Genomic DNA, 113,215 nt, shown 5'->3' on the forward strand with positions numbered 1-113,215 from the left:
GGGCCCGCCCCCCCCCCCCCCCGCTTCTTTGTGCGTACGTGCTACGCCCCGCGCGTACGAAGACGCCGGTACGGGCCGAGGCGTCCCGTACCGGCGTCTTCGCCTGATCAGCTGGCGGGTGGCCAGGCCTTGAAGTGCTTCGGGCGGGGCGGGGCGTACGTGCGGACCTTGGAGGTCTTCAGGCCGAGGCGGACCAGGGACTCGGCGATCGTGACGGCAGCGGCGACGCCGTCGACGACCGGGACGCCGGTGCGCTCCACCACGCGTTCGCCGAGGCCGGACATGCCGCCGCAGCCGAGGCAGATGACCTCCGCGCGGTCCTGCTCGACGGCGCGGGCGGACTCCTCCACGATCGCCTCGACGGCGGCGGCAGGGTCGCGCTCCAGGTCGAGGACGGCCATGCCGCTGGCGCGTACGGAGGCGCAGCGGCCGGAGAGGCCGGCGAGGGTGAGGCGGTCCTCGATGAGGGGGACGGCCCGGTCGAGGGTGGTGACGACGGAGTACGTACGGCCGAGGAACTGGGCGGTGGAGGCGGCGGCCTCGGTGATGTCGACGACGGGGACGTCGAGCAGTTCCTGCAGGCCCTCGCGGCCGTGCTCGCCGTAGCCGGCCTGGATCACCGCGTCGAAGGGCTCCGGGTGGGCACGGACGGCCTCCATGACCGCGATGGCGGCGAGGTGGCTCTCGTAGTTGCCCTCGACCGAGTCGGCGCCGAAGGCCGGGGTGAGCGGGACGATCTCGGTGCCGGGGGCGGCGACGCTCGCGGCCTGCTCACCGATGGACTTCGTCATCGTTTCGGTGGTGTTGACGTTGACGACAAGGAGTCGCATGGGGTGTGGTTCCTGATTTCTCGCGTGGTGGTGCGGGTGGGACGTGCGCTCTGCGGTTTCAGACGCTGGGTACGGCGATGTCCTCGCCGTCGACGTCCTCCTCGGGGACCGTGGGGCGGCCCGGCAGGACGACGAAGAGCAGGGCGGCGAGCAGGGCGCCGATGAACCAGGAGAAGCCGGAGATGCCCGCGAAGGCCGGGACGAGGGCGATGATCACGGCGACGGCGGCGGCCGGGACGAACGCTCCGACGGCGCGCGGGTTGATGCCCTTGCGGTAGGCGTACGTGGCCTCGGGGTGCTCGGTGTAGAGGTGCGGGACGTGCACGCGGGTCTTGCGGATCAGCCAGTAGTCGGCCATGACGATGCCGAAGACCGGGCCGAGGAGCGCGCCGAGTCCGCCGAGGAAGTAGTTGACGACGACCGGGTTGTTGTAGAGGTTCCACGGCAGGATGACCAGGCCGATCGAGGCGCTGACGACGCCCGCGCGGCGGAAGTTCAGCTTCCGCGGGAAGAGGTTGACCAGCGTGTAGACGGGCGCGACGAAGTTGGCCATCAGGTTGACGGCGACGGTCAGGACGATCAGCGCGAGCGAGGCCAGGACCAGCAGGAACGTGTTCGGGATGGTCTGCACGATGTCGGAGGCGCTGGTGACGACCCTGCCGTCGAGCTTGAACTGGGCGCCGCTGAGGACGACCACGATGCCGGCGAAGAACAGCATGTTCACGGGGATGCCGACGAGGTTGCCGAGGTTGATCGAGCGGTTGCTCTTGGCAGAGCGCGTGAAGTCGCAGAAGTTGAGCACGAAGGTGCCGTAGATGACGACCCAGAGCGCGGCGGCCTCCAGGATGTGCACCCAGCGGTCGGCGCCGGTGAAGGGGTTCCCGGCGTCCATGGCGATGGACATGTCGGCCTTGGTGAACATCCAGACGGCGAGGGCGAGCATCGTGATGAGAACGGCGGGCGCGGCCAGCTCGACGTACTTGCGGATGGCGTCCATGCCGAAGCTGACGATCAGGACCTGGATGACCCACAGGCCGAGGAACGAGACCCAGCCGAGGACGGAGAGGCCGAGCACGGAGGTCTGCTCCCAGCTCGCGAGGCCCGGGAACAGTGCCTTGAGCAGCGCGGAGAGCACGGTCGCGGCCAGATAGGTCTGGATGCCGAACCAGGCGATGGCGACGCCGCCGCGGATCATGGCGGGGAGCTGGGCGCCCTTGACGCCGAAGGCGATGCGGCTCATGACCGGGAACGGGACGCCGGTCTTGGAGCCCATGTAACCGGAGAGGCTCAGCAGCCCGAACAGGAAGAGCGAGGCGAGCAGGAACGCCGCGAGAATGTCCCAGACGCCGAGGCCGAGGGCGAAGAGGCCGAGGGCGAAGGCGTAGTTGCCGAGGCTGTGCACATCGTTGGCCCAGAGCGTGAACACGCTGTAGCCGCTCCAGTTGCGGCCGGCCTTCTTGGTGGGCGCGAGGTCCGGACTGTAGAGCCGGGTGCTGGTGCCCGTGGCACTCACCTGTGAGACATCCTGGGACATCTCTCCTGTGCGCGATGCGTCCTGTGCTGTGCTCACACCAGTCACCCTTCCGGGAATTCCGGTATACGGAATTAGTTTTTCGAAGCAGGTGAGCAGGGACGCTACGGCCGGTTTTGCATACCGGTCAAGAGGTTCACGAGAGAAAACCACAGGTGAACACGGGGCGATCTCGGCCGTAGCCAGTGGCCCGGACCGTGAGGACTGGCCGGAACCACTGGGGTAAATGGGATACCAAATCTTGGTTCCGCACAAGGGGTGACCTGGTCGCACGCCGTCACGGGCCGCCTCGCGCCGGGCACGGCACAATGGCCGTCATGTCTCGTCGTACGACCTCACCGTGCCCCTGCGGACAGCCGCTCGACTACGCGGAATGCTGCGGAAGATTGCACTCCGGAAAGGCGGCCGCGGCCACTCCGGAGGAGTTGATGCGCTCCCGGTACGCGGCGTTCGCCGTGGAGGACGAGGCGTATCTGCTGCGCACCTGGCACCCGCGCACCCGCCCGCCGCGGATCGGCTTCGAGCCCGGCGGCTCGATGCGCTGGACGGGCCTGGAGATCCTGGACAGCTCCGACGGCAGCGCGTTCCACAGCACGGGCACGGTGACGTTCCGCGCCCGGTACGTGGATGGCGGCCGGGCGGGCGCGCTGCACGAGCGCAGCCGGTTCGAGCGGCTGGACGGGGCGTGGGTCTATGTGGACGGGGATGTGTACGAGTAAGACCTCAGGGGCGGTTCATGCCGCCGGAAAGGCCTCAGGGGCGGTTCATGCCGCCGGACGCGGGCTCGCCGTCCGGGTGGCGCAGGGCTCGCAGGGCCTTCCGGTGCGTCCACATGCGCAGCGCCATCCAGATGTGTCCGGCCACCACGATCCCCACCGCGAGGGCCAGCCAGTCGTGCACGAACGTCGCGCCGGTGCGGACGGCGAGCGGGGCCAGGCCGGTGAACCACATCAGGAGCCCGGTGCCGAGCATCACCAGGACCGCGCCCGCGATCCACGCCGCGTACAGCTTCTGGCCCGCGTTGAACTTGCCCTGCGGGCGCGGCCCCCGCTCGCGGCGGAGTTCGGCCCGCAGCCAGTGACGGTCGTGCGGGCCGAAGCGGTCCAGGCGGCGCAGGTCGGCGCGGAGCGCGCGGGAGGCGAGGCCGGCGAGGAGCGGTACGGGCAGCAGCAGGCCCGTCCACTCGTGCACCGTGACGACCAGGGCGCGGCGGCCGACGGCCTGGGCGAGCACGGGGACGTACAGGCAGGCCGCCGAGGCGATGCAGAGCAGCATCAGGGCGGCGGTCGCGCCGTGCGCCCAGCGCTCGGCGGGGCTGAACCGGCGTGTGCGTACGGCCTGTTCAGACGGTCGGGGCATCTTCGCGGCCGTTGGAACGGCCGACCCAGGCGTCGACGTCATAGCCTCGCTCCTCCCAGTATCCGGGCCGGACGGCGTCGGTGACGGTGATGCCGGAGAGCCACTTGGCGGACTTGTAGAAGTACATGGGCGCGACGTACAGGCGTACCGGCCCGCCGTGTTCGTGGGAGACGGGCTCGTCCTGCATGCGCAGGGCCACCAACACGTCGTCCCTGCGGGCCTGTTCGAGGGTGAGGCTCTCGCTGTACGCGCCGTCGAAGCAGGTGAAGCGGACGGCGCGGGCCTCGGGGCGGACCCCGGCGGCGTCCAGGAGCCGGGACAGACGTACGCCCTCGAAGGGGGTCTCGGGGACCCGCCAGCCGGTCACGCACTGCACGTCCCGCACCAGCCGGGTCTGCGGTTCGGTGCGCAGGTCGGCGAGGGTGTACGTGCTGGGCCGGTCGACGAGGCCGTCGACGCGCAGGCGGTACGTCCGGGCGTTCTTCGGCGGTACGGACGCGGTGACGGAGTAGTACCGGAAGGCACCGCCCGCGGGCAGGGCGTCGGTCAGGCCGGTGGGGTCCTGCCGGGCCAGCGCCTCGACGCCGCGCTGCAGGAGGGGGGCGGCGGCGACACCGGCTGCGCCGAGGCCGAGCATGCCGAGGACGATGCGGCGGCCTACGGGGGTGCCCTGGGGGGCGTCGGGTCGGGTGGGGTTCACGTCTTCGAGTTCAGCACGCCGGCGGGTGGGGGGACAGGGGGTGCGCGGGTCCGTCAGCGTTCCGTCATTCTTCCTGTCCCCCGAAAGCCCTGCCGGACGGCCTGTCAGGCCTGACAGGTCTGACAGGTCTGACAGGTCTGACAGGTCTGACAGGCCGTCCGGCAGGTCTGACGGGCCTTCTAGCCCGAAGTCCGCTCGCTCTCCCGCTCCAGGCGGAACGCCTCGTTGCCCAGGCCGATCCGGGCGTGCGTCTCGGGGCGCCGGACGCGGAGGACCGCGCCGTGCACCAGACCGGCGACCGCCGCGAGGCCGATCACGCCCGGCAGCACCCACGCGAGGGCGGAACCCGGGCCCGCGCCGACCAGGACGCCGAAGTCCTTCACCGTGTACCCGGCGATCACCAGCAGTGCCAGGCCGGAGAGCCCCGAGGCCACCAGCCGCCCGGCCTGGGCGCGGGCGGCGCCGCGGCGGGCGAAGAAGACGATGACGGCGAGCGACGCGGCGGCCATGAGGACGATGATGCCGAGGGCGCCGACGTTGCCCATCCAGGTGAACAGCCGGAGCACCGGAACGGTCGGGTCGCCGATGGGCTTGTCGTCGGTGACCGCGAAGGCCACGACGACCGCCACCGAGATCACCGTCTGAAGCAGCGAGCCCGAACCGGGCGCCCCGCTCGCCCTGTTGGTACGTCCGAACGCCGCGGGCAGCAGGCCCTCCCGGCCCATGGCGAAGGCGTACCGCGCGACGACGTTGTGGAAGCTGAGCATCGCCGCGAACATCCCGGTGACGAAGAGGATGTGCAGGACGTCCGTGAAGCCGCCGCCGAGGCGGTCCTCGGTGAGGCCGAACAGCAGGCCGGGGCCCTGCTCGCGGGCCGCGTCGACGATCCCGGACGGACCGGCGGCCACCGTCAGCGCCCACGAGCTGATCGCGAAGAACAGCGCGGCGAAGCCCACCGCCAGGAACATCACGCGGGCGACGACCACCTGCGGCCTGCTGGTCTCCTCCGCGTACACCGGCGCCTGCTCGAAGCCGACGAACGCGGCGATGCAGAAGCAGAGGGCGGTGCCGAAGCCCGCGCCGGTCAGGGCGTCCGGGTCGAACGCGGTGAGCGCGAGCCCGGAGGAGGCGGGCTCGGCGACCGCCGCCACGTCGAAGACGACGACGAGCAGGCACTCGATGAGCAGCAGCACGCCCAGCACGCGCGCGTTGAGGTCGATCTTCAGCCAGGCGAGTGCGGCGACCAGCGCGACGGCTGCCAACGCCGGTATCCACCAGACGAGTTGGATGTCCAGATAGGTGGCGAAGAGGGCGGACACCTCGAAGCCGAAGATGCCGTAGATGCCGACCTGCATGGCGCTGTACGCGACCAGGGCCACGAGCGAGGCGCCCGCGCCGGCGGTCCCGCCGAGGCCGCGGGAGATGTACGCGTAGAAGGCACCGGCGTTGTGGACGTGCCGGCTCATCTCCGCGTACCCGACGCTGAACAGCGCCAGGACCACACCGAGGATGACGAAGAGCAGCGGCTGTCCGACGATGCCCATCACGCCGAACGTGGTGGGCATGACGCCGGCCACGACCATCAGGGGCGCGCTGGCGGCGAGGACGGAGAGCAGCAGCCCCGCCGTGCCGAGCCGCCCGGCACGCAGGGCGCGCTCCTCGCCCTTGTACGTGTTGATGCGGCCGTCGCGCCTGGCGCTGCGCTCGCCCGTGGTGCTCGAACTGCCCGTCGACATGGTGGGGTCGGTCCTTCCGGGGTGGGTTGGGGTGCGGCGTCGCGGCCGGGGTCAGGCGGCGCCGAGGGCCGCGTTGCGGGCAGCGCCGAAGGCCTTGGCGGGGTCGCGGCCCGGGTACGCCCAGGGCTCTGCGGTGGCGTACGGGCCGATGCGGTGGAACAGGGCCGCCGCTTCGGCCGCCCGACCCTCGCAGAACTTGGCGTGGGCCAGGAAGTTGAGGTCGATGCGGCCGCGCGGGTGCTGGGCGCCGTCCCACTCCAGCCACCAGTCGAAGGCCGCCTTCATCACCAGGCGCGCCCGGCGGCCCGACCAGTGGCCGGAGCGCTCCGGCGGGGCCGCGGCACGGGCGACCTGGGCGAGGACGCGGTAGCGCTCGGCGTGCGCGACGACCGGGAGGATCGCCAGCGGCGAGTCCGGCGGCGCCTGGTCGACGGCCCAGGAGGCGAAGTCGTACACCTCGTGCAGCGGGTCCTGGCCCAGGTCGGCGCGGCGCTCGGCGAGGCGGCCGACCATGAGGTGGTGGGCGTGGTGGTGCTGCGGGTGGCGGTGGCGGACCTCGTCGAAGAGGCGGACCACGTCCTCCTCTGAGCCGAGGGTGCGGGCGAGGAGCAGCAGGGCGAGCCACGGCGTGGGGTCCTCGGGGGCGAGCGCGGCGGCCGCGCGGCAGGAGTCCTGCGCGCTCTCCGGCCGCTCCTTGCCGCGCAGGGCGTGCCAGACCGCGGCGCAGGCCGACAGGGCGGCGGCGTCCGCGCTCTCCGGCTCGACGAGCCGCCACTCCTGCGCCCACGCGCGCGCGGCGGGTGACTGTCCGAGGACGACGAGGCGGTGGCCTCTGCGGTCCCAGTCGGGGCCGGTGGCCGCGAGCAGGGCACGCGTGTCGGCCCAGCGGCCGCGTTCCAACGCGGTGCGGGCGGCGGTGAGTTCGGTGTCGTCGAGGGCGGGGTCGAAGTCGTGCGCGGCGCGCTTGCGGGCACGCCCGAGCGGGGGAGGCGGTGGGGACACCTCGGTGAGTCCTTCCCATCACGGTGGTCAGGCGGAGGGTGTGGACGGCTGTCGCGGGTGTGTGGTGGCGGGGCTGCGGTGATCACGTACCGCAGACCGGATGATCACGCACAGCTAAGCGTCAGGGGTCCCTTCCGTCAAGGCCGGGCCGGGAGGAATCGATTCGCCAACTGGCTTGTCCACAGGGTGAATTGAGACGTGGGGCGATTGTCAGTGGGGGGTCGTAGTCTCGGCGGCAGCGGGAACGAACGGGCCCAGCCGTCGACCCGGCCGAGCGAAAGGGAGCAGACCATGAGTACGAGTCCGAAGCCGACCGAGCCGACCCCGGGCCCCGACAGCCTGCCGCCCCTGGCCCTTCCCCGGACCGCTCCGGGACACCCTGGTGGCGGCGGTGCTCTCGGGCGAGAAGACCGGTCGGCGACACCACGCTGGTCGTCGCCGAACGCTTCCGCGTGGTCACGGACGACCAGAACTGACGTCCCCTACCCCACCGCCCGAGCCGCCGCCCGCCCCGCCGCGCGGCCGGAGAAGATGCAGCCGCCGAGGAACGTGCCTTCGAGGGAGCGATAGCCGTGCACGCCACCACCACCGAACCCGGCCGCCTCCCCCGCCGCGTACATCCCGGGCAGGGGGTCGCCGCCGTCCGTGAGCACGCGCGAGGTCAGGTCGGTCTCCAGGCCGCCCAGGGACTTGCGGGTGAGGATGTTCAGGCGTACGGCGACGAGCGGGCCCGCCTTCGGGTCGAGGATGCGGTGCGGGGACGCGGTGCGGATCAGCTTGTCGCCGATGAACTTGCGGGAGCCGCGCATCGCGGTGATCTGCAGGTCCTTGGTGAAGGGGTTGGCGATCTCCCGGTCGCGGGCGGTGATCTCGCGGCGCAGTTCCGCCTCGTCGATCAGCGGCTCCTTGGTGAGCGCGTTCATGCGGCGGACCAGGGCGGTGAGGTCGTTCTCCACGATGAAGTCGTTGCCGTGGTCCATGAACGCCTTGACCGGGCCCGGCACGTCGGCCCGCGCCCGCCCGAGCACGTCGCGCACGGACTTGCCGGTCAGGTCCGGGTTCTGCTCGGAGCCGGAGAGGGTGAACTCCTTGCCGATGATGCGCTTGTTGAGCACGAACCAGGTGTGGTCGTAGCCGCTGTGCATGATGTGGTCGAGGGTGCCGAGGGTGTCGAAGCCGGGGAAGAGCGGCACCGGGAGGCGCCTGCCGCGGGCGTCCAGCCAGAGCGAGGACGGTCCGGGCAGGATGCGGATGCCGTGCCTGTTCCAGATCGGGTTCCAGTTCTCGATGCCCTCGGTGTAGTGCCACATCCGGTCGCGGTTGACGACATGGCCGCCCGCGTCCTCCGCGATGCCGATCATCAGCCCGTCGACGTGGGCGGGCACCCCGGAGAGCATCCGGGCCGGCGGTCGGCCCAGGCGCTCGGGCCAGCTGGCGCGGACCAGGTCGTGGTTGCCGCCGATGCCGCCCGAAGTGACGATCACCGCCTGGGCCTTGAGCTCGAACAGGCCGGTGACGGTGCGGCTGGACTCCTGGCCGCGCTCGATGCCGGAGGGTTCGAGGACCTCGCCGCTGACGGTGTCGACAGCGCCCGCGGTACGGCTCAGGCCGGTCACGCGGTGCCGGAAGCGCAGGTCGACCAGGCCGCGCGCCACGCCTTCGCGCACGCGCCGCTCGAAGGGGGCGACGATCCCCGGACCGGTCCCCCAGGTGATGTGGAACCGGGGCACGGAGTTGCCGTGCCCGGTCGCGTCGTACCCGCCGCGCTCGGCCCAGCCGACCACGGGGAAGAACCGCACACCCTGCGCGTGCAGCCAGGAGCGTTTCTCGCCCGCCGCGAAGTCCACATAGGCCTCGGCCCACTTGCGCGGCCAGTGGTCCTCCGCGCGGTCGAAGCCGGCGGTGCCCATCCAGTCCTGCAGGGCGAGCGCATGGCTGTCCTTGATCCGCATCCGCCGCTGCTCGGGGGAGTCGACGAAGAACAGCCCGCCGAAGGACCAGTGGGCCTGCCCGCCGATGGACTGCTCGGGCTCCTGGTCGAGGAGGATCACCTTCCGGCCCGCGTCCACGAGTTCCGCAGTGGCCACGAGTCCGGCGAGGCCCGCCCCGATCACGATCACATCAGCGTCGTACGCCATGGCCATCCGTCCTGTCGGCGGTGCGCTTCGCGGGGAAGGCACCAGGGCTCGGGTTACCGGTGGGTTAGATCTTCGGCACCGCGAGGCGGGGCGTCAACCGTTGCGTTGGACCCGCGAGGGGCCGCGCGGGTTGGATGGCCGCATGAGCGCAACGGACGGCGGCATGAGCGACGGCGGCATGAGCGACGATGGCATGAGCGACGGCGGCATGAGTGCGGACGAGATCCTCGACATCGTGGACGAGCAGGACCGGGTCGTCGGCACGGCCCCGCGCGGCGAGGCCTATGCGAAGGGGCTGCGCCACCGCTGCGTCTTCGTCCTCGCCCGGGACGCGGAGGACCGGGTCTTCGTGCACCGCCGCACGCCGACAAAACTGGTCTTCCCTTCGCTGTACGACATGTTCGTGGGCGGGGTCGTAGGGGCGGGCGAGGCGTATGACACGGCGGCGCTGCGGGAGGCCGAGGAGGAGCTGGGCGTCAGCGGACTCCCGCGGCCCGTACCGCTGTTCAAGTTCCTGTACGAGACGGACGCGCACACCTGGTGGTCGTACGTCTACGAGGTGCGCTGCGAGCTGCCGGTGTCCCCGCAGGCCGAGGAGGTCGACTGGCACACGTTCCTGCCCGAGGACGACCTGGAGCGGCGGCTCGGCGAGTGGGAGTGGGTGCCCGACGGCCTGGCCGCTTACGAGCGGCTGAGGGCCTGTCGTGCGCGGTGAGGCATGGGCGGTGAGGCATGGGCGGTGAGGCATGGGCGGTGAGGCATGGGCGGTGAGGCATGGGCGGTGAGGCAGCGGTGAGGCAGCGGTGAGGCATGCGCGGTCAGGCGCGTACGCAGGCGTCGGGCTGGGGGCTCGGGCACGCACTGACCGGGCGCGGGCAGGGCGCGGGTAGGGTGCGGGGCGTGAACGGGTTCGTGGAGGCGTTGCGGCTGTGGTTCGCGCCCGCGCGGGTGCGGGAAGAGGGCGAGACGCCGGACTACCGCTTCTCGCTCGCCAACGAGCGGACCTTCCTCGCCTGGATCCGTACGGCGCTCGCGCTGGTGGGCGGGGGTTTCGCCGTCGACCAGTTCCTGCCGGACCTCAGCCGGGGCTGGCGGATCGCGCTCGCCCTGGCGCTGCTCGTGGTCGGGGCGCTGTGCGCGCTGCGGGCCGTCAACCACTGGGTGCGGTGCGAGCTGGCGATGCGGCGGGGCGAGGACCTGCCGGTGTCCCGGTTCCCGGCGCTGCTCGCGCTCGCGGTCGGGCTCGTGGCCCTCGCGATGGCGCTGGTCGTCCTCTTCGGCTGGGCCGAGGGATGAGCCACCCCGGCCACCCCGTGCGTCCCGCGACTCCCGAGCGGGACCCGGGACTTCAGCCGGAGCGGACCCGGCTCGCGTGGCGGCGTACGACGTTGTCCTGCACGGTGGCCGCCGTGCTCGCGGGCAAGCAGGCGCTGCACGGCGGGGCGGGCCCGCTCGCCCTGGTCGGGGCCGGCCTGTCGGTGGGCCTGTGGCTCGCGTTCGTGGTGCTCGCCAACCGGCGGATCCACGCCCTGGCGCACGCGCGCCCCGCGCCGATGCGGAAGGGTACGGCGCTGGGGGCGGCAGGCATCACGGTGGGACTCGCGGTGTTCGCGGTGGCCGTGGTGCGCTGAGCGCAGTGGGCACTGAGCACGCCGCGCACGGTGAGGGTGCGGTGCGCGGGGGTTTTTGCGCGACGACCGCCGCACCCGCACCGCCCCCACACCCCACCGCCGCACCCCCACCGCCTGCACCCCCACCGCCGCACCCCCACCGCCCGCACGCCTCGCCCTTCCGGACGAGACGCCGGTCACTTTCGGTCCGCAGGGTAGACGGCATACCGACTGGTCGGCATGATGCTCCCAGAGCGAGTTACGGACGGGTCAACAACAGGGAGCGACAGTATGGCCTCAGACCAGCCACCGGGCCTCGACCTCGCCGCACTGCGCGGCCACCTCGACCGCGTGCGCCCCGGACTCGTGCACGGCCCCCTCGACGCACGGCTGATCGAGGGCGGCCGCTCGAACCTCACGTACACGGTGACGGACGGAACCGACCGCTGGGTGGTGCGCCGCCCGCCGCTCGGGCACGTCCTCGCGACCGCGCACGACATGAAGCGCGAGCACCGGGTGATCAGTGCGCTGCGGGACACGGCGGTGCCGGTGCCGGAGGCGGTGCTGCTCTGCGAGGACGAGTCGGTGATCGGTTCGCCGTTCTACGTGATGGAGTTCGTGGAGGGCACGCCGTACCGCACCGAGGGCGAGCTGGCGGCGATCGGGGCGGAGCGGACCAGGGCCGCCTGCTTCAACCTGGTGGACACGCTGGTCGAGCTGCACGCGGTGGACCCCGAGGCGGTGGGGCTCGGCGACTTCGGCCGGCCCGAGGGCTTCCTCGACCGGCAACTGCGGCGCTGGGGCAAGCAGTTGGACGGCTCCCGCAACCGCGACCTGGCGGGCATCGACGAGCTGCACGCGGCGCTCGGCCGACAGCTGCCCGGCTCCCCCGCGCCGACCGTCGTACACGGCGACTACCGGCTCGACAACGTCCTGGTCGACGAGCGCGAGCAGATCACCGCGATCCTCGACTGGGAGATGTCGACGCTCGGCGACCCGCTGACCGACCTGGGGCTGCTCGCGATGTACAGCGCGCGGCTCGAACTCCCGAACTCCCCGATCTCCACGACCGCTTCGGCGCCCGGCCACCCGGACGCGCGCGAGCTGATCGACCGGTACGCCGCGCGCTCGGGGCGCGACGTGTCGGCGGTCTCCTGGTACACGGCGTTCGCCTGGTTCAAGCTCGCCGTGATCCTTGAGGGCATCCACTACCGGTACACGCTCGGCCAGACCATCGGCGCCGGCTTCGACCGGATCGGCGAACTCGTACCGCAATTCATCGAGCACGGCCTGACCACCCTTCAGGAAGGCTGATCCGCCATGGACTTCACATTCGACGCCCGCACCGAGGAGCTGCGCACGAAGCTGCTCGCCTTCATGGACGAGCACGTGTACCCGGCGCAGCCGGTCCTGCACGAGCAGCACGCGCAGCTCGACTCTCCCTGGAAGGTCCCGCAGATCGTGGAGGACCTGAAGGCGGAGGCGCGCCGACAGGGCCTGTGGAACCTTTTCTTCGTAGACCAGCACAGCCTGCCGGACGCGGAGCACGGGGCCGGTCTCACCAACCTCCAGTACGCGCCGCTGGCCGAGATCACCGGCCGCGCCCCGCAGTTGGCGCCGACCGCGCTGAACTGTGCGGCGCCGGACACCGGCAACATGGAGGTGCTCGCGCAGTTCGGCGACGAGCGGCAGAAGAAGCAGTGGCTGGAGCCGCTGCTGGCCGGTGAGATCCGCTCGGCGTTCGCGATGACCGAGCCGGAGGTGGCCTCCTCGGACGCGACGAACATCGAGACCCGGATCGAGCGCGCCGCCGACCATCCGGACGAGTACGTCATCACCGGCCGGAAGTGGTACATCTCCGGGGCGATGAACCCCAACTGCAAGATCTTCATCGTGATGGGCAAGACCGACCCGGACAACGAAGACGTACGCCGCCAGCAGTCGATGATCCTGGTCCCGCGCGACACCCCGGGCCTCACGGTCAAGCGCGCGATGACGGTGTACGGCTACGAGGACCACTGGCACGGCGGCCACGCCGAGGTGGTCTTCGACCAGGTGCGGGTGCCCGCGGCCAACCTGATCGGCGAGGAGGGCGGCGGCTTCGCCATCGCGCAGGCGCGGCTCGGCCCCGGCCGGATCCACCACTGCATGCGGCTGATCGGCATGGCGGAGCGGGCCATCGAGCTGATGTGCAAGCGGGCCGTGTCGCGTACGGCGTTCGGCAAGCCGCTCGCGCAGCAGGGCGTGGTGCACGAGTGGATCGCGGACGCGCGGGTCGCGGTGGAGCAGCTGCGGCTGCTCGTCCTGAAGACGGCGTGGCTGATGGACACGGTCGGCAACAAGGGCGCGCACACCGAGATCCAGGCCATCAAGATCGCCACTCCGCGCACGGTCGTCGACATCATCGACCGCGCGGTCCAGCTGCACGGCGCGGGCGGCGTCAGCCAGGACTTCCCGCTGGCCGAGCTGTGGGCGGGAGCGCGCACGCTGATGCTCGCGGACGGGCCGGACGAGGTGCACCAGCGGTCCCTCGCCCGGCGGGAGTTGAAGAAGTACCTGTAGGTCGCTTACGGGCGCAGCGCGCGCAGCAGCAGGTCGGCGAGGTGATCGGCGACCTGCTGTTGCGTGAGCGGGCCGTCCGGCCGGTACCACGTGGACAGGTGGTGGACCGAGCCGAAGTGGTAGTCCACGACGAGGTCGGCCGGGGTGGCGGTGGAGAACACCCCGGCCTTCTGGCCTTCCTCGATCAGGGCGCGGAACCGTTCGTGGTAGCGGCGGCGTTCGGCGCGCACCTGCTTGTTCTTCTCCGGGCTCAGGTGGTGCATGGAGCGGAAGAAGATCGCGGCGTCGTCGAGGTTGTCGATGGTGGTGACGACGACGTCCGCGGCGGCGTCCCGCAGCCGCTCCTCGATCGGGGCATCGGAGTCCGCGTACGCGTCGAGTCGCTCCTGCTGGAGGCGGAGCACGCGCGCGTAGACCTCCTGCAGCAGGTCCTCCTTGGAGCCGAAGTAGTGGTAGAGCGCGCCCTTGGTGACGCCGGCCGCCTCGACGATCTCCTGCACGGAGGTGCGGTCGTAGCCCTGCTCGGCGAAGAGCCGGGTGGCGGCGGCCAGGAGCCGTTGGGGGACGGGCGTGCCGGTGTCTGCGTCCGTCACCTTGGCCATGGCCGCCACCTGCCTTTCGTACGTGTGCCTGTTGCTGTGTGCGCCAGTTGCTGTGTGTACCGGTCAGCGGGAAACCGTATGCGATCCGGAGGCGATCCGTATACGACCCGTAGGCGACCCGTAGGCGCCCCGAATGCGATCCGCATGCGGTCTACGCCTGGGAACGCAGTTCCCGTCGGAGGATCTTCCCACTCGTGGTCTTCGGGAGCTCCGGCAGGATCTCCACCTCGCGCGGGTACTTGTACGCGGCGAGCCGTTCCTTGCAGTACGCGCCCAGCTCCTCCGGGTCCGCGCTCGCGCCGGGGCGGAGGCTGACGTACGCCTTCACGGACTCGCCGCGGTAGCTGTCGGGGACGCCGACGACGGCGGCCTCGCGGACGGCGGGGTGGGTGTAGAGGACGTCCTCGACCTCGCGGGGCCAGACCTTGAAGCCGGAGGCGTTGATCATGTCCTTCTTGCGGTCGACGACGTAGAGCCAGCCCTCGGCGTCCATGAAGCCGATGTCGCCGGTCCTCAACTCGCCCTGCGGGAAGGTGGTTCGGGTGGCCTCGGCGCGGCGCCAGTAGCCGGGGACGACCTGCGGTCCGGTCACCGCGATCTCGCCGTGCTCGCCGAAGGGCACGTCGGCGCCCTTCTCGTCGACGATCCGTACGACGGTGTCCGGGCCCGGCACGCCCACCGAGAGCGTCCCGGAGGCCGGGTCGACGGGCGCCTCGTGCTCGGGCGGCACGGAGGCGCAGGGCGCGGTGCACTCGGTGAGTCCGTAGCCGTTGCGGATGTACGGGCCGAAGGCGGCGCGGAACTTCTCCACCAGGGCGGGCGGCAGCGGGGCGCCGCCCGAGGAGATGACCTCGAAGGACGAGAAGTGGCCGCGGGTGACGTCCGGGTGCGCGGCGAGCGCCATGAACGCGGTGGACGGGCCGACGGTGTACGCGGGCCGGTGCTCCAGGAACGCGTCCAGGACAACGCCCGCCTCGAAGCGGTACGCGAGGGCGAGCGTGCCCGCGTTGGCGAAGCAGGCCGAGAGCTGGCAGACCATGCCGGTGATGTGGAAGAGCGGAGCGAGCCCGAAGTAGGTCGCGCCCTCGGCGATCCCGTGGCCGCCGCGCTGCCGTTCGGCGTTGTACGTGAGGTTGCCGTGCAGGTTCATGGCGCCCTTGGGGGTGCCGCTGGTGCCGGAGGTGTAGCTGATCAGCGCGATGCCGTCGGCGGCCGGTTCGCGACCGGTGGGCGGTGCGGTGCCGGCGCGGGCGACGGTCACCAGGTCGTCGGCGTCGGCGGCCTGCGGGAGGCGTTCGAAGCCGAGGACGCGGGCGTCGCCGCGGGTCTGGAGGTCCAGTTCGCAGGCGGTGAGCACGATCCGCACCGGGGAGTCGGCGGCCGTCTCGCGCAGGTACGACTCCCAGGCGCGGTCCGAGCAGACGAGCGCGGTGACCTCGGCGTCGTGCAGGACGTGCCGGACCTCGCCCGCCTTGTACATCGGGTTGACCGGGACGACCGTGGCCCCGGCCTTCCAGGCGCCGAGCGCGGCGAGGACGAAGTGCGGGGTGTTCTGCAGCATGACCGCCACGCGGTCGCCGGGCCCGAGGCCGCGGGCGGCGAGGTGTCCGGCGACCGAGTCGCTGAGCGCGTCCGTCTCCGCGTACGAGAGTCGGCCGTCGAAGTAGGCGAGGGCGGTGTGCCGCGGGGCCCTGGCGACGGCTTCGCGGAAGGCGTGCACGACGGAGGGCGGCGGGTCGGCGGGGGCGCGCTGGGCCTCGCTGAGGCGGCCGAGCCAGGGCTTGGCGGCGTAGATCCCGGCCGGGGCTGCGGATGGGGTCACTGAGCGGCCTCCCACTTCTGCTGGATGTGGTTCATGTTGCCGAGCCAGCGGTCGGGGTCCGAGGCGCGCGCAGCGTAGTATCCCGCGACCTCCGGGTGCGGCAGGATCAGGAAGCGGTCGTCCGCGATGCCCGCGAACAGCGCCTCGGCGACCTCCTCCGGCTCGATGGCGCCGGGCGCGAGGACGAGTTCACCGGCCGAGCCGGAGGCGGTGAGCATGTCGGTGCGTACGCCCTGCGGGCAGATGGCGTGCACCTTGATGCCGCGGTGCCGGTACGTCAGCGACAGCCACTCGGCGAAGGCGTACGCGCCGTGCTTGGTGACGCTGTACGGCGCGGCCCCGACCATCGTGAGCAGCCCCGCGGCCGAGACGGTGGAGACGAAGCGGCCCTCGCCGCGCTCCAGCCAGCCGGGCAGCAGGGCGTGCGCGGCGCGGACGTGGGCCATCACGTTGACGTCCCAGGCCGTGGCCCACACCTGCTCGTCGGCGGCCTCGGTGCCGCCGGAGGCGAGGCCCGCGTTGGCGCAGTAGACGTCGACGGTGCCGCCGAGCGCCTCGCGCGCGGGCTCGACGACCGCCGAGGCGTCCCCGGGTACGGCGACGGCACCGATCTCCTCGGCCACCGCCTTCGCCTTGTCCGGATCCAGGTCGTTGACGGCCACCCGGGCGCCCTCGGCCGCGAACCGGCGGGCCAGTGCGGCGCCGATGCCCGCGCCCGCCCCCGTGACGACGACTGCCTTGTCCCGCATGCTCTCCACCCTCGTGTCTCCCCTCGTGAACGACTCCTGAACGACCCGGACGCGATCGCAGACTAACCAGTCGGTATGCCGTGGGGGAAGGGCTCGTACGAGACAGTCCGTGTCCGGTTCGTTCCGTGCGGGGCGGGGGCGCGCTAGGGTCCGCCTCCCCGATCCTTGCGGAGGTCTTGGATGAATCTCTCCAGACGGAGCCTGCTCGCCGCCGGTACGGGCGCGGCCGCCGCGACGGCCGCCGCGTCGCCCGCCCGCGCCGCGGACCGCAGGGGCCCGCACCGGCTGCGCACCGGATTCGAACGGCTCGCCGCCGACGGCTACCGGCTCCTCGACGGCGAGCGCGTCGGCATGGTCACCAACCCGACCGGGGTGACCCGCGACGTCCGGCACATCGTGGACGTGATGCACGCCGACGAACGCGTGCACCTGGTCGCGGTGTTCGGCCCCGAGCACGGCTTCCGCGGCACGGCCCAGGCGGGCGGTTCCGAGGGCCGGTACGACGACCCGGCGACGGGCCTGCCGGTGTTCGACACGTACCGGAAGAGCGGGCAGGCGCTGGCCGACATCTTCACCGAGGCCCGCGTGGACACCGTCGTCTTCGACATCCAGGACGTGGGCGCGCGCTTCTACACGTACATCTGGACGCTCTACGACTGCATGGTCGCCGCCGAGCTGGCCGGGAAGCGGTTCGTGGTCCTGGACCGGCCGAACCCGGTGTCCGGGCGGTCGGCACAAGGGCCGGTGCTGCACAAGGAGTTCGCGACGTTCGTGGGGCGCGAGCCGATCGCGCAGGCGCACGGGATGACGGTCGCGGAGCTGGCGCGGCTGTTCAACGGGGAGTTCCTTCAGCGCCCGGTCGAGCTGGACATGGTGCGGATGTCGGGCTGGCGCAGGGCGGACTTCTACGACTCGTCGGGGCTGCCGTGGGTGCCTCCGAGCCCGAACATGCCGACGCCGGAGACGGCCCTGGTGTACGCGGGCACGTGTCTCTTCGAGGGCACGAACCTGTCGGAGGGGCGGGGCACGACCCGGCCGTTCGAGCTGCTCGGCGCGGAGGGCGTCGACCGGCGCTGGGCCCGGGCGGCGAACGGACTCGGGCTGCCCGGCGTGCACTTCAGGGAGGCGTACTTCACGCCGACGTTCTCGAAGTTCCAGGGCAGGACGGTCGGCGGGGTGCAGCTGCATGTGTACGACCGGGAGGCGTTCGACGCGGTGGCGACGGGGATCGGGCTCCTGGTGACGGCGAAGCGGACCTGGCAGGGCTTCGCCTGGCGCAGCGACCACTGGATCGACAAGCTCACCGGTTCGACGCGGGTGCGCACGATGATCGACGCGGGGGCGGACGCGGACGAGGTGGTGGCCGCCTGGCAGGGCGAGCTGGCGGCGTTCCGGGCGGTGCGGCGGGACTACTTGACGTACCGCTGACACTCCGTCCGCTCTCAGCATCCGAGACCGGCCGTCGCCACTATTGACTGCACGCTACACCGATCGCCACAGTGCCGACGTGATCGACGACGACCCCACCACCAGCAAAGCCGGCGCCGCCGGCGCGGTTCCCACGGACGAGAGTCCGGAGAGCCTGCGCCGGGTGGCGGTGGCCAGCTTCATCGGCACCGCCATCGAGTTCTACGACTTCTACGTCTACGGAACGGCCGCCGCGCTCGTCCTCAACGACGCCTTCTTCCCCAACCTGTCGCCGGTCAACGGCACGCTCGCGGCGTTCTCCACGTACGCGGTGGCGTTCGCGGCGCGGCCCATCGGCTCGCTGGTCTTCGGCCACTTCGGGGACCGGGTCGGCCGGAAGTCCGTCCTGGTCGCCTCGCTCCTGCTCATGGGGCTCTCCACGGCGCTCGTGGGCCTGCTGCCGGGCTACGGCACGTGGGGGATCTGGGCGCCGCTGCTGCTCGTCCTGCTCCGGTTCCTGCAGGGCGTCGGGCTCGGCGGGGAGTGGGGCGGGGCGGCGCTGCTCGCCGTGGAACACGCGCCGCGCGGGCGACGCGGGATGTTCGCCGCGTTCCCCCAACTCGGCCCGTCCGTCGGGTTCTTCGCGGCGACCGGCATCTTCTGGCTGCTCTCGTCCGTGCTGTCCGACGAGGCGTTCCGCGACTGGGGCTGGCGGGTGCCGTTCCTGCTGTCGTTCCTGCTGGTGGCGGTCGGTCTCTTCGTCCGCCTGAAGATCAGTGAGACGCCGGTCTTCGCGCGCGTGATGGCGGCGCAGGAGGCCAGCAAGGCCCCCGCCCTGGAGGTGTTCAAGCGGCACCCGCGCGAGCTGCTGCTCGGCGCCGGCGGGATGATCGTCGCGTACGGCCTCTTCTACACGGCCACCACCTACTGCCTGGCGTACGGCACGAACACGCTCGGCGTCTCCCGGAACACCATGCTCGGCCTGTCCATGGTGGCCTGCGTGTTCCTCGCCGCAGGCACCTGGTTCGCGGCGAGGAGGTCCGACGCGGGCGGGCGGCGGCGCCTGGTCCTCGCGGGCAGCGGGCTCGCGGTGGTGTGGGGACTCGTCCTGTTCCCGCTGATGGACACCGAGCAGCCGGTCCTCATCGCGATCGCGCTGGGCGGTGCGCTGTTCTGCATGGGGGTGGTGTACGGGCCGATGGGCGCGTATCTGCCGGAGCTGTTCGGGGCGCGGGTGCGGTACTCGGGGGCCTCGTTCGCGTACAACCTGGGCGGGGTGGCCGGTGGGGCGGTCGCGCCGCTGGTGGCTACCCGGCTGCAGGCGTCTTTCGGGTCGGGGGCGGTGGGGTGGTACGTGTCCGCGATGGCCGTCGTCTCCCTGCTGTGCGTGCTGGCGCTGCCGGAGACGCGGGAGCGGGAGTTGGGCTGAGGCTTTTCGTTTCCCTGTCGGGGCTCGCCGGAGGGGCTGAAATTCAGCCCCTCCGGCGAGGGGTCCGGGGGCGGAGCCCCCCCCCGGGCCTCACCTGTGCGCCGGGAACTCCACCACCTGCTGGTACGTGGGCCGGTTCTGCCACTGGATCGGCTCGTGGGTGATGCCGCCGACCGCCCGGTGAATGATCGTGTCCGCGCACCACTGGTCGCCGGCCTTGCAGCTGTCGTCGCCGGGGTAGACCTGCTCGGGCGAGAGCGCGACCGCCTCGCCGAGGCTCTTCAGGAGCACGTCCCGGCAGGCCGACAGCTCACCGCCGCCGCAGTACGTGTCGCCCAACTCGCCCCGCACCGGCTGCCCGAGCACCGTACGCAGGTCCTTGTCGGCATAGCCCCACCAGCCGTACTGGAAGGCCGAGCCCGCGTGCGCGCCGGTCGGGCCGTGGGCCGCCGACGGGGCCTCGTCGACGGCGAGCTGCCCGGTCAGCGCCTCGTACAGCTCACCCCCGAGCCCCGGCTTGAACTGCGCCTCGACCAGCTTCGGCCACCAGGCGTCCATGATGCGGATCGCGTCCGGGTGGGCGTAGACCTTCGACCCGGCCGAGGTCTGGTTGCGCTGCGCGCCCGCCTTCCGCCACGACTCCAACTGCTGGACGGCCCTGTCGAGTCCGGGGTCGGCGATCGGCTCGCTGCGCAGCACCTTCAGAAGTTCGGGCAGCACCTGCTCGCCGCGCAGGTCCGTCACCGCCGCCTCGGCCATGGCGCGGGTGAGCGAGGCGCGGGTGACACCGCCCTCCTCGACCAGCTCCTTCACCCGCCCGTCGAGCAGATCGCCGCGGTGCACGGCCCCGTAGCTGAAGTTCGCGCCGCTGAAGTCCTTGGCCTGCTTGTTGTTCCAGGAGATGTAGTAGTCCTGGTTGACGGACTGCGGGTGCTCGGCGGGCGGGGTGTACGCGGCCGTGTTGTGGGCCGGGTCGAACTCCCGCCACTCGTACGCCTTCTCGGCCTTCACGGGGAAGGACGCGTCCACGTCGTCGGCACGGACCGGGTTGGAGCCGCTGTTGTAGTACGCGATGTCGCGGGAGTCGGCGTAGAACCAGTTGAAGGCGTAGCCGATGTGCTCGGCGGCCTTCTTGAAGGACTCGGCGTCCTTGATGTACGACGGGTCGTTGAACATCTGGAAGCCGATGATCGAGTCGGCCTCGTGCCGGTAGGTGGAGCGCAGCGAGGTGTACGCGACGGGCTCGCCGTCGACGGTCGCGCGGTGCGTGACGATGCCGTACTTCGTACGGAACACCTGCATGCGGTAGGAGCCCGCGGCCGTGGAGTCGGCGATCGTCGGCTTCCAGGCGTTCTTCTTCTCCAGCTTCTCCATCGGCAGGCAGTCGCCGCGGTACCGGTAGTGCGCGGACCGCTTGGTCGGCGCCGAGCCGTCCGGTTCGCAGAGCTCCACCGCGTAGGTGTCGGTGATGTCCTGGTTGGCGGAGGTGGCGCTCCATGCGTAGTCCTGGCCGCGGCCGAGCTGGACATACATGCCGACGCCCGCGAAGGAGACGCCGCGGGCGCTGATGCCCGGGCCCTGCAGCTCCTGCATCATCAGCAGCTGCGGCGCGAAGTAGCCGGTCTGCGGGCCGAACACGGCCACCGGGTTTCCGCTCGCGGTGTGCTTGCCGGAGACCAGGAGGGCGTTCGACATGCCCTTGCGGGACGGGGAGTCGAGCCTTCCGAACGTGTCCTCGGGCAGCACGCCGTCGTCGTACATCCCCTGCAGCTTCTTCAGCTTCTCCGGGGCCTTCACCGGGTCCTTGGCGGCGGTCTTCGCGGCGCCCTCGCGGTCGTACACCAGCGGCTCGCGCTCGACGGAGCCCGCGTCCGGCATCGCCTTGCCGCGCGCCTTCTCGGGCTTGCCCGCGTACGGGAAGCTGGTGCCGTCGTGGACGGTGAGCACGGTCTCCGGGTCGTTGCGCTGCCGGAACGACTCCCAGACCTTCGTGCCCTTCTCGACGCCGTACTTCTCCTGCGCCTTGAGGAGCGACAGCGCCGCGTCCACCTCTCCCCCGCCGCCGCCTCCGAAGAGGCCGCCGACGACCGAGGCGAGCGCGATCATGTCGGTGATCTTGAAGGGTTCGATCTCCCCGACGTTGGTGATCGCGTCGACCTTGCCGGTCAGCACGTACTCACCCGGGAAGTAGCGGCCCTTCTTCGCCTTCTCCCGGTAGGCGTTGAGGCCGTCCACGTACGCCTGCGCGTCCGCCATGGCCTGCTCGCCGCGTGGCCCCGAGTTCTCCCGCAGCCACTCGACCTGCTGCTCCAGGTCCTTCTCTGTGTACGGGGCCTGCGGCCAGAACTGCTGCTCCAGGCCCTGGTTGGCGGGGGCGCCGCCGGCGAACGGGGTCAGCTCGCCGCGCCCGATGTGCCGGAACAGGTCGATGAGCCACAGCCGGTCCTGGCCGGCCGCGTAGCCCGCGCCGAACTCGGTGCCGTAGCGGGTGGTGCCCTTGATGTGCGGGACGCCGTTCTGCTTGTCCCGGGTGATCGTGACGTCCTCGCGCGGCTTGGTCACCGAGGCGACCTGGTCCTCGGGGACGCCGAAGGAGGAGTCCCGGAAGAAGTCGGTCAGCTTGTCGTCGGTGAGCGACTTGTACCCGGAGGAGAGTGCGTCGTAGGGGCCCAACTGGTCGTCGCTGTGGGCCGGTTTGGTGCCGAAGAGGCGGTGGCCGAGGATCTCGGCGAGGGTGGCGCTGCCGTTGGCGCCGGGCGGCAGGATGTCGGCGCACTGCCCGCCGCAGTAGTCCTCCGCGGCGGTGGCCTGCTCGGGCTCTGCGGCCGCGGCGGCCTGCGGCAGCGGCGCGAGCAGCCCGCCGAGCAGGGCCGCCGCGGCGAGAAGGCCCCCTGGGCCGCCGCGGACGCGATGGCCTCTGCGGATCGCTCTGCGTGGGGTGCGCCGTTGCATTCCCTGCTCCTCCCGAAGACGGTGGCCGGGAGGTTACCGGCGGTAGAGGGAGAGCTGAAGATGAACAACAGTCACCTTTTCCGAATCACCACAGTCGGCTTTTCCGAATCACCACAGTCGGCGTCGGCGCGGTCGGCGGCGGGCTTACGCGGATCCCACGGGCCCTGTGATGGACTCCCGTTCACTCGATGCGCGGCCGATGGGCGCCATCGGAAATCGGATGGAGCCGGATCGCGTGTCGATACGTCTATGGGGCGACGTCTTTTCGCCGACGCCGAAGTAGCCGAAGCAGCAGCGACGGAGGTGTGATGCGGTGGCTGGATTCAGAAGCCTCGCGAGACAGGTCCGCGACGGACAGAACGACTTGGCCCTGCGGCGGTACTCGCTGCGCAAATGCCTGGAGCGCTTCGCCCCGTACGGCCACCGGGCCACCTGGGACCACCTGTGCAGGCGGGCCGGCTTCGGCCCCGAGGACCGGTCCCCGGACCCGGCACGTCTGACGGCCGCGCTCGACGAACTCGAAGCGGCGCGGGCGGTGTGGCTCGCGTACGAGACGGAGTTCGCGCACCGGCGCAAGCAGGAGAAGCACGACGGGCTGCGGCGGCCCGGCAGCGTCCACGACTGGCACCGCCTCACCTGGGGCGGGCACGGCGTCGCCTGGTGCGACGACCCGCACGTCCACCCCGCCGAACCGCTCGCCGACGTGCTGCGCAGACTGATCGCGGCCCTCGGACGGGAGCCGGGGAGCCGCTGCCCGGTCTGCGCCTCGGCCGACATCGTCTGGAAGTACGACCTGGCGCACGAACCCTCCGCGGGGCCGGTGTGCACCGGCTGCGGCATCGTCGTACCGCAGCCGGTCCTCGCACCCGGATCACTCGCGCGGGCCCGGCGGCCCAGGACCCTCGTCACGGTGTGAGCGCCACGGGGGTGCGCCGACTCCAGCCGCACCCCCGCGCCCCCGCGCCCCCGCACCCCCGCGCCCTCGCGCCCCCGCGCCCTCCCGAACCTCAGGGCGTCTGCCAGTCCGTGTGGATCGCCAGCTTGAACTGGGCGTGCATCAACGGGGTCTTGACCTTCACGTCCCCGGTGTCGCGCGCGGACACCTTGAAGCCGAGCGGCGTGCCCTTGTGCACGAACATCTGCCAGACGTACGAGCGGTACTGGCCGCCGCCCGTCGGCGCCGAGTCCGTGGTGGCCGTCGAGTCGTAGCCGGAGCCGAGCGGGTTGCGCACGAATCTGGCGCGGTACTCGTTGGGGCGGGAGTCCGGCTCCCAGAACACGAGCGCGGAGAGTATGCCCCAGCCGTCGTGGCTGGGCCAGATGAGCCCGGAGCGCGCGTCCGGGAACGCCGACGGCTCGCCGCCGCCGTGCGCCGGGTCGTGCATCTTCCATGGGTCGTACGACTCCTGACCGGAGGTGTACGGGAAGCGCACCAGGTGGTAGCCGTCGTCGTCATAGCTGACCGACTGCCTGCCGCCCTGCGCGGCGTCCCACAGCAGCGAGCAGATCACGAGACTCATCGGCACTCCTCCATCGGGCGTCGGGTGTGGTGCGGGCCTGCAGAACTTCTCCCCACCCCGCCCCTTCCCGAAAGCCCTCGGCGGGCAGCCCCTACTTCCGGCCCTCCGCCAACAGCCGCGACCCCGTGAGGCGTTCACCGAAGACATCGTCCGGATTGGAGAGCACACAGGTCTCCAGCGACAGACAGCCGCAACCGATGCAGTCGGTCAAGTGGTCCCGGAGCCGGCCGAGTTGCGTGATCCGCTCGTCCAGCTCGGAGCGCCACGCCTCGGACAGCCGCGCCCAGTCGTCACGGTTCGGCGTCCGCTCCTCGGGCAGCTGCGCGAGCGCGTCCCGGATGGTGGCCAGCGGGATGCCGACCCGCTGGGCGGCCCGGATGAACGCGACCCGGCGCAGCGTGTCCCGGGTGTACCGGCGCTGGTTCCCGCTGGTGCGGCGGCTGCCGATCAGGCCCTTGGACTCGTAGAAGTGCAGGGCCGAGACGGCGGCGCCGCTGCGCTGGGACAGCTGGCCGACGGTGAGTTCATGAACCTTCTCCGGAATCTGCGCCACCCCATCGACCCTACCCGTGTGATCCGTTGACAGGCACACATACCGGCAAGCATGCTGAGCAAGCGCTTAGACATACTTACATGCTCATGTGGGAGGCGAGAGACATGGCGGAGCCGAGGATCTTCCGGTCGGTCGAGGAGCTGCGGGCGGCGGTCGGCGAGGAGCTGGGCAGCGGTGACTGGCTGGAGGTCGACCAGAAGCGGATCGACCTGTTCGCCGACGCCACGGGCGACCACCAGTGGATCCACGTCGACCCGGAGAAGGCCGCCGAGGGCCCCTTCGGCACGACGATCGCGCACGGCTACCTCACGCTCTCGCTGCTGCCGACCCTGGTGCCGCAGATCATGCGCGTGGAGAACGTACGCATGGGCATCAACTACGGCACCAACAAGGTGCGGTTCCCCTCCCCCGTCCCGGTCGGCTCGCGGCTGCGCGCCACCGGCACACTGAAGGAGGTCACGCCCACGAAGGACGGCGGCGTGCAGATCACGACGACCGTGACAGTCGAGCGGGAGGGCTCGGACAAGCCGGCCTGCGTGGCGGAGTCGGTGTCGCGCTTCTACTTCTGAGGGCTCGGGGCCCCGGTCCCGGCGCCCACCATCCGCAGCACGAGGTCGGCGTACATCGCGCCGACCTCGTCCGGCGTCCAGCGGCCGTCCACGTTGAACCAGCGGGCCACGTCGATGCAGAGGGAGAGCACGGCGAGGGTGGTCCCGGAGACGTCCGGCACCTGGAACTCGCCCGCCTCGACGCCGTCGCTCAGGATCCGCCGCACGGCGGCGTCGCAGCGGCGGCGCAGGAGGACGACCTCGGCGCGGTGCTCCTCGCCGAGCGCGTCCAGCTCGTACTGCACCACGCGCGCGGTGGTGGCCTGGCCGGCGTGCCAGACGACGAAGGAGCGCACGGCCTCGGCGAGGCGGTCGGCGGCGCTGCCGGGGCCGTCCGCGGCGGACTCCAGGATGGTGAGCGCCTTGGTGTGGCCGATCGTGCTGATTCTGTGGAGCAGCTCTTCCTTGGTCTTGTAGTGGATGTAGAGCGCGGCGGGGCTCATGCCCGCGCGGCCGGCGATGTCACGCGTGGTGGTCGCGTGGTACCCGCGCTCGGCGAAGGCCTCGACCGCGGCGATCAGCAGCCGCCTGGCCGCGTCCGGGCTCACCTCGCCCCACGGCATGTCCTCGCCGCCGGTCTCCTCCGCGGTGCTCATCCTCTGGCCCCTTCCGTCTGGCAGGACGCACACCATACCCGCTGACGGTGAGCAAGCGCTTAGGGGTGGACGGGGTCAGGGCACCGTCGACCGGGTGCGGGCGGGGGTGGAAGGGGTCAGGGCACCGTCCACCGGGTGCGGGCCCGTCGCCCTGCGGGCGGCTCCTTCCTTCCCGCCCCTTCCCGAAGGTCCGGCGGCGCCGCCGTCTGTCTGCAGCGCCTTCGTGGCTGGTCGAGCAGTTCCCCGCGCCCTTTCGGGCGCGTCTTACGGCGTCTTGTACGGGTCGTGGTCCGACAGGATCTTCTCGATCCTCGCCTGGTCGACCCGGCTGACCAGTGCCCCCGCCTCCTGCCGGTCGCGGACGACCTTGGCGAGGGTGAAGGACGACGTGACGAGGTAGAGCATCGCGATCGCGAGGAAGGCCCGGATCCAGACGTCGACGTCCATGTAGAGGACGGCGATCACGACGGCCGAGAGGGCGACCGCGAAGGACGCCACCGCCATGCCGTAGTACGCGGCGGTGTTGTGGTTCTTGTTCGGCGCTTCGGATGTCATGCGGGAGAGGATCGCCCGGAGCGGCGGCCTCTCCTATCCGTACAGCTACTCAACCACGTACTCAGAACGCGGTACTCAACCACGTACTCAGAACGCGATACTCAACCACGTACTCAGAAAGCCGAAATCCCCGTCAGCGCGCGCCCGATGACCAGTTTCTGGATCTGGCTCGTGCCCTCGTACAGCGTCATCACGCGGGCGTCGCGCAGGAGTTTGCCGACCGGGTACTCGTCGATGTAGCCGTAGCCGCCGAAGACCTGCAGGGCGTTGTTGGCCGCGCGGACCGCCGCCTCGGAGGCGAAGAGCTTGGCCTTCGACGACTCCGTGGTGAAGGGCCGCCCGCGGTCGATCAGGTCCGCCACACGCCAGGTGAGGAGGCGGGCCGCGTCCACGTCGACCGCGATGTCGCTGATCAGCTCCTGGACGAGCTGGTGCTGGGCGATGGGCTTGCCGAACTGCTCGCGCTCGCCCGCGTACCCCACGGCCGCGTCAAGGGCCGCCTGTGCGATCCCGACACAGCCCGCCGCGACCGACATCCGGCCCTTGGCGAGCGCGGACATGGCGACCGCGAACCCCTTGCCCTCGGGCCCGAGCAGCGCGCTCTCCGGCACCCGTACGCCCTCCAGGACCAGTTCGGCGGTGGCCTGGCCGCGCAGGCCGAGCTTGCCGTGGACGGTGCGGCGGGTGAGGCCGGGGGTGTCGGCGGGGACCACGAAGGCCGAGACGCCCCGGTGGCCGGGCTCGGGGCCGGTGCGGGCGAAGAGCAGGACGACATCGGCCCAGGTGCCGTTCGTGATGAACATCTTGGCGCCGTCGATGACGTACGAGTCGCCGTCCCGTACCGCCCTCGTGGTGAGGTTGCCCGCGTCGGAGCCGGTGCCGGGCTCGGTGAGGCCGAAGCAGCCGATCTGCGCGCCGGAGGTGAGGCCGGGCAGCCACTGCCGCTTCTGGTCCTCGTCGCCCCAGGACGCGATGGTCTTGGCGACCAGGCCGAGGGAGACGGAGACGATGCCGCGCACGGACGAGTCGCCCCGGCCCAGCTCCTCGGTGACCAGGCAGTACGCCAGGTGGTCGCCGCCCGAGCCGCCGTACTGTTCGTCGATCGTGAGGCCGAGGAAGCCGACCTCGCCGAGCTTCTTCACGATGCCCCGGTCCACGCTCTCGGCCCGGTCCCAGTCGACGACATGGGGCGCGATCTCCCGGTCGACGAAGTCGCGGGCGAGCTGTCGGACGGCGTTCTGTTCCTCGCTCAGCTCCAGGTCCACCGCGCACACCCCACTGTCGATCAGGCTTTAATTACCACTGCTAGTTTTCCTTCGGCAGGGCCTACTATGAGCCGCATGGCCCGACCGCGCAAGCCCCTGCTCAGCCGAGACCTGATCGTCGACACGGCGCGCGAACTCGTGGACGCGGAAGGGCTCGCCGCGCTCTCCACCCGCCGCCTCGCCGCCGAACTGGGCGTCAGCGGGCCCTCGCTCTACAACCACTTCCGTACGAAGGACCAGATCCTGGAGGCGGTCGCGGACTCGGTGAGCGCGCTGGTCGACCTGTCGATGTTCGAGGACGGCAGGCCCTGGCGGACCGCGCTGCACGACTGGGCCGTCTCCTACCGCGCGGCACTCACCGAGCACCCGAACATCGTCCCGGTGCTCGCCCGGGGCCCCGGCCGCCGCCCGGCCGGACTGCGGCTCGCGGACGCGGTGTTCGGCGCCATGACGGCGGCGGGCTGGCCGCCCGCGCAGGCCACGTCGATCGGCGCGCTGATGCGGTACTTCGTGCAGGGCTCCGCGCTCGGCTCGTTCGCGGGCGGCTTCGTCGACGACGAGACGGCGTACGACCCGGCCGACTACCCGCACCTCGGCCAGGCCCACCTGCTCGCCGACCGCCAGCAGCAGGTCGACGAGCGCGCCTTCGCCACCGGCCTGCAGGCGCTCCTCGACGGGCTCGCGGTGCAGTACGAGTCACTGGCCGGCCCCGAACGACGCGCTGCCGGCCCCGACCGGCCCGCCGCGAAGGCCCGTTGACGCGTCCCGCGCCGCGGGGTGACGGGCGTGGCGGTGTCGCGCTCCCGGACGCGCCGGTCCCGCGACACCGCCCCGCGGCCCCCGCACCCCCGGTCAGCGAGCGGCGGCCCGCCCGGCGAGCACCTTGATGCTGATCAGCGCGACTACGGCGAGCAGGATGATGTACGCCGACACCGACATGGACGTGCCGGTGAGTTCGAGCAGCAGCACCATCACGAACGGCGCGAGCCCGCCGCCCGCGACGGCCGCGATCTGGTAGCCGAGCGAAGCGCCCGTGTACCGCATCTCGGCCGTGAACAGCTCGGCGAAGAGGGCGGCCTGCGGCCCGTACATGATGCTCAGGAAGCAGCTGCAGACGAACGTGCCGACGGCCAGCCAGAGCAGTGAGCCGGTGTCGATGAGCAGGAACATCGGCACCGCCCACACGGCGAGCCCGACCGCACCCAGGCCGTAGATGCGGATCCGGCCGATGCGGTCCGAGAGGGCCGCGGAGAGCGGGATCAGGGCGAGCTGGGTGATGCTGATGCAGAGCGAGACCATCAGGACCGACTCGCGCTCCATGTGGAGTTCGCGGGTCGTGTAGTCGAGGACGCCGGTGATGATGATGTAGAAGGTCGCGGTGTTCACGGCGAAGGAGCCGCCCGCGAGCAGCACGGTGCCGAGGTGGTCGCGCAGGATCGTCCGCAGCGGGGAGCGCTGCTCGCCGTCGCCCTTCTCCTTCTCGGCGAGCGCCTTCTCGGCCTCCTTGAACGCGGGGGTCTCCTCGACCTTGGCGTGGATGTACCAGGCGAGCCCGAGCACCAGCAGGCCGACCAGGAACGGCAGTCGCCAGCCCCAGGCCGCGAAGGTGCTCTCGCTGGTGAGGGCGCCGGCGAGGAGGAAGACGGTGTTGGCCGTCACCACGCCGATGGGCACGCCGAGCTGGACGAGGCTGCCGTACAGGCCGCGCTTGCCCTCGGGGGCGTACTCGGTGGCCATCAGCATCGCCCCGCCCCACTGGGCGCCGACGGCGATGCCCTGCAGGATGCGCAGAACGACCAGGAGCAGCGGGGCGGCGATGCCGATCGTCTCGTACGTGGGGAGCAGACCGATGCCCGTGGTGGCGAGGCCCATCAGGGTCAGGGCCATCACCAGCATGGGCTTGCGGCCGCGCCGGTCGCCGATCTGACCGGCGATGACGCCGCCGACGGGGCGGGCGAGGAAGCCGACGGCGAAGGTCGCGAAGGAGGCGAGGACGCCGGCGGAGGGGCTGCCCGCGGGGAAGTAGAGCTCGCCGAGGACGAGGGCGGCGGCGATGCCGAAGACGAAGTAGTCGTACCACTCGACCGCCGAGGCGAGCGCGGCGGCGGTGGCCACCCTGCGGCGGTGCTTGTCCGTCGGGCCTTGGGCGGTTCCGGGGGTTCCTGGGGTTCCGGGGGTTCCGGGGGTTCCGGGCGTGACTGCGGAAGGTGCCGAGTCCATGCGGATGCACACTCCGGTGGGTGCGGGGACGGTGGATTCGGGGGGCGGCGCCGTGATGTGCGGGGAACGTACCGACCAGTCGGTGCGCGGTCAACGGGTCGCGCGGTCACAGTTTTTGCCGGGCGTTTGCCGGGGGGTTTGCCGGGGTTTCCTGCGTGCAGACAGCACGAAAGCCCCGGCCGCGGGGTGTGCGGTCGGGGTTGGGGGGGTGCGGTCAGGGTTGGGCTGTGGGCGTGTGGGTGTGGGCTGCGGCCGTGTGCGGGTGCGGCCATGTGCGGGTGCGGGTGCGGCCGTGTGCGGGTGCGGCCGTGTGCGGGTGCACCGGGGTGCGGGTGCACCGGGGTGCGGCGCGGGGCTTCTCCCCTGCCCGCCCCTTCCGGAGCCTGCGGCGCCTCGGGGGGGGGCGGGCGGGGAGTGAAAAGCCCTAGTCGAACACCACCAGCGCCCGGCCCCCCTTACCTGCCAGCATGTTCTCGAAGGCCGACGGGATGCCGTCCAGGCCGATCCGGTCCGTGACCAGGGAGCCCAGATCGAGGCGCCCCGCGCGCACGTGTTCCGCGAGGATCGGCACATCGCGCTCGGGATCCGTGTTGCCGTACACGCAACCGGCGAGCGTACGACCCCAGTGGAAGATCTCCAGCGCGTTGAAGCTGACCTGCTGGTCCTTGCCGCCGATGCCGACGACCGTCGTACGGCCGCCGCGCCGGGTGGACTCCCAGGCGGTGCGGATCGTCACGGCACGGCCCACGCACTCGACGGCCACGTCCGCGCCCTGGCCGCCGGTCAGCTTGCGGATCTCGCGGGCGGTGGTGTCCGAGGCGACGACGTACTCGGTGGCGCCGGCCGCGCGGGCCAGCTCCTCCTTCTCCGGGGAGACGTCGACGGCGACGATCGGGCCCGCCCCGGCGATCCGCGCGGCCTGGAGGGTGGCCAGGCCGACGCCCCCGACGCCGAAGACCGCCACCGACTCGCCCTCGCGTACGCGCGCGGAGTGGTGCACCGCCCCGTACCCGGTGAGGGCCGCGCAGCCGAGCAGGGCCGCGTCGGTGAGCGGCACCCCGTCCGGCACGGGCAGCACGCAGTTGGCGGCGACGACGGTCTCCTCGGCGAACGCCGCGACGTTCAGGCCGGGGTGCAGCTCGGTGCCGTCGGGCAGCTTCGCGTAGACGGAGGCGGCGCCGGCGAGCGCGTTGGTGCAGAGCCAGACCTCGCCGATCGAGCAGGCGTGGCAACTGCCGCAGGAGGGCGCCCAGTTGAGGACGACCCCGGCACCGGGCGCCACGTGGGTCACGCCCGCGCCGACGGAGACGACGGTGCCCGCGCCCTCGTGGCCGAGCACGCAGGGGGTGGGCACGCGCATGGTGCCGTTGGACAGGGACAGGTCGGAGTGGCAGACCCCGGCGGCGGCGAGACGGACCCGCACCTGGCCGGGGCCGGGCTCGGGCAGGTCGATCTCGGCTATCTCCAGCGGGGCGTCGACGGCGGGCAGGACTGCGGCGCGGACCACGTGGCGTACTCCTAGAACAGGTTCGGACAGAACAGGTGCGGAGAGAACAGGTTCGGACAGAACAGGTTCGGACGGCGGGCTCAGAACTGCAGGGACTTGGTCTGGAGGTACTCGCCCAGACCGTGCGGGCCCAGCTCGCGGCCGACGCCGGACTGCTTGTAGCCGCCGAACGGGGCCTGCGGGTTGAAGCGGCCGCCGTTGATGTCGACCTGGCCGGTGTCCATGCGGCGGGCGAAGGCGACGGCCTCCTCCTCGTCACCGGCCCAGACGGCTCCGGCGAGGCCGTAGACGGTGCCGTTGGCGATGGCCAGGGCCTCGTCCTCGTCGGCGTACGGCAGGATCGACAGGACCGGGCCGAAGATCTCCTCCTGGGCGATGGCCATGTCCGCGCGGACGTCCGCGAAGACCGTCGGGGTGATGAAGTAGCCCTTGTCGTACGGGGTTCCGGCGCCGCCGGCCACCACGCGGGCGCCTTCCGCGACGCCCTTCTCGATGTAGCCGCGCACCCGGTCCCGCTGCTTGGCGTTGACGACCGGGCCGATGCGCTCGCCGTACTTGGCGGCTGCCGCCGCGGCCAGCTCGACCGCCTCCTCGTACCGGTCGGCGTGGACGAGCATCCGGGTCCAGGCGCTGCAGGTCTGGCCGGAGTTGGCCATGACGTTGGCCACGCCCACGTTGACGGCCTTGGCGAGGTCGGCGCTGGGCAGGATCACATTGGCGGACTTGCCGCCCAGCTCCAGGGCGACGGGCTTGACGGCCGCGCCCGCGGTGGCGCCGATCTGCCTGCCGACGGCGGTGGAGCCGGTGAACGACACCAGGTCCACGCCCGCGTGCTCGGCGAGCGCCTGCCCGGCGACCGGGCCGAGCCCGGTGACCAGGTTGAACACGCCCGCGGGCACGCCCGCCTCGTGCACGGCCTCCGCGAAGAGCTGCGCGACCAGCGGGGTGTCCTCGGCGGGCTTGAGGACGACGGTGCACCCGGCGGCGAGCGCGGGCGCGACCTTGGCGACGATCTGGTGCAGCGGGTAGTTCCAGGGCGTGATCGCGCCGACGACGCCCACCGGTTCGAGCAGCACGGTGGAGTTGCCGATCTTCTCCTCGAAGGCGTACGACGCGGCGAGTTCGGCGTACGAACCGGCCACCGCGATCGGCAGGCCCGCGTGCACCGCCTGCGAGAACGGCAGCGGCGAGCCCAGCTCGGCCGTGACGGTCCCGGCGATCTCGTCCTTGCGGGCGGCGAGCGCGTCCCGCAGGGCGGCGATCCGCTCCGCGCGCTCGGCGGGCGGGGTCGCGGCCCAGCCGGGCAGGGCGGCGCGGGCGGCCCCGACCGCGGCGTCGACGTCCTCGGGGGTGCCTGCCGGGACGTGGGCGATCACCTGCTCGTCGACCGGGTTCACGACCGGGATCGTGTCCTGGCCTGCGGCAGGGCGCCACGCGCCGCCGATGTACATGCCGTCGTGCGCCTTCATGGCACTCCTTCCGAGCCTGCTTGCGTGATCCACGACCGAAGTCGTCCGCGACCGAAGTCGTCCGCGACCCAAACTAGCGGTGTTAGTTTTCGCGCGCCAGGGTCGCCGGGGCCCCGCTGAGGGTCCGGTTGCAGCGTACGGGCGTACGGAACGGCCCGGCAGTGGGTGCACCGCCGGGCCGCTCCGTTCCCTCCGTGACGCTCAGGCCATCACTCGGGCCGTCACTCGGGCCGTCACTCAGGCCGTCACTCAGGCCATCGCTCCGGCCTTCACTTCGGCCTTCGTGACCTTGACCGGCGGCGCCGCGCCCGCGAGGGCGTTGTGCCGCTCCTCCCAGGTGACCAGCGCCATCGCGCAGGCGTGGTCGACGTGACGCAGTCCGGTGAGGTCGATGTGCAGCTCACGGTCGGCGGGCAGCGACTCCAGGGAGTCGAGCAGCTTGGGCAGCCGCAGGAAGGTCGCGTTGCCCAGCACCCTTATCTTCAGGGCGGGTTCACTGCCCTCCTCGGCCACGGGCTCCTCGGTGACGTCGATGTGTACGTGCGAGACCTCCCAGGCGGTCTTGGCGATGGCGAGGAACAGGCCGATGAGCACGCCCTCGAAGAGGTTGCCGACGACGATCGCGACGGCCGTGACCGTCATGATCAACAGCTCACCGCGGTGCTCGCGCCACAGCGGCTTCAGGTCCTTCCACGGGATGAGCTTGAACCCGGCGTGCACCAGGACACCGGCGAGCGCGGCGAGCGGGATGACGCCGAGGGCCGCCGGAAGGGCCGCCGCGAAGATCAGCAGCCAGACACCGTGCAGGATCCGGGAGGCCTTCGTACGGGCGCCCGCAGCGACGTTGGCCGAGCTGCGGACGATCACCGCGGTCATCGGGAGCGCGCCGAGGACGCCGCAGACCGCGTTGCCGGCGCCCTGCGCCATGAGCTCCTTGTCGTAGTCGGTGCGCGGGCCGTCGTGCATCCGGTCCACGGCCGCGGCGCTGAACAGCGACTCGCAGGACGCGATCAGCGCGAACGCGAGGACCGTGCCGAGCATCGCGACGTCGGCGAGCGCGGCGAACTCGGCGCCGCCGGGCGGCTGTACGGCGTCGAGCAGACCCTGCACCTCGACCCGGGCCACCGGCAGGCCGAACACCGCGACGGCGAGGGTGGCGGCGGCGACGGCGACCAGCGGGGCGGGCAGGATCTTCGCGGCGGCCTTCCAGCGCGGCCACAGGACGAGCAGCGCGATGGTGCCGACGCCGACACAGAACGCGGCGAGCGCATCGGGCGACGCGGCCACGTCGAGGACGAGTCCCGGCAGTCCCGCGAGCTTGGCGAGGCCACCGCCGGGCGCCTCCAGGTCGGCCAGGGAGTACGCCTGTCCGGCGATCAGGACGAGGCCGATACCGGCGAGCATGCCCTGCACGACGGCGAGCGAGATGGCCCGGAACCAGCGGCCCAGCTTGAGCGCGCCCATGGTGATCTGGAGCGCGCCGGCGGCGAGGACGAGCACACCGAGCGCGGCCACGCCGTACGTGTCCACGGCTTCGTAGACGAGCACGGTGAGTCCGGCGGCGGGGCCGGAGACCTGCAGGGAGCTGCCGGGCAGGAAGCCGGTCAGCAGGCCGCCGACGATGCCGGTGACGATGCCGAGCTCGGCGGGGACGCCGGAGGCGACGGCGATGCCGACGCAGAGCGGCAGGGCGACGAGGAAGACGACCAGGGAGGCGGTCAGGTCGTACCGGAGCGTGCCGCGGGGGCCGCTGCCGGCGGGGACGTCGGTGGGGACGTCCTTTGTGGGGGCAGGCATGCTGTTCTTTCCCTTCACAGTGGGAGGAAGGCGTCGGCCGCCTGGTCGTGCTGCATGACCAGGCCGGTGTCGATGGCGTAGTACCAGCCGTGCAGACGCAGCCGTCCGGCCGCCAGGCCCTCGCGTACGCAGGGGTACTGACGAAGGCGGTCGAGCTGGGCCTTGACGTGGCGCTGCACATGGCCGGCCACCCGGGCGTCGTCGTCGATGCCCGACTCCGGGTCGCGGACCGGGAGGTGCGGCAGCTGCCGCTCCAGCCAGCCGGCGACGGCGGGCACGGCCGCCAGGTCCTCGCCGTGCACGCGGGCGCGGACGGCGCCGCAGTGCGAGTGGCCGCACACCACGATGTCGGGGACCTGGAGCACGCTGACCGCGTACTCGATGGTGGCGGACTCGCCGCTGGCGCCCTCGGCGTACTCGGGCACGGCGTTGCCCGCGGTGCGCAGTTCGAAGAGCTGGCCGGGGCGGGCGCCGGTGAACAGGGACGGGATCACCCGCGAGTCGGAGCAGGTGATGAACAGGGCTTCGGGGGACTGCCCTTCGGCGAGCCGGCCGAAGGTCTCGCGCTCCTCCCCCGCCGCGGCGATGCGGCCGGCGAAGTCACGGGCATGGTCGATGAACGCGTGCATGAAGGTTCCTCCAGGCGTTCCACGCCGGGCGGTCGGGCAGGGCGCGGCTCCGGGGCGACGACGGTGTCGCCTCGGTCGGTGCGCGCTGTCGTCCGGCCGTCGGGAAACGTGGTCGGGGGCGCTGAAGTGAGGAATGAGGTGAGAGTGGGGCCGGGACGTTCGGTGACCGCGCAGGTGCGTACCGAAGGTGCCGGGGCCGCGCGGGGTGGCCTACGGGTGAGGGGCCGCGGGGCGGTTGGCGTGCTCTGGGGCGTCCCGGTGGAGGGCGGGGCTCAGCAGCGGAACACCTGCAGCAGGGACGGCCGTTCGCCGGGGTCGGGGACCGCGGCGACCGCGGCGTGCCCGGTGACGGATTCCGGGGTGCGCGCCGGGTGTACGGCGGGCTCGGGGGCCGCGCAGCACGCGCAGGGCTCGGACTGCGGCGCGGACACGGCGGCCGAGACGCGGATCGCGCGCCGGTGCCGGCAGTCGTCGAACGGGCCCGGGTGGCGGTCGTGTTCGACGTTGGCGGCGCCGCGGCCCTGGCCCACGGCGACGGGGCTCACGGGCGCGGCCGCGACCGCGGTGTACGGGGTCCCGGCCGCGGGGGTCGGGCCGCCCGGGTGGGTCACGGCGCTGTCCGTGGCCAGGGCGAGGGCGAGAAGGACGCAGAGAGCGGCGGTCAGCGCACCGATCAGGGCACGGCACCGACGCATCTCAACCCCCTTGCACCTGTGGACGGTTCACACCTGGCTTACACCTGGCTTCACACCTGGCTTACACCTGGCTTCACACCTGGTTCACGGCCGGAACGGCAAACGCCGCACGCGCTCGGGCGCGCGGTGTGCCGTTGAGCGGTGATCACCATTGTGCCCAAGTGCTGTTTCCAGTGTGCAAGTTGCCGTGTGAACGGCGGGTTAACCACGGGAACAGTGTGGCTGGATTCACCCTGCTCGGTGCTGCGCGTGGGCCTTCTGGGCGTGCTTCGCGCCCGGTGTTCCGATGGTCCTTTGCGACCGCAGACCGCCGCGCGTCGCGAGCCCGGCGGCGCCCATGAGGAGCACGCCGAGCATCAGGAACGGCGCGGCGGCGCCCGCGACTCCGGCGACGAGCCCGGCGGACGCGGGGGCGGCGACCTGGCCGAGCCGGTTCCCGGTCAGCCGCAGCGCGAGAGCGGTGGAGCGGGCGCCGTCGGGGGCGGCCTGGACGACGGTCGTCATGGACAGCGGCTGGCCCACACCGAGGCAGAATCCGAGCGCGGCGAGCATCAGGGCGAGCCCCCACACCGGTACGGGCAGGGCGATCCCGGCGCAGAGCAGGCCGCCGACGAGGCAGGTGGCGACGAGCAGGGCGGTGCGGCCGATCAGCCGGATCATGGGCGTCATGACCAGGCGGCAGGCGATGGTGGCGGCGGCGCGCAGGCTGAGGAGCAGCCCGACGGTGGCGGGCGCGATGCCGCGGTGCTCACCGACGACCGGCAGGTAGGCGGTGAGGATGTCGGTGGCGGAGAGCACGGCGAGGCTGATGAGGATGCCCGCGGGGACGCCGCGGGTGCGCAGGATGCGGCGTACGGGGTTCCCCGAGTTCTCGGCTTCGCTCGAACAGGGAGATACCCCCACGGCGCCCTGGTCCCTGCCCGTGCCGGACGACGGGGCGCGGTGCTCGATGCGCCAGAGCGAGGTGCAGGCGACGGCGGCGACCGCGGCGGCGGCGGTCAGGGCGAGTGCGCTGGTCCGCGCCATCGCCCCGTCCTGCTCGGAGATGAGGAGTCCGGCGGCGATCGGGCCGACGAGCTGACCGAGTGAGGCCCCGATCGTGAAATGGCCGAAATTACGGTCCTGCTCGGCGGGCGCGGACTGCCGGGCGACGATCGACTGGGCGCCGATCACGAAGCACAGGTGCCCGAGCCCCATGACGCCGCTCCATGCGGCCATGGCGGTCAGGGAGTTCGCGGCGCCGCTCAGCGCGCAGCCGCCCGCGATCAGGACGACGCCGGCCGGCAGCAGCGGCGCGCACCGGCCGTGGTCGGTGCGGCGGCCGAGGGGGACGGCGGCGAACAGCGGCAGGAGCGCGTACACGCCCGCGATGACGCCGATCGCGCGTTCGTCGGCGCCGAGCGACAGGGCCCGGTAGGAGACCGCGGGCCGCGCCATCGACACCGCCCCCTGCGCGAAGCCGAAGGCGATGACGAGGCGCAGCAGCCACGTCCTTCCGGGCCCTGAACTGCCGTGCCGCATGGGTCAGATGATCCCGAAGAGGATGGCGGAGCCGAGCACCACGAGCGAGGTGAGCGCGGCCCATTTGACGGTGAACCGGGTGTGGTCGCCGAACTCGACCTTGGCCATGCCGACGAGGACGAACACGGCGGGCACCAGCGGGCTCGACATGTGCAGCGGCTGGCCTGCGATGGAGGCGCGGGCGATCTCCACGGGGGACACGCCGTGGGCGGCGCCGGCCTCGGCGAGGACGGGGAGGATGCCGAAGTAGAAGCCGTCGTTGGACATGAAGTAGGTCAGCGGCAGCGAGAGGAGGCCGGTGACCAGGCCCATCTGCGAGCCCATGGCGTCGGGGATGGAGTCGACCATCCACTGGGCCATGGACTCGACCATGCCGGTGCCGGTGAGGACGCCGGTGAAGACGGCGGCGGCGAAGACCATGCCGGAGACGTTGAGGACGTTCTCGGCGTGGGCGCCGATGCGGGCCTTCTGGTCGCTCATGTTGGGGAAGTTGACCGTGAGCGCGAGCGCGGCGCCGAGCAGGAACAGCACCGGGATGGGCAGCAGTTCGGTGATCATCGCGGTGAGCAGGGCGACGGTCAGGAGCGCGTTGAACCAGTACAGCTTGGGGCGCAGGGTGGCCCGGTTCGGGTCGAGCCCGGAGAAGGTTTCGCCGTCCTCGTTCTCGTACGAGGGGGCGCTGTGGTCGCCGGAGCCGGAGCCCGCGCCGGCACCCGAGCCCGCGGCCGCGCCGTTGCCCGCGCCGACGAGGACCTTCGTGCCCGCGGTCTCGGTGACCGTCTCGGTGACCGTCTCCGTGACCTCGTCCAGGGAGAGGTAACCGAGGCGCTTGCGCTCGCGGCGGCCGAGGACGTACGCGAGGACGACGACGGCGGCCAGGCCGACGGCGAGCGCCGGGATCATCGGCACGAAGATGTCGGTGGCGTCCACCTTGAGCGCGGTCGCGGCGCGGGCGGTGGGGCCGCCCCAGGGGAGGGTGTTCATCACGCCGTTGGCGGTGGCGGCGACACCGGTCAGCACGACGAGGCTCATCTTCAGCCGCTTGTAGAGCGGATACATCGCCGAGACGGTGATCATGAAGGTGGTGGAGCCGTCGCCGTCGAGCGAGACGATCGCGGCGAGCAGGGCCGTTCCGACGACGATCCGCATCGGGTCGGCCTGGCAGAACCGCAGGATGGCCCGGACGATCGGGTCGAACAGGCCGACGTCGATCATCACGCCGAAGTAGACGATGGCGAACATCAGCATCGCCGCGGTGGGCGCGAGATCGGTGACGCCGTCGAGGACGTAGTCGCCGAGTTGTGCTCCTTGTCCGACTATGACGCAGAAGAGCGCGGGGATCAGGACCAGTGCCGCTATCGGCGACATCTTCTTCATCATGATCAGGACCAGGAAGGTCGCGATCATGGCGAAGCCGAGGATTGTCAGCATTTGGGGTACCTAACGTTCGCCCTTGAACACCCACCAGGGCCGGCGGTTCGCATGACGTTAAGACCCGGTATTCCGCGTTAACAAGATGTTGACCTGCGAGCAATAAGAGCAAAACCCCAGGTCACGGCGTTGCCTGCACGTTCACGCGCTGGTGCCGGGCGCTGCGGCGACGGGCGTGAGCAGCACCGGCACCCCGTTGAGCACCGCCGTGCCGGACAGCGGGTCCAGGAGCGTCCCGTCGAGCAGCTGGTTGACGTTGGCCCCGGGAGCGGCCGCGGCGACGGCGGTACGGGTGCCGGGCCGGTCGTGGCCCCAGCCGTGCGGGAGGCTCACCACTCCCCGGCGTACGGTCGCGGTGACCTCGGCGGGTGCCTCGACCTCTCCCCCGGCGCCCTTGACCCGCACCGGCGCCCCGTCGGCGATCCCGGCGCGGGCGGCGTCCTCGGGGTGGATCTGCAGGGTGCAGCGGTTGGAGCCGCGGTTGAGCACGGGGACGTTGTGCAGCCAGCTGTTGTTGGACCGCAGATGGCGGCGGCCGACGAGGACGAGGCCGTCAGGCTTGAGGTCCAGGGCGGCGCGCAGCCGCGGCAGGTCGGCGGCGACCGGCTCGGGCAGCAGCTCGACACGGCCGCTGCGGGTGCGCAGGACCTCCGGAAGCCGGGACTTGAGCGGCCCGAGGTCGATGCCGTGCGGGTGGCCGAGCAGCCGGCCGAGGCCGAGGCCGTCCGGTTCGGCGCCGAATCCGTCGCCGTACGGGCCGAGGCGCAGCATCAGGTCGAGCCGGCGTTCGGCACCGCTGTCGCCGGTGAGGAGGGCGGCGAGTTCCTTCGGGTCGCGGCCGTGCCCGCGCGCGTGGGTGTCGGCGACGGCCTTGCCGAGGGCGCGCTCGATCACCATGTCGTCCACGGCACGCGCGGGCGCCCCGTGCATGCCGGAGACGGCGAGGATCAGCCGGGCGTGGATCTCGCACTCGTCCAGGTTGCCGTCCTGGAGCGGTACGGCGGCGCGCGTGTAGCGGGCCTGGTTGCGTACGGCGAGGGCATTGAAGGCGAAGTCGAAGTGCGCGCTCTGCGCGGGCGGCGGCGGGGGCAGCACCACGTGCGCGTGCCGGGAGGTCTCGTTCAGGTACGGGTCGACGCTGACCATGAAGTCCAGGCCCGCGAGCGCCCGGTCGAGGCGGTCGCCGTCGGGCGCGGAGAGCACCGGGTTGGCGGCGAGGACGAGCACCGCACGGACGCGGCCCTCGCCGGGGGTGTCGATCTCCTCGGCGAGCGCGGCGGCGGGCAGCTCGCCCTTGACCTCCGGGTGCCCGCTCACCCGGCTCGCCCAGCGCCCGGTGCGCCAGCCCTTGCCGGGTGCGGCGGGCCGGGGCGCGCTGCCGGTGGCGGAGAGCGGGAAGAGGGCGCCGCCAGGCCGGTCGAGGTTGCCGGTGAGGACGTTCAGGACGTCGACGAGCCAGCTCGCGAGGGTGCCGAACTCGACGGTGCAGGTGCCGATGCGTCCGTACACGGCGGCGGTGGGCGCGGCGGCGAGCTGCCGGGCGACGGCGCGGATCTCGGCGGCCGGTACGTCGCAGGCGGCGGCGACGGCCTCCGGACCGAACTCGGCGACCGCCTCCCGGACTTCGGCCACCCCGTCCACGTACGGCTCAAGGCGGCCGAGCGCGGTCAGGTCCTCCTCGAAGAGGACATGGACAAGCGCGGCGAGGAGCAGCGCGTCGGCGCCGGGGCGGATGGCGAGGTGGCGGTCGGCGAGCGCGGCGGTGCGGGTGGCCCGCGGGTCGACGACGGTGAGGGTGCCGCCGCGCTCGCGCAGCGCCTTGAGGCGGCCGGGGAAGTCGGGCGCGGTGCAGAGGCTGCCGTTGGACTCAAGCGGGTTGGCGCCGAGGAGCAGCAGGTGGTCGGTGTGGTCCAGGTCGGGTACGGGGATCGCGAGCGGGTCGCCGTAGAGCAGTCCGGAGGAGACGTGCTTGGGCATCTGGTCGAGGGTGCTGGCGGTGAACAGGTTGCGGGTGCCGAGGGTGCTGAGGAGGACCGGCGGGTAGAGGGCGCCGGCCATGGTGTGCACGTTGGGGTTGCCGAGGACGACGCCGACGGCGTTCGGCCCGTACTCCTCGATCAGGGGGCGCACGCCCGCGGCGATCGCGTCGAAGGCCTCCTCCCAGCTCGCCTCCCGCAACCGGCCGTCGCGCCGGACCAGGGGCCGGGTGAGGCGGTCGGGGTCGCCGTCGAGCGCGCCGAAGGCGGCGCCCTTGGGGCAGATGAAGCCCTGGCTGAACACGTCGGCGCGGTCGCCGCGCGCGCCGGTCACGCGCGTGCCCTCGACGGTGAGGGTCAGCCCGCAGGTGGCCTCGCAGAGCGGGCAGATACGGAGGGCGGTACGGGCGTTGCGGGACACGGGGTCCTCCCTGAGGGGGCGGCAGCGGCGGCGCACGATCCACGGCGAGCATACCGACCGGTACGAACGGGGGCGAGGGTCCTGCGGAAGGTTCGCCCGGCGTACGCCTGCGCTTCAGTCCAGCGCCCGCGCCAGGTACGCGTGCAGCAACTCCCGGGTCTCCGCGATCAGTTCCGGGTCACCCTCGGGCCGCAGCCGGAACGCCAGGCGCAGCACCGCGTCGGCGGCCTCCACGCCGACCAGGAGGCAGCGGCGCAGACCCGCGTCGAGGGAGCGCTCCAGGTGCCCGGCGAGGAGGTCCGCCAGGCGGTCGGCGAGCAGGTGGTTGGCCTCGGACGGCGCCTGCACGGGCCCGGCGAAGTCGACCAGGGCGAAGCCGGGGACGGTGCGCTTCATCGTCAGGTACTCGTCGAGCGCGGCGTCGACCGCGGTGCGCCAGTCGTCGTGCCCGACCGTCGCGAGGCGTTCGGAGATGCGCTCGGCGTACCGGTCGAGGTTGCGCTGCGCGAGGGCGTCGGCCATGGCGCGCTTGTTGCCGAAGAAGCGGTACACGGAGCCGATCGGCACGTCCGCGCGCCCGGCGACGGCACGGGTGCTCAGCGCCTCGTACCCGGCCTCGTCGAGCAGACCGGCGCAGGCGTCGAGTATCCGGCCCAGGCGCTCGGCGCTGCGCTGCTGCACGGGGGCGCGGCGCAGCCGGCTCGGGTCGGGGCCGTGGGTCCAGGACATGGGCGTGAGCGTAACCACCTCGGAAGCGGTTCGACCGCCCCGTTGACGGGACCTCCCCGCAATCCTACGGTTGTCCATAGGATTCAGGGGTTCAGGATTCACGATTCACGATTCAGGCATTCCTACGGCAGCGGGGAGCGCGCATGAGCGGGACCGAGCAGGCACGGAAGACGGCGGAGGGGCTCCTGTACCTCTCCGGGTTCGGCAACGAGCACAGCAGCGAGGCCGTCCCCGGCGCCCTGCCGCACGGCCGGAACTCCCCGCAGCGCGCGCCCCTCGGCCTGTACGCGGAGCAGCTGAGCGGCAGCGCGTTCACCGAGCCGCGGGCGCACAACCGGCGCTCCTGGCTCTACCGCATCCGCCCCTCCGCCGCGCACCCGGCGTTCACCCGCATCGACAACGGCGCGGTGCGCACGGCCCCGTTCACGGAGCCCGGGTCCGCGCCCGACCCGAACCGGCTGCGCTGGAACCCGCTGCCCGAGCCCGCGCCCGGCACGGACTGGCTCGACGGCCTCTGGACGGTCGGCGGCAACGGCGACGCGGCCCAGCGCACCGGTATGGCCGTGCACCTCTACCACGCCAACTCGCCCATGGAACGCCGGGTGTTCGGCGACTCCGACGGCGAACTCCTGATCGTGCCCGAGCAGGGCGGCCTGCTGCTCCGCACCGAACTGGGCCTGCTGCGCGCCGAGCCGGGCGAGGTGGCCCTCGTCCCGCGCGGGGTGCGGTTCCGCGTGGAGCTGCTCGACGCGACCGCGCGCGGCTATGTGTGCGAGAACTACGGCGCCCCGTTCCAGCTGCCCGACCTGGGCCCGATCGGCGCCAACGGCCTGGCGAACGCTCGGGACTTCAGGGCCCCGGTGGCCGCGTACGAGGACGTGGAAGGGGACGTGGAGGTGGTCAACAAGTACTGCGGCAACCTCTGGTCGGCGCTCTACGACCACTCCCCGCTCGACGTCGTCGCCTGGCACGGCAACCATGTTCCGTACGTCTACGACCTGCACCGTTTCAACGTCATCGGCTCGATCAGCTACGACCACCCGGACCCGTCGATCTTCACCGTGCTCACCTCGCCGACCGACACCCCGGGGCTCGCGGGCGTCGACTTCGTGGTGTTCGCGCCGCGCTGGCTGGTCGGCGAGGACACGTTCCGGCCGCCGTACTTCCACCGGAACGTGATGAGCGAGTACATGGGCCTGATCGAGGGCGCGTACGACGCGAAGACTTCCGGTCCAGGGGGCTTTGTGCCGGGCGGCGGCTCGCTGCACAACATGATGTCGGCGCACGGCCCGGACCGGGAGACCTTCGACCGGGCGTCCGAGGCGGAGCTGCGGCCGCAGAAGGTGGACGACGGCCTGGCGTTCATGTTCGAGACCCGCTGGCCGGTGACGCTCGCCCCGCAGGCGGCAGCGGCGTCCCACCTGCAGACGGGCTACGACGATGTGTGGCAGGGTCTCCAGCGTCATTTCCGGTCGTAAGCAGGAGCAGTACGGAGCAGTCGTGACCGCCTTCGCCCCGGACTCGATCGTCCTCAACCGCAAGCTGCCGCTGTGGTACCAGGTGTCGCAGTCCCTGCGCGCCTCGATACTCGGCCGCACCCCGGACGCGCCGCTGCGCCTGCCGACCGAGGAGCAGCTCGCGGTGCACTACGGCGTGAGCGTCCTGACCATGCGCCAGGCGCTCAAGGAGCTGGAGGACGAGGGTCTGATCAGCCGGCACCGGCGGCGCGGCACGTTCATCGAGCCGAGCGCCGAACGGGGCGCGCCGGTACGCCTGCTGGGCTCGGTCGACGCGATCGTGGCGCAGCAGTCGGGCATGCGCACCGAGTTGCTCGACCACGGCGAGGGCCCGGCGCCCGCGGATGTCGCCGGGTACTTCCCGGGCCTCGCCGAGGTGGCCACGTACCACCGGCTGCGCAGCGACGAGCAGACCGGGGAGCCGACCAACCACGCCCGCAACTACGTCCGCCCGGACGTGGCCGCCCGCATCGACCCGGCCGACCTGGAGCGCCGGCCGATGACGAAGGTGCTGCGGGACGTGGTGGGGCTGCACATCAGCCGCATCACGGACACCGTGGAGGCGAGGCTCGCGGACCCCGAGACGGCTGCGCTGCTCCAGGTCCCGCTGCTGAGCCCGATCCTGCACTACACCGGTGTGACGTACGACGAGGACGGCGGGGTCCTGGACGTCGCCCGCATCCACTACCGCGGCGACCGCTTCTCGTTCACGGTCACCCTGGACGCCCACTGATACCCGGGCCCCTGGACGCCCATTGATTCCTGGACGCCCTGGACGCCCATTGATCCCCGGACGCCCTGGACGCCCATTGATCCCCGGACGCCCTGGACGCCCATTGATTCCCGGACGCCCTGGACGCCCTCTGGTCACGCCGTACGATCGGAGCGTGACTCACTCGGACGTGGCAGCCGTTTCCGCCGCCCCGCTGCTCGACGATCTGCTGCCCTGGTCGGTCGCTCCGCTGCGGCTCGGCCGCGGCTGGCCGATGGCGCCGGACGCGGCGTCACTGAAGGCGCGCTGGGCGGCGTTCGTACGCGCGGACGCCGAGCAGCGGCAGGTGTTGTTGCACCCCAGCCGGTCCCGCACTCTGATCACCTCCGTCGCCCAGCTCCCCGGCCGGACCGGCGGAACGCGCCCGCTCGCCGCCGAGTCCGGGCCGTGCCCCGAGCCGGTGCGGGTGCTGCACGGGCCGTTCGACGAGCAGTGGCTGCTGCCCGACCACCGGCTGATCGACGCGGCCCGGCCCGAGCTGTGGCGGGTGGCGGACGCCGAGCAGCTGTTCCTGGTCGAGCCGGGGCAGGTTCCGGACGCGGGCGGCCCCGCCCTCGTCGCCACCGCGCTGCTGCCCGACGGCCGCTCGCCCGCCGGGCGCCCCGGCCGCATCCGCCCGCTGTACCGGCGCCCCGGCGCCACCGAACCCAACCTCGCGCCGGGCCTCCTGGACACCCTCGCCGTCCGCCTCGGCACCGGCGTACGCCCCGAGGACCTGCTCGCCTGGTGCCTGGCCGCGGCCCGCCGTACCCCCTCCGGCTGCCGGGTGCCGCTGACCGCCGACCCGGACGTGTGGGCGCACGGCGTGGCTCTCGGCCACCGGACCCTGTGGCTGCATCTGCGCACCGGCGAACGCCCCAAACTCCCCGGCGGCCGCCGCCCGTACGTCCGCTCCGCACTGCCCGCCCGCCCCACCGAGCTGCTCTACGACCGCGAGGAGGAGGCCCTGCACATCGGCGACGGCCGGATCTCCCCGGTGCCCGCGGCCGCCTGGGACTTCCATGTCTGCGGGGTGCGGGTCCTTGAGCTGTGGTTCGAGCGGCGTACGTGGCCGGAGCAGGCCGAGGGCCTGGAGGCGCTGCGGCCGTCGGCGTGGCCGCAGGCCTGGACGTCGGAGCTGCTCGAACTCATCACGGTCCTGGCGCTCCTCGCCGAAGTCAGGCCGCGCCAGGACGAGTTGGTGCGGGCGGCGGCGGAGGCACCGCTGGACGCGGGGGTGCTGCGTACGGCGGGGGTTCTCCCGGTCCCGCCCGCGTCCCGCCGCCCGGCCTCGGTCCTGGACCACCAGGAGGAGGGGCCGGGGGGACAGTTCGTGCTGCTGTAGGGCGGAGGGGAAGTCGCAACCCTGAGGGGAAGACGTATCCCCCAGGCCACCCCTTCAGGCCACATCACGGTGCAGCCGCCCCCGTGCCACCAGTTCGAGCACCGTCGCCACCGCCACCCCCTGTACCGCCATCAGTGCCACCAGCACGAAGAGCTGCACCGCGCCCGCCTGTACCGGTGACGCCCCGCCGAGCAGCATCCCGACGAACGCTCCGGGCAGCGTGACCAGGCCGACCGTACGGGTCTGGTCGAGGCCCGGGAGGAGCGCGTCCGACGCGGCCGGGCGGGCGACCAGGATGCGAGCCTCGGGGTCGCTCAGGCCGAGCGCCATGGCCGCCTCCACCTCGCCCTTGCGGGCCTCCAGTTCGTCCAGGGCGCGCCGGCCGCCGAGCACGGTGGCGGTGAGCGCGCCGCCGATCAGGATGCCGGTCACGGGGATCAGGGCGATGCCCTTGAGCGGCACGAGCCCGGTGAGCAGCAGCGCCAGGACCACGGGGGCGACGGCCACCCCGATGGGCACGGCCGCCCACGGCCAGCTCCCGCCCGGGGTGATGCGGCGTCCGGCGGTGCGGACGGCGACCGCATACATCAGGACGAGGAAGCCGAGCAGCAGCGGTACGGAGCGGATCACCCAGCCGATCAGCAGGGAGACCGCGACGAGTTGGGCGGCGGCGCGCAGCCCGGCGACGACGATCTCGCGTGCGCGGCCCCGGTCCTCGCCGGGACTGAGCCGGGCGAACGCGGCAACGCAGGCCGCCCCGGCGAGCAGCACGGCGAGGACGGCGCCGAGGGTGAGGTTGACAGGGAGCAGCGTGGTGGAGGCGTACGCGGGCACGGCGGTCACCCTATGTCCCCTGCCGCCGGAGGGGCTGTTCCCAGGGGCGGGGGCCTGCGCAACCGGCCACGACGGCGCGCGAGCCGAAGGACCCTGCGCGTGCGGATGATCAGCACCTCGGACCGTGAGCGTTGCCACGTCAACAGCCGGGTGACAAAGCCGATACGCAGGGTTCAGGATCGGGGACCATGCAGAACTCTCCGCCGCCCCCGCCGCCCCAGCCCCTGCCTCAGCCCCTGCCCCAGCCCCAGCCCCTCCCCCTGGACGGCATCACGGTCGTCGCCGTCGAGCAGGCCGTCTCGGCGCCGTTCGCGACGCGTCAACTGGCCGATCTGGGCGCCCGGGTGATCAAGGTCGAGCGTCCGGACGGCGGCGACTTCGCGCGCGGCTACGACACGGCGGCGGCCGGTCTGGCCTCGCATTTCGTGTGGGCGAACCGGGGCAAGGAGTCCCTGGCGGTGGACCTGAAGGATCCGCGGGGTCTGGCGGTCGTACGGGCGCTGATCGCGGAGGCGGACGTGTTCGTGCAGAACCTGGCGCAGGGCGCGGCGGCCCGTCTGGGCCTGGACGCGGCGTCGCTGTGCGCGGAGCATCCACGCCTTGTGGCGGTGGACATCTCGGGGTACGGGGCGGGCGGCCCGTACGCGGAGAAGCGGGCGTACGACATGCTCGTGCAGTGCGAGGCGGGCCTGGTGTCGGTGACGGGGACGCCGGAGCAGCCGGTGAAGGCGGGCATCCCGGCGGCGGACATCGCGGCGGCGATGTACGCGTTCTCGGGGGTGCTCGCGGCGCTGCTCAGGCGGTCGGCGACGGGGCTCGGCGGCCCGGTGGAGGTGTCGATGCTGGAGGCCCTCGCGGAGTGGATGGGGCATCCGCTGCACCATGCGATGCACGGGGGTGAACCACCGGCGCGCACGGGCCTCGCGCACGCGGTGATCGCCCCGTACGACGCCTACGGGACCGCGGACGGGGCGCGCGTGCTGCTCTCCGTGCAGAACGACCGGGAGTGGCGGCGCCTGGCCGAACTGGTCCTGGAACGGCCGGAGTTGGCGGACGATCCGGCGTACGCGACGAACGCGGCGCGGACGGCGCACCGGGCGGCGACGGACGAGCTGGTGGGGAGTGCGCTCGGCCGGCTCGATGTGGACACGGCGCTCGCGCGTCTGGAGAAGGCGGGGATCGCGTGTGCGCGGCTGCGGGATGTCACGGAGGTGGCGGCGCATCCGCAGTTGGCGGCGCGGGAGCGGTGGCGCGAAGTGGGTTCGCCGGTGGGGCCGCTGCGGGCGCTGCTGCCGCCGGTGACGCTGCCGGGCGGGGCGGAGCCGACGATGGATGCGGTGCCCGCGCTGGGCGAGCACACCGAGGCGCTGCTGCGTGCCGTGGGGATGCCGGACGCCGAGATCGCAGCGTTGCGCCGGGACGGTGTGGTCGCCTGAGCGTGGCGGGCCACCGGGGTGCGGTGGCCAACTGAGCGTGACGGGCCGGGGTGTGGCCCGCGGGCTGCGGGCTCACACTGTCGTGCTCTGCTCTGTCCTGCTCGTTCCGTACGGCGGTTCAGTGGCCGCCGAAGAGCGAGCGGGTCAGCCGCCGGAGCGGCGCGAAGAGAGAGACCTTGCGCACACGGGCCACCCGGCTCGTGCGCTCGCGCGCCACATCACGCGTCGTGAGCTCACGCATCAGCAACGTCGCGTCCGCCGATTCGCGCTGCGGGACGGCGGGGCCGCCCAGCACCGCCAGATGGCGGTCGAGACGAGAGCTGGTCGCGCTGCTCCCGCAGGTGATCGCAGGGACTCGCGCCCTGCTGCGCACTGTTATCTGTTCCATGTCACTCCCCACCCGTACGAGGGCACCCGGCCCGGGCAGGTTAACCCTATCGCCCCGCACGGACACCCGTGTATCCCGGTCGTAGGATTCACTTCCACCTCAAGGGTGTTGACGCTCACTCCCGAATACGCCTGATTCCAGGGTGAGTTGGACAAGTGGGGCGCGGGCGGGGGCCCCGGTCGTACGGCAACTCCCGCCCGCGGTGGGACAGTCGTCGTTCACACGGTGCCGTTGAGGGTGGGCAGGTAGCCGCCCGACTGACCGGCGGCGGTGGGGTGGTAGGACTCGCCGATGTTTCCCCAGTTGACGCTGTGCAGCCAGGAGTCGCCGGAGCAGATCTCGTGGCCGGTGAAGGCCGGGACCACGTCGCCGAACGCGAAGCCGTGGTCGGCGGCCCGCTTGGCGGTGGCGGCGTTGAGGTGGTCGGCGGCGCCGTTGATGGCGGCGCGCTCGTTCTCGGTGAGCCCGGCGACGCAGCTGCCGTTCAGCTTGTAGAAGCGCGGGTAACCGAGCACGGAGACCTGGGCGTTGGGGGCCTTGCCGCGGATCGCGCTGTACGTTTCGTCGAGCTGCCCGGGAAGCGTCGTGTCGACATAGCGCTTCGCCTCGTTGACGCGGGCGATGCAGGCGCTCTCGGACTGCAGGACGCAGGTGGTCATGACGTCGGCGAAGCCCGCGTCGTTGCCGCCGACGGTGAGGGAGACGAGCGTGGTGCCGGCGTTGAGCGGCCCCAGCTGGTTGTTGATCACATCTCCGGTACGGGCGCCGGAGCAGGCGGTGAACGAGAAGGACGACGGGGAGTGGGAGTCGGCCCACAGCACCGGGTAGGCGCGGGTGCTGCGCTTGCAGTCGCCGCTGCCGCCGTCGTAGCTGCCGGCGCCGAGGCCGGAGGAGTAGGAGTCGCCGAGCGCCACATAGGCTTCGGCCGCCGCACCCTCGGCTGCGGCGGCCGTGCCTGCTCCGGTGAGAGCTAAGCCGGTGGCCAGGAAGAGCGACGAGGCGTACGTCTTGATTCGGGACAGTCTCATGGAACCTCCCTTACGCAGGATCTCTGCAACTGCCGTGGTAGCACGCGGCAGTTGAACCAGGGAGCAGCCATGCCAGGAAGGTTCGGTGTGGGGACCTTCACCCGGATCAGGTTTGACCAGGGATTCGTCCCTTCACAGGTCAACTTCCTCGCTATGTCCGAGAAGTGAGAGAGCTTCAATTACCGGCGAGTTCGGGAGTGCGGGGCAGGAGCGCGGAACACGGCCGGGCCTCGGGAAATGCGGTGCGGGAGTGGCGGGCGTGCCGGATCATGGGCCGCATGCCTGCTGACGACCCTCACGGTGCCCTGCCGATCCGGCTCAACGTCGATGACAGCGACTCCCCTTCGGACGTCGTCGACGCGCTGTTCCTCGGCCGCTTCGCGACGGGCGAGCAGCCGTACGCGCACAGCTCGTCGATCGACCGCGTCAAGTCCGGTCTGACCCTGCTCCCGCCGGGCGCGGCCGTGCTGCGCGCCGCCCGCGACGACGACCGCAGCGCGACGCTCGCCGAGGGCGCGGGCTGGACCCTGCTGATCTCCCGCTGGAACCGCGGCGCGGACGTCACCGTCACCGCCGTCACCGAGGAACTCGCCCGCGAGGTCGTGAAGCAGTCCACGGACGGCGCCGCCGACGAGCCCGCACCGCAGCCCGAGAACGTGACGATGGGCTTCTGGTACGTGTCGCCGCGCCGCGGCCCGCACCGCACCACCCGGCAGATCTCCGCCGGTACGTGGGACGAGGTCCGCCCCAACTACACGGCGCCGGTCGCCGAGGCGATGGACCGGCTGATGAAGACCAGCCCCGAGGACATCGCGGGCCGCCTGCTGCTCCTGCACGGCCCGCCGGGCACCGGCAAGACCTCCGCGCTGCGCACGCTCGCCCGGTCCTGGCGGGACTGGTGCCAGGTGGACTGCGTACTCGACCCGGAACGGCTCTTCTCCGACGTCGGCTACCTCATGGACATCGCGATCGGTGAGGACGACGCGGCGGGCGGCCGCTGGCGGCTGCTGCTCCTGGAGGACTGCGACGAACTGATCCGCGGCGAGGCCAAACACACCGCGGGCCAGGCACTTTCGCGGCTGCTCAACCTCACCGACGGACTGCTCGGCCAGGGCCGCAACGTCCTCGTGGGCGTCACCACCAACGAGGACCTGGAGCGGCTGCACCCCGCCGTGGTCCGGCCCGGCCGCTGCCTGGCCCGGATCGAGGTGAGCGGGCTGACCCGCGCCGAGTCCCTCGACTGGCTGGGCCCCGAGTTCCCCGGCCGCGAGGAGGCCGTGGGCCGCGAGGGCGCGACCCTCGCCGAACTGTTCGCCCTGCGCCGCGGCACGAGCCCGACGTCGGTGCCGGACCAGCGGGACGGGGCGGACTCGGGGTTGTACTTGTGAAATTCAGTCCGTTGCGGGGCGTGGTCCGTGGCCCCTACCCGTACTTATTCGTACGCCGCCCGCAGGGCATCCCGTACCGCGTCAAGGGCGGCTCCTTGGTCGAGGCCCAGGCGCCGGGCCTCCCGCGCGTACGCCTGCGCGGCCGCAGCCGCACGCCGCTCCGCCGCGTCCCCCGCCGCCGCGATGAACGTGCCGTGGCGGCCGCGGGTCTCGATGACACCGTCCGCCTCAAGCGCGCGGTACGCCTTCGCCACCGTGTTCGCGGCGAGGCCGAGGTCCTCCGCGAGGCCGCGTACCGTCGGGAGTCTGTGGCCCACGGGCAGCGCGCCCGACCTGGCCTGCTCGGAGATCTGGGCGCGCACCTGCTCGTAGGGGGCGCCGGCTTCGTGGTCGACGTGGATCTTGAGGGTCACGGGGTCTGTCACAGGGTCGATTCTGGCGTACGCCCCCGAAATTCGAAGGCGCGGGCACCGGTTACCGCCGTAGCGTCCGGCACCATGACCGTACTCGTCAGAGATTCCGCCCCGAGGACGCCGGGGCGAGGGCCGAAGTGCTGCACCACGCGGAGAATCTGCCGATGCCGACGGTCAACCAGTGGTTCGGTTACGAAATCTGTGCGACGGAGGTACGGCATGTCCGGGAACTCGGTGTCGGCTGAGGCGGGTACGGGTGGCGACACCGTGGACGTGGTCCTGCGCAAGGCAGGCCGCACGAAGATCGCCTACCCGGCGACACTGCTCAGCGACGACGGCACCCATCTCGTGGTGCGGGCCGCCTGGGCGGGCTCGGGCGTGCGCGACTTCGGCTTCGTCCGCTTCGAGCCGGGTGACGTGTTCACCGAGCACTACTGGCGGGACCGGTGGTACGCGGTGAAGGAGGTCCGGTCGGGCGCGGGGGTGTTGAAGGGCTGGTACTGCGACGTGACCCGGCCCGCCGAGCTCGGCCCGGACGGGGTCGTCGTGGAGGACCTGGACCTCGACCTGTGGGTGTCCGCCGACGGTACGTCCGTACTGCGGCTGGACGAGGACGAGTTCGCCGAGAGCGGCCTCGCCGAGCGGGACCCCGGGGCGGCCGCGGCGGCCACGGCTGCCCTGGACGAGCTGGAACTCCTGGCGCGGGGCGGCAAGCTGGAGTCGCTGCTCACCGTCTGACCGCTCCTTGCCCCTGCTGACCGCTCATCGGCAGCGTCACCACCCTCCGGGCCGTCGCCTCGTACGCGACCGGGTCGTCGTCCTCGTGCCAGTGGAGGACAAAGCGCTCGCCCGCTCGGTACGCGTCGAGGCCCGCTCTGCAGTACGCGACCATGTCGTCCGGCAGCGCGTCCAGGGCGTACCAGCCGAGCTCGGAGCACTTGTCCGGCTCGCCGTTGACGGGGGTGCCGCCCGCGCCGTGGTCCGCCTCGAAGAACCAGCCGATGCGGGGTGCGGTGCCGGGGCCGCGGTGCTGCATGACGAGGGCGACCCGCAGGTCCTGAGGGGCGAGGCGGAGGCCGACCTCCTCCTCGGCCTCGCGGATCACCGCCGCGCGCACGTCCTCGCCGTCCTCCGTGTGCCCGGAGGGTGCGTGCAGCAGGCCGTCCGCATAACCGGTGTTCGCGCGGCGGGCCAGCAGCACCTCGCCGCCTCTGCGCACGATCAGGTGGACGTCGACCACTTCCGTATGGCGGCGCGGCCCGTCCACGACCGCCACCACCGCGTACCGCTCGTCGGTGACCGGGCCGCCCCACAGCCGGGCCTCGGACGACAGCGACTCGGTGTGCACGCGCCCGGCGAGCGGGGCGAGGGCGCGCGCGAGCCGGGCGACGGGCAGGCCGACGGGGCTCTGCCCGCCCCACACGCCCTCGACCAGGACGAGGCGCCCGCCGGGCCTGAGCAGGGCGCACCAGTGGCGCAGGGCGGCCTCCGGGTCGGGCAGCGTCCAGAGGACGTGCCGGGCCAGGACCACGTCGAAGCGGCGGCCGTCGAGCGGAGGTCTGGCCGCGTCACCGACGAGCACTTCGGTGCCGGTGCCGGTGAGCTTCGCCCGGGCGTGCTCGACCATGCGCGGTGCGCTGTCGACGGCGGTGACGCGGTGGCCCTGACCGGCGGCGAGGAGGGCGAGGCTGCCGGTGCCGCAGCCGAGGTCCAGCACGTCCGCGGGGGCGGGCGGCAGCCACTGGGCGAGCCGGTCCGCCCAGGCGGCGCGGACGTCGGCGTCGCGCAGGCCGTGGTCCGGGGCGTCGTCGAAGTGGGGCACGGCCTCGTTCCAGTCGATGGGGCGGTCGAGGGTGTCGAAATCGAAGCCGTCGGCACTTTCCGTACGGTCCGTGCTGCTGCCAGTGCTCTCGGTGGTCATGGTGCCGATGGTCGCAGGCACCGCTGACAACGGCCCTCGGACACCGGACAGTTGACGTGCCCGGCCGCCCTCCACCACAGGAGTGCACAGGGGGCGCACGGGGCGCAGGAACGGCCCTGGGGAACGTGATCCACACCTCCGAGCGCGGGCCCACGCACCAGAGGGAGTGACGCAGGCCACAGACAGGACTGCGGTGATGGGTGACGCTCCTCTTCCGGGTCTGCCTCCGGAACGCGGAACCAGGCCTGCTCCACCCTAGGAGGCCGTCATGCGTCGCCAGACCCTGCACAAGCCCCTGACCAGGCCCGCCAAGCGCCGCGCCGAGGAGCGCCGCGAGGAGGCCGCCCGGCCGCGCCCCGAGATCCGCGAGGACGTTCGCAGAACGTGGTGGCCGGAAAGCTAGCGCCGAACGGGCCGCCCTACTGAGCCCCTCCGGCGATTGAGGAGGCCCGTCCGGCAGGACTTTCGGGAAGGGGCGGGGAGGGGCGGGGAGGGGAAGAATCAAGCCTCTGCCCGCAGCCGCTTCCGGTAGTGGATCCGGTCGTACGCGCCCTCCACTCTCCGCTCCACCACCTCGTACCCGTACCGCGCATAGATCCTCTGGTTCTCCCGCATCAGGGCATTCGTGAGCAGCCGTACCTCCGGCAGGCCGAGGGACACCGCACGCTGTTCCACGAACGTGAGCAGCGCGCGGCCCACCCCGCGCCCGTGGGCGCTGGGGTGGACCGCGATGGACTCCAGGTAGAGGTGGTCCTCGTGCGGGACCAGGACCACCAGGCCGGTGACCGGGTCACCGGTGACGAACACCCTGCCCGCCGCGACGTCCGCGGCGTGGTCCCGGTCCATCGGCGCGGGCCTGAGCCCGATGCGCTCGATGTAGGGGTGGTACGCCGCGTCCGTCACCGCGCGTACGGCGGGTCCGTCGGCGGAGGTGGCGGGCCTGATGTCGGCGGATGTCGTCATGCGTCCACGGTACGGTCCGAACTCCCCCTCTTGATCAGCTTCTTGAGCAGCGGCCAGGCCAGAAGCAGCACGACCACGACGTAAACCGTCACGGAGAACGGCGTATTGACGAGCCCCGTGACGCTGCCGTCGCTGATCTGCAGGGCGCGGCGCAGCTGCTGCTCCGCGGCCGGGCCGAGGATGACGCCGATGACGGCGGGCAGGACGGGCAGTCCGTAGCGCCGCATGCCGAAGCCGATCAGGCCGATGACGAGCAGGATCACCAGGTCGATCGCCTCACCGCCGACCGCGTACGCGCCGACCGCCGCGAAGAACAGGATGCCCGCGTACAGGTACGGCCGCGGAATGCGCAGGAGCTTCGCCCAGAGCGGGGCCAGCGGCAGGTTCAGGGCGATGAGCAGCACCATGCCGACGAACAGCGAGGCGATCAGGCCCCACACCAGCTCCGGCTCGCGCTCGAAGAGGAGCGGGCCCGGCTGGATGCCGTACTGCTGGAACGCGGCGAGCATCACGGCCGCGACGGCGGTGGTCGGCAGGCCGAGGGTGAGCATGGAGACCAGCGTTCCGGCGGCTGAGGCGGAGGCGGCGGACTCGGGGCCCGCGACGCCCTCGATGGCGCCCTTGCCGAACTCGTCCTTGTGCTTGGAGAGCCGCTTCTCGGTGACGTACGAGAGGAACGTGGGGATCTCCGCGCCGCCGGCCGGGATCGCGCCGAACGGGAAGCCGATGAACGGGCCGCGCGCCCAGGACTTCCAGGACCGCTTGACGTCGCCCCTGCCGAGCCAGGGCCGGCCGACCGGGATGGCCTCGCCGCTGGTGCGGCGCAGATGCGCGGCGACCCACAGGGCCTCGCCGATCGCGAACAGGCCCACCGCGACGATCACCACGTCCACACCGTCGGCGAGCTGCAGCGAGCCGAAGGTGAGGCGCTGCTGGCCGGTCATCTGGTCGAGGCCGATCAGGCCGATGGTGAGACCGATGAGCAGGGAGGCGAGGCCGCGGATGCGGGAGGAACCGAGGACGCTGGTGACCGCGATGAACGCGAGGACCATGATGGCGAAGTAGTCGGGCGCGCCGATGTCGACGGCGAGTTCGGCGATCTTCGGGGCGAGCGCGACCAGCAGGATCGTGCCGACCATGCCGCCCGCGAAGTGGCCGATGGCGGCGGCCGCGAGGGCCTGTGCGCCGCGCCCGGCCTTGGCCATCGGGTTGCCCTCCATCGCCGCGACGACGGCGGCGCTCTCCCCCGGAGTGTTGAGCAGGATGGAGGTCGTGGAGCCGCCGAACATGGCGCCGTAGTAGATCCCGGCGAACATGATGAACGCGGCGGTCGGGTCGAGCCCGTACGTCACCGGGAGCAGCAGGGCGACCGCCATGGCGGGGCCGATGCCGGGCAGGACGCCGATGGCGGTGCCGAGGAGCACGCCTATGGCGGCCCAGAGCAGGTTGAGCGGGGACAGGGCGGTACCGAAGCCGTCCATCAGGGAGTTGAGGGCGTTCATGTCACAGCACTCCCATCAGCGGACCGCCGGGCAGCGGCACCCCGAGCAGGTTGTTGAAGACGACGTAGGTCAGCAGGGAGAGCGCCGCGGCGATCAGCGGGTCGCGGTCGTAGCGGCGGCTGCCGAGCGCGAAGGCGGCGCCCCAGAACAGCAGCGCCCCGGCGAGCGGGAAGCCGAGCGGGTCGATCAGGACGGCGGTGGCCAGGAAGACCCCGGCGAGCAGCAGGACGGTGCGCCAGTCGGCGGGCTCGGACAGGTCGACGTCCTCGCCGCTCTCGGCCTCGCCGCGGCCGCCGCGCAGCACGTCGACGGCGAGCAGGGCGGCGATGACCAGCAGGCCCGCGCCCACCACGATCGGCACGGTCCTGGGGCCGACGGGGCCGCGCTGGGCGATGTCGACGTCCATGGTGAGGGCGTCGGTGAGGACGAGCACGCCGAGCACCAGCAGCAGGACGGACACGCCGAGTTCGGAGTGCTCCTTGAGCCAGGAGCGGCGCGGCTCGGTCTCGTCCGAAACGGGTTCCGTCGTGGTCGTCACAGCCCCAGCTCCTTCAGTACGGACACGACGCGCTTGTCCTGGGCGTCGAGGAACTTCCCGAACTCGTCGCCGGTGGCGAAGGCGTCCTCCCAGCCGTTCTTCTTCATGGACTTCTGCCACTGCTCGGACTTGTGCAGCTTCTCCAGGAGGCCGGTGAGCTTGTCGCGTTCGGTGTCGGAGAGGCCGGGCGGGGCGACGACGCCGCGCCAGTTGGTGAAGTTCACGTCGTAGCCGGACTCCATGAGGGTCGGCCCGTCCAGGCCCTCGACCCGCTCCGGCCCGGTCACGGCGAGCAGCCGCAGCTCCCCGGACTTGATCTGGTCCAGGTACTCGCCGACGCCGGAGACGCCGAAGGCGAGCTTGTTGCCGAGGATCGAGGCGAGGAGTTCACCGCCGCCGTCGAACGGGATGTAGTTGACCTTCTTCGGCTCGATCCCGGCGGCCCGCGCCATCAGCATCGGCGCGATGTGGTCGGGCCCACCGGGCGAGGAACCGCCGCCCACCGGCATCTTGCCGGGGTTCTTCTTCCAGGCGTCGATCAGCTCGTCGATGGTCTGGTACGGGGAGTCCTTGGCGACCACCACGACGTTCTGCTCTTCGGTGAGGCGGGCGATCGGGGTGGTCTCGGCGAGGGTGCTCGGCGAGTGGTTGGAGCGTACGGCGCCCACCACGCCCAGGCCCATGGACATGGCGAGCTTGCCGTTGCCGTGCTCGCCGACGAGCCGGGTCAGGCCCACGGTGCCGCCCGCGCCGGGCAGGTTGAACACCTCGATGTTGTGGGTGAGCCCGGCGTCCTCGGCGTCCTTGGCCGCGGTGCGGGCGGTGATGTCGTAGCCGCCGCCGGGCGTGTTGGGAACCATGAAGCGCAGGCCCGGGATCTGTGTGCCGGTGTCGGCGCCGCTGCCCGGGGTGAGCAGCGGCGGCCCGGCGAGCACGAGCAGCCCGGCCCCGAGCAGGGCGAGGGGTGTGCGCAGACGCACGTGTGCCACCACCTGTCGGTTGCGTGAGTAAGTACGGCTTGTGAAGTGGCCCACATGTTGCCTGCGCGTTAACAAGCTGTCTCTCTTCCGCAAGCAACGGACGTTGTGGTCGTTGTGGTCGGCTACCTAGCCTGACGCGGTGAACGAGCAGACGAAAGTCCTTGTCGTGGACGACGACTTCATGGTGGCCAAGCTGCACGGCCGCTGCGTGTCCGCTATGGACGGATTCACCGTGGCCGGGGTGGCGCACAGCGGTACGGAGGCGCTGCGGGCGGCCGAGCGGCTGCACCCCGATCTCGTACTCCTGGACGTGTATCTGCCGGACATGGACGGCATCGCCGTTCTGCGGGAGCTGCGCGCCGCGGAGGAGCGGGATCCGGCGCGGCCGCGGGTGGACGCGCTGTTCATCACCGCGGCCAGGGACGCGGAGGTGGTCCGCTCCGCGCTGCGCGCCGGGGCGCTGCACTACCTCATCAAGCCGTTCAACCAGGCGGCGCTGCAGGAGCAGTTGCGGCATGTGGCCGCGCTGCGGGCCCGCCTGGACGACCTGGGCGAGGCCCGGCAGGAGGACGTGGACCGGATCTTCGGCACCCGCCCGCCGGGCTCGCGCGAGCTGCCGAAGGGGCTCGCGGCGCACACGGCGGACCTGGTGGAGCGGGTGCTGCGGGCGGAGCCGGGCGGCCTGTCGGCCTCGCAGTGCGCCGAGGCGGGCTCGCTCTCCCGGGTCAGCGCCCGCCGCTACCTGGAGTTCTTCGCGGACACGGGCCGCGTCCAGGTGACGCTCAGGTACGGGGGTACGGGGCGGCCGGAGCGGCGGTACCGGTGGGTGGGGTGAACTCCGGTGCGGGCGGCCGGGCGGGGAAGGAACCGGCCGGGTTTCCCCGGTCCGGCCGGGCGGCCGGGCCGGGGAAGAAACCGGATGATTCACACCCGCCCTTTAACGACCTCTGAGGCGGCCCTTAAACGCACCATAAGGATCTGCAAGACCCCGCCTCAGCAGGCGATTTCACGGTTTCCAGGGGCTAGTTTCAGGACTCGCCAACCCCCAGTGAACCGTTTCGAGGAGACCCCCATGGCCGCCTTCCCCTCTCTGCGCCGCACCGCCGCCTCCGTCGCCGTCCTCGGCGCGGCCCCGCTCGCGCTGACCGCGCTCGCCGCCTCCCCGGCCGCCGCGCACGGCTCGATGACGGACCCGGTGAGCCGCGTCTCGGCCTGCTTCGCCGAGGGCCCGGAGTCGCCGAAGTCGGCCGCCTGCAAGGCCGCGGTGGAGGCGAGCGGGACGCAGGCCTTCTACGACTGGAACGAGGTCAACATCGCGAACGCCGCCGGCAAGCACCGCGAGATCATCCCGGACGGCAAGCTGTGCAGCGCGGGCCGCGACAAGTACAAGGGCCTCGACCTGCCCCGCGCCGACTGGCCGGCCAGCGAACTCACCGCCGGGAAGCACACGTTCCGCTACCAGGCGACCGCCCCGCACAAGGGCTCCTTCGAGCTGTACGTCACCAAGGACGGCTACGACCCGAGCGAGCCGCTGAAGTGGTCGGACCTGGAGTCGGAGCCGTTCGCGAAGGTCACCGACCCGAAGCTGGAGAACGGTGAGTACGTCTTCGACGGCACCGTGCCGGACAAGTCTGGGCGCCACCTGATCTACAGCATCTGGCAGCGCTCCGACTCCCCGGAGGCGTTCTACACCTGCTCGGACGTCACCTTCGGCAAGGACGGCGGCAGCGCGGCGAAGGCCCCGGAGGCTCAGGCTCCGTCCGGCGAGCAGATCGACGCCGGCGCCGGGAAGTCCACGGTGGACCACTCGGGGCACGGCGGGGACGAGGCCGGGCACGCAGGCGGCCAGGCCGGGCACGCAGGCGGCCAGGCCGGGCACGGCGGGGACCAGGCCGGGCACGGCGCCGGTTCCTCCGAGGGCGGCACTGCGGCGACGGACACCACCGGCAACGCGCCGGAGGCGAACGGCGCCGCCGCCGAGCCCACGGCCGCCACCGGCACGGAACTCGCCGAGACGGGCGGCGACTCGGCCACCCCGTACATCGCGATCGGCGGCGCCGCCGCCCTCGCCGTCGGCGCCGCGGCCCTGTTCGGCTCGGTCCGCCGCCGCGCCACCGCGGGCGGCCGCCACAGCCGCTGACCCCGGGCGGCCCTCGAACCCCGGCGCCTGCACGCCGGTTCCGCCGCGCCGCCGCTCCCCTTCCTTCACCTCGGGGGGCGGCGCAGCCTTACGTACCCTCCGGACCGTCCTACGCTGGCCGGATGCCCGAGTTCCGGATCGCGCGCCGCTGTCCGCTGCCGCCCGCCGAGGCCTGGCGCCGCGTCACCGACTGGCCACGGCATGCCGCGCAGGTCCCGCTGACCCGGACGACCGTGCTGACCCCGCCGCCCGCCGGCCACGGCACCCGCTTCGTGGCCCGCACCGGAGCCGGCCGGTTCGCCTTCGACGACCCGATGGAGGTCACCGAGTGGCACCCCCCGGGCCCCGGCGCCGAGTTCGGCCGCTGCCGCCTGGTCAAGACGGGCACGTTCCTGACCGGCTGGGCCGAGATCGAGGTACGCCCCCTCGGCACGGGTTCGTCCGTGGTGTGGCGCGAGGACCTGCGGGTACGCCGCCTGCCGAGGTTCCTGGACGCGTTGACGGCACGGACGGGCCGGGTGGTGTTCGGGTACGCGCTGCGCAAGGTGCTGGCGTGAAGGGGGTGGGATCCACGTGCCCCGAAAGGGGCGCGGGGAACTGCGCGACCAGCCACGACGGCGCCGCAGCCGAACGAAGAAGCCGGGTCCGGGGCGCAGCCCCGCAGCTGCTGCATGCCTTCGGGAAGGGGCGGGGCGGGGAGAAAAGAGCCCTACGCCGTCAACACCCCCGCCAACCCCACCCGTTCTCCGAACCGCCCCCGCGCCCGATCCACCGCAGCCTCCAGACGACGCGCCTTGTCGTCCGTCGGGTCGAAGGTGAGCTGGCGGACGGCACGCTCGGCAGGGCCCAACCCCTCCGCCCGCAACGACACCGCCCGCACCCGCGCCCGCTGCAGGCCCAGCGCCTCGTACAGGTCGTACGCCGCGGAGGTCAGGGCCGCCGAGTGCGCGGTGGGCTCGCGCAGAGTGCGGGAGCGAGTCGTGCTGGAGCGGTCGGCGTAGCGCACCGTCAGCGTCAGGGAGCGGCACACCTGGCTCGCGCCGCGCATCCGCGCCCCCAGTTCCGCGGTGAGCGAGAGCAGGGCGCGCCGATGCCGGTCGGGGTCCAGCTCGTCGCGGGGGAAGGGCCGTTCGGCGGCGAGGGAGCGGGCCGCGGCGTTGCGTACGACGGGGGTACGGTCGACGCCGTGCGCCTTGTCGTGCACCTCGCGGCCCGCCTTCGCCCCGAGAATCCGCTGGAGCGTGCCGAGCGGTGCGGCGGCGAGCCGGTCGACGGAGTCGAGGCCGTAGGCGCACAGGGTGCGGGCGGTGGCCCGGCCGACCCCTTCGAGGGCGACGACCGGTTTCAGGTCCAGGAACTCCCGTACGCCGTCGGCCGTCGCGGGCACCACCCGGGTCCGGCCCGGCCGCGCTTCCCGGGCGGCCATCCTGGCGAGCATCGGGTTGGGGCCCGCGCCGATCACGCAGTCCACGCCGTGCAGGGCGAGCGCGCGGACGCGTACGAGCGCGGCGAGCTGTTCGGTGTCCCGGTCGAAGTAGCGCAGGGCGCCGCGCACGTCGGCGAGAGCCGTGTCGGGCGGCGCGGCCTCGACGACAGGGGTCAACTCGTCGAGCAGGGCGATGAGTTCGGGCAGCAGGGCCTCGGCCTCGCCGCCCGCCCCGAAGGCGTCCGCCCCGTAGGCGTCGGCCCTGAAGGCGTCCGCCCTGGTCAGAAACCGTACACAGAGAATCATCCCGCGCTCCCCGGGCTCCGGTGCCACAACTTCCGTCCTCCCGGGGGCCCTTCGCCGGGTGGCTGAAGGTCGGCCCACGGGTTCATCTCGTAGCCGGTGGGCATACGGATCCGACGTCCCGTATCAGCGTCCGCACCCGGGTCAGCGGCAGCGGCAGGGGCGGCCAACCGCTCCCCCACCGCCGTGAGCCCGCCCGTCTCGCGCAGCTCGACCAGCTCCTGCAGGTTCCACGCCGCCGAGCCCACCACGGACAGGCTGCGCGGGCCGCGCCGCTGGACCACGCCGCGGACGAGGAGCAGCCAGGAGTGGAAGACGGTGTGCGCGCAGCGTTCGTGGCTGTCGTCGAAGAAGGCGAGGTCGACCAGGCCGGTGCCGTCGTCGAGGGTGGTGAAGATGACGCGGCGCCCGGAGCGGATCGGCGGGGTCTGGGTGGCCGCCTTGGCGCCCGCGACCAGGACCGTCTGCCCGTTCTCGGCGAGCCGCAGCCGCTTCGCGGAGGTCACGCCGAGCTCACGCAGGAACGCGTGGTGGTCGCCCATGAGGTGCCGGGAGGCGTCCATGCCGAGGACGCCGAGCTCGGCGCTGAGCCGTTCGGCCTCGCCGAGGTCGGGCAGGCCGACGGCGGCGGTCCGACGGCCACCGGCGAGGGGGAGTTGCGAGCCGTACGAGCCGCGGGCGCCGCGGTGCAGTTCGGCGAGGTGCAGCAGCAGGTCGCGCCGGTTGCCGCCGAACGCGTCCAGCGCGCCGACCTGCGCGAGCCGTTCGGCCACCGGCCGGCCGGGCCTGGCCCGCTGCCAGAAGTCGAGCAGCGAGGAGTACGGCTGCCCCTCCTCGATCCGGTGGGCCTCCGCCTCGCTGATCCCGTGCACGTCGGACAGCGCGAGCCGAACCCCCCACCGCGCACCCTCCGGAACACTGGAATCAGACTCCAGTTCGATACGGTGAGCGACCGCGGACCGGTTCACGTCAAGGGGCAGCACCGGCACCCCGCGCCGCCGCGCGTCCGCGAGCAGCAGCCGCTTCGGGTACATGCCGGGGTCGTGGGTGAGCAGCCCGGCGTAGAACGCGGCCGGGTGGTGGGCCTTGAGCCAGGCGGACTGGTAGGTCGGCACGGCGAAGGCGACGGCGTGCGCCTTGCAGAATCCGTACGACCCGAACGCTTCGATGATCCCCCAGGTCCGCTGGACCGTCTCGGCGTCGTACCCCTTCGCGGCCGCGTGCTGGGCGAACCACACCTTGATCCGGCCCTGCGACTCGGGGTGGGAGAGCCCGCGCCGCACCCGGTCGGCCTCGCCGCGGCCGCAGCCGGTCATGATGTCGACCATCGCGATGATCTGCTCGTGGAAGACGACGACGCCGTACGTCTCGCGCAGCGGCCCTTCGAGATCCGGGTGCGGGTAGGTGACGGGCCTGCGGCCGTGCCGGGACTCGATGAACGGCCGCACCATGTCGGCCGCGACCGGTCCTGGCCGGAACAGCGAGATGTCCACGACGAGATCGTGGAAGGTGGCGGGCTGGAGCCGCCCGACCAGGTCGCGCTGGCCCGGCGACTCGATCTGGAAGCACCCCAGCGTCTCGGCGCTGCGGATGAGTTCGTACGTCGCCGGGTCGCCCGGCGGGACCGCGTCCAGGTCGACCGAGGCACCCGTGGCGCGTTCGACCTCTCGTACGGCGTGCGCCATCGCGGACTGCATGCGGACGCCGAGCACGTCGAGCTTGAGCAGGCCCAGCTCCTCCACGTCCTCCTTGTCGAACTGGGACATGGGAAGCCCTTCGCCGCTGGTCGGCACCACGGGCGTACGGGCGAGCAGCGAGGCGTCCGAGAGCAGCACCCCGCACGGGTGCATGGCGATCCCGCGCGGCAGCGCGTCGAGCCCTTCGACCAGCTCCCAGAGCCGCCCGTACTTCTCCCGCTGTTCGGCCACGTCCTTCAGCTCGGGCAGTTCGGCCATGGCCGCGCGGGCGTCCTTGGCCCGGATGTGCGGGAACGCCTTGGCGAGCCGGTCGATCTCGGCGGGGTCCATGGACAGGGCCGCGCCGACGTCCCGGATGGCGTGCCGTACGCGGTAGGTCTCGGGCATGGAGACGGTGGCGACGCGTTCGGTGCCGAAGCGGTCGATGATCGCGCGGTAGACCTCGATCCGGCGGGCGGACTCCACGTCGATGTCGATGTCCGGCAGGACCGAGCGCCGGGTGGACAGGAACCGCTCCATCAGCAGCCCGTGCTCGACGGGGTCGGCGTGCGCGATGCCGAGCAGATGGTTGACGAGCGACCCGGCCCCCGAGCCGCGCGCGGCCACCCGGATCCCCATCCCCCGTACGTCGTCGACGACTTGAGCGACCGTCAGGAAGTACGAGGCGAAGCCGTGGTGGGCGATGACGTCCAGCTCCTGGTGCATCCGCTCCCAGTAGGCGCGCCGGCCGCCGTAGCCGCGGAGCAGCATTCCGGCGGCGGCGCGGGAGGTGAGGGCGCGCTGCGCGGTGCGCCGCCCGGCGCCGACGAGCCGCGCCTCCGGGAAGTGCACGGAGCCGATACCGAGGTCGTCCTCGGGGTCGACGAGGCAGGCGGCGGCGGTCTGCTGGGTGCTTTCGAGCAGGCGGTACGCGGCCTCGCGCCGGTAGCCCGCGGCCTGAACGACCCGCTCCGCCTCGTGCAGCATGGCGTCGGCGCCCTTGAGCCAGCGTTCGCCGCTGTCCAACCCCTTGCGCGGGTCGATGGGGACGAGGCGCCGGGCGGCGTCCAGGACGTCGGCGACGGGGCCCTGGCCGGGGTCGGCGTAGCGGACGGCGTTGCTGAGCACGGGGCGTACGCCCTGCTCGGCGGCGAAGCCCACGGTGCGGGCGGCGAGCCGCAGTGATCCGGGTCCGGTGCCCTTCAGCCCGTGGTGGACGGCTTCCAGGCGGAGCGCGTCGCCGTACCGCTCCCGCCAGGGCGCGAGGAGTTTCGCGGCGCGGTCGGGGCGGCCCGCGGCCAGCGCGCGGCCCACGTCGGAGGCGGGGCCGAGCAGCACGGTGAGGCCGTCGCCGTGGTTGTCCGGCCAGGGAAGGAGCACCACGTCTGCGTCCCGGTGGGCGGCGGTGATCATCCGGCAGAGCTCGGCCCAGGCGGGGGCGCCGTCCCGGGCGAGGTAGGTGACGCGGGGCGCGGACTCGTCGACGAAGGCGCCGCCGCGCACGGGGGTGCGCCGCTTCTCCTGCGCGGAGCCCGGTTCCCGTACGGCCGGAGCCACCGCCAGGTCGACGCCGAACAGCGGTCGCACCCCGGCCTTCTCGCAGGCCGTGGCGAAGCGCACCGTCCCGGACAGGGTGTCCCGGTCGGTGAGCGCGAGGGCGTCCATGCCCCGCTCGGCGGCGCGCTCGGCCAGCCGCTCCGGGTGCGAGGCGCCGTAGCGCATCGAGAACCCGGAGACGGTGTGCAGATGCGTGAAACCCGGCACACGCACCTCCTGAACCACCTGAAACCAGCTGCTCTCCGCATCCCCTCCTCCACCATAGACCAGTTTCGAACGTACGTACGACCCCGTGGGCGCCCCCGGCTGTGCCCCATCCGTGCTCACCCGTTCGGTCCCGCCCTGCTGCGGGCCGCAGGCTCCCCGTCGAGCGTGGGGGCATGACGAGGACCACACGCGGCGGCGGCCTGGACGGCGACCCGGGCACCGGATTTCTCCACGAGGTCAGGGACGCGGTGAGCGCCCGCACCGGCCTCCTGGTCATCGGGGTGCTCCTGGTGCAGCTCGCCTTCATCGCTTCGTACATCGGCGCCTTCCACAAGCCCGCGCCGCACCGGATCCCGATCGCGGTGACCGGCCCGAACGCCCAGGTCACCGAGCAGGCAGTGGAGCGGCTGCGCGCACTGCCGGGCGAGCCGTTGAAGCCGCGGGCGGTCCGGGACGAGGCGGAGGCCGTCCAGGAGATCAGGGAGCGGGGCGTCGACGGCGCCCTGATCGTCGACCCGCGCGCGCCCGGCGACCGGCTCCTGGTCGCGAGCGCGGCGGGCGGCAGCCTCGCGCAGGCGCTGGAAGAGGTCGTCGGCGCCGCCGAGCAGGCGCAGAAGCGCACGCTGAAGGTCGAGGACGTGGTCCCGGGCGCCGCCGGGGACGCCCGCGGACTCTCCTCCTTCTATCTCGTCGTCGGCTGGTGCGTGGGCGGCTATCTGTGCGCCTCGGCCCTGGCGATCAGCGCGGGCGCCAAGCCGGCCAACCCGGCCCGGGCCCTGATCCGGCTCTGCGTGATGCTGCTCTACGCGGTCGCGGCGGGCCTGCTCGGCGCGGTGATCGCGGGCCCGTGGCTGGACGCGCTGCCCGGCAGCGTGTTGGCCCTGTGGGGGCTCGGCGCGCTCCTGGTCTTCGCGGTGGGCGCGCTCACCCTCGCGTTCCAGGGCATCGCGGGCGTGGTCGGCATCGGCCTCGCGATCATCGTGGTCGTGGTCCTCGGCAATCCGAGCGCGGGCGGCGCGTACCCGTACCCGCTGCTCCCCGGCTTCTGGCGCGGCCTCGGTCCCGTACTGCCGCCCGGCGCGGGCACGTTCGCGGCCCGCTCGATCGCGTATTTCAAGGGCAACGGCGCGGGCGGGCCGTTCCTGGTCCTCGCGGCGTGGGCGGTCGTCTCGGCGGCGGTCACGCTGCTGCTCTCCCTGTTGCGCCAGGACCGCAGCAACCGGGACAGGCACCTGGCGCGGGTGGCGGCGGGCCTGCGGTCCTGACGGGCGCACCCGCACGCGAAGGCCCGGCCCACCGGAGCGGGCCGAGCCTTCGAGCAGGAGAGGGAGAACCCCTTCGAGCAGTACGGGGAGACCCCCACCAATACGGGAGACCTCAGCCGATCTCGGCCCCGAACGCCTCCAGCGCCTCCGTGACGGGCTGGAAGAACGTCGTGCCCCCGGAGGAGCAGTTGCCGCTGCCGCCCGAGGTCAGGCCGAGCGCGGTGTCGCCCGCGAAGAGCGCGCCGCCGCTGTCGCCGGGCTCGGCGCAGACGTTGGTCTGGATCAGGCCGTGGACGATGTCGCCGTTGCCGTAGTCGACGGTGGCGTCGAGGCCGGTGACCGCACCGTCGTGCAGCTGCGTGGTGGAGCCGCTGCGCTGCACCTGCTGGCCGACCGTGGCGTCGCCCGCCTTGGCGATGGGCTGCGTCGAGCCGTTGTACAGGTTCACCTCGCTGGGGTGCGGGGTGTCGCCGGTGTACTTGACGATGCCGTAGTCGTTGTCGGGGAAGCTGGAGCCGGCGTTGGTGCCGATGACCGGGCCGCCCTGCTCCTCGGACCACTCCTGGATCGACTCGGTGCAGTGGCCGGCCGTCAGGAAGTGCGGCTCGCCGCCGACCGTGACGTTGAAGCCGAGCGAGCAGCGTCCACTGCCGCCCCAGATGGCGTCGCCGCCGGCGATGAACTTCTTGAACTCGCCCTGGCTGCGCTTGAGTTCGACCTGCGCGCCGAGGGCGTCGGTGGCCTTGGTGAGCTTGGCGAGGGCGGCGCCCTTGACCGTGCGGTCGGCGGTGACGACGACCTTGTTGGTCTTCGGGTCGAGGGCCCAGGAGACACCCTTGGTGCTGGCCTTCTCGATCAGGTCGCTGCGGGTGTTCTTGAGCTCGGCCAGCGAGTTCTCGACCACCTTGGCCTTGGCGCCGGCCTGCTCGACGACGTCCGCGGCCTTCTGGTCCAGGACGTTCACCACGAGCGACTTGGACTCGGCGTCGTAGTAGGCGCCGGCCGCGTCCGCTCCGAGGTCCTGGCCGAGGACCGAGCCGAGCTTGCCGGCCGCGGTGGCGGTGAGGGTCTTGAGCTCCGGGGCGGCGGGGGCGTCGCTCGCGTTCGCGGTCTGGAGGGTGACGCCGGCGGCGGCCAGTGCGGCGATGCCCGCACCTGCGACGGCCACGCGGCGCTTCGGTATGCGTCGGTGCTTCAAGGAACGTCCTCCTGTGGGGGGTCGGGTCCCGGATCGGTGGGGTTCACCGGGCCCTGAAGGGTGACAGTCACTATTGCCACGTTCACAGGGGGCACACAAGGTCGAGTTCCGGACGCGCACTCGACGACCACGGGGCGGTTCCTCGACGTTCACGAAACCTTCTCGTCCACGTCAGCGGGGTCACTGGGCCCGTGGGTGACTGGCCGATTCCTTCCCCTCCTCGCTCCTTGCCCAGGCTGGCTTTTGCCGGAGGGGCTGGCTGTTGAGGGGCGCGGGGAACTGCGCGACCAGCCACGACGGCGCGGCAGCCGAACCACAGCGCCGCAGGCCTTCGGGAAGGGGCGGGGCGGGGCGGGGCGGGGCGGGGCGGAGAACAAGAACGAGCCCCCGCCCGACATTTCGGGCAGGGGCTCGCGGCGCGTCAGCGGTGACGCGGAAGTACGGGGATCAGTACACGCTGACCCCGTACGCGCTCAGCGCCTCCTTCACCGGCTGGAAGAACGTCGTCCCCCCGGAGGAACAGTTCCCGCTGCCACCGGAGGTGAGCCCGATCGCGCGGGACCCGGAGTAGAGCGGGCCGCCGGAGTCGCCGGGCTCGGCGCACACGTTGGTGCGGATCATGCCGTAGACGATGTCCCCGCCGCCGTAGTTGACCGTCGCGTTGAGACCGGTGACGGAGCCTCTGTGGGTGCCGGTGGTGGAGCCGCGCCGGGTGACGGACATTCCGACCGTGGCGTCGGCCGCGCTGGTGATGTCCTGCCCGCCGACGGTACCCGGGTGGGACAGCCCGGTGTTGGAGTAGCGCACCAGGCCGTAGTCGTTGCCGGGGAAGCTGGATCCGGCCGTCGGGCCGATGGTGGTGGTGCGGGCGGAGTTGGCGTACCAGGTGCCCGCGCCGTCGGTGCAGTGCCCGGCCGTCACGAAGTAGTACGTGCTGCCGCTGCGGACGTTGAATCCGGCCGAGCAGCGCCAGCTGGACGCGTAGATCGCGTCGCCGCCGGAGAGCAGCTTGCTGAACTTGCCGGGGGTGCGCTCGATCTTGAGGGCGCCGGCGTTCGTACCGGCTTCGCGCTTGATCTTGTTGATCTCGGCCTGGGAGACGGTGCTGTCGACCGTCACGAGGACACGGCCGGACTTCGGGTCCACGTTCCAGGCCGTGCCCGCGACATCGGCCTCCAGGACCGCGTCGCTCGCCTTGTCGAGCTGGGCGCTGCTGTAGGCGGTGGCCTCGTCCGCGCTGGCGGCGGGTGCGGCGAACGCGCCGGCGGCGACGAGGGATCCGGCCACGACGGCCAGGGACGCGCGTCTCGCGACGCTGCTGCGGGGGGTGAGTGTGGGGGTGGGTGTGGGGGTGGGTGTGGGGGTGGTGCGCTTGATCCTCACTTCGCGTTCCTCCGAGGGAATCGGGGGCCCGCCTGGGGAGCGGGCCCGTGAGGCGCAGCCGGGGGCGGGCGGCCCGGGTCCGGTGTTCGGAATCCGGAACTCACTGTGCCCCTGACAAGCGCTGGCTCGGAGTATTCGGTTGGCGTGAAGGGTGCACAAGGCCAGCTTTCGGCCGTCTGCGCAGAACGCACGGCGGCGGCTCCCGCGCCGACCACGGCTCAGCCGCACCCGCAGTCACAGTCGCAGCAGTCACAGCCGCCGCCGTCGTCGCCCTCGCCGTCTCCCCCGCAACAGCTGCAGCAGCCGGAACAGTTGGAGCAGCATTCACAGGCGCTGCAGCAGTCGTTGCACAGCCCCTCCTTGCGCTCCCGGCTCCACGGGTCGTCGTGCGTGCCGCAGCACAGCTGGCACGTGCAGGCGAGCCCCGCCCACACCAGGGCACCCGGCGATCAGCCCCCGTCGGCCCCGGCGCGGCGGCCGCGGCCCACCCGGACCACCCGGACCGAACGGCCCACCGGGACCACCCGGCCCGTACGGACCCCCGGGGCCACCGGGGCCACCGGGGCCGGGCTGCTGCGGAGCGTACGGAGCACCAGGCCCTCCGGGCCCGTACGGCCCCGGCTGCGGATACGAGGCGTCGGGACCGACGGGACCGCCGGAACCGCCGGAACCGCCAGGCCCACCAGGACCGCCGAAGACGCCACCGCCGCCCGGGCCGCCGCCGCCCGCCGGATGATGGGCGCAGCCCGTCGTACCGAAGGCGCGGTCCACGGAGCGCGGCAGTTCGTGCACGAGCAGCCGGTGCGCGAGAGCGGCGTCGGTGAACTCCACGTCCCGCAGGGCGAGTCGGATGCCGCGCAGCGCGTCGTCGGCGAGCCTGCGGGCCTCGGCGAGGGAGGTGCCGGTCGCGGCCAGCGGGTTCCACGCCCCGCGCGCGGCGTCCTCCTCGCGGTCCTCGACGGCGTCCAGGAGGTGCGCGAGCCGCCCGAAGAGCCGGCCCGCCTCGGCGAGCGGAGCCGCGTTGCCCGGCCGTCCGGCGAGCTGCGCGGTGTGCGCGAACGCGGCGGCGGTCGCGGTCTCGGTGGGCTCGGTGACGACGAGCAGCGAGGTGCCGGGCCCGGCGAGCGCCTCGATGCCGCCCTGCCGCTGCACCGCCTCCACGAGTACGGCGGTGTCGAAGCCGACGTCGGCCCCGGTGCGCGCCCCGGCCCGGCCCCAGGAGCGGGCCACCCGGCGCGCCGCCACGGCGACCGGTCTGCGCCCCAACATCCCGTCCCCGTCGGCCACATGGTCGCGCACCTTCGCCGAGGCGAGCACGAGCGAGACGGCCGCCGCGAGCCGCGCGCCCTCGCCCTGGGTGACCGACGCGCCGCGCATCCCGCGCAGCGGACAGGGCCCCGCGGTGCGCCGCCACCCGCCGGCGCGCTCGGCCTGAGCCTCCGTCAGAACCGAGACGAGCAGGCCGTCGTAGTTGGTGACGACCCGCGCGAACTGGCCGTGATCGCTGCGCAGGGCGAGGCAGAGGCCGCAGAGATGCGCCATCCACTGTGTCTTGAGGCCCTCGCCGAGCCGGTGGCTGCAGGGCCTGACGATGCCGAACAAGACGGCTCCCCCATGAGTCGCTGATGACGTGCGACCGCATCGTATCGGCCAGGTCCGACAGCCCGACACGCCCGCCGTCACCCGTACGCGCCGACAAGTCATATTTCACTCACTGTCAGCAGCAGTGCCTGGCAGGACCCTTGGAGAATGGGGGTGCGTTCTGCACCAGTACCGTCACGAAAGGCCCGTGGCGCGACTAACCGCTTGGTCGGAGCGACGCAACTTCCGCATCATGGACGACCATAGGGGTGCGGACAGCAGGACCGCTTGAGAGGAGGCGTCCATGGGATCGGTACGTAAGGCGAGTGCCTGGCTTGGCCTCGTCGACGACAACGATGACGAGCGTTACTACGACGGTTACGAGGACGACCGGGCCGAGGAGTCCGAGCCCGGCGAGGCCTGGGTGACCGACCCCCGCGTGCGGGCGGCCGGCGAGCAGGCCGAGGAGACCGGCCGCCGGATCGGCACCATCGCCCCGGACGGCTTCCGGGACGCGCGCGCCATCGGCGAGCTGTTCCGGGACGGCGTGCCGGTCATCATCAACCTGACCTCGATGGATCCCGGCGACGCCAAACGCGTGGTGGACTTCGCGGCCGGCCTGACCTTCGGTCTGCGCGGCTCCATCGAGCGGGTGGCGACCCGGGTCTTCCTGCTCACCCCGGCCGACACCGCGATCGTCAACGGCGAGGCGACGGGCCGGCCTTCGGACGGCTTCTTCAACCAGAGCTAGGCCGGCAGGCCGCTCACCGCACTCCCCCGGACCCGTTCCGGCGCCCTTCGGCCTACCGGAACGCGTCGAGCCCGGTGAGCGCCTTGCCGAGCACCAGCTGATGCATCTCGACGGTGCCCTCGTAGGTCAGCACCGATTCGAGATTCGTCGCATGCCGCATCACGGGGTATTCGAGCGAGATCCCGTTGGCCCCGAGGATCGTCCGTGAGGTGCGGCAGATCTCGATGGCCTCGCGTACGTTGTTGAGCTTGCCGAAACTGACCTGTTCCGGCCGCAGCCGGCCCGCGTCGAGGCGGCGCCCCAGGTGGTGGGCGAGCAGGATCCCCTTGTGCAGTTCGAGCGCCATGTCGGCGAGCTTGGCCTGGGTGAGCTGGAAGCCGCCGATGGGCCTGCCGAACTGCTCCCGCGTCTTCGCGTACTCCACCGCCGCCTCGAAGGACGAGCGGGCCGCTCCCATCGCGCCCCAGACGATGCCGTAGCGCGCGTGGCTCAGGCAGCTGAGCGGGCCGCGCAGACCGGTGACCTCGGGCAGCACCGCGTCGGCGGGCAGCCTGACCTCGTCCAGGACGAGTTCGCTGGTGACCGAGGCGCGCAGGGACCACTTGTGCTTGATCTCGGGGGCGGAGAAGCCGGGGCTGTCCGTGGGGACGACGAAGCCGCGGATGCCGTCGTCCGTCTGCGCCCAGACGACCGCGACCCCGGCGACGGAGCCGTTGGTGATCCACATCTTGCGGCCGGTCAGGATCCAGTCCGTGCCGTCGCGCTTCGCGTGGGTGCTCATCGAGGAGGGGTCGGAGCCGTGGTCGGGCTCGGTGAGGCCGAAGCAGCCGATGACCTCGCCGGCCGCCATCCGCGGCAGCCACTGCTGCTTCTGCTCCTCGGAGCCGAACTTCCAGATCGCGTACATCGCGAGGGAGCCCTGCACCGAGACCAGGGAGCGGATGCCGGAGTCGGCGGCCTCCAGCTCCAGGCAGGCCAGGCCGTACTGGACGGCGCTCGCGCCCGCGCAGCCGTAGCCGGTGAGGGACATGCCGAGGGCGCCGATCCCGCCGAGCTCCCGGGCCAGTTCGCGTACGCCGGGCAGCTCGCCGCGCTCGTACCAGTCGGCGATGTGCGGCAGGACGCGGTCCCGGGCCCAGCTGCGGACGGTGTCGCGGATCGCGAGGTCCTCGGGGTCGAGGAGGTCGTCGAGGCCGAGCGGGTCGGCGGGGTCGAACGGCGGCAGGGCGGGGCGGGACGGGGACGGCATGACGGGGCCTCCGGACACGTAAAACTAGCAGTGTTAGTTATGGTGTGCTGCCGACGGTACGGCTCCGGGAAGCCGCACGTCCAGAGTGTGCCCGGTGCCCGGTCTCAGGCGGAGGACTCGGCGGGCAGCGCCTCGCGGTCCCGCTGGGCCGGGGCGGTCTTGAGCAGTCCGCGCTCACCGGTCGCGGGACAGGCGCCCTCGTCCGGCGCGGCGGCGGAGAGGTCCATGGTGCGGGGCAGGCGCAGGGCGGCCAGGGCGCCGATGAGGAGCAGGCCCGCGCTGGCGTACAGGGTGACGTGGAGTCCGTGCACGAAGGAGTCGCGGGCGGCGGTGCGCAGTGCGGCGCCGGGGCCGGAGCCGAGGCCCTGGGCGATCTCGTACGCCTCGCCGAGGGAGTGCCGGGCGGCGGCCACATCGGCGCCGGAGACGCCGGGCACCGCGTCGAGGCGGGGGGCGTAGGCGGCGTTCATGACGCTGCCGATGAAGGCTATGCCGATGCCGCTGCCCAGCTGGTACGAGGTCTCGCCGATGGCCGCGGCGCCTCCAGCCTGGCCCTGGCTGACGTCGCTGAGCATCGACTCGTACGCGCCGAACAGCGTGGTCTGCAGGCCGAAGCCGAGCAGCACGAAGCCGGTCAGGAGCAGCGCGAGGTTGTCCTTGTGGCCCATGAAGGTGAGGGTCAGGACGGCGGCGGCGGTGAGGCAGAAGCCGAGCGAGACCATCAGGCGCGGGCCGAGGCGGGGCAGGATCGAGGACCCGGTGAGCCCGCCGGCCATGGCGGCGAGGGTCAGCGGCACCATCCTCAGGCCGGTCTGAAGGGGCGAGAGGCCGAGCACCAGCTGCAGGTACTGCGCGGCGATCAGCATCAGGCCGACCAGCGCCAGCATCGCGATGATGATGCAGCCGACGGAGGTGCCGAAGGCCGGCCGGGAGAACAGGCTGAGGTCGACCAGCGGGTGCTTGCGGCGGCGCTGGCGCCGTACGAAGAGGACCAGGAGCAGCGCGCCGACGATCAGCGGCACCAGGGTCAGCAGGCTGACGACGCCCGCGCCGCCGCCCGCGCGCTTGATGCCGAGCACCACGCCGAAGAGTCCGGCCGCGGCCATCAGCGCGCCGATCACGTCCCACGGGCCGTCGCGGTCGCCGGTGGACTCGGCAAGGAGCCAGCGGCCGACCAGAAGGCTGGCGAACATCAGCGGGATGTTGATGAGGAAGACCGAGCCCCACCAGAAGTGTTCGAGCAGGAAGCCGCCGAGCAGCGGTCCCGCGGCGGCGCCGACGGCGGCGACCGCGCTCCAGATGCCGATGGCGAGGGCCCGCTCGCGCCGGTCGGGGAAGACCTGCCGGACGATGGAGAGCGTCGCGGGCATGATCATCGCGCCGCCGACGCCGAGCAGGACGCGCGCGGCGATCAGCGTCTTGGGCTCGTGCGCGAGCGCCGCCATGGCGGAGGCGACGCCGAAGAGGCCGTACCCGAGGAGCAGGATCCGCCGGCGGCCGACGCGGTCGCCGAGGGTGCCGAAGAGGATCAGCAGCGAGGCGCAGACCAGCGGGTAGGAGTCGACGATCCACAGCAGCTGGATGGCGCCGGGCTTGAGGTCCTCGGTGACGGCCGGAACCGCCACGTGCAGGACCGTCGAGTCGATGGCGACGATGGCGAGGCTGACGCACAGGACTATGAGGACGACCCAGCGGTTGGCGCCTTCGGGGCGTCCGATGCCCAGGTGTTCCAGGAACCGGGATGCCGAGGGCCGCTGCGGAGCAGCCGTGGTCGTCCCGGTCATGCAGTACCTCCCAGTGATCCCGTACTCAGGCGGTCGGCGGGCGGCGGCTCTGCCTGCGGCAATGTGCCCGACCGGGTGTACGAGTGAGCAGTCAGCGTACGCGAGTTCAGCGCGGGCTTGGGTGTCCCACCTCTCACGTACCTGAACGACGCGGTGTGGCGTACGCCACGCCCGACCCCCTCTCCCCCGCGTCCGCTCCCCCTTCAGGTACGACCGCCCGGGGGTATCCGGTTCCCCGCTCCGCCCATAATCGAGCCCGTGACCGACCTTGCCCCGTGCGTTCCGACCGACCGCCGCGACCGCGTGCACCGTGCGCTGCGCCGTGCCGCGCCCGCGCTGCTTGTGTACGCCGGGGTGCGCGCGCTGGGGCTCGTGGTGCTCGCGGGGTGGTCCGCGGCGAACGGAAAGAGCGCGCACACGCTGCTGAGCGCGCGCTGGGACTCGCTCTGGTACACCCGCGTCGCCGAGTTCGGCTACGGCTGGGAGACCCGCCTGCCGGACGGCTCGGTCCACTCCAACCTGGCGTTCTTCCCGCTGCTCCCCTGGCTGGAACGGCTCGGCGCGGCCGTCAGCCCGCTGTCGTACGCGGACGCGGGCCTGGCGGCGGCGTGGCTCGCCTCACTCGCGGCGGCGCTCGGGATCTTCCTGGTCGCGGAGCGCCTTTACGGGCTGCGCGCGGGGGTGTGCGCGGTGGCGTTGTGGGCTGTGCTTCCGGTGGGGATCGTGCAGTCGATGGCGTACAGCGAGTCGCTGTTCACGGCGCTCGCGGCCTGGGCGCTGTACGCGGTGCTGCGCGAGCGGTGGGTGACGGCGGGGGTGCTCGCGGCGCTCGCCGGGCTGACCCGGCCGGTGGGCGGTGCGGTGGTGGCGGCGCTCTGGGTGACGGCCGCGCTCACGGTCGCGCGCGAGCGCCGTGCGGACCGGCGGCTGGTGGTCGGTGTGCTGCTCGCGCCGCTCGGGGCGGCCGGCTATGTGCTGTGGGTGGGCCACCGCACGGGCGACGGGATCTTCGGCTATCTCGACGTACAGGCGCAGTGGGGCAACGGTTTCGACGGGGGGCTCGCGTTCGCCCGGTTCGTCGGGGGGATGCTGACGTCGTTCCCTTCGGTGTTCGCCGGGCTCGGCCTGATCGTCGGGGTGGGCCTGGTGATCTGGCTGTACGGGGTGTGCGTACGGCAGCAGCAGCCGCCCGCGCTGCTCGTCTACTGCGGGATCGTCGTGGTGCTCGCGCTCTGCGCCTCGGGGTACTTCGGCTCCAAGCCGCGGCTGCTGCTGCCCGCCTTCCCGCTGCTGCTGCCGCTCGCGGTGGCTCTGGCGCGGTGGCGGACCCGGCGGGCGGCGGCGCTGCTCGCGGTCGTGGCGGCGGGTTCGGCGGTGTACGGGGCGTTCTGGCTGAACGGGTCGGGACCGCCGTGATCCGGCCACGGAATTCACTTCCCTCGTACGGAATGAATTCAGACACCATCCGAAATCACAGCAGATGAAGATCGAATAAATATCGATCCAAGGTCATCAGCTTTTACTCGGGGTTCCGGAATAACTCACCGGCTGAGATCAATCCCACATCACATCGTCATCACAAACCCTCTGGTTGGGCCGAGTCGGCCGCTCACTCGCTGTAGCGTCGATTGAGTGCGTACCGAACCAAACCTGACCCGTCTGGACCGGCTCTTTGCCCGGCTGGACCGGGAACCCGAACGGCCGGCGGGCCTCGAAACACCTCGTATGAGTCCGCACCGGATCGTGCTGTTCGGCTCGACGCTGGTCTTCTACCTGCTCATCGTCGTGGCCGTGATCAACACGTCCTGGCTGGTCCGGCTCGACTGGCAGCTGATGTTCTTCCGGCCCTACCAGCAGTGGCCGGAGCTGCACGCGTACATCGACTACTACGTGGTGCTCGGCCAGCGCGGCCCCACCGCCGTGATGGTCGCGGCCTGGCTCGGCTGGCGCTCCTGGCGGCAGCACACCCTGCGCCCGCTCCTCATGCTGGGCACCTCGCTGCTGCTGCTCAACGTCAGCGTCGGCGCGGCCAAGCTGAGCATGGGCCGGGAAGGTCCGCACTACGCCAACGTCATCGGCTCCAACGAGATGTGGCTGACCGGCGACATATTCCCTTCGGGCCACACCGCCAACGCCGTCGTGACCTGGGGCATCCTCGCCTATCTGGCCTCCTCCGGACGGGCCCGCCGCTATCTCTCGGCGCTCTCCGCGGTGGTCTCGCTCGGCGTCGGTCTCAGCACGGTCTACCTGGGCACGCACTGGCTGAGCGACGTCCTCCTCGGCTGGGCCGCGGGGCTGCTCATCCTGCTGGCGCTGCCCTGGTTCGAGCCGCTGATCGCCCGCGCCGAGGTCTGTATCCTCGCCCGGCGCGACCGGTACCTGCCGGGCCTGCGCGGCCGCCTGCCGGTTCCCGCGCCGGCCGGTGCGCCCACGCTGTTCCCGCAGCCGGCGCCCGTCCCCGACGACGACGTGCCGGTACGCGAGCCGGTGGGCGCCGGACACGGTGGCCGGGCGCCGACGCACTTCAGCACCCAGCGGTACACGGTCCGCTCGGAGCGCGCCCCGGTCACCCCGACCGGCAGCCGCCGCCCCGCCCCGCACGCGACCCACACCTCGCACGGCGCCCACGCCGACGGCACCGGCCGCACCGGCCGCCCCGCACCGGCCCGCCCGGTGGCCGGCGGCTGAGCCCGGGACCGCGGGGGCGGTACGCACCACTGCCCCGCACGCGCAGGCCCCGGCTCCCCTTCACCAGGGGGCCGGGGCCTGCGCCGTACCGGCATCGGGGGACGCCGGCCGCTCAGCCCTTCCAGCAGCGCTTCACGGTGCCGTCGCCGACCTCGAAGTTCAGCCGTCCCGCCAGGTACTCCATGGTCACGATCGCGCCCGGCGGCAGCGACCTGACGGTGGACCAGCCGCGCTCGCGGGCCAGGCGTTCGGCACTCTCGGCGTCGAGTCCGACGTACGCGTCGGGGGTGTCCTGCGGTTCTGCGGGGGGTGTGGGTAGGGGTGCCATGCGATCACCGTAGGCCGCGCGCGGCGGGAAGGGAAAGGGCCGCCGAAAAGCCCCCGGCGGGCGTACACCCAGGGTCACCTGCACCTTCGAGGTCACGCTTGTGTCACAGGATCGCCACATGTGTTTGTCGATTCCCGCTTCACACGAACGAGCGGTACGGAATTGTTCCGGCTCACCCGGCAATTACCCGTACCCGTCCGGCAATTCGGGCACCCGCGGTCCGACGGCCGAATTCATCTGCCTTTCGGAGTGCGGACCGAGATCGTTTTCCGGCCCCGCCCGCCGCGACACCCTGCGCGAATTTCACCGGAGCATTCAGGGGCGCCGAGGCGTTGAGCGGCGCCGGGGCACAACTCACCGCGACCGGTCAAGCTGCGGTCCGCGTCTGCGGGCTCAGCCGGCCTCCGTCACCCGCAGCGACAGGTCGTTGTCGCGGGTGTAGTACGGGCCGACGGCCACGGGGCCGGTGCGGACGGCCGGGTACGTGAAGATCGGCTTCTTGTCGGCGACGTCGTCGAGCAGCCGGGCCACCCGCGCCTGCGGCCCTTGGGCGCCCTGGGGCAGCAGCCACAGGTCCCAGATGCCGGGTGCGTCGGCCAGTTCCGCGTACCCCACGGTGAGCCCGAACTCCCCGCCGGAGCCACCGAGTTCGACCCGCCGGGCGGCCTGCCCGGGCGAGTCCCCTTCGGGCGTCCGGGCGCGCAGCTCGGCGTACCCGGCCGGGGTGAGGGGCGCGCCGAGGAGTCGTCCTCGTACGGTCAGCCCGGCGCCGTCGATGAGCAGTTCGCCGGCCTCGGCGTGCGGCGCGCGGTGCCAGGCGCGGACGGTGAGGTTGCCGTGCTTGGTGGCGTACGGGATGCGCACGGCGATGTGCGGGCGGGTGCCGCTGGGCATCCGGTCGACCAGCGAGCGCAGGTCGTTGACGCCGGGCGCGAGGCGGCGCGGGGCGGCGTCGCCGTGGTCGGCGTACACGTCCCAGCGGCCCTCGGCGAGCTGGACGCTGCTGGGCAGCACGGCGCGCAGCCTGCCGTCGGCGGCCGGGGTGAGCGGCAGCCGGGTCTCGGTGTGCCCGGCGCCGTGCGGCTGTCTCTCGCGCAGCCGGAGCAGCAGATACGCGGCGCCGGGGCGGCCCAGGTCGGCGAGGTCGAAGGTCAGCCCGCCCGCGGAGTCGGCGACGCAGTCGGCGCGCGGCTCCACGGGGACACGGTCGTGCACCTCGTCGGGCAGCGGCGGGGGCAGCAGTGCGGTCATGCGGTCCGTCCCTTTCTCAGGGCGGTGCGCCCCGCGTCCCTGACCGCGTAGGCGCCGCCGAGCATCGCGCCGCGGGTGCGGTGCAGCGAGCCGCGGAACCGGCCGAGCGGTCCGGCGGGGCCGCGTGCGGTCAGATCGGTGAACAGCGATTCGTAGCGCTCCGCTATCCGCGCGGGGTCGAAGCGCTGGGAGTCGACGAGCGCGGCGGCGGACATCCGGCCGCGCTTGTCGTCGTCGTTGATCAGCTCAAGGAGTCCGCCGGCGATGGCGCGGACGTCGCCGACGGGCACGAGGCGGCCGTCGACACCGTTGTCGATGATCTCGCCGGGGCCGTGCGGGCAGTCCGTGGCGACCACGGGGAGTCCGCAGCGCATCGCCTCGACGATGGTCATGCCGAAGGACTCCAGGCTGGAGGTGACCGCGGCGATGGAGCCCTTGGCCCACTCCGGGTCGATGGGGTGGGCGGGGCCCATGAGGAACACATGGTTGTAGAGGCCGAGTTCGTCGATGAGGGCGCGGAGGCGGTCCTTCTGCTTGCCGCCGCCGTAGATCCGCAGCCGCCAGTCCGGGCGCTGGGCGCGCACCTGGTCGAAGGCCCTGATCAGCAGGTCGTACCGCTTGACGGGGGCGAGCCGGCCGGCCGCGACGACCCACTTGCCGGTGCCGTCGGCGGGCGCCACCCCGGGCGCGGGCACCGGGTTGGCCATGGCGTCGACGCGCACGCCGGGCAGCCGCATCTTGCTGCGGTAGGCGGCGGCGTCGGCCTCGGTCGTCGTGGTCAGCGCGTCGAGGCGGGGGTAGACGCCGCGCAGCTGGGTGCGCAGGGCCGTGGAGTGGCTGTCGAGGGTGAGGTGTTCCTGGCCGACGCGGAGCGGTCCGCGGCGGGCCTGGCGGGCGATGTGCACGTTCAGGCCCGGCCGGGTGCCCACGAGGACATCGGCCTCGGCGGTCGCGAGGTGGTCGGCGATGCGGCGGTCGGTCAGCGCGTTGTACTGGTGGAAGCGGCCCTCGGCGCGCGGGAAGGCGTGCGCGGGGCGCCGGTACTCGGGGCTGTCGCCCTCGTAGCCCGGCGTGCCCTTGCGGATGTCGACCAGGTGGCGCACCCGGACCCGCGGGTCGACCTGGAAGACCGGCTCTGCGCGGTGCCGGTAGACCGAGACGACCTCCACGTCGTGCTGTTCGGCCAGGGTGTTGGCCAGGTTGTACGTCGTCCGGATCGTCCCCCCGATTCCGTACGCGTTGTGTATCAGGAAAGAGATATGCATACGTCCCCGTACCTCATGGTTCCCCGCGGACAGTCCCGTCTCGTCCGCCTAGCGCAGGGTTAGACCGGGAGCGGGGGGCGAGGGTTGGGCCGCATCATCATCTTGTTCTTGAACAGTTGCGCTATTGGTAGGCGATTTCGGGAACCTGGGGGCACTCCTGCGCATCAGGGGCAGTGTGGGGGCGCGAGTTGCTCAGGGTTCGTACGCCAGCTGCGGTACGTCGAAGCAGTTGCGGTTCATGTCCCCGCTCTGCGTGACCCAGCCCTCGCCGTCCCGCCAACGGGCCACGGACAGGCAGGTCCTGCGGGTCTTCGGGGGTTCCTCGCGGTGCTCGAAGACGACGGGGACGAGCAGTCCGTCCGCGTCGTAGGGCTCGCCCCGCTCCATGTACGCGTCCAGGCACGCGCGCGTGGCGGCGGTTTCGGGCGCCGCGCGGGTGCACGATTGCGCGGCGTCCGTGAACCACATGGCCGCCGCCCAGCCTTCGAGCGCCCACTGGGACAGCGGCCTGCCCCGCATCCCGTCCCGGAACTCCCGTACGGCCGGGTGCCCGGCGTCCTGGTGGTTGCGGCTCGACCCGGTCGCCCAGAGGGAGTTGCGGCAGCGCGGCGCGTCCTCGTAGTCCTCGGCGACCGTGTCCGTCCAGTTCTGCGCGTGGGTGACCTTCGCGGTGACGTGGGCGCCGACGTCGTCGAGCGCCGCGCACAGGCGGGCGTTGCCGTGCGTGTCGAGGGCGTCGAAGACCAGGTCGACGCCGCGCGCCTTGAGGTCGGCGGCGACGGCGCGGAAGTCGGGCAGCGCGAAGTCGACCTGCTCGGCCACCACGTCGTACCCCTCGGCCCGCAGCCCCCGCGTGACGAGCCGGGCGTACGCGGCGGACGCGGACTGGTTGTACGAGACGACGGCGGCGGTGCGGGCGCCGTGCTCGCGCTTGAAGTAGCGGTAGACCTCGGTGCCGCCGTACAGCTTGCCGTCCCAGCCGGGCGCATCGCCGGTGCGCGGCGCGAGACTCCCGTAGATCGAGTACAGATGCGGGTACGTCTCGTACGCGGGCCCGACCGGCTGGCCGCCGATGTCCGGGACGCCGGCGGCGGAGACCCGCGGGGCGCCCGCGTAGTCGAGGACGGCGGTGGCGACGAGCGCGACGACGTGCTGTTCGTCGATCAGCTTGCGCACGCACTCGTTGTTGCCGACGCCGCTGCCGCCGTCGTCGCAGGTGTGCACCTCGACCCGGCGCCCGTCGACGCCGCCGCGCGCGTTCAGCCGGTCGAAGTACGCGGTGGCGCCCTCGCGCGGGCCGGTGAAGGCGCGGCTGCCGACGGGGCTGGTCGCGCTGGTCACGATGCCGACGCGGAGCGGCTCGCCCGCGCCGCCCGGAGGGCCGGTGTCCCGCGCGGTGAACGCGTCCTCGGGCAGCCGACTGCCGCAGGCGGCGCCGGACAACAGCAGCAGCGCCGCGAGAAGGACCTCAACAGCCCGGTACCGGCGAGGCATTGCCGCTGTTCATCTGCACCAGCGCGCACAGCGTCTTGACCGACACCTTCCAGGTGCCGCCCTGCTCGACCGCGACCCCGGTGGCGTCACGCAGCGCGGGCTGCCCGTCGAGCGACAGCGTGTACGTCACATCGGCCTCGGTGCGGGACGTGAACTCCACGTCGGAGACGCTCGCCCCGACCTGCTTGCCGCGCGGGTCGGAGTTGAAGGCCTGCAGGACCGGCCGCATGTCGGCGCCGTTCTCCAGGACCGCCTCCTTCTCGTTCAGCGGGACCTCCGCGTCGAAGAACCTCTCCCAGTTCTCCTTGACCTCGCGCTCCGCCGCGGCCTCGTCCTCCGGGCCCTCGTCCGGGGCCTGTTCCGTGCGCTCGACGGACGTCTCGGGCAAGGGTTCCGTGCCGTCCTGGCCGTCGTCCCCGCACCCCGTGACGGCCATGCCGAGCGTCAGGACCGCGGCGGCCGCCCAGGCCGCGATCCGAGTCCCACCCCGCCTGCGCCTACTGCTCCCGAGCACCATCTGGCTCACCGCCGGGTCGATCGTCCGGGCAGCGGCTGCCCGGTGCCTTCAGGGTCGGCCGCCGAGAGGCAGAGTGCAAGCGGTGTCCTGACATGAACAAATGGGTACAGAGCGCCACTCATCACCCCGGGAGCCCCGGATGCCCACCGCCCGACCCCTTACCGCCCGACCCCGCACCGCCCAGCCCCTCCTCTGGGCCGGTTCCGCCGCCCTCGCCGCGGGCGCGGTGCTGTGCGTGCTCGGCTGGTACGGGGTCTCCGGGGAACGCTTCGCCGAGCGGCAGGTCCCGTATCTGGCCTCCTGCACGCTGCCCGGCTCCGCCCTGATCGTGGCGGGCGCGGTCCTCCTCGTCGGCGGCCGGAACGCCCTGGCCACCGCGCGCGTGGAGGAGCTGTACGAGCTGCTGGTCGCCGCCGACCCGGGCGCACCCGAGGCCACCGCGCCGGCTCCCCGCAGCACCGAGCGCGTCCTGGTGCCGGGCGGCACGCTGTACCACCGCGCGGACTGCCCGCTGGTCACCGGCAAGCCGGAGGCCGTACCCGCCGACCCGCGCCCTGGCCTCACCCCGTGCCCGCTCTGCGAACCGGACGCCCCGCCCCGAAAGGCCCCGCACCCCGAGGTCCCGCCGGACAAGGCGGACCCGGAGCCCTGACATGGCCTCCCTGACGTACGACCTGACGCTCGCCGGGCTCGGCGTCGGCAGCGCGGCGGCGCTCACCGGGATCGGCCTGATCGTCACGTACCGGGCCACCGGCGTCCTCAACCTCGCGCACGGCGCCGTCGCCATGGTCTGCGCGTATCTGCTGCGCCAGCTCGCCGTCGGCTGGGGCTGGCCGCTGTGGCTCGCCGCCCTGGTCACCCTCGGCGTGGCGGCGCCCGGCGTCGGGCTGGTCCTGGAGCGTGCGGTGTTCCGGCCGCTCGCGGTGCTCGGCGGCGGTCCCGCGCAGTCCCTCGTGGCGTCCATCGGGGTGTTCGTGCTGCTCGTCGGCGGGGCGGCGCTCGTGTGGGGGCAGGGGGCGCGCGCGGACGCCCCCGAGCTGCTCGGCTCGGGCGCGCCCTGGGGCCGGCTCGCGGCGGCACTCCTCCTCGCCGCCGCCGTGGGCGCGGTGAGCCGCTGGACCCGCTTCGGCCGCGAGCTGCGCGCCGTCGTCGACAACCGCCCCCTGGCCGTGCTCGGCGGCATCGACGCGGACCGGGTCGCGGCGGCCGGCTGGGCCTTCGGCTCGTTCACCGCCGGCCTGACGGGCGTCCTGCTCGCCCCGTACGTACGCCTCGACCCGTACGGCCTGCCGCTGCTGGTGATGGAGGTGGTGGCCGTCGCCGTGGCCGCCGGGATGCGCAGCCTGCCGCTCGCGGTGGCGGTCGCGCTGGGGCTCGGGGTCGCGCAGGCCCAGCTGACCCGGCTGCACCCCTCGGGTCTCGGCGAGCCGCTGCTGCGGGCGGTCGGGGCGAACCTGTTCGTGGTGGCGCTGCTGGTCGCGGCGCTGGTGCTGCCGGCGCCGGGGCGGGACCGGCACGGGCAGGACCGGGACGGGCGGGACCGGGACGGGCAGGACCGGGACGGGCGGGACCGGGTCCGGGGGCCGCTGCCGGAAACGGCCACCGCGCGTGTGCGTGCGCCGCTGCGCGCGTGGCTGGTGGCGGGCGTGCTGTTCCTGCTCCCGCTCGGCCTCGCGGGCCCGGACCTGCACACGGCCGTCCAGGTCCCGGCGCTCGCCGTGGTCCTGCTCTCCCTGGTCGTGGTCACCGGCAGGGGCGGCCAGATCTCCCTCGGGCAGGCGGCGTACGCGGGACTCGGCGCCCTGTTCACGGCCCTGCTCGCGGCCGGGCGGTTCCCCGGCCTCCCCGCGCTGCCCACGCTCGCCGCACTCGGCGTCGCCGTGCTCCTGGTCGCGCCGCTCGGCCTGCTCACCGGGTGGCCGTCGGTCCGGCGGCGCGGCCTGGCGCTCGCGCTCGCCACGTTCGCGATCGGCGTGGGCGTGAGCCGCTTCGTCTTCGACCAGCCGTACGCGACCGCCGGCCTCGGCCTCGACCGCCCGGCGGGGCTCCACGGCGACCGGGCCTACTACCTCCTCGAACTCGCCCTCCTCGGCGGGGCGTTGCTCGCCGTGGCCGCGCTGCGCCGGGGCCGTACCGGGCGGGCCCTCGCCGCGATGCGGGACCACGAGGCGGGCGCGGTGGCCGCCGGGGTGCCCGTGCCGCGCCTGAAGATCGGCGCGTTCGTGGCGGGCGCCGCCCTCGCCGCGCTCGGCGGCGGCATGCTCGGTCTGGGGGTGCGCGCCTTCGACCCGGGCGCGTTCGACCCGGTGCGCGGCCTGCTGTGGTTCGCGGCCGTGGTGGTGCTCGGCGCGGACTTTCCGCTCGGCGCGCTGCTCGCGGCCGCGCTCCTGGTGGGCCTGGACGCGGGCACGCGCGGCGGCGTCGCGGCGGCGGTCATCGGCGTCCTCGCGGTCCTCGTCGGCCGCTTCCCGGGCGGCCCGTACGAGGCGCTGCGCGCGGCGGCGGCCCGGTGGCGCCCGCGCCGGACAGCGGTCGCGCCGACCCCGCTGGGGGCGCGGGTCGGGGCGCGCCTGCGCGCCCGGGCCGCCACCGCCGCCCCGCCGCGCGCGCGTGGGGGCGCGCCGGTACCGGTGCCTGAACGGGGGCCCGTACGGGGACCGGTACCGGTGCCCGTACGCCCCGCCCCCGTACGCCCCGCCCCCGTACGCCCCGCCCGCCTACGCGCCCCCGACGAGCCCCTCTCCGGGCGTGGACTGACCGTCAGGTACGGCGGGTTCACGGCCCTGGACGGGGTGGACGTGGAGGTGGCGCCGGGCCGGGTCACGGCGGTGGTCGGGCCGAACGGGGCGGGCAAGAGCACCCTGTTCCACTGCCTGGCCGGCACGGTCCGCCCGCACGCCGGCCGGGTGCGCTTCGCGGGCCTCGACCTGACGGACCGGCCCGCGCACGCCCGCGCCCGGCTCGGGGTCGCCCGGACCTTCCAACAGCTGGCCGTCTTCCCGTCGTTGACGGTCGCCGAGAACGTGGCGGTCGGCGCGGAGCAGGGCCGCGTCCGGGGCTCCCGCGCGGTCGACCGCGCGCTGGCCCTGCTCGGCCTGGACGGGCCCGTACGCGACCGGCCCGCGGCACGGCTGCCGACCGGGACGCTGCGCCGCGTCGAGCTCGCCCGCGCGCTCGCCGGGGACCCGTACGCCCTGCTCCTGGACGAGCCCGCCGCGGGCCTCGACACCGCCGAGGTCGCCGTACTGGCACGGGCGTTGCGGGCGCTCGCGGCCGAGGGCGTCGCCCTCCTCGTCGTCGAGCACGACCTGGACCTGGTGGCGCATCTCGCGGACACCGTGCACGTCCTGGCGGCGGGCCGCCTCGTCGCCTCCGGCCCGCCCGAGCAGGTCCTCGCGGCGCTCACGGCCGTACGGGGAGCGGGGGCCGGACCATGAGCGCCGAGCTGGAACTGCGCCACGCGCGCGTGCGGTACGGCCCGCTGGAGGCGCTGCACGGCGTCGACCTCGCGGTCGCCGGGGGCGCGGTGACGGTCCTCACCGGCCGCAACGGCTCGGGCCGTACGACGGTGCTGCGCGCGCTCGCCGGCACGGTGCCGCTGTCCGGGGGCGCGGTGGCGTGGCGGGGCCGGGACGTCACGCGGCTCACGGCCCACGCGCGGGCGGCGCTCGGGCTCGCCCTCGTACCCGACCGGGAGGCGGTCTTCGGCTCGCTGTCGGTCGCGGAGAACCTGCGGCTGGCCGCGCGCCGGGCGGAGTTGGGCCCGGCTCTCGACACGTACCCGGAACTCCGCCCCCTCCTCTCCCGGGCCGCGGGCACGCTCTCGGGCGGCGAGCAGCGCATGCTCGCGGTCGCGCGTGCGCTGCTGTCCCCCGCCGAGGTCCTGCTCCTCGACGAGCCCGCCCAGGGCATGTCCCCCACCGTCGCGGCCCGTACGTACGCCCTCCTGGCCGCCCTCCCGGCCACCGTGCTGCTGGCGGAACAGTCCCTCCCCGCCGCCCTCCGCTCGGCGCCGCGCGCGGTGGTCGTGCATGAACTGCGGCGCGGGACGGTGGTGTTCAGCGGGGAGGCGGCGGAGGTGGCGAGGTGAGGGAGGCGGGGAGGTGAGGGAGGCGCCAGGTGAGGGAGGCGCCAGGTGAGGGAGGCGCGATCCAGCGGGGAGGGGCGCGTGCGGGGCCCGCCTCAGGCTCGGATCCGCCGCCCCTTGGCGTCCAGGTCCGGCACGACGATCAGCATCCCGACCGAGATCAGGTCCGGGTCCGCCCCCACCCCTTTCCGGTTCGCCTTGTACAGCGCCTGCCAGCCCCCCTTGACGTGGTAGCGGCGCGCGATCCCGCTGAGGGTGTCCCCGGGGGCGACCTCGTGGATGCGCTGGTCGAAGCGGAGGCCCTTCGAGCACTCCGGCCACGCCCCGGGGCCCTGGCTGACGAGGACCTTCTCCGCGACCTTGACCTGCTCCTCTGGCGTGGCGAGGTCCGCGCGCGGGGCGTATTTGAGGCCGCCGTGCTCCCTCCACGTCGGCTGGTGGAACTGCAGCCCGCCGTAGAAGCCGTTCCCGGTGTTGGCGTCCCAGCGGCCGCTGCTCTCGCACTCGGCCAGACAGGTCCAAGGGGACTTGCCCGGACCGCACTTGCGCGGCTTCTTCACGGCCGGCCCGCCCACGGCCCCCGCCCCGGGAGCCCCGGCGGTACCTTCGCGTACAGGGTCTCCGACGGGATCACGTACCGGGTCGCCCGCCGGGGGCGAGGGCTCCGCGGCGGTGGCGGTCAGCGGCACGCACGCGAGGAGAGCTGCGGCGAGGGCGACGAACCAGACACGAGTGTGCGACATCGCGTCAGCTAAGCAACCGGCGTACGGACCACCCGGCCGCCGCGCCCCGCCGCCCCGGACCCCACCCGGTCGGGCGGCGTCCGGGCGGGCGGCGTCCGGGCGGTGGGCGTCCGGGCGGTGGGCGGAACACCGGTGGATCCTCAAGTGCGGAACACCGGTGGATCCTCAAGTTCCGCTGCGATGGCCTGATTCCGTACGGCGTCCAGCGTGACTTGCCCGCGGGGCCGCCGTTGAACTCTTCATGGGCCGGGCGCTGTTCCGGCCGTCCACGCATCGAACGACGTACCGAACTCCTAGGAGCACCCGTGCCGCGCATGCTCGACGTCAGCGACGACGTACGCGCCGAGATCGGCGACGAAGAGGCCGACCGGCTGCTCGCCGGCGACAACTCCCCGGGCAGCTACGACTGCACCTCCTGCCGCACGCCCGGCGACTCGGCGCAGGAACGCACCAGCACCGTGCTGTTCATCGGGGACGAGACCGCGGTCCTGGCCTTCGCCCACGCCACCTGCCTGCCTTCCCAGGTGGTCAAGGTCGCGGAGGAGCAGCTGCAGGGCGCCGTGCGTTCCATCACCGGCGAGAGCGGCGCCGCGGGCGGGGTCCCGGCGGCCGCCGCGGCGCAGGCCGCAGCCACGGCGTCCACCCCCGGGGCCCAGCCGCAGCCCGCCGTCCTCGGCGTCACCAGCGGGCTCGTCCTGCTCGCCGAAGAGCTCTACCCCGCCCTCGTCGTGGAGCCCACCGGCCCCATCGCGCGCCCCGGCACCACGGGCGGGAGCGACGAGTTCCTGGCGCTCCTGAGCGAGCAGGGCTTTACGCCCCTCGGCCAGGTCCACGAGGTCCCGGCGGTGCTGCCGGGCTGGTCCGTGCTGCTCGCCGCCGGGCAGCTGCACGCCGTGCTGCAGCCGGGCACCGGCGGTTCGCCCGTCGCCTGGTGGCAGGCGCACCAGCCGCTGCAGGTCACCGACGGCTGGCGCACCGCCGCGTCGAAGCTCGGCCAGGTCCTGGTCTTCGCGGCCCCGGTCGGCACAATCGGCCGCCAGCCGCGCGAGGACCTGCTGCGCGACGCCCTCGACAAGGCCGCCGCGAACGGCCGGCTCGTCGCGGCCACGATGCCGCTCGCGGGCACCTGAACCGGACCGCGCGCAACCCGCTCCGCCCGGGGGCCCGTCGGATCGCTGTGCTCCGCACCGCATCCGATCGGGCCCCCGGGTCGTTGGCCCTTACGTGCCGCCATACGACCCCTCCCACCACCAGATTCCTCCGATGCGTCCGGCCCGTGACACCGGCACGGACCGCTCGGCCACGCCGATCTACGACGCGCTCTACTCGGAGTGGCGCCGGTCCTTCCGGGCCTTGCCGGGAGACCGCAGTGGTGAGGAGGATCTGCGGTTCCGGGGCTTCGCCGCCGGCTCCGGGTACCCCGGCGGCGGCTCCGCGCACACCGGGTACACGCCGCCCGGCTTCTGGTTCGCCGAGCCCCCGCAGCGCCCGGCCGGCGACCGCGACCGGCCGCGGCCCGCTCTCCCGCCGGCCCGGCGCCGGGAGAGCTGACCCGGTACCCGGGCCGGGCCCGTACCCGGAAAGCCCCTCACCGACAGCAGCGTGCGCCGCACGCCACCGGGAGAACCGGTGCCGTACGGCGCACGCTTCGCTGCTGCTGCGGCTGCCGGCCGCGGGCTACTTCTTGCGGCCGCGCTTCTCGCGGACGCGGACCGAGATATGGATCGGCGTGCCCTCGAAGCCGAACTCCTCGCGCAGGCGGCGCTCGACGTACCGCCGGTAGCCGTGCTCGATGAAGCCGGAGGCGAAGAGCACGAAGCGCGGCGGCTTGGTGCCCGCCTGGGTGCCGAAGAGGATGCGGGGCTGCTTGCCGCCGCGGATCGGGTGCGGGTGCGCGGAGACCAGCTCGCCGAGGAAGGCGTTCAGGCGGCCGGTCGGCACGCGCGTCTCCCAGCCGTCCAGGGCCGTCTCGATCGCCGGGACCAGCTTCTCCATGTGCCGGCCGGTGCGCGCCGAGACGTTGACCCGCGGCGCCCAGGCGACCTGGCCGAGCTCGGTCTCGATCTCCCGCTCCAGGTAGTAGCGGCGCTCCTCGTCGAGGGTGTCCCACTTGTTGTACGCGACGACGACGGCACGGCCCGCCTCGACGGCCATGGTGACGATGCGCTGGTCCTGGATGGAGATGGACTCGCTGGCGTCGATCAGGATGACCGCGACCTCGGCCTTCTCGACCGCGGCGGCGGTGCGGAGCGAGGCGTAGTAGTCGGCGCCCTGCTGGAGGTGGACGCGCTTGCGGATGCCCGCGGTGTCCACGAACTTCCAGGTGACGCCGCCGAGTTCGATGAGCTCGTCGACCGGGTCACGGGTGGTGCCCGCCAGTTCGTTGACGACGACGCGCTCCTCCTTCGCGACCTTGTTGAGGAGGGACGACTTGCCGACGTTCGGGCGGCCGATCAGGGCGATGCGGCGCGGTCCGCCGATGCCGGCGCCGCCGAAGGTCTGCATCGGCGCCTCGGGCAGCGCCTCCAGGACGGCGTCCAGCATGTCGCCGGTGCCGCGGCCGTGCAGCGAGGAGACCGGGTGCGGTTCGCCGATGCCGAGGCCCCACAGCGCCGTCGCGTCGGCCTCGCCGCTCGGGCCGTCGACCTTGTTGGCGCAGAGCACCACCGGCTTCTTGGCCTTGCGCAGCAGGCGTACGACCGCTTCGTCGGTGTCGGTGACGCCGACCGTGGAGTCGACCACGAAGACCACGGCGTCGGCGGTCTCGATGGCGTACTCGGCCTGGGCGGCGACGGAGGCGTCGATGCCGAGGACGTCCTGCTCCCAGCCGCCGGTGTCGACGACCTTGAAGCGACGCCCTGCCCACTCGGCCTCGTAGGTCACGCGGTCGCGGGTGACGCCCGGCTTGTCCTCGACGACCGCCTCGCGGCGGCCGATGATGCGGTTCACCAGCGTCGACTTGCCGACATTGGGGCGGCCTACGACGGCGAGCACGGGCAGCGGGCCGTGGCCCGCCTCCTCGATGGCGCCCTCGACGTCCTCAAGGTCGAAGCCCTCTTCCGCGGCGAGCTCCATGAACTCCGCGTACTCGGCGTCGCCAAGCGCTCCGTGGTCGTGCTCGTCCGAGCCGCCGGAGTGGTTCTGCTCGTTCATGAAGTCCGTACCTCTGTCATCAGTCATCGATGGACCGCAACTCCGCGGTCCACTACTCAAAGTCTCGCTCAGCGCCCGGTCAGGCGCCTGGCGTTCTCCAGGTGGCCGGTCAGCCGCTCCTGGATGCGCACGGTCGCTTCGTCGAGCGCCGTGCGCGTACGCCGCCCCGTCCCGTCGCCCGCTTCGAAGGCGTCCCCGAAGACGACGTCCACGCGGCTGCGCAGCGGGGGCAGTCCCCGTATCAACCGTCCCTGCCGCTCCCCGCTTCCCAGGACCGCGACCGGCACGATCGGGGCCCCGCTGCGCACCGCGAAGTACGCGAGGCCCGCGCGAAGCGACGCGAAGTCGCCCTCGCCACGGGTGCCTTCGGGGAAGATGCCGAGCACGCCGCCCTCCGCGAGGACGTCGAGCGCACCGGTGATCGCCGTGCGGTCGGTGGTCGAACGGTCCACCTTCAGCTGTCCGATGCCGCGCAGGAACGGGTCGAGCGGACCGACGAACGCCTCCTTCTTGATGAGGAAGTGCACCGGCCGGGGCGCCGTCCCCATCAGCATCGGGCCGTCGAGGTTGTGCGCGTGGTTCACGGCCAGAATGACCGGACCGCTCGCGGGCACCCGCCAGGCGCCCAGGACGCGCGGCTTCCACAGCCCGTACATCAGGCCGACGCCGATCTTCCTGCCGACCTCCGCGCCCTGTTCCGAGGGCGGGACCGATGCGGTCACGCGGCGGCCCGCTTCTCCTCGACCAGGGTCACGACGCACTCGATGACCTGCTGCAGGGTGAGCTCGGTGGTGTCGACCTCGACCGCGTCCCCGGCCTTGGCGAGCGGGGACGTCTTCCGGCCGGAGTCGGCGGCGTCCCGCTTGATCAGGGCTTCCCTGGTCGCGTTGACGTCGGCGCCCTTGAGCTCGCCGCTGCGGCGGGCGGCGCGGGCCTCCGGCGAGGCGGTGAGGAAGATCTTCAGGTCGGCGTCGGGCAGCACCGTCGTACCGATGTCACGGCCCTCGACCACGATGCCGACCTCGGCGCCGCGGGCGATGGAGCGCTGCAGCTCGGTGATGCGGCTGCGCACCTCGGGGACGGCGCTGACGGCGCTGACCTTGGAGGTGACCTCCTGGGTGCGGATCGGGGCGGCCACGTCCGTGCCGTCGACCGTGATGGTCGGCCCGGACGGGTCGGTGCCGGAGACGATGTCCGGCTTCTCCGCGGCGGCGGCGATCGCGGCGGGGTCGGCGATGTCGATGCCGTTGTTCACCATCCACCAGGTGATCGCCCGGTACTGCGCGCCGGTGTCCAGGTAGCTGAGGCCGAGCTGCGCGGCGACGGCCTTGGAGGTGCTCGACTTGCCCGTGCCGGAGGGGCCGTCGATGGCGACGATCACTGCTGCCGGGGCGGCGTTTGCGGCGGTTTCCACGGGGGACGGACACCTTTCTCAGGGCACGGGGCAGGGGGTGGGGCAAGGGGTGGGGCAAGGGGTGGGCGCGAGAAACGCCCCGGACAAGGTTACTGGCTCGGGGCGTGACTCTTCACGGGGCTGTGGACAACCCGGGAAACGGCAGGTGGCGGGGTCTTCGCGACCCCCGCCGAACCGGGCGGTCGCTGCCGGACCGGCCCCGCCGCAGCGGGCGCCTACTGCCGGATGGACCAGCCCCGCTCCCGCAGCGCCGCCGTGAGCACGGGGGCCGCGTTCGGCTCGACCGTCAGTTGGATCAGGCCCGCCTGGCGGCCGGTGGCGTGCTCGATGCGGACGTCCTCGATGTTGACCCCGGCCGCGCCCGCGTCCGCGAAGATCCGCGCGAGCTGGCCCGGCTGGTCGTCGATGAGCACGGTGACGATCTCGTACGAGACGGGGGCCGAGCCGTGCTTGCCGGGCACCCGGACCTGCCCGGCGTTGCCCCGGCGCAGCACACGCTCGACGCCCTGGGCGCCGTCGGTGCGCTTCTCCGCGTCCGCGGACTGCAGGGCGCGCAGCGCCCGCACCGTCTCGTCCAGGTCGCCGGAGACCTCGGCGAGCAGGTCGGCGACGGGGCCCGGGTTGGCGGACAGGATGTCGATCCACATGCGCGGGTCGGAGGCCGCGATCCGCGTCACGTCCCGGATGCCCTGGCCGCACAGCCGTACGGCGGTCTCCTCGGCGTGCTCCAGGCGGGCGGCGACCATGCTGGAGACCAGGTGCGGCATGTGCGAGACGAGGGCGACGGCGCGGTCGTGGGCGTCGGCGTCCATCACGACCGGGACGGCCCGGCACAGCGAGATCAGTTCGAGGGCGAGGTTCAGCACCTCCAGGTCGGAGTCCCGCGTCGGCGTCAGCACCCAGGGCCGGCCCTCGAAGAGGTCGGCGGTGGCGGCGAGCGGACCGGAGCGCTCCCGGCCGGACATGGGGTGCGTGCCGATGTACGCCGTCAGGTCGAGGCCCAGCTCCTCCAGCTCGCGGCGTGGCCCGCCCTTGACGCTGGCCACGTCGATGTACCCGCGCGCGGCGCCGCGGCCCATCAGCTCGGCGAGGGTGCTCGCCACGTGCGCGGGCGGCACGGCGACCACGGCGAGGTCGACCTGGCCTTCGGGCGCGCTGTCGGTGCCGGCGCCGAGGGCCGCGGCGGTGCGGGCCTGCTCGGGGTCGTGGTCGGCGAGGTGCACGGTCACACCGCGGCTCGACAGGGCGAGGGCGACGGAGGTGCCGATCAGGCCGGTTCCGATGACGGCGGCTGTTCTCACTGGGCGATGTCCTTGCGCAGGGCGGCGGCGGCCCCGAGGTAGACGTGCGCCACCTCGGACCGGGGCCGGTCGGACTCGATGTGCGCGAGGAGGCGTACGACGCGGGGCATGGCGCCCGCGATGTCGAGCTCCTGGGCGCAGATGAGGGGTACGTCGGTGATGCCGAGGTTGCGGGCGGCGGCCGCCGGGAAGTCGCTGTGCAGGTCGGGGGTGGCCGTGAACCAGACGCTGATCAGGTCGTCCTGCGTCAGCCCGTTGCGCGCAAGGACCTCGGTGAGCAGCGCGCCGACCTGCTCGTCCATGTGCCGGGCGTCGTCCCGCTCCAGTTGGACGGCGCCCCGGACCGCTCGTACCGCCACGCTGCTGCTCCTTGCCTGCTGGACCTGTCGGAACCTGTACGGGTCAGCCTGTCGGACCTGTACGGGCCAAGGGTAGTCAGCCGCTCGGACACCCACGCGCGGCGCCCGTCAGCCGAGACGGCTGGTTGTCGCTGCCGACCCGGACGGTTCCCCTGTCACCCGCGGCGGGCCGCCCGGACGGTTCCCCTTTCACCGGTTCCGGCGCTGCGGGCCAACCCCGCGCCCCGACACCGTCGCGAACAGCAGCGGGTCCGGCTGCCCGGCAAGACCGGCCCGAGGTCGAGCCCCGGAAGCCCGGCCTCCGCAAGCCCGGCCACCGCAGCCCCTGACTCCTCAAACCCCTGCCGAAGCGCTCACGCGTCCCACCCCCGCCCGAGGGCAACCAGCTCATCCCGGTGCTCGACCCGGTCCACCCACTCCGCCGGCCAGGCGTCCGCGCCGAGGTGGGCGCCGGCGAAGGCCCCGGCGAGGCAGGCGAGGGAGTCCGAGTCACCGGAGGTGCAGGCGGCCCTGCGCAGCGCGGTGACGGGCTCGTCGGGGAAGAGCAGGAAGCACAACAGGCCGGTGGCGAGGGCCTCTTCGGCGATCCAGCCCTGCCCGGTGGCCAGGCACGGGTCCAGCTCCGGGTTGGCGTCCGCGACGGCCGCGGCGAGCCGTTCGAGCACCGCCAGGCACTCGTCCCAGCCGCGCGCCACGAAGTGCTCGGCGCTCGGGTCCTGCGAGCGGGTCCACAGGTCGCCGAGCCAGTCCTCGCGGTACGTGGTGCGGTGCTCCAGGGCGTACGAGCGCAGCCTGCCGACCAGGCCGACGGGGTCGACGCCCTCGGCGAGCAGCCGTACCGCGTACGAGGTGAGGTCGCCGGCGGCGAGCGCGGTGGGGTGGCCGTGGGTGAGCGCGGACTGGAGCTGCGAGGCACCGGCCCGTACGGAGTCGTCGAGTCCCGGGAGCAGGCCGAGCGGGGCGACGCGCATGATGGCGCCGCAGCCCTTGGAGTGCATCTGGCTGGCGTCCCGCCAGTCGCGGGTCTCGTCGGCGAGGAGTTCGCAGGCGCGGATGCAGGTGGCGCCGGGGGCGCGGTTGTTGTCGGGCGACACATTCCAGGCGACGTACTCCTGCCGCACCAGGTGCGCGAACCGCTCGGGCCCGCACACGCCGCGCTCGGAGGCCCGCCGCAGGGCGCGGGCGAGAGCGAGCGTCATCTGGGTGTCGTCGGTGATGTACGCCTGCCGCGGCAGCTCCAGCTGCCGCCAGGGCCCGAACTTGGCGAGGATCTGCGGTACGTCGTTGAACTCGGTCGGGAAGCCGAGCGCGTCCCCGAGGGCAAGGCCGAGGAGCGATCCGGTGGCGGCGCGCTTGGTGGGAGTGGTCGTCATCAGGGTCGTCCTTCCGGTCGCAGCAGCGGTGGGTGCAGGGCGGCGGCGTCGCCCGCGCGGTACAGGGCGGCGGGCTTGCCGCGCCCGCCGGTCAGCCGGGCAGCCCCGGGCACGGCCTCGACGAGTCCGGGCGTGGCGAGCACCTTGCGCCGGAAGTTCGCGGGGTCCAACTCGGCGCCCCACACGGCCTGGTAGACCTGCCGCAGCTCGCCGAGCGTGAACTCGGGCGGGCAGAAGGCGGTGGCGAGGCCGGTGTACTCCAGCTTGGCGCCGACGCGTTCGTGGGCGTCGGCGAGGATCCGGTCGTGGTCGAAGGCGAGCGGCGCGTACGACGGCCGGTGTTCGCCGTACGGCAGCCAGTCGGCCCGGGCCGCGTCGCTGCCCGCCTGTGCCTCGGGCGCGTCCGGGACGAGCGCGGTGAAGGCGACGGAGACGATGCGCATGCGCGGGTCGCGGTCCGGTTCGCTGTAGGTGCGCAGCTGCTCCAGGTGCAGCCCGGCGACGTCCGCGAGACCGGTCTCCTCGGCGAGCTCGCGCCGGGCCGCGGCCTCGGCGGCCTCGTCGGGCCGCACGAACCCGCCGGGCAGCGCCCTGCGGCCCGCGTACGGCTGCTCGCCGCGCTCGACGAGGAGTACGTGCAGGCGGCCTTCGCGGATGGTGAAGACGGCCAGGTCGACGGTGACGGCGAACGGCTCGTAGGCGTACTTGTCATAGCCCTGCATGCAGGACCACCCCCTCTCTTTAATGGTCTTAACGACTATAAAGAGAGGGGGTGGTCTCGCACAAGGGAGTGGTCCCGTACAAGAGGTTTCGGCTACAGATCGACCTCGCGCATCAGCATCCCGACCTCCGTGTTCGAGAGCCGCCGCAGCCAGCCCGACTTCTGGTCGCCGAGCGTGATCGGCCCGAAGGAGACCCGCACCAGCTTCTCCACCGGGAACCCGGCCTCCGCGAGCATCCGCCGCACGATGTGCTTGCGGCCCTCGTGCAGCGTGACCTCGACCAGGTAGTTCTTGCCGGTCTGCTCGACCACCCGGAAGTGGTCCGCGCGCGCGTACCCGTCCTCCAGCTGGATGCCGTCCTTGAGCTGCTTGCCCAGGTCGCGCGGGATGGGCCCGACGATCGCGGCGAGGTAGGTCTTCTTCACGCCGTACTTCGGGTGGGTCAGGCGGTGCGCCAGCTCGCCGTGGTTGGTGAGCAGGATGACGCCCTCGGTCTCGGTGTCGAGCCGCCCCACGTGGAAGAGCCGCGTCTCACGGTTCTGGACGTAGTCCCCGAGGCACTGCCGCCCCTCCGGGTCCTCCATCGTGGAGACGACTCCGGCGGGCTTGTTCAGCGAGAAGAACTGGTACGACTGGGTGGCGACGGTCAGGCCGTCCACGCGGATCTCGTCCTTCTCGGGTTCGACCCGGAGCCCCTGCTCCAGGACGATCTCGCCGTTGACCTCCACCCGGGCCTGCTCGATCAGCTCCTCGCAGGAGCGCCGCGAGCCGTAGCCCGCGCGGGCGAGCACCTTCTGCAGCCGCTCGCCCTCCTGCTCGGCGCCGGGGAAGGTCTTGGGCAGCTTCACGTCCTTCTTGCCCGCGTACCGGTCACGGTTGCGCTCCTCGGCGCGCGTCTCGTACTCGCGGGAGCGGGCGGGCGCGCTGCGGCCCCGGCCGCCCTGGCCGCCCCGGCCCTGACCCTGGCCCTGGCCCTGCGGGCGCTTCGGGCCGCCCTTGGCGCCGCCGCGGGCCGCCCCGCCGCGGCCCGACTTGGGGCCGTCCTGCGTGGCGCCGGGGCCCACGTCGTAACGCCGCTCCTCGGGGCGCGGCTTCTTCGGACGGCCGCTGCCGCCCTGCCTGTCGTCGCGCTTGTTACCGGCGCCCCGGTAGTTTCCCCGGCCACCGCTGCCGCCGCTGCCGCCGCGGCCGCCGCTGTTGCCACCACGGCTCCCGCCGTTGTTTCCGCTGCTGTTCCTGCCGCTGCTGCTTCGCATCAAATTTCCGTTAGTCGTCCGCGTCTAGCCGTCTGCTAGTCGTCTGCGTCCTCGATACCCGGCGCGTCGGGTGCGTCCGGGTCGAACGACGGCACGCCTTCCTGCGTCTCGCCCTCGATCGCGTCCGCCTCGGGGAGGAAGGGCGCGAGCTCCGGCAGCTCGTCCAGGCCGCGCAGGCCCATCCGCTCCAGGAAGTAGTTCGTCGTCCTGTACAGGATCGCACCTGTTTCGGGTTCCGCGCCCGCCTCCTCCACCAGGCCCCGCTGCAGCAGGGTCCGCATGACCCCGTCGCAGTTCACTCCGCGTACGGCGGAGACCCGGGAGCGGCTGACCGGCTGGCGGTACGCGACCACGGCCAGGGTCTCCAGGGCCGCCTGGGTGAGCCGGGCCTGCTGCCCGTCCAGGACGAAGCCCTCCACGGCCGCCGCGTACTCGGGCCGGGTGTAGAACCGCCAGCCCCCGGCGACGAACCGCAGCTCGAAGCCGCGCCGCTGGGCCGTGTACGCGTCGGCCAGCTCCCGCAGCGCGAGCGCCACCTCGCGCGGGCGCCGCTGCAGCACCTTCGCCAGGTGCTCCTCGGTGGCCGGCTCGTCGACGACCATCAGGACGGCCTCCAGGGCGGGCTTGAGGTCGAGCGCGGCGACCTGGGGCAGCCCGGCCGGTGTCTCGGTGCTCCGCTCGGTGCTCACGCGCCGTCCTCCGCTCGCTCGGCTGTCTTCTCGTCGGGTACCTCGGGCGGCCGGTCGAACTCGTCCGTGACCTGCGGCCCGGCCCCCTCGCCGCCGGTCCAGCGCACGGTCAGCTCGCCCAGCGCCTCGTCCTGGTCCAGCGTCACGGCCTTCTCCCGGTACAGCTCAAGCAGCGCCAGGAACCGGGCGACGACGGTCAGCGTGTCCGGCGCGTCCTCGATCAGCACCCGGAAGCCGGCCTCCCCCGCCTCCCGCAGCCGCGCCACGACGACCTCGGCCTGTTCTTGTACGGACACGAGCGGCGCGTGGATGTGGTCGACGTACACCTGCGGCTTGGGCTTCGGCTGCATCGCCTTCACGGCGAGCTTGGCGAACCCCTCGGCGCCGATGCTGATGACCACCTCGGGCAGCAGCTCGGCGTGGAGCGGTTCAAGGCCGACCGTACGCGGATACCGGCGGGCCTCGTCGTCGAGCCGCGCGTTGAAGATGTCCGCGATCTGTTTGTACGCGCGGTACTGGAGCAGCCGCGCGAACAGCAGGTCCCGCGCCTCCAGGAGCGCGAGGTCCGCCTCGTCCTCGACCTCGGCGGCGGGCAGCAGCCGTGCGGCCTTCAGGTCGAGCAGCGTCGCGGCGACGACAAGGAACTCGGTGGTCTGGTCGAGGTCCCAGTCGGGCCCCATGGCCCGGATGTGCGCCATGAACTCGTCGGTGACCCTGGAGAGCGCGACCTCGGTGACGTCCAGCTTGTGCTTGGAGATCAGCTGCAGCAGCAGGTCGAACGGCCCCTCGAAGTTGTCGAGCCGAACCTTGAACCGCCCGTCCTCCACGGGGACTTCACCTTGGCCCCCAGCCGGGACCTCGGGCTCGGCCCCGGGCTCGGACTCGGACCCGGCCTCGGGCTCGCGCTCGGGCTCGCGCTCGGACCCGGCCTCGGACGAGGGCTCAGCCGCAGCCCCGGGCCCGGCCTCGGCCAGTGGCTCAGCCTCGGCCTCCGGGGCGGCTCCGGCAAGCGCCACGCCGTCCGGGCCCGGCACCGACCCGGCTTCCGGCCCCGCCTCGGGCAGAGACCCGGCCTCAGGCGCAGGCGCAGGCACAGCCTCCGAACGCGATGCGGCCCCCCGAGCCGCCCCCGGCCCCCGGCCCAGTGCGCGCCGGCGGCCGGGGCGGGGCGGTTCGGTGGGGGCTGCGGAGGAGTCGTCGGTCGTCGGCATCGCGGTCCAGGGAGCGGGCGGGGAACGTACGAACGCGTACGAACCGGCAGGTTATCGTCCCCGCGCTCCCGCCCGGGGACCCGGCGCGTGCGGCGGATCAGCGGCCGCGCAGGCGCCGTACGAGGATGCTCGCCTCGCCGCGGGACTCCAGGTCCGCGAGGACGACGGCGACGGCCTCGCGCACGATGCGGCCGCGGTCGACCGCGAGCCCGTGCTCGCCGCGCAGCACGAGGCGCGCGTGTTCGAGGTCCATCAGCTCCTCGGCGGAGACGTAGACGGTGATCTTCTCGTCGTGCCGCTCGCGGCCGCTGGGGCGGCGGGCGGCGGCCCGGCCGCGGCGCCGGGCGGGCTGGCCCGCGGTGCCGTTGGCCGATGCGGGCGGCTGGCGCCGGCCGGAGCGCTCGCCCGGCTTCTCGCCTTCGCCGACGCGGCTGCGATGTTCACCGGCACCCGACTCGGCCTCGGCGGCGGTGTGTTCGGCGCTCCGGCCGCCGTCCCCCGAGGCCGCGTCCGACTTGGCCTCCCCCTTGGCGTCCGCCTTGGCATCCTCGTCGGAGGCCGCCGCCGCGGCGTCGCTCTCGCCCGCGGGTGCGGGCACGCGCGCCTCACCGTTGGTCTGGCGGCGGCCTGTCCTGGGCGAGTTGGGCGAGTTGGGCGAGGACGCCTGCAGCGCCATCCCCCCGGTCGTACGGAACAGCTCGTCGGCCCCGGGCAGACTCACTCGGCGTGACACCGGGCGAGCACCTCCCTGGCGAGCTGGCGATAGGCGGCCGCACCCACGGAGTTGGAGGCGTACGTCGTGATCGGCTCACCGGCGACCGTGGTCTCCGGGAAGCGGACCGTGCGCCCGATGACCGTGTGGTAGACGTGATTGTCGAAGGCCTCCACCACGCGGGCGAGCACCTCGCGGCTGTGCACCGTGCGCGAGTCGTACATCGTGGCGAGGATGCCGTCCAACTCCAGGTCGGGGTTGAGGCGTTCCTGCACCTTCTCGATGGTCTCGGTCAGCAGGGCGACACCGCGCAGCGCGAAGAACTCGCACTCCAGCGGGACGATCACCTTGTGCGCGGCGGTGAGCGCGTTGACCGTGAGCAGGCCGAGCGAGGGCTGGCAGTCGATCACGATGTAGTCGTAGTCCTGCATGAGCGGCTTGAGCGCCCGCTGCAGGGTGGACTCGCGCGCGACCTCGGAGACCAGCTGGACCTCGGCGGCCGAGAGGTCGATGTTGCTCGGCAGCAGGTCCATGTTGGGGACGGCGGTCTTCAGGAGCACCTCGTCCGCCGCCATGCCCCGCTCCATGAGCAGGTTGTAGACGGTGAGGTCGAGCTCCATCGGGTTCACCCCGAGGCCGACCGAGAGCGCGCCCTGCGGGTCGAAGTCGACCAGGAGGACCCGGCGTCCGTACTCCGCGAGCGCGGCACCCAGGTTGATGGTCGACGTGGTCTTGCCGACGCCGCCCTTCTGGTTGCACATCGCGATGATCTTCGCGGGGCCGTGATCGGTCAGCGGGCCCGGGATCGGGAAGTACGGCAGCGGGCGTCCCGTCGGGCCGATCCGCTCGCGGCGCTGGCGGGCAGCGTCGGGGGCGAGAGTGGCCGCGTACTCGGGGTCGGGCTCGTACTCGGCGTCGGGGTCGTAGAAGTGCCCCTCGGGCAACTCGTCGTAGTCGGCGAAGTGTGTGGAGTTCTCGCCACTCGGGTCGCCGGCCATGGCGTTCACTTGATGGCCATCCATGCTCTGGTGGGCTGAAAGCGTCGGCTGCGGACGCTGCGTCGCGTGCGTGCGCTCGGGGTTCTGGTGGTCGGCGTGGGTACGGACGGCGACGGAGCCGACGGCCTCGCGCCCCTCGGAACCCGATCCCTGCGCCGGCATTCCTGGTTGACCACCCCCGGGAGTAAATGTCGACTCATTCACAAGTCGTCTTACCTCCTTGGTGACCAGGAAACTTCTAGATAGGTCAGCGTGGCACCATGCCGACGGTTGGCGACTCTATGGCGTGTCACCGCTCCGCAGCAACACAATCCGCCGGACCCGGCACGATGTGTCGGCATCCGAACACCCCTGTGTCAAGGGTGCACAGGGGCTTCCAGGGGTGTTTCGCCGGTGTGCGAAACGGTTAAAGGGTTACGTTCGACGCGAGTTGACCGAGTCTCGCAAAGTGACCCGATACACAGCGGGCCGGACCTTGACGAGCAAGGTCCGGCCGCACGCGCGTGGTTGACGTCGCGCGTTGACGCAAGGATTGTCGACTAGCCGAGAAGGGTGCTCAGTTCGACGTGCTCCAGGCCGTGCGCCTCGGCCACGGAGCCGTAAACCACCTTGCCGTCATGGGTGTTGAGGCCGAGCGCGAGCGCCGGGTCACGGCGCAGCGCCTCGGCCCAGCCGCGGTTGGCGAGCTCCACGATGTACGGCAGCGTCGCGTTGGTCAGCGCGTACGTCGAGGTGTTCGGGACGGCGCCGGGCATGTTGGCGACGCAGTAGAAGACCGAGTTGTGGATCTTGAAGGTCGGCTCGGCGTGGGTGGTCGGACGCGAGTCCTCGAAGCAGCCGCCCTGGTCGATCGCGATGTCGACAAGGACACTTCCCGGCTTCATCTTGGCGACCAGCTCGTTGGTGACCAGCTTCGGGGCCTTGGCGCCCGGGATGAGCACGGCGCCGATGACGAGGTCGGCCTCGATGACGGCCTTCTCCAGCTCGTAGGCGTTGGAGACGATCGTCTGCACCTTGGTGCCGAAGATCCTGTCGGCCTCGCGGAGCTTGTTGATGTCCTTGTCGAGCAGGGTCACGTGGAAGCCCATGCCGACGGCGATCTGGGTGGCGTTCCAGCCGGAGACGCCGCCGCCGATCACGACGGCCTTGCCGGCCTGGGTGCCGGGGACGCCGCCGGGCAGCACGCCGCGGCCGCCGTTGAAGGCCATCAGGTGGTACGCGCCGACCTGCGGGGCCAGGCGGCCCGCGACCTCGGACATCGGGGCGAGCAGCGGCAGGGCACGGTTCGCGGTCTCGACGGTCTCGTACGCAATGGCCGTGGTGCCGGACTCCAGGAGGGCGTCCGTGCACTCCTTGGAGGCGGCCAGGTGCAGGTAGGTGAAGAGCGTCTGGTCCTTGCGGAGGCGGTGGTACTCCTCGGCGATCGGCTCCTTGACCTTCAGGAGCAGGTCGGCGGTGGCCCAGACCTCGTCGGCGGTGGGCAGGATCTGCGCGCCGGCGGCGACGAACTCGTCGTCCGTGATCGAGGAGCCGACACCGGCGTTCTGCTCGATGACGACCTGGTGGCCGTGGCGCACCAGCTCGTGCACACCGGCGGGGGTGATCGCCACCCGGAACTCGTTGTTCTTGACCTCGCGGGGGATGCCGACCTTCATCGTGGATCACGGTCCTTGGCTCAGGGGATTTTTCAGGCAATGAAACACATACCCGTATGCGCTGCGGCACAACGGGAGACACCACGAAAGAACGCGGCGGAGCCAGTCTAATGAAGGATTTTGAGCTGTCTAGCCTTTCAAAGCATCAATCTTCCAGAGCTGCACTGCGGATTTCGCAGGCGGATCATCCGGCCTGGGCTTCGGAGCCCTGTTCGACGCCCAGAGTGACCGCATCTTCGGATCCCGTGGCGGAACCGGCCGGGGCCGGCTCTTCTTCCAGCATGCGCTCGGCGGCGGAGCGGTGCAGCCCGGCGGAGGCGCTGTCGCCGAGCCGGTCGAGGGTGTCCGCGAGCCGGAGCTGCAGCGCGGCCTGAAGGCGTACGTCCTGCGCCTGCCGCGCCCACTCCACCGCCTCCTGGCAGGTGCGCAGCGACTCCTCGGGCCGGCCCGCGTACTCCTGCACCCGGGCCATCTCGCTCAACGCCCTTGCGTACGCGGGGATTTCGCCCGCCCTGCGGTAACCGCTCGCCGCGGAGCGCCAGTTGCGCAGCGCCTCGCCGTACCGACCGGCGTAGGTGAGCGTGGAGCCGATCCGTCCGTACAGGCGCGCCGCGTCCAGGCGCTCGCCGCGCGCGAGGCGGTCGCCGAGGGCCCGCCCGAACCAGTCCGCGGCCCGCTGAAGATCGCCCAGCTCCTGGTAGGCGCCGCCTACGGATTCCATCGCGCGGCCCAGGGCGTACGGGTCCTTCGCGGCCCGCGCGGCGTCCAGCGCGGCCCGATAGCGGGCCAGGGCCTCGCGGGTGCGGCCGGTGCCGGCGTCCAGATCGCCGAGGTTGAGCAGCGCCGCCGCCCGTTCCCGGGGCAGCTCGCGCCGCTCGGCGACGTCCAGGACGAGGCGGTGGATGCCGTACAGGTCGGCGGCCGCCTCGGTGGCGTCGTGCGCGACGAGGGCGCGGGTCAGGGCGGCCATCAGGCGCCGGGCCAGCGTGTCCAGGTCGCCGTCCGCGACCGCGAGCCGGGCCGAGGCGAGCAGCGCGGGCCGGCGCAGCCGCAGCCAGTCGGCGGCGGCCTGCGGGGAGCCGAAGCGCAGCGCGCGCGGCAGCCCGGCGAGCCGCCCGCGCGCCGCCGAGCCCTCGGGTTCGGTCACGGCCCGGCAGGAGTGCAGGAGCCGCACCGTCCGCTCCAGCATCCGGGCCCGCGCGAGCTGCACCTCGCCGGGCCGGTCCTGCGCCTCGGTCAGCGCCCGCAGCAGGGGCTGCAGATGTCCGGGCACGGCGTATTCGGGGCCCTGGGTCAGGTCCGCGCCGGTACGGCGGAGCAGGCCGAGGCGGGCGAAGTCCTGCAGGGTGGTGGCGGCCGCGGAGACCGAGCAGCCGGCGAGCGCGGAGGCAGTGTGCGGGTCGGCGAGCCCGGCGGGCGCGAGGGAGAGCAGTCGCAGTATCCGCGCGGCCGGGCCGGGCAGCGCGTCGTACACGAAGCGGAAGATCCGCGCCAGGCTGCCCGGCGATCCCTGCTCGGCGCTGTCGTCGTCCGGGAGGTTGTGCAGCATCCTGGCCAGCTCCGCGACGGAGGCCTTGGGCCGGTCCGCGAGCCAGCCGCCCGCGAGGACCAGCGCCGCGGGCTGGTGGCCGCACTGCTCGGCGAGGTGCTCGGCGGCGCGCGGGTCGACCGTGATCCGCACGGACCCGGTGCAGCCGGTGAGCAGGTCCAGCGCGGACTTGGTGTCGAGGCCGCCGAGCGTGCAGGGGCGGACGTCGGAGATCCCGGTCAGCGGCCCGAGCGAGGTCGCCACGACCAGGCACTGCGGGGCGTCCGGGAGCAGCGGATCGACCTGCTCCGCGTCGGCCGCCCCGTCGAGCAGCATCAGGACGCGCCGTACGGCAAGGGCCTCGCGGAGCTTCTCGGTGAGCTCGTCCTCGGTGGCGCCGGGGGCGGTCGGCACGGACAGGGCGTCGAGGAGTGCGCGGGCGGTGCGCTCGGTGGGGACCGGGCGGCCGTCGGGCTCGGTGAGGCGGGCGTGCAGCTGTCCGTCGGGGTAGTCGCCGGCGAGCTCGGCGACCAGGCGTTCGGCGAGGGCGGTGCGGCCGGAGCCGGGGCGCCCGGCGATGAGCAGGACGCGCGCGCGGGCGGGTTTGCGGCCGGAGAGGGTGTCGAGGCCGGTGCGCGCGATGTCGGCCCGCAGCTCCTTCAACTCCCGTTGCCTGCCGACGAATTCGGGTGTCGCGGGGTCCCGCACCGCCCGTGGTGCGGAGGCCTCCGCCGAGGTCGAGGAGACCTGGGTGTCCACCGCCTGATCCGTCACGGGCCACGCTCCCGTCCAGCTGCGCACAGAGCCCGTCCGCGGTCGCGGGACGGGGAATTCCGAGCGTAGTTCACGCTCCGTGTCGGAACGGGTGGAGCGCGGCTGGCACATCCCCCGATCGGATCAGGAGATGGTCACACCGGAGAGCTACCGGAGAGCTACCGGAAAGCTGCGGGGGTTCGTCGCCCGGCTCAGGCCTCGAAGGGGCGCGCGGGCCAGGGGGCGTCGGCCGGGCGGAGCGCGTCGAGGCCGTCGCCGCGCTCGGCGGCGGCCAGCGAGAGGACGCCCACGACCAGGCAGTTGTGGTGCAGCTCGCCGGCGAGCACGCCGCGGACGAGCTCGTCGAGCGGGACGCGGTCGAGCTGCATGTCGGCCTCCTCCTCGTCGACCTCGAAGCGCTCGCCGTCCGCCTCGGACAGGTCGCGGGCGAGGAAGACCCGGATCGCCTCGTCGCAGCCGCCGGGCGAGGAGTAGATGTCGGTGAGGACCCGCCAGTCCCCGGCCTTGACGTGCGCCTCCTCGTACAGCTCGCGCTGGGCGGCGTGCAGCGGGTTCTCGCCGGGGATGTCGAGCAGTCCGGCGGGGATCTCCCAGAGGCGGTGGCGTACGGGGTGGCGGTACTGGTTGATGACCAGGACGCGGCCCTGCTCGTCCAGGGCGAGGACGGCGACCGAGCCGGGGTGGACCTGGTAGTCACGGGTCGCGACGCTGCCGCCGGGCATCACCACGTCGTCCGTGCGGACGCTGGTCTTGTTGCCGGTGAACGGGGTCGCGGTGGCCGTGATCTCCCACTCCTCGGCGGTGTCCTTGAGCGTCATGACGTACGTCCTCCCACATGCCCACATGAAGAAACCGGGGTACCGGCCGCGAACGGCCCGTACCCCGGCAACCGTATCTCCGTTACTTGGCGGCCTTGCCCTTGGCCTGCTGCTTCGCGGCCTCCTGGCGCTCCACGGCCGCCTTCACCAGTCCGGCGAAGAGCGGGTGCGGGCGGGTCGGGCGGGAGCGGAGCTCCGGGTGCGCCTGGGTGGCGACCAGGTAGGGGTGCGCCTCGCGCGGGTACTCGACGTACTCGACGAGCTTGTTGTCCGGGGACGTGCCGGAGAAGACCAGGCCGGCCTTCTTCTCCAGCTCCGCGCGGTAGGAGTTGTTGACCTCGTAGCGGTGGCGGTGGCGCTCCTCGACGTACTCCTTGCCGTCGTACGTCTCGCGCACGATGGAGTCCTCGCCGAGCTTCGCCGGGTACATGCCGAGGCGCATGGTGCCGCCCATGTCGCCCTCGCCCGCGACGATGTCGAGCTGCTCGGCCATGGTGGAGATCACCGGGTGGGCCGTGGCGGGGTCGAACTCGGTGGAGTTGGCCTCGGGGATGTCGGCGAGGTTGCGGGCCGCCTCGATCACGATGCACTGCAGGCCCAGGCAGATGCCGAGCAGCGGCACCTTGTTCTCGCGGGCGTACTGGATCGCGCCGATCTTGCCGTTCACCCCGCGGTCGCCGAAGCCGCCGGGGACGAGGATCGCGTCCACGTCGGCCAGCTGCTTCTTGGCGCCGGCCGCGGTCTTGCAGTCGTCCGAGGTGACCCACTTGACCTTGACGCGGGCCTTGTTGGCGAAGCCGCCGGCGCGCATGGCCTCGGTGATCGAGAGGTACGCGTCCGGCAGGTCGATGTACTTGCCGACCAGGGCGACGGTGACCTCGTGGTTCGGGTTGTGCACCCGGTCGAGGAGGTCGTCCCACTGGGTCCAGTTGACGTCCCGGAACGGCAGGTCGAGCTTGCGCACGACGTAGGCGTCCAGGCCCTCGGTGTGCAGCACCTTCGGGATGTCGTAGATCGACTTGGCGTCGATGGCGGCGACCACGGCGGCCTCGTCGACGTCGCACATCAGCGAGATCTTGCGCTTGATGGAGGTCGGCACCTCGCGGTCGGCGCGCAGCACGATCGCGTCCGGCTGGATACCGATGTTGCGCAGGGCGGCCACGGAGTGCTGGGTCGGCTTGGTCTTCAGCTCGCCGGACGGGCCGATGTACGGAAGGAGCGAGATGTGCACGACGAAGACGTTGTCCCGGCCGACCTCGTGGCGGACCTGGCGGACGGTCTCCAGGAACGGCAGCGACTCGATGTCGCCGACCGTGCCGCCGACCTCGGTGATCACGACGTCCACGTCGTCGGTCGCCATGCGGCGGATGCGGTTCTTGATCTCGTTGGTGATGTGCGGGATGACCTGCACGGTGTCGCCCAGGTACTCGCCGCGCCGCTCCTTGGCGATGACCTGCGAGTAGACCTGGCCGGTGGTGACGTTGGCCGAGCCGTCGAGGTCGACGTCGAGGAAGCGCTCGTAGTGGCCGATGTCCAGGTCGGTCTCGGCGCCGTCGTTGGTGACGAACACCTCGCCGTGCTGGAAGGGGTTCATCGTGCCGGGGTCGACGTTCAGATACGGGTCGAGCTTCTGCATCGTGACCCTGAGGCCCCGGGCCTTGAGGAGCTGCCCCAGGCTGGAGGCGGTCAGGCCCTTGCCGAGGGAGCTGGCGACACCCCCGGTGACGAAGATGTGCTTGGTCGTCGTGGCTTTGGGCGGCATGGCCAAGAGGGGGCTCCCGTGGTCGCGAGGTGGTGGTGCGTACCGGCAACCAGGGCCCGGAATCGTTGATTTCCCGGGAGTTGCCGTCGCTGCGGTTCGGGGGTCTTGAAACCACCGCTCCACGGGCTACCAGGGTATCAGCGACACAGAGAGGCTGCTTCCGGCCACGCTCCGCGCAGCCCTGTCGACCCTCCGTATCCAACGCCTGCGGGACGACCATGTGACCGTCACCCGACGGTCACCCGTTCGGCGTAGCTCCCTTGCCCCGAGCGGCGCGCGGATCACTAGGGTGCGTCGTATCCTGCTCGGACGTTCGCTGCCGAGCCGGGCCGGAGCACGGCACCACCCCGCCCGACCGGAACCCCCGAGCTCGTCAACGACCCTTGACTGCATCGCAAGCGCCCCGCGGGGCGGACGTGGCCGTTCGACTGGAGATGTACGTGGCCGGGCGCATCGAGGACTACGCACTCATCGGAGACATGCAGACCGCGGCGCTGGTCTGCAGAGACGGCACGGTCGACTGGCTGTGCCTGCCGAGATTCGATTCCCACGCCGTGTTCGCCGGGCTTCTCGGCACCGAGGAGCACGGCTTCTGGCGGCTCGGGCCGGAGCACGGCGAGGACACCGCACCGCCGCGCGCCACCCGCAGGACCTACCGCGGCGACTCCCTGATCCTGGAGTCCGAGTGGGACACCCCCCGCGGCACGGTCCGCGTGATCGACTTCATGCCGCCGCGCGAGGGCGCACCCCAGCTCGTGCGCATCGTCGAGGGCGTGAGCGGGCGCGTGCCGATGCGCTCGGCGCTGCGGATGCGCTTCAGCTACGGCCGGATCGTGCCGTGGGTGCACAAGGTCGACGGGCGCACGGTGGCCGTCGCCGGCCCCGACTCCGTATGGCTGGACACCGACACGGAGACGTACGGCGAACACCTCACCACCTACTCGGACTTCACCGTCGCCCCCGGGGAGCGGGTGGCGTTCACGATCAGCTGGGAGCCCTCGCACAAGGCGCCGCCGCCGCTGCACGAGCCGGAGCACGCGCTGGAGGCGACCGCCGAGTTCTGGCGCGAGTGGGTCGAGCACTGCACGTACCACGGGCCCTACCGCGAGGCCGTCGTACGCTCGCTGATCACCCTGAAGGCGCTGACATACGCGCCGACCGGCGGGATCGTCGCGGCGCCGACCACCTCCCTGCCGGAGGACATCGGCGGCTCGCGGAACTGGGACTACCGCTTCACCTGGCTCAGGGACGCGGCGATCACCCTGTCCTCGCTGCTGCGCACCGGCTACCGCGAGGAGGCCAGGGCCTGGCGCGAGTGGCTGCTCCGCGCGGTCGCCGGCGACCCGGAGAACCTGCAGATCATGTACGGCATCGCGGGCGAACGGGAGCTGGGCGAGGCCGAGTTGGACTGGCTGCCCGGGTACGAGAACTCCCGGCCGGTGCGCGTCGGCAACGGCGCCGCGCACCAGCTGCAGCTCGACGTGTACGGCGAGGTCATCGAGGCGCTGCACCTGGCCCATATGACGGGCCTGACGCGCAGCGACTACGCCTCGCTGCTGCAGCTCAAGCTGATCCGGTACCTGGAGACGCACTGGAACCAGCCCGACGAGGGCATCTGGGAGGTGCGCGGCCCGCGCCGGCACTTCGTGCACTCCAAGGTGATGGCCTGGGTCGCCGTCGACCGCACCATCAAGCTGATCGAGTCCGGCGACGTGGACGGCCCCGTCGACCGCTGGCGCGGGCTGCGGGACGCCATCCACCGGGACGTCTGCGAGAAGGGCTACGACCCGGAGCGGAACACGTTCACGCAGTCGTACGGCTCGAAGGAGCTGGACGCCTCGCTGCTGCTCATCCCGCAGATGGGCTTCCTGCCTCCGGACGACAAGCGGGTCGTCGGCACGATCGAGGCGATCCAGCGGGAGCTGTCCACCGAGGACGGCTTCGTCCTTCGCTACCCGACCTCCGGGGACGACGCGGGCGTGGACGGCCTGGAGGGCGACGAAGGGGCCTTCCTGGCCTGCTCGTTCTGGCTCGCGGACGACCTGGCGATGATCGGCCGGGTCGACGAGGCGCGCGAGCTGTTCGAGAAGCTGCTCTCGCTCCGCAACGACCTCGGCCTGCTCGCCGAGGAGTGGGACCCGCGCCTGCAGCGCCAGGTCGGCAACTTCCCGCAGGCCTTCAGCCACGTCCCACTGATCGACACGGCACTACGGCTGACGGCTTCGGGGGCGTACGGGGGCTGAGCCCGTTGTTCTTCGCCCTGCGGCCCCTCGGTTCTGCTGCCGGGGGGCCGCGGCCGTACGTAGGCGGTACCGCGTGGGGCGGGGTGGGTGTCCCCGGGCGGCGACCACAGGTAGCGTCCCGCGGATGGACACGCACAACCCCCAGGCCGGGATCACCGTGCAGCGCGCCCTCGAACTGCCCGGACTGCGCAGCGGCCTCCCCGAGGTCGTGGCCTGCTCAGACCGGCTGCAGCGGACCGTGCGCTGGGTGCACGCCGGCGAGGTGCCGAACATCGCGTCGCTGCTCAAGGGCGGCGAGCTGCTCCTGACCACCGGGCTCGGACTCGGGGCGCGCCCCGGCGAGCAGCGGGCGTTCGTCCGCAAGCTCGCGGAGCGCGGGATCGCCGCGCTCGTCGTGGAGCTGGGGCCGCGCTTCGCCCGGCTGCCGTCGGCGATCGTGGAGACGGCGCGCACGGCCGGGCTTCCGCTGGTGCAGCTGCACCGCGAGGTGCCGTTCGTGACCGTGACCGAAGAGGTCCACACGGAGATCGTCAACGGCCACTACGCCCTCCTCAAGGAGGCCGACGAGGTGCACCGGCGCTGCACCGACGCGCTGCTCGCCGGGGGCGGCGTGCCCCAGGTCCTGTCCGTCCTGGCCGAGTTCTGCGGCAACCCGGTCTTCCTGGAGACCGCGGACGGGCAGCTGCTGTACGCCTCCGGTCCCGGCGGGTCCTTTGAGGCGGACGGCCCGGTCGTCGATCCGCTCCAGGTGTGGGAGTCGCTGCGCGGCCGGTCCCGGTCCCGGGACGAGGGGCCGCCCGCCGGGTCGGTCCTGATCGACGTGCCGGGCGGGGGCCCCGGCCCCGGCGGTACGGGGGCGGTGCGGGCGCGGATCGCGCTGCTCGCGGTGTCGGGGCCGGTGCAGCCGGTGCACCGGATGGCCGTCGAGCGGGCGGCCGGCTCGCTCGCCGTGGTCCTGATGCAGGCACGGCAGGAGGAGGAGCTGGCGGCGCGCGGCCGCGGCGACTTCCTGTCCGACCTGGCGGAGGGCCGGATCAGCGCCGATGACGCGCCCGCGCAGGCCCGCGTGCTCGGCTTCCGCCCCGGCTCCGGGCCGCTGCTCCCGGTGGTCATGCGGGTCGCGGACTCGCTCGCGCCGAGCGGGAGTTGGGCGGTGCTCGCGCGGGCCGTCGCGGAGGAGCTGGCGGCGGTGGGGGTGCCCGTCCTGGTCGGCGTACGGCCGGTGGAGGGGCGGGTTCCGGTGCTGCTCGGGCTGCGGTCGGAGTCGGAGCGCACGGCCGTCGCCGACCGGGTCGCCGAGGCGCTGCGGGCCGGGCTCCGGCAGGCGGACGAGCGGGCCGGGCTGCAGCGCGCCGGGGTGCGCCCGCCGGTCGTGGTGGTCGCGGCGGCGGGCGGCTGGGCGGCGGCCTCGGCGGGGCTGCGGCACGCGGCGGAGACGGCGACGGCGGCACAGGGCCTGGTCGACCGGCCCTGGTACGACGCCCGGCGCCTGGACACCGAGCTGCTGCTGTGGCGGCTGCGCCAGCAGGGCGACGGCACGGCCCTGGCGGCGTTCGTGGAGCGCGCGATCGGACCGCTCCAGGACCACGACCGGCGCGCGAAGCCGCCGCTGCTGCCCACCCTGGAGACGTATCTCGCGCACGCGGGCCGCAAGGCGGAGACCGCGCGCGAGCTGCACCTCAACCGCCAGACCCTGTACAACCGCCTGGCCCGCATCGCCGAACTCCTCGGCACGGACCTGGACGACCCCCAGACGGTCCTCGCCCTGAGCCTGGCCCTGCGGGCCCGGCGGCATGTGGAGTGACGTACACGTGGGGCTCAGCGCCGGAAGGGCTGAGCCAGCTCGTCGTACACGCTGAGGATCTGCGCGACCGTGTCGTCCTCGGTCGGCCAACTCGCCGCCTGCACACGGCCGTTGGCGCGGAGCCGGGCGCGGCGGGACGGGTCGGCCAGGAGGCGGGCGACGGCTTCGGCGAGGGCGGGGGCGTCGCCGTACGGGACGAGTTCGGCGGCGTCGCCCACGAGTTCCGGGAGGCCGCCGACGGCCGTAGCGACCAGCGGGACGCCCGCGTGCAGGGCCTCGTGGGCCAGCAGCGAACGGGACTCCCAGCGGCTGGGAAGGAGCGCCACGTCGGCCGCGGCGAGGAGTTCCGGGACGTCGTCGCGGCGCCCGATGAGGCGTACGGGCAGGCCCTCCGCGTCGATCCGGCGCCGCAGCGGGCCGCGCTCGGGGCCCTCGCCGGCGATCACCACGAGCGGTACGGGGTCGAGGCCGCGCCAGGTGCGAGCGGCGTCCAGGAGGGTCTCGTAGCCGCGGTACCGGTCGAGGGAGCCGACCGCGAGCAGCAACGGGCGGTCCACCGCGCCCAGCTCGGCCCGCGCCTTGTGGTGCGCCGTGCCCGCCTCGCCCGTCTCGCCCGTCTCGCCCGTCACACCCGTCTCACCCGTCTCATCCGGCTCATCCCGCTCGTCCCGCTCGTCCGGCCCGTCGAACGCCGGGCGGCGCGGCGCCGGGAACGCGACGGGGGCGAGGCGGGCGTCCCGGGCACCGCTGCCGCGCGCCCGGTCGACCAGGTCGGAGGACGTGCCGAGCAGCACCGCGCTGGACCGTGCCACCCGGCGCTCCAGGAGCCGCTGCACCCGCGCCCGCGCGCCCTCGGCGTGCGCCCGGGTGTGCCAGGTGACGACCAGGGGCGTACGGCCGGGCAGGAGCGCCGGCCGGCGGCCGCGCAGCGCGAGCGAGGAGCGGAGCGCGGCGTGCAGCCCGTGCGCGTGCACCAGGTCGGCGTCCGCGCAGGCGCCGCGCAGCGCGACCACCGAGGCCGGGTCGCTGCGGCGCGGCACGGGCACGAACTCGGCGCCGGCGCCGCCGAAGTCGTACATCCCGTCGAGCTCCGCGGGGGCGCACACGGTCACGCGCACGCCGCGCGCGACGAGGCCCGCGGCGAGCGAGCGGACGTGCGCGCTGCTGCCCGCGCTGCCGCCGCCCAGCACCTGCACGGTGTGCAGGGGCGGCCGGCCCTGTGGTGGGGGGCTGCTCACGTGGGTCACGTGGCCGGGACTCCTGGGTCGGCTTCGTCGGATGGGTCCGCCGCGGTGCCCGTGCGCTGCCCGGAGCGGACGCCCGTGGGTGCGGGCCCGTCGGGCGGCCTCGTGCCGGTGGTGTCCGGGACGTGCGCGGGGCGGCTGTGCGGAACGCCTCGCCAAGGATGCCAGTCCGTACGGGAGTTCCGGCACCGCCGGTGGTGAGCAGCCGTGTCGGACCGGGCGGCGGGCTCGGCGGATCACCCACACGGGTGATCGCCGGCGTCCCTGCCCCCGGGGTGCCCACGGGCGCGGGAGTACTGCCCGGCTACTCGCGCGCCCTCAATCCGCCCGCGCCGCCGCCAGCAGTTCCTCCGCGTGTGCCCGGGCCGTCTCCGAGTCCTCCTGGCCCGCTAGCATCCGCGACAGCTCGCGGACGCGGTCCTCGCCCTCCAGGGCCTGCACGCCGGAGCGGGTCACCGAGCCGTCGTTGGTCTTCTCGACCAGCAGCTGGCGGTCGGCGAAGGCCGCCACCTGGGGCAGGTGCGTGACCACGACGACCTGCGCGGAGCGGGCGAGCTTCGCGAGCCTGCGGCCCACCTCGACGGCCGCCTTGCCGCCGACGCCCGCGTCCACCTCGTCGAAGAGGTACGTCGGTACGGGGTCGGAGCCCGCGAAGACCACCTCGACGGCGAGCATCACACGCGACAGCTCACCGCCCGACGCGCCCTTGGCGATGGGCCGCGGCGGCGCACCGGGGTGCGGGGCGAGCAGCAGCTCCACCTCGTCCACACCGGTCGCGGTGTACGCCACGGGCCGCCCGCCGACCTCGATGCCGTCGGCGTCCTCGGCGACCTCGGTCTGCCGGATGGCGATCGTCACGCGCGCGTGCGGCATGGCGAGCGAGGCCAGCTCCTGGGTGACGGCGGCGGCGAAACGCTCCGCCGCCTCCGTACGCGCATCGGTCAACGCCTGGGCGAGACCCGCGAGTTCGGAGCTGAGCGCGTCCCGCTCCGCGGTCAGCTCGCCGATCCGGTCGTCGTCCCCGTCGAGCTCGGTGAGGCGGGCGGCGCTCTCCTCGGACCAGGCCAGGACCGCGTCGACGGATGCCCCGTACTTGCGCGTGAGCTGGGTGAGGGCCGCCCTGCGCTCCTCGACGGCGGCGAGGCGCAGCGGGTCGGCGTCCAGGTCGTCCGCGTACCCGGCGAGTTCCCCCGCCACGTCCGCGAGCAGGATGCCGATCTCGCCGAGGCGTTCGGCGAGCGCGGCCAGGGCCGGGTCGTGCGAGCGGACCGCGTCGAGGGCGCGCTGCGCGCCGCCGACCAGGAGACCCGCGTCGACGCCCTCGGGATCCTCGGGGTTGCCGGCGAGCGCGGCGTGCCCGGCCGCGGCGGCGGAGGCCAGGGCCTCGGCGTGGCCCAGGCGCTCGGCCTCGGCGGCGAGTTCGACGTCCTCGCCCGCGCGGGGTTCGACGGCGGCGATCTCGTCGAGCCCGAACCGCAGCAGGTCCGCTTCCTGGGCGCGTTCACGGGCGCGCGTGGTCAGCTCGTCCAGCTCGGCGGCGACGCCCCTCAGCCTGCGGTAGGCGGCCGCGTACTTCTCCAGCGGGACGGAGACCGCGTCCCCCGCGTACCGGTCGAGGGCCTGCCGCTGCCGGGCGGGCTTGAGGAGGCCCTGCTGGTCGGTCTGGCCGTGCACGGCGACCAGGTCGTCGGCGAGCTCGCCGAGCAGCCCGACCGGCACGGAACGACCGCCGAGGTGCGCCCGCGAGCGCCCTTCGGCGGAGACCGTACGGCTGATGAGCAGCGCCCCGTCGTCCAGTTCGGCGCCCGCCTCCTCGGCGCGCACGACGGCCGGGGCGTCCGCGGGTACGGCGATCCGCCCCTCCACCACCGCCGACTTCGCGCCGATCCGCACCAGGGCCGGGTCCGCGCGCCCGCCGAGCAGCAGGCCGAGGCTGGTGACGACCATCGTCTTGCCCGCGCCCGTCTCGCCGGTCACGGCGGTGAAGCCTGGTGACAGCTCGACGACCGCGTCGTCGATGACTCCGAGCGACCGTATCCGCATCTCCTCCAACACGGACCTGACCATACGAGGTTTCCCCCGCGCGGCGCGACGTCACCCCGCTTTCGTCACCGAAGCCACAGGTCGAGGGCCCGCCGGGGTCACTCGTCAGTGGAGCCTCGTCAGTGCGGCGCCCCGCGCCAGCCCGAGACCGGCAGCGCGAACTTCGCGACCAGCCGGTCCGTGAACGACGCGTGGTGCAGCCGCGCGAGCCGTACGGGCACGGCCCCGCGCCGTACCTCCACGCGCGCGCCCGCGGGCAGCTCCACGGTCCTGCGCCCGTCGCACCACAGCACGCCGTGCGGCGTGTGCGGCTGCACCTCCACGGCCAGCACGGAACT

99 protein-coding genes and 1 pseudogene (1 of these 100 cut by a window edge) are annotated in these 113,215 nt (G+C 72.8%); 33 read left to right on the forward strand and 67 right to left on the reverse strand.

Annotated elements, in window-relative coordinates:
• Nucleotides 1-107: 107 nt before the first annotated feature.
• Together QIS99_RS21600 and QIS99_RS21605 are read right to left on the reverse strand one after the other, a co-directional pair.
• Nucleotides 108-830 carry an aspartate/glutamate racemase family protein gene (locus QIS99_RS21600; RefSeq protein ID WP_282515218.1) on the reverse strand — a complete coding sequence of 241 codons (723 nt, stop codon included), beginning with the start codon at nt 828-830 and terminating at the stop codon, nt 108-110.
• A gap of 58 nt (nt 831-888) precedes the next feature.
• Nucleotides 889-2,364: an NCS1 family nucleobase:cation symporter-1 gene (locus tag QIS99_RS21605; protein WP_282515219.1), complete on the reverse strand. Its 1,476-nt coding sequence runs from the start codon at nt 2,362-2,364 to the stop codon at nt 889-891.
• A 314-nt stretch (nt 2,365-2,678) separates the two neighbouring features.
• Between QIS99_RS21605 and QIS99_RS21610 the strand changes: the two genes are divergently transcribed.
• Nucleotides 2,679-3,080: a YchJ family protein gene (locus QIS99_RS21610; RefSeq protein ID WP_408909598.1), complete on the forward strand. Its 402-nt coding sequence runs from the start codon at nt 2,679-2,681 to the stop codon at nt 3,078-3,080.
• Nucleotides 3,081-3,114: 34 nt separating this feature from the next.
• On the opposite strand, the gene QIS99_RS21615 is transcribed toward QIS99_RS21610, so the two are convergent.
• The 5 genes from QIS99_RS21615 to QIS99_RS21635 all read right to left on the reverse strand — a co-directional run bounded on the left by QIS99_RS21615 (nt 3,115) and on the right by QIS99_RS21635 (nt 9,296).
• A complete protein-coding gene (locus QIS99_RS21615) occupies nt 3,115-3,720 on the reverse strand; it encodes a cytochrome b/b6 domain-containing protein (RefSeq protein ID WP_282515221.1) in 606 nt (201 codons plus the stop codon).
• Nucleotides 3,704-4,357: a molybdopterin-dependent oxidoreductase gene (locus QIS99_RS21620; protein ID WP_408909604.1), complete on the reverse strand. Its 654-nt coding sequence runs from the start codon at nt 4,355-4,357 to the stop codon at nt 3,704-3,706. The genes QIS99_RS21615 and QIS99_RS21620 overlap by 17 nt, the downstream gene beginning before the upstream one ends.
• 242 nt (nt 4,358-4,599) lie before the next feature.
• The gene (locus tag QIS99_RS21625) at nt 4,600-6,156 is read right to left on the reverse strand and encodes an APC family permease (protein ID WP_282515223.1); all 1,557 of its coding nucleotides are present in this window, start codon (nt 6,154-6,156) and stop codon (nt 4,600-4,602) included.
• Between the two features lie 51 nt (nt 6,157-6,207).
• Nucleotides 6,208-7,158: a hypothetical protein gene (locus tag QIS99_RS21630; protein WP_282515224.1), complete on the reverse strand. Its 951-nt coding sequence runs from the start codon at nt 7,156-7,158 to the stop codon at nt 6,208-6,210.
• A 482-nt stretch (nt 7,159-7,640) separates the two neighbouring features.
• Complete coding sequence (locus tag QIS99_RS21635) at nt 7,641-9,296, reverse strand: FAD-binding dehydrogenase (protein WP_282515225.1); 1,656 nt, start codon at nt 9,294-9,296, stop codon at nt 7,641-7,643.
• 193 nt (nt 9,297-9,489) lie between these two features.
• Between QIS99_RS21635 and QIS99_RS21640 the strand changes: the two genes are divergently transcribed.
• From QIS99_RS21640 to QIS99_RS21660, 5 genes are all read left to right on the forward strand, one after another.
• Entirely contained in the window at nt 9,490-10,011 is a 522-nt protein-coding gene (locus tag QIS99_RS21640; RefSeq protein WP_282515314.1) for an NUDIX hydrolase, read from the forward strand.
• A gap of 185 nt (nt 10,012-10,196) precedes the next feature.
• Nucleotides 10,197-10,592 (forward strand): YidH family protein, encoded by a 396-nt coding sequence (locus QIS99_RS21645; RefSeq protein ID WP_282515226.1) that lies wholly within the window; start codon nt 10,197-10,199, stop codon nt 10,590-10,592.
• Entirely contained in the window at nt 10,589-10,927 is a 339-nt protein-coding gene (locus QIS99_RS21650; protein WP_282515227.1) for a DUF202 domain-containing protein, read from the forward strand. The genes QIS99_RS21645 and QIS99_RS21650 overlap by 4 nt, the downstream gene beginning before the upstream one ends.
• Nucleotides 10,928-11,197: 270 nt before the next feature.
• Nucleotides 11,198-12,220, forward strand: a complete 1,023-nt coding sequence (locus QIS99_RS21655; protein ID WP_282515228.1) for a phosphotransferase family protein — start codon at nt 11,198-11,200, stop codon at nt 12,218-12,220.
• 6 nt (nt 12,221-12,226) lie between these two features.
• Nucleotides 12,227-13,468 carry an acyl-CoA dehydrogenase family protein gene (locus tag QIS99_RS21660; protein WP_282515229.1) on the forward strand — a complete coding sequence of 414 codons (1,242 nt, stop codon included), beginning with the start codon at nt 12,227-12,229 and terminating at the stop codon, nt 13,466-13,468.
• 5 nt (nt 13,469-13,473) lie between these two features.
• Here QIS99_RS21660 and QIS99_RS21665 read toward each other — a convergent pair whose 3' ends face one another.
• The 3 genes from QIS99_RS21665 to QIS99_RS21675 all read right to left on the reverse strand — a co-directional run bounded on the left by QIS99_RS21665 (nt 13,474) and on the right by QIS99_RS21675 (nt 16,641).
• Nucleotides 13,474-14,070: a TetR/AcrR family transcriptional regulator gene (locus QIS99_RS21665; protein ID WP_282515230.1), complete on the reverse strand. Its 597-nt coding sequence runs from the start codon at nt 14,068-14,070 to the stop codon at nt 13,474-13,476.
• Between the two features lie 151 nt (nt 14,071-14,221).
• A complete protein-coding gene (locus QIS99_RS21670; protein ID WP_282515231.1) occupies nt 14,222-15,892 on the reverse strand; it encodes an AMP-binding protein in 1,671 nt (556 codons plus the stop codon).
• A complete protein-coding gene (locus QIS99_RS21675; protein WP_282515232.1) occupies nt 15,889-16,641 on the reverse strand; it encodes an SDR family oxidoreductase in 753 nt (250 codons plus the stop codon). Before QIS99_RS21675 ends, QIS99_RS21670 begins: the two co-directional genes overlap by 4 nt.
• Before the next feature lie 180 nt (nt 16,642-16,821).
• Here QIS99_RS21675 and QIS99_RS21680 point away from each other — a divergent pair, with 180 nt between their 5' ends.
• Nucleotides 16,822-18,069: an exo-beta-N-acetylmuramidase NamZ family protein gene (locus tag QIS99_RS21680; protein WP_282515233.1), complete on the forward strand. Its 1,248-nt coding sequence runs from the start codon at nt 16,822-16,824 to the stop codon at nt 18,067-18,069.
• Between the two features lie 154 nt (nt 18,070-18,223).
• Nucleotides 18,224-19,477: an MFS transporter gene (locus QIS99_RS21685; protein WP_282515315.1), complete on the forward strand. Its 1,254-nt coding sequence runs from the start codon at nt 18,224-18,226 to the stop codon at nt 19,475-19,477.
• Between the two features lie 90 nt (nt 19,478-19,567).
• Here the strand turns inward: QIS99_RS21685 and QIS99_RS21690 are convergent, their stop codons facing one another.
• On the reverse strand, nt 19,568-22,429 hold the full coding sequence (locus QIS99_RS21690; protein WP_282515234.1) for a penicillin acylase family protein: 2,862 nt from the start codon (nt 22,427-22,429) through the stop codon (nt 19,568-19,570).
• A 313-nt stretch (nt 22,430-22,742) separates the two neighbouring features.
• Here QIS99_RS21690 and QIS99_RS21695 point away from each other — a divergent pair, with 313 nt between their 5' ends.
• A complete protein-coding gene (locus tag QIS99_RS21695; RefSeq protein ID WP_282515235.1) occupies nt 22,743-23,345 on the forward strand; it encodes a hypothetical protein in 603 nt (200 codons plus the stop codon).
• Nucleotides 23,346-23,436: 91 nt separating this feature from the next.
• On the opposite strand, the gene QIS99_RS21700 is transcribed toward QIS99_RS21695, so the two are convergent.
• Together QIS99_RS21700 and soxR are read right to left on the reverse strand one after the other, a co-directional pair.
• Nucleotides 23,437-23,949 carry a hypothetical protein gene (locus QIS99_RS21700; protein ID WP_282515236.1) on the reverse strand — a complete coding sequence of 171 codons (513 nt, stop codon included), beginning with the start codon at nt 23,947-23,949 and terminating at the stop codon, nt 23,437-23,439.
• A 91-nt stretch (nt 23,950-24,040) separates the two neighbouring features.
• Nucleotides 24,041-24,502 (reverse strand): redox-sensitive transcriptional activator SoxR, encoded by a 462-nt coding sequence (soxR, locus tag QIS99_RS21705; protein ID WP_282515237.1) that lies wholly within the window; start codon nt 24,500-24,502, stop codon nt 24,041-24,043.
• A gap of 104 nt (nt 24,503-24,606) precedes the next feature.
• Here soxR and QIS99_RS21710 point away from each other — a divergent pair, with 104 nt between their 5' ends.
• Nucleotides 24,607-25,071, forward strand: a complete 465-nt coding sequence (locus tag QIS99_RS21710; RefSeq protein ID WP_282515238.1) for a MaoC family dehydratase — start codon at nt 24,607-24,609, stop codon at nt 25,069-25,071.
• Here the strand turns inward: QIS99_RS21710 and QIS99_RS21715 are convergent.
• The 3 genes from QIS99_RS21715 to QIS99_RS21725 all read right to left on the reverse strand — a co-directional run bounded on the left by QIS99_RS21715 (nt 25,062) and on the right by QIS99_RS21725 (nt 27,526).
• Nucleotides 25,062-25,706, reverse strand: coding sequence for a TetR/AcrR family transcriptional regulator (locus QIS99_RS21715; RefSeq protein WP_282515239.1), 645 nt, complete (start codon nt 25,704-25,706; stop codon nt 25,062-25,064). The two genes, QIS99_RS21710 and QIS99_RS21715, sit on opposite strands and share 10 nt — an antisense overlap.
• A gap of 264 nt (nt 25,707-25,970) precedes the next feature.
• Complete coding sequence (locus QIS99_RS21720; protein WP_282515240.1) at nt 25,971-26,261, reverse strand: YiaA/YiaB family inner membrane protein; 291 nt, start codon at nt 26,259-26,261, stop codon at nt 25,971-25,973.
• 113 nt (nt 26,262-26,374) lie between these two features.
• The gene (locus QIS99_RS21725) at nt 26,375-27,526 is read right to left on the reverse strand and encodes an acyl-CoA dehydrogenase family protein (RefSeq protein WP_282515241.1); all 1,152 of its coding nucleotides are present in this window, start codon (nt 27,524-27,526) and stop codon (nt 26,375-26,377) included.
• Between the two features lie 75 nt (nt 27,527-27,601).
• On the opposite strand from QIS99_RS21725, the gene QIS99_RS21730 reads away from it, so the two are divergent.
• A complete protein-coding gene (locus QIS99_RS21730; RefSeq protein ID WP_282515242.1) occupies nt 27,602-28,285 on the forward strand; it encodes a TetR/AcrR family transcriptional regulator in 684 nt (227 codons plus the stop codon).
• Between the two features lie 93 nt (nt 28,286-28,378).
• On the opposite strand, the gene QIS99_RS21735 is transcribed toward QIS99_RS21730, so the two are convergent.
• The 10 genes from QIS99_RS21735 to QIS99_RS21780 form a co-directional block, all read right to left on the reverse strand.
• Nucleotides 28,379-29,746, reverse strand: coding sequence for an MFS transporter (locus QIS99_RS21735; RefSeq protein ID WP_282515243.1), 1,368 nt, complete (start codon nt 29,744-29,746; stop codon nt 28,379-28,381).
• A gap of 424 nt (nt 29,747-30,170) precedes the next feature.
• Nucleotides 30,171-31,253 carry a Zn-dependent alcohol dehydrogenase gene (locus tag QIS99_RS21740; protein WP_282515244.1) on the reverse strand — a complete coding sequence of 361 codons (1,083 nt, stop codon included), beginning with the start codon at nt 31,251-31,253 and terminating at the stop codon, nt 30,171-30,173.
• Between the two features lie 80 nt (nt 31,254-31,333).
• Nucleotides 31,334-32,722 (reverse strand): aldehyde dehydrogenase family protein, encoded by a 1,389-nt coding sequence (locus QIS99_RS21745; RefSeq protein WP_282515245.1) that lies wholly within the window; start codon nt 32,720-32,722, stop codon nt 31,334-31,336.
• Nucleotides 32,723-32,971: 249 nt separating this feature from the next.
• Nucleotides 32,972-34,519 (reverse strand): SulP family inorganic anion transporter, encoded by a 1,548-nt coding sequence (locus QIS99_RS21750; protein ID WP_282515246.1) that lies wholly within the window; start codon nt 34,517-34,519, stop codon nt 32,972-32,974.
• A 14-nt stretch (nt 34,520-34,533) separates the two neighbouring features.
• Entirely contained in the window at nt 34,534-35,148 is a 615-nt protein-coding gene (locus QIS99_RS21755) for a carbonic anhydrase (protein WP_282515247.1), read from the reverse strand.
• Nucleotides 35,149-35,420: 272 nt separating this feature from the next.
• Nucleotides 35,421-35,843 (reverse strand): hypothetical protein, encoded by a 423-nt coding sequence (locus QIS99_RS21760; protein ID WP_282515248.1) that lies wholly within the window; start codon nt 35,841-35,843, stop codon nt 35,421-35,423.
• Nucleotides 35,844-36,071: 228 nt separating this feature from the next.
• Nucleotides 36,072-37,364 (reverse strand): MFS transporter, encoded by a 1,293-nt coding sequence (locus QIS99_RS21765; RefSeq protein WP_282515249.1) that lies wholly within the window; start codon nt 37,362-37,364, stop codon nt 36,072-36,074.
• Nucleotides 37,365-37,367: 3 nt separating this feature from the next.
• Nucleotides 37,368-38,795, reverse strand: a complete 1,428-nt coding sequence (locus QIS99_RS21770) for a CitMHS family transporter (RefSeq protein WP_282515250.1) — start codon at nt 38,793-38,795, stop codon at nt 37,368-37,370.
• A 141-nt stretch (nt 38,796-38,936) separates the two neighbouring features.
• A complete protein-coding gene (locus QIS99_RS21775) occupies nt 38,937-41,192 on the reverse strand; it encodes a molybdopterin-dependent oxidoreductase (protein WP_282515251.1) in 2,256 nt (751 codons plus the stop codon).
• Nucleotides 41,193-41,306: 114 nt separating this feature from the next.
• Nucleotides 41,307-41,921, reverse strand: coding sequence for a TetR/AcrR family transcriptional regulator (locus QIS99_RS21780; RefSeq protein ID WP_282515252.1), 615 nt, complete (start codon nt 41,919-41,921; stop codon nt 41,307-41,309).
• A gap of 143 nt (nt 41,922-42,064) precedes the next feature.
• On the opposite strand from QIS99_RS21780, the gene hmgA reads away from it, so the two are divergent.
• From hmgA to QIS99_RS21795, 3 genes are all read left to right on the forward strand, one after another.
• On the forward strand, nt 42,065-43,399 hold the full coding sequence (gene hmgA / locus QIS99_RS21785; RefSeq protein WP_282515253.1) for a homogentisate 1,2-dioxygenase: 1,335 nt from the start codon (nt 42,065-42,067) through the stop codon (nt 43,397-43,399).
• Nucleotides 43,400-43,421: 22 nt separating this feature from the next.
• Nucleotides 43,422-44,171 carry a GntR family transcriptional regulator gene (locus QIS99_RS21790; protein ID WP_282515254.1) on the forward strand — a complete coding sequence of 250 codons (750 nt, stop codon included), beginning with the start codon at nt 43,422-43,424 and terminating at the stop codon, nt 44,169-44,171.
• Nucleotides 44,172-44,325: 154 nt separating this feature from the next.
• The gene (locus QIS99_RS21795; protein WP_282515255.1) at nt 44,326-45,534 is read left to right on the forward strand and encodes a type ISP restriction/modification enzyme; all 1,209 of its coding nucleotides are present in this window, start codon (nt 44,326-44,328) and stop codon (nt 45,532-45,534) included.
• 54 nt (nt 45,535-45,588) lie between these two features.
• Here QIS99_RS21795 and QIS99_RS21800 read toward each other — a convergent pair whose 3' ends face one another.
• Nucleotides 45,589-46,377, reverse strand: a complete 789-nt coding sequence (locus QIS99_RS21800; RefSeq protein WP_408909599.1) for an ABC transporter permease — start codon at nt 46,375-46,377, stop codon at nt 45,589-45,591.
• 179 nt (nt 46,378-46,556) lie between these two features.
• On the opposite strand from QIS99_RS21800, the gene QIS99_RS21805 reads away from it, so the two are divergent.
• Nucleotides 46,557-47,804: a CaiB/BaiF CoA transferase family protein gene (locus QIS99_RS21805; protein ID WP_282515256.1), complete on the forward strand. Its 1,248-nt coding sequence runs from the start codon at nt 46,557-46,559 to the stop codon at nt 47,802-47,804.
• Nucleotides 47,805-47,922: 118 nt separating this feature from the next.
• Here QIS99_RS21805 and QIS99_RS21810 read toward each other — a convergent pair whose 3' ends face one another.
• Nucleotides 47,923-48,192 (reverse strand): hypothetical protein, encoded by a 270-nt coding sequence (locus QIS99_RS21810; protein WP_282515257.1) that lies wholly within the window; start codon nt 48,190-48,192, stop codon nt 47,923-47,925.
• A 218-nt stretch (nt 48,193-48,410) separates the two neighbouring features.
• Nucleotides 48,411-49,220 carry an SGNH/GDSL hydrolase family protein gene (locus QIS99_RS21815; RefSeq protein WP_282515258.1) on the reverse strand — a complete coding sequence of 270 codons (810 nt, stop codon included), beginning with the start codon at nt 49,218-49,220 and terminating at the stop codon, nt 48,411-48,413.
• A 278-nt stretch (nt 49,221-49,498) separates the two neighbouring features.
• Between QIS99_RS21815 and QIS99_RS21820 the strand changes: the two genes are divergently transcribed.
• Nucleotides 49,499-50,608 carry a DUF5925 domain-containing protein gene (locus QIS99_RS21820; protein WP_282515259.1) on the forward strand — a complete coding sequence of 370 codons (1,110 nt, stop codon included), beginning with the start codon at nt 49,499-49,501 and terminating at the stop codon, nt 50,606-50,608.
• A 44-nt stretch (nt 50,609-50,652) separates the two neighbouring features.
• On the opposite strand, the gene QIS99_RS21825 is transcribed toward QIS99_RS21820, so the two are convergent.
• Nucleotides 50,653-51,021, reverse strand: a complete 369-nt coding sequence (locus QIS99_RS21825; protein ID WP_282515317.1) for a GntR family transcriptional regulator — start codon at nt 51,019-51,021, stop codon at nt 50,653-50,655.
• Nucleotides 51,022-51,170: 149 nt separating this feature from the next.
• On the opposite strand from QIS99_RS21825, the pseudogene QIS99_RS32375 reads away from it, so the two are divergent.
• A pseudogene (locus QIS99_RS32375) lies at nt 51,171-51,266 on the forward strand (GNAT family N-acetyltransferase); the annotation flags it as partial.
• Entirely contained in the window at nt 51,241-51,759 is a 519-nt protein-coding gene (locus QIS99_RS21830; RefSeq protein ID WP_282515260.1) for a DUF402 domain-containing protein, read from the forward strand. The pseudogene QIS99_RS32375 and the gene QIS99_RS21830, both read left to right, overlap by 26 nt.
• Here QIS99_RS21830 and QIS99_RS21835 read toward each other — a convergent pair.
• Nucleotides 51,749-52,942: a methyltransferase domain-containing protein gene (locus tag QIS99_RS21835; protein ID WP_282515261.1), complete on the reverse strand. Its 1,194-nt coding sequence runs from the start codon at nt 52,940-52,942 to the stop codon at nt 51,749-51,751. The two genes, QIS99_RS21830 and QIS99_RS21835, sit on opposite strands and share 11 nt — an antisense overlap.
• Nucleotides 52,943-53,210: 268 nt before the next feature.
• Here QIS99_RS21835 and QIS99_RS21840 point away from each other — a divergent pair, with 268 nt between their 5' ends.
• Nucleotides 53,211-53,345: a hypothetical protein gene (locus QIS99_RS21840; protein ID WP_282515262.1), complete on the forward strand. Its 135-nt coding sequence runs from the start codon at nt 53,211-53,213 to the stop codon at nt 53,343-53,345.
• Between the two features lie 98 nt (nt 53,346-53,443).
• Here QIS99_RS21840 and QIS99_RS21845 read toward each other — a convergent pair whose 3' ends face one another.
• From QIS99_RS21845 to QIS99_RS21860, 4 genes are read right to left on the reverse strand one after another with little or no spacing between them, the layout of a single operon-like run.
• The gene (locus tag QIS99_RS21845; RefSeq protein WP_282515263.1) at nt 53,444-53,905 is read right to left on the reverse strand and encodes a GNAT family N-acetyltransferase; all 462 of its coding nucleotides are present in this window, start codon (nt 53,903-53,905) and stop codon (nt 53,444-53,446) included.
• On the reverse strand, nt 53,902-55,407 hold the full coding sequence (locus QIS99_RS21850) for a tripartite tricarboxylate transporter permease (protein WP_282515264.1): 1,506 nt from the start codon (nt 55,405-55,407) through the stop codon (nt 53,902-53,904). Before QIS99_RS21850 ends, QIS99_RS21845 begins: the two co-directional genes overlap by 4 nt.
• 1 nt (nt 55,408) lies before the next feature.
• Nucleotides 55,409-55,945, reverse strand: coding sequence for a tripartite tricarboxylate transporter TctB family protein (locus tag QIS99_RS21855; RefSeq protein ID WP_282515265.1), 537 nt, complete (start codon nt 55,943-55,945; stop codon nt 55,409-55,411).
• Nucleotides 55,942-56,925, reverse strand: coding sequence for a Bug family tripartite tricarboxylate transporter substrate binding protein (locus tag QIS99_RS21860; RefSeq protein WP_282515266.1), 984 nt, complete (start codon nt 56,923-56,925; stop codon nt 55,942-55,944). The genes QIS99_RS21855 and QIS99_RS21860 overlap by 4 nt, the downstream gene beginning before the upstream one ends.
• Before the next feature lie 139 nt (nt 56,926-57,064).
• On the opposite strand from QIS99_RS21860, the gene QIS99_RS21865 reads away from it, so the two are divergent.
• From QIS99_RS21865 to QIS99_RS21875, 3 genes are all read left to right on the forward strand, one after another.
• The gene (locus QIS99_RS21865; protein ID WP_282515267.1) at nt 57,065-57,760 is read left to right on the forward strand and encodes a response regulator; all 696 of its coding nucleotides are present in this window, start codon (nt 57,065-57,067) and stop codon (nt 57,758-57,760) included.
• A gap of 237 nt (nt 57,761-57,997) precedes the next feature.
• Entirely contained in the window at nt 57,998-59,065 is a 1,068-nt protein-coding gene (locus tag QIS99_RS21870) for a lytic polysaccharide monooxygenase auxiliary activity family 9 protein (protein ID WP_282515268.1), read from the forward strand.
• 122 nt (nt 59,066-59,187) lie between these two features.
• Nucleotides 59,188-59,622, forward strand: coding sequence for an SRPBCC family protein (locus tag QIS99_RS21875; RefSeq protein ID WP_282515269.1), 435 nt, complete (start codon nt 59,188-59,190; stop codon nt 59,620-59,622).
• Between the two features lie 152 nt (nt 59,623-59,774).
• Here QIS99_RS21875 and QIS99_RS21880 read toward each other — a convergent pair whose 3' ends face one another.
• Together QIS99_RS21880 and QIS99_RS21885 are read right to left on the reverse strand one after the other, a co-directional pair.
• Complete coding sequence (locus tag QIS99_RS21880) at nt 59,775-60,797, reverse strand: DNA polymerase Y family protein (RefSeq protein ID WP_282515270.1); 1,023 nt, start codon at nt 60,795-60,797, stop codon at nt 59,775-59,777.
• Nucleotides 60,794-64,234, reverse strand: coding sequence for a DNA polymerase III subunit alpha (locus QIS99_RS21885; RefSeq protein WP_282515271.1), 3,441 nt, complete (start codon nt 64,232-64,234; stop codon nt 60,794-60,796). Before QIS99_RS21885 ends, QIS99_RS21880 begins: the two co-directional genes overlap by 4 nt.
• 173 nt (nt 64,235-64,407) lie before the next feature.
• On the opposite strand from QIS99_RS21885, the gene QIS99_RS21890 reads away from it, so the two are divergent.
• Nucleotides 64,408-65,499 carry a DUF3533 domain-containing protein gene (locus QIS99_RS21890; RefSeq protein ID WP_282515272.1) on the forward strand — a complete coding sequence of 364 codons (1,092 nt, stop codon included), beginning with the start codon at nt 64,408-64,410 and terminating at the stop codon, nt 65,497-65,499.
• A gap of 112 nt (nt 65,500-65,611) precedes the next feature.
• On the opposite strand, the gene QIS99_RS21895 is transcribed toward QIS99_RS21890, so the two are convergent.
• From QIS99_RS21895 to QIS99_RS21905, 3 genes are all read right to left on the reverse strand, one after another.
• A complete protein-coding gene (locus tag QIS99_RS21895) occupies nt 65,612-66,697 on the reverse strand; it encodes a S1 family peptidase (RefSeq protein ID WP_282515273.1) in 1,086 nt (361 codons plus the stop codon).
• A gap of 447 nt (nt 66,698-67,144) precedes the next feature.
• Nucleotides 67,145-68,080 carry a S1 family peptidase gene (locus QIS99_RS21900; RefSeq protein WP_408909600.1) on the reverse strand — a complete coding sequence of 312 codons (936 nt, stop codon included), beginning with the start codon at nt 68,078-68,080 and terminating at the stop codon, nt 67,145-67,147.
• Nucleotides 68,081-68,404: 324 nt separating this feature from the next.
• Nucleotides 68,405-69,622, reverse strand: coding sequence for a DUF5685 family protein (locus QIS99_RS21905; RefSeq protein WP_282515319.1), 1,218 nt, complete (start codon nt 69,620-69,622; stop codon nt 68,405-68,407).
• A 343-nt stretch (nt 69,623-69,965) separates the two neighbouring features.
• On the opposite strand from QIS99_RS21905, the gene QIS99_RS21910 reads away from it, so the two are divergent.
• Nucleotides 69,966-70,412 (forward strand): cell division protein SepF, encoded by a 447-nt coding sequence (locus QIS99_RS21910; protein ID WP_282515274.1) that lies wholly within the window; start codon nt 69,966-69,968, stop codon nt 70,410-70,412.
• Nucleotides 70,413-70,464: 52 nt separating this feature from the next.
• Here QIS99_RS21910 and QIS99_RS21915 read toward each other — a convergent pair whose 3' ends face one another.
• The gene (locus tag QIS99_RS21915; RefSeq protein ID WP_282515275.1) at nt 70,465-71,661 is read right to left on the reverse strand and encodes an acyl-CoA dehydrogenase family protein; all 1,197 of its coding nucleotides are present in this window, start codon (nt 71,659-71,661) and stop codon (nt 70,465-70,467) included.
• 104 nt (nt 71,662-71,765) lie between these two features.
• Nucleotides 71,766-73,445, reverse strand: a complete 1,680-nt coding sequence (locus QIS99_RS21920; RefSeq protein WP_282515276.1) for an MFS transporter — start codon at nt 73,443-73,445, stop codon at nt 71,766-71,768.
• 258 nt (nt 73,446-73,703) lie between these two features.
• Between QIS99_RS21920 and QIS99_RS21925 the strand changes: the two genes are divergently transcribed.
• Both QIS99_RS21925 and QIS99_RS21930 read left to right on the forward strand, forming a co-directional pair.
• Nucleotides 73,704-74,861: a glycosyltransferase family 39 protein gene (locus QIS99_RS21925; RefSeq protein ID WP_282515277.1), complete on the forward strand. Its 1,158-nt coding sequence runs from the start codon at nt 73,704-73,706 to the stop codon at nt 74,859-74,861.
• Nucleotides 74,862-75,077: 216 nt separating this feature from the next.
• Complete coding sequence (locus tag QIS99_RS21930; RefSeq protein ID WP_282515278.1) at nt 75,078-76,133, forward strand: phosphatase PAP2 family protein; 1,056 nt, start codon at nt 75,078-75,080, stop codon at nt 76,131-76,133.
• 112 nt (nt 76,134-76,245) lie between these two features.
• Here the strand turns inward: QIS99_RS21930 and QIS99_RS21935 are convergent, their stop codons facing one another.
• The 5 genes from QIS99_RS21935 to QIS99_RS21955 form a co-directional block, all read right to left on the reverse strand.
• Complete coding sequence (locus QIS99_RS21935) at nt 76,246-76,461, reverse strand: I78 family peptidase inhibitor (RefSeq protein WP_282515279.1); 216 nt, start codon at nt 76,459-76,461, stop codon at nt 76,246-76,248.
• A 393-nt stretch (nt 76,462-76,854) separates the two neighbouring features.
• Nucleotides 76,855-77,712: a hypothetical protein gene (locus QIS99_RS21940; RefSeq protein ID WP_282515280.1), complete on the reverse strand. Its 858-nt coding sequence runs from the start codon at nt 77,710-77,712 to the stop codon at nt 76,855-76,857.
• Nucleotides 77,709-78,977, reverse strand: a complete 1,269-nt coding sequence (locus QIS99_RS21945; RefSeq protein WP_282515281.1) for a glycosyltransferase family 4 protein — start codon at nt 78,975-78,977, stop codon at nt 77,709-77,711. Before QIS99_RS21945 ends, QIS99_RS21940 begins: the two co-directional genes overlap by 4 nt.
• 192 nt (nt 78,978-79,169) lie before the next feature.
• Nucleotides 79,170-80,471: an ABC transporter substrate-binding protein gene (locus QIS99_RS21950; RefSeq protein WP_282515282.1), complete on the reverse strand. Its 1,302-nt coding sequence runs from the start codon at nt 80,469-80,471 to the stop codon at nt 79,170-79,172.
• On the reverse strand, nt 80,446-80,988 hold the full coding sequence (locus QIS99_RS21955) for a hypothetical protein (protein WP_282515320.1): 543 nt from the start codon (nt 80,986-80,988) through the stop codon (nt 80,446-80,448). Before QIS99_RS21955 ends, QIS99_RS21950 begins: the two co-directional genes overlap by 26 nt.
• Before the next feature lie 139 nt (nt 80,989-81,127).
• On the opposite strand from QIS99_RS21955, the gene QIS99_RS21960 reads away from it, so the two are divergent.
• The 3 genes from QIS99_RS21960 to QIS99_RS21970 are packed head-to-tail and all read left to right on the forward strand — an operon-like array spanning nt 81,128 to nt 85,078.
• Complete coding sequence (locus QIS99_RS21960; protein WP_282515283.1) at nt 81,128-81,640, forward strand: hypothetical protein; 513 nt, start codon at nt 81,128-81,130, stop codon at nt 81,638-81,640.
• Between the two features lies 1 nt (nt 81,641).
• Nucleotides 81,642-84,425: an ABC transporter permease subunit gene (locus tag QIS99_RS21965; RefSeq protein ID WP_282515284.1), complete on the forward strand. Its 2,784-nt coding sequence runs from the start codon at nt 81,642-81,644 to the stop codon at nt 84,423-84,425.
• Nucleotides 84,422-85,078 (forward strand): ATP-binding cassette domain-containing protein, encoded by a 657-nt coding sequence (locus tag QIS99_RS21970; protein WP_282515285.1) that lies wholly within the window; start codon nt 84,422-84,424, stop codon nt 85,076-85,078. The genes QIS99_RS21965 and QIS99_RS21970 overlap by 4 nt, the downstream gene beginning before the upstream one ends.
• A 92-nt stretch (nt 85,079-85,170) precedes the next feature.
• Here QIS99_RS21970 and QIS99_RS21975 read toward each other — a convergent pair whose 3' ends face one another.
• Nucleotides 85,171-85,818 carry a LysM peptidoglycan-binding domain-containing protein gene (locus QIS99_RS21975; protein ID WP_282515286.1) on the reverse strand — a complete coding sequence of 216 codons (648 nt, stop codon included), beginning with the start codon at nt 85,816-85,818 and terminating at the stop codon, nt 85,171-85,173.
• 305 nt (nt 85,819-86,123) lie between these two features.
• Between QIS99_RS21975 and QIS99_RS21980 the strand changes: the two genes are divergently transcribed.
• A complete protein-coding gene (locus QIS99_RS21980) occupies nt 86,124-86,948 on the forward strand; it encodes a hypothetical protein (RefSeq protein WP_282515287.1) in 825 nt (274 codons plus the stop codon).
• 133 nt (nt 86,949-87,081) lie between these two features.
• Nucleotides 87,082-87,369 (forward strand): hypothetical protein, encoded by a 288-nt coding sequence (locus QIS99_RS21985; RefSeq protein WP_282515329.1) that lies wholly within the window; start codon nt 87,082-87,084, stop codon nt 87,367-87,369.
• Nucleotides 87,370-87,495: 126 nt separating this feature from the next.
• On the opposite strand, the gene der is transcribed toward QIS99_RS21985, so the two are convergent.
• The 16 genes from der to QIS99_RS22065 all read right to left on the reverse strand — a co-directional run bounded on the left by der (nt 87,496) and on the right by QIS99_RS22065 (nt 105,543).
• Nucleotides 87,496-88,998 (reverse strand): ribosome biogenesis GTPase Der, encoded by a 1,503-nt coding sequence (gene der, locus QIS99_RS21990; protein WP_282515288.1) that lies wholly within the window; start codon nt 88,996-88,998, stop codon nt 87,496-87,498.
• Between the two features lie 41 nt (nt 88,999-89,039).
• Nucleotides 89,040-89,732, reverse strand: coding sequence for a lysophospholipid acyltransferase family protein (locus QIS99_RS21995; protein WP_282515289.1), 693 nt, complete (start codon nt 89,730-89,732; stop codon nt 89,040-89,042).
• Nucleotides 89,690-90,385, reverse strand: a complete 696-nt coding sequence (gene cmk, locus QIS99_RS22000) for a (d)CMP kinase (protein ID WP_282515290.1) — start codon at nt 90,383-90,385, stop codon at nt 89,690-89,692. Before cmk ends, QIS99_RS21995 begins: the two co-directional genes overlap by 43 nt.
• A gap of 215 nt (nt 90,386-90,600) precedes the next feature.
• Nucleotides 90,601-91,686 carry a prephenate dehydrogenase gene (locus QIS99_RS22005; protein ID WP_282515291.1) on the reverse strand — a complete coding sequence of 362 codons (1,086 nt, stop codon included), beginning with the start codon at nt 91,684-91,686 and terminating at the stop codon, nt 90,601-90,603.
• Nucleotides 91,683-92,045: a chorismate mutase gene (aroH, locus tag QIS99_RS22010; RefSeq protein WP_282515292.1), complete on the reverse strand. Its 363-nt coding sequence runs from the start codon at nt 92,043-92,045 to the stop codon at nt 91,683-91,685. Before aroH ends, QIS99_RS22005 begins: the two co-directional genes overlap by 4 nt.
• A 353-nt stretch (nt 92,046-92,398) precedes the next feature.
• Nucleotides 92,399-93,418 carry an ADP-ribosylglycohydrolase family protein gene (locus tag QIS99_RS22015; protein WP_408909602.1) on the reverse strand — a complete coding sequence of 340 codons (1,020 nt, stop codon included), beginning with the start codon at nt 93,416-93,418 and terminating at the stop codon, nt 92,399-92,401.
• Nucleotides 93,418-94,140: an NUDIX hydrolase gene (locus QIS99_RS22020; RefSeq protein WP_282515293.1), complete on the reverse strand. Its 723-nt coding sequence runs from the start codon at nt 94,138-94,140 to the stop codon at nt 93,418-93,420. Before QIS99_RS22020 ends, QIS99_RS22015 begins: the two co-directional genes overlap by 1 nt.
• 92 nt (nt 94,141-94,232) lie before the next feature.
• Complete coding sequence (locus tag QIS99_RS22025) at nt 94,233-95,396, reverse strand: pseudouridine synthase (RefSeq protein WP_282515294.1); 1,164 nt, start codon at nt 95,394-95,396, stop codon at nt 94,233-94,235.
• A 35-nt stretch (nt 95,397-95,431) separates the two neighbouring features.
• Nucleotides 95,432-96,085 (reverse strand): SMC-Scp complex subunit ScpB, encoded by a 654-nt coding sequence (gene scpB / locus QIS99_RS22030; protein WP_282515296.1) that lies wholly within the window; start codon nt 96,083-96,085, stop codon nt 95,432-95,434.
• On the reverse strand, nt 96,082-97,296 hold the full coding sequence (locus tag QIS99_RS22035; RefSeq protein WP_282515297.1) for a segregation and condensation protein A: 1,215 nt from the start codon (nt 97,294-97,296) through the stop codon (nt 96,082-96,084). Before QIS99_RS22035 ends, scpB begins: the two co-directional genes overlap by 4 nt.
• Nucleotides 97,297-97,393: 97 nt before the next feature.
• Entirely contained in the window at nt 97,394-98,029 is a 636-nt protein-coding gene (locus tag QIS99_RS22040; protein WP_282515298.1) for a hypothetical protein, read from the reverse strand.
• Nucleotides 98,014-99,168: a ParA family protein gene (locus QIS99_RS22045; RefSeq protein WP_282515299.1), complete on the reverse strand. Its 1,155-nt coding sequence runs from the start codon at nt 99,166-99,168 to the stop codon at nt 98,014-98,016. The genes QIS99_RS22040 and QIS99_RS22045 overlap by 16 nt, the downstream gene beginning before the upstream one ends.
• A gap of 377 nt (nt 99,169-99,545) precedes the next feature.
• Entirely contained in the window at nt 99,546-100,661 is a 1,116-nt protein-coding gene (gene ald / locus QIS99_RS22050; protein ID WP_282515300.1) for an alanine dehydrogenase, read from the reverse strand.
• A gap of 184 nt (nt 100,662-100,845) precedes the next feature.
• Nucleotides 100,846-102,963: a tetratricopeptide repeat protein gene (locus QIS99_RS22055; RefSeq protein ID WP_408909603.1), complete on the reverse strand. Its 2,118-nt coding sequence runs from the start codon at nt 102,961-102,963 to the stop codon at nt 100,846-100,848.
• Nucleotides 102,964-103,154: 191 nt separating this feature from the next.
• Complete coding sequence (locus QIS99_RS22060; RefSeq protein WP_282515301.1) at nt 103,155-103,781, reverse strand: NUDIX domain-containing protein; 627 nt, start codon at nt 103,779-103,781, stop codon at nt 103,155-103,157.
• An 82-nt stretch (nt 103,782-103,863) separates the two neighbouring features.
• Complete coding sequence (locus tag QIS99_RS22065) at nt 103,864-105,543, reverse strand: CTP synthase (protein WP_282515302.1); 1,680 nt, start codon at nt 105,541-105,543, stop codon at nt 103,864-103,866.
• A gap of 440 nt (nt 105,544-105,983) precedes the next feature.
• On the opposite strand from QIS99_RS22065, the gene QIS99_RS22070 reads away from it, so the two are divergent.
• Together QIS99_RS22070 and QIS99_RS22075 are read left to right on the forward strand one after the other, a co-directional pair.
• Nucleotides 105,984-107,786, forward strand: coding sequence for a glycoside hydrolase family 15 protein (locus QIS99_RS22070; protein WP_282515324.1), 1,803 nt, complete (start codon nt 105,984-105,986; stop codon nt 107,784-107,786).
• A gap of 124 nt (nt 107,787-107,910) precedes the next feature.
• Nucleotides 107,911-109,590 carry a PucR family transcriptional regulator gene (locus tag QIS99_RS22075; protein ID WP_282515303.1) on the forward strand — a complete coding sequence of 560 codons (1,680 nt, stop codon included), beginning with the start codon at nt 107,911-107,913 and terminating at the stop codon, nt 109,588-109,590.
• Nucleotides 109,591-109,604: 14 nt separating this feature from the next.
• Here the strand turns inward: QIS99_RS22075 and QIS99_RS22080 are convergent, their stop codons facing one another.
• From QIS99_RS22080 to QIS99_RS22090, 3 genes are all read right to left on the reverse strand, one after another.
• A complete protein-coding gene (locus QIS99_RS22080; RefSeq protein ID WP_282515304.1) occupies nt 109,605-110,837 on the reverse strand; it encodes a glycosyltransferase family 4 protein in 1,233 nt (410 codons plus the stop codon).
• Nucleotides 110,838-111,152: 315 nt separating this feature from the next.
• A complete protein-coding gene (recN, locus tag QIS99_RS22085; protein ID WP_282515305.1) occupies nt 111,153-112,901 on the reverse strand; it encodes a DNA repair protein RecN in 1,749 nt (582 codons plus the stop codon).
• 95 nt (nt 112,902-112,996) lie between these two features.
• Nucleotides 112,997-113,215, reverse strand: partial view of an NAD kinase gene (locus tag QIS99_RS22090; RefSeq protein ID WP_282515325.1) — the end only. It continues 711 nt past the right edge of the window; the window shows 219 of its 930 coding nt (coding positions 712-930); the start codon falls outside the window, past its right edge; the stop codon is at nt 112,997-112,999.

The sequence above is a fragment of the Streptomyces solicavernae genome (assembly GCF_029968095.1).
Taxonomy (GTDB): Bacteria; Actinomycetota; Actinomycetes; order Streptomycetales; family Streptomycetaceae; genus Streptomyces; species Streptomyces solicavernae.

What these genes read in the sequence shown, in the direction of transcription:
- QIS99_RS21600 (WP_282515218.1), bottom strand. Translation starts at nt 830, where the DNA reads ATGCGACTCCTTGTCGTCAACGTCAACACCACCGAAACGATGACGAAG.
- QIS99_RS21605 (WP_282515219.1), bottom strand. Translation starts at nt 2,364, where the DNA reads ATGTCCCAGGATGTCTCACAGGTGAGTGCCACGGGCACCAGCACCCGG.
- QIS99_RS21610 (WP_408909598.1), top strand. Translation starts at nt 2,679, where the DNA reads ATGTCTCGTCGTACGACCTCACCGTGCCCCTGCGGACAGCCGCTCGAC.
- QIS99_RS21615 (WP_282515221.1), bottom strand. Translation starts at nt 3,720, where the DNA reads ATGCCCCGACCGTCTGAACAGGCCGTACGCACACGCCGGTTCAGCCCC.
- QIS99_RS21620 (WP_408909604.1), bottom strand. Translation starts at nt 4,357, where the DNA reads ATGCTCGGCCTCGGCGCAGCCGGTGTCGCCGCCGCCCCCCTCCTGCAG.
- QIS99_RS21625 (WP_282515223.1), bottom strand. Translation starts at nt 6,156, where the DNA reads ATGTCGACGGGCAGTTCGAGCACCACGGGCGAGCGCAGCGCCAGGCGC.
- QIS99_RS21635 (WP_282515225.1), bottom strand. Translation starts at nt 9,296, where the DNA reads ATGGCGTACGACGCTGATGTGATCGTGATCGGGGCGGGCCTCGCCGGA.
- QIS99_RS21640 (WP_282515314.1), top strand. Translation starts at nt 9,490, where the DNA reads ATGAGCGACGGCGGCATGAGTGCGGACGAGATCCTCGACATCGTGGAC.
- QIS99_RS21650 (WP_282515227.1), top strand. Translation starts at nt 10,589, where the DNA reads ATGAGCCACCCCGGCCACCCCGTGCGTCCCGCGACTCCCGAGCGGGAC.
- QIS99_RS21655 (WP_282515228.1), top strand. Translation starts at nt 11,198, where the DNA reads ATGGCCTCAGACCAGCCACCGGGCCTCGACCTCGCCGCACTGCGCGGC.
- QIS99_RS21660 (WP_282515229.1), top strand. Translation starts at nt 12,227, where the DNA reads ATGGACTTCACATTCGACGCCCGCACCGAGGAGCTGCGCACGAAGCTG.
- QIS99_RS21665 (WP_282515230.1), bottom strand. Translation starts at nt 14,070, where the DNA reads ATGGCCAAGGTGACGGACGCAGACACCGGCACGCCCGTCCCCCAACGG.
- QIS99_RS21675 (WP_282515232.1), bottom strand. Translation starts at nt 16,641, where the DNA reads ATGCGGGACAAGGCAGTCGTCGTCACGGGGGCGGGCGCGGGCATCGGC.
- QIS99_RS21680 (WP_282515233.1), top strand. Translation starts at nt 16,822, where the DNA reads ATGAATCTCTCCAGACGGAGCCTGCTCGCCGCCGGTACGGGCGCGGCC.
- QIS99_RS21690 (WP_282515234.1), bottom strand. Translation starts at nt 22,429, where the DNA reads ATGCAACGGCGCACCCCACGCAGAGCGATCCGCAGAGGCCATCGCGTC.
- QIS99_RS21700 (WP_282515236.1), bottom strand. Translation starts at nt 23,949, where the DNA reads ATGAGTCTCGTGATCTGCTCGCTGCTGTGGGACGCCGCGCAGGGCGGC.
- QIS99_RS21710 (WP_282515238.1), top strand. Translation starts at nt 24,607, where the DNA reads ATGGCGGAGCCGAGGATCTTCCGGTCGGTCGAGGAGCTGCGGGCGGCG.
- QIS99_RS21715 (WP_282515239.1), bottom strand. Translation starts at nt 25,706, where the DNA reads ATGAGCACCGCGGAGGAGACCGGCGGCGAGGACATGCCGTGGGGCGAG.
- QIS99_RS21720 (WP_282515240.1), bottom strand. Translation starts at nt 26,261, where the DNA reads ATGACATCCGAAGCGCCGAACAAGAACCACAACACCGCCGCGTACTAC.
- QIS99_RS21730 (WP_282515242.1), top strand. Translation starts at nt 27,602, where the DNA reads ATGGCCCGACCGCGCAAGCCCCTGCTCAGCCGAGACCTGATCGTCGAC.
- QIS99_RS21735 (WP_282515243.1), bottom strand. Translation starts at nt 29,746, where the DNA reads ATGGACTCGGCACCTTCCGCAGTCACGCCCGGAACCCCCGGAACCCCC.
- QIS99_RS21745 (WP_282515245.1), bottom strand. Translation starts at nt 32,722, where the DNA reads ATGAAGGCGCACGACGGCATGTACATCGGCGGCGCGTGGCGCCCTGCC.
- QIS99_RS21750 (WP_282515246.1), bottom strand. Translation starts at nt 34,519, where the DNA reads ATGCCTGCCCCCACAAAGGACGTCCCCACCGACGTCCCCGCCGGCAGC.
- QIS99_RS21755 (WP_282515247.1), bottom strand. Translation starts at nt 35,148, where the DNA reads ATGCACGCGTTCATCGACCATGCCCGTGACTTCGCCGGCCGCATCGCC.
- QIS99_RS21760 (WP_282515248.1), bottom strand. Translation starts at nt 35,843, where the DNA reads ATGCGTCGGTGCCGTGCCCTGATCGGTGCGCTGACCGCCGCTCTCTGC.
- QIS99_RS21765 (WP_282515249.1), bottom strand. Translation starts at nt 37,364, where the DNA reads ATGCGGCACGGCAGTTCAGGGCCCGGAAGGACGTGGCTGCTGCGCCTC.
- QIS99_RS21770 (WP_282515250.1), bottom strand. Translation starts at nt 38,795, where the DNA reads ATGCTGACAATCCTCGGCTTCGCCATGATCGCGACCTTCCTGGTCCTG.
- QIS99_RS21780 (WP_282515252.1), bottom strand. Translation starts at nt 41,921, where the DNA reads ATGTCCTGGACCCACGGCCCCGACCCGAGCCGGCTGCGCCGCGCCCCC.
- hmgA (WP_282515253.1), top strand. Translation starts at nt 42,065, where the DNA reads ATGAGCGGGACCGAGCAGGCACGGAAGACGGCGGAGGGGCTCCTGTAC.
- QIS99_RS21805 (WP_282515256.1), top strand. Translation starts at nt 46,557, where the DNA reads ATGCAGAACTCTCCGCCGCCCCCGCCGCCCCAGCCCCTGCCTCAGCCC.
- QIS99_RS21810 (WP_282515257.1), bottom strand. Translation starts at nt 48,192, where the DNA reads ATGGAACAGATAACAGTGCGCAGCAGGGCGCGAGTCCCTGCGATCACC.
- QIS99_RS21815 (WP_282515258.1), bottom strand. Translation starts at nt 49,220, where the DNA reads ATGAGACTGTCCCGAATCAAGACGTACGCCTCGTCGCTCTTCCTGGCC.
- QIS99_RS21820 (WP_282515259.1), top strand. Translation starts at nt 49,499, where the DNA reads ATGCCTGCTGACGACCCTCACGGTGCCCTGCCGATCCGGCTCAACGTC.
- QIS99_RS21830 (WP_282515260.1), top strand. Translation starts at nt 51,241, where the DNA reads ATGTCCGGGAACTCGGTGTCGGCTGAGGCGGGTACGGGTGGCGACACC.
- QIS99_RS21835 (WP_282515261.1), bottom strand. Translation starts at nt 52,942, where the DNA reads ATGACCACCGAGAGCACTGGCAGCAGCACGGACCGTACGGAAAGTGCC.
- QIS99_RS21840 (WP_282515262.1), top strand. Translation starts at nt 53,211, where the DNA reads ATGCGTCGCCAGACCCTGCACAAGCCCCTGACCAGGCCCGCCAAGCGC.
- QIS99_RS21845 (WP_282515263.1), bottom strand. Translation starts at nt 53,905, where the DNA reads ATGACGACATCCGCCGACATCAGGCCCGCCACCTCCGCCGACGGACCC.
- QIS99_RS21850 (WP_282515264.1), bottom strand. Translation starts at nt 55,407, where the DNA reads ATGAACGCCCTCAACTCCCTGATGGACGGCTTCGGTACCGCCCTGTCC.
- QIS99_RS21870 (WP_282515268.1), top strand. Translation starts at nt 57,998, where the DNA reads ATGGCCGCCTTCCCCTCTCTGCGCCGCACCGCCGCCTCCGTCGCCGTC.
- QIS99_RS21875 (WP_282515269.1), top strand. Translation starts at nt 59,188, where the DNA reads ATGCCCGAGTTCCGGATCGCGCGCCGCTGTCCGCTGCCGCCCGCCGAG.
- QIS99_RS21880 (WP_282515270.1), bottom strand. Translation starts at nt 60,797, where the DNA reads ATGATTCTCTGTGTACGGTTTCTGACCAGGGCGGACGCCTTCAGGGCC.
- QIS99_RS21890 (WP_282515272.1), top strand. Translation starts at nt 64,408, where the DNA reads ATGACGAGGACCACACGCGGCGGCGGCCTGGACGGCGACCCGGGCACC.
- QIS99_RS21905 (WP_282515319.1), bottom strand. Translation starts at nt 69,622, where the DNA reads ATGGCGCATCTCTGCGGCCTCTGCCTCGCCCTGCGCAGCGATCACGGC.
- QIS99_RS21910 (WP_282515274.1), top strand. Translation starts at nt 69,966, where the DNA reads ATGGGATCGGTACGTAAGGCGAGTGCCTGGCTTGGCCTCGTCGACGAC.
- QIS99_RS21915 (WP_282515275.1), bottom strand. Translation starts at nt 71,661, where the DNA reads ATGCCGTCCCCGTCCCGCCCCGCCCTGCCGCCGTTCGACCCCGCCGAC.
- QIS99_RS21920 (WP_282515276.1), bottom strand. Translation starts at nt 73,445, where the DNA reads ATGACCGGGACGACCACGGCTGCTCCGCAGCGGCCCTCGGCATCCCGG.
- QIS99_RS21935 (WP_282515279.1), bottom strand. Translation starts at nt 76,461, where the DNA reads ATGGCACCCCTACCCACACCCCCCGCAGAACCGCAGGACACCCCCGAC.
- QIS99_RS21940 (WP_282515280.1), bottom strand. Translation starts at nt 77,712, where the DNA reads ATGACCGCACTGCTGCCCCCGCCGCTGCCCGACGAGGTGCACGACCGT.
- QIS99_RS21945 (WP_282515281.1), bottom strand. Translation starts at nt 78,977, where the DNA reads ATGCATATCTCTTTCCTGATACACAACGCGTACGGAATCGGGGGGACG.
- QIS99_RS21950 (WP_282515282.1), bottom strand. Translation starts at nt 80,471, where the DNA reads ATGCCTCGCCGGTACCGGGCTGTTGAGGTCCTTCTCGCGGCGCTGCTG.
- QIS99_RS21955 (WP_282515320.1), bottom strand. Translation starts at nt 80,988, where the DNA reads ATGGTGCTCGGGAGCAGTAGGCGCAGGCGGGGTGGGACTCGGATCGCG.
- QIS99_RS21960 (WP_282515283.1), top strand. Translation starts at nt 81,128, where the DNA reads ATGCCCACCGCCCGACCCCTTACCGCCCGACCCCGCACCGCCCAGCCC.
- QIS99_RS21965 (WP_282515284.1), top strand. Translation starts at nt 81,642, where the DNA reads ATGGCCTCCCTGACGTACGACCTGACGCTCGCCGGGCTCGGCGTCGGC.
- QIS99_RS21970 (WP_282515285.1), top strand. Translation starts at nt 84,422, where the DNA reads ATGAGCGCCGAGCTGGAACTGCGCCACGCGCGCGTGCGGTACGGCCCG.
- QIS99_RS21975 (WP_282515286.1), bottom strand. Translation starts at nt 85,818, where the DNA reads ATGTCGCACACTCGTGTCTGGTTCGTCGCCCTCGCCGCAGCTCTCCTC.
- QIS99_RS21985 (WP_282515329.1), top strand. Translation starts at nt 87,082, where the DNA reads ATGCGTCCGGCCCGTGACACCGGCACGGACCGCTCGGCCACGCCGATC.
- der (WP_282515288.1), bottom strand. Translation starts at nt 88,998, where the DNA reads ATGACTGATGACAGAGGTACGGACTTCATGAACGAGCAGAACCACTCC.
- QIS99_RS22015 (WP_408909602.1), bottom strand. Translation starts at nt 93,418, where the DNA reads ATGACGACCACTCCCACCAAGCGCGCCGCCACCGGATCGCTCCTCGGC.
- QIS99_RS22020 (WP_282515293.1), bottom strand. Translation starts at nt 94,140, where the DNA reads ATGCAGGGCTATGACAAGTACGCCTACGAGCCGTTCGCCGTCACCGTC.
- QIS99_RS22025 (WP_282515294.1), bottom strand. Translation starts at nt 95,396, where the DNA reads ATGCGAAGCAGCAGCGGCAGGAACAGCAGCGGAAACAACGGCGGGAGC.
- QIS99_RS22035 (WP_282515297.1), bottom strand. Translation starts at nt 97,296, where the DNA reads ATGCCGACGACCGACGACTCCTCCGCAGCCCCCACCGAACCGCCCCGC.
- QIS99_RS22045 (WP_282515299.1), bottom strand. Translation starts at nt 99,168, where the DNA reads ATGCCGGCGCAGGGATCGGGTTCCGAGGGGCGCGAGGCCGTCGGCTCC.
- ald (WP_282515300.1), bottom strand. Translation starts at nt 100,661, where the DNA reads ATGAAGGTCGGCATCCCCCGCGAGGTCAAGAACAACGAGTTCCGGGTG.
- QIS99_RS22060 (WP_282515301.1), bottom strand. Translation starts at nt 103,781, where the DNA reads ATGACGCTCAAGGACACCGCCGAGGAGTGGGAGATCACGGCCACCGCG.
- QIS99_RS22065 (WP_282515302.1), bottom strand. Translation starts at nt 105,543, where the DNA reads ATGCCGCCCAAAGCCACGACGACCAAGCACATCTTCGTCACCGGGGGT.
- QIS99_RS22075 (WP_282515303.1), top strand. Translation starts at nt 107,911, where the DNA reads ATGGACACGCACAACCCCCAGGCCGGGATCACCGTGCAGCGCGCCCTC.
- recN (WP_282515305.1), bottom strand. Translation starts at nt 112,901, where the DNA reads ATGGTCAGGTCCGTGTTGGAGGAGATGCGGATACGGTCGCTCGGAGTC.